The 114945-nt window shown below is 45.9% G+C and carries 108 protein-coding genes, 2 tRNA genes, 1 pseudogene and 1 riboswitch (2 of these 112 only partly in view); of the genes and pseudogenes, 51 read left to right on the top strand and 60 right to left on the bottom strand.

Features of this window, described 5'->3' with window-relative positions:
- Positions 1 to 897 carry the 5' portion of a class 1 isoprenoid biosynthesis enzyme gene (locus LEP1GSC061_RS10425; protein WP_016545380.1) on the bottom strand. Its footprint begins 18 nt before the window's first position, so only the first 897 of its 915 coding nucleotides appear in the window; it begins with the start codon at positions 895 to 897; its stop codon lies off the left edge, out of view.
- A gap of 268 nt (positions 898 to 1165) precedes the next feature.
- A complete protein-coding gene (locus LEP1GSC061_RS10420; RefSeq protein ID WP_016545152.1) occupies positions 1166 to 2188 on the bottom strand; it encodes a radical SAM protein in 1023 nt (340 codons plus the stop codon).
- Positions 2189 to 2457: 269 nt separating this feature from the next.
- On the opposite strand from LEP1GSC061_RS10420, the gene LEP1GSC061_RS10410 reads away from it, so the two are divergent.
- The 3 genes from LEP1GSC061_RS10410 to LEP1GSC061_RS10400 all read left to right on the top strand — a co-directional run bounded on the left by LEP1GSC061_RS10410 (position 2458) and on the right by LEP1GSC061_RS10400 (position 5205).
- Positions 2458 to 3444 carry a hypothetical protein gene (locus tag LEP1GSC061_RS10410; RefSeq protein ID WP_016545416.1) on the top strand — a complete coding sequence of 329 codons (987 nt, stop codon included), beginning with the start codon at positions 2458 to 2460 and terminating at the stop codon, positions 3442 to 3444.
- Positions 3445 to 3631: 187 nt separating this feature from the next.
- On the top strand, positions 3632 to 3883 hold the full coding sequence (locus LEP1GSC061_RS10405; protein WP_040508434.1) for a helix-turn-helix domain-containing protein: 252 nt from the start codon (positions 3632 to 3634) through the stop codon (positions 3881 to 3883).
- Positions 3884 to 3918: 35 nt separating this feature from the next.
- Positions 3919 to 5205: a type II toxin-antitoxin system HipA family toxin gene (locus LEP1GSC061_RS10400; protein ID WP_198014257.1), complete on the top strand. Its 1287-nt coding sequence runs from the start codon at positions 3919 to 3921 to the stop codon at positions 5203 to 5205.
- A gap of 73 nt (positions 5206 to 5278) precedes the next feature.
- Here LEP1GSC061_RS10400 and LEP1GSC061_RS10395 read toward each other — a convergent pair whose 3' ends face one another.
- The gene (locus tag LEP1GSC061_RS10395) at positions 5279 to 6448 is read right to left on the bottom strand and encodes an NAD(P)/FAD-dependent oxidoreductase (RefSeq protein ID WP_016545168.1); all 1170 of its coding nucleotides are present in this window, start codon (positions 6446 to 6448) and stop codon (positions 5279 to 5281) included.
- A gap of 155 nt (positions 6449 to 6603) precedes the next feature.
- Here LEP1GSC061_RS10395 and LEP1GSC061_RS10390 point away from each other — a divergent pair, with 155 nt between their 5' ends.
- Together LEP1GSC061_RS10390 and LEP1GSC061_RS21665 are read left to right on the top strand one after the other, a co-directional pair.
- A complete protein-coding gene (locus tag LEP1GSC061_RS10390; protein ID WP_016545413.1) occupies positions 6604 to 6825 on the top strand; it encodes a hypothetical protein in 222 nt (73 codons plus the stop codon).
- Positions 6826 to 7397: 572 nt separating this feature from the next.
- Entirely contained in the window at positions 7398 to 8885 is a 1488-nt protein-coding gene (locus tag LEP1GSC061_RS21665; RefSeq protein ID WP_016545240.1) for a PP2C family protein-serine/threonine phosphatase, read from the top strand.
- 52 nt (positions 8886 to 8937) lie between these two features.
- On the opposite strand, the gene LEP1GSC061_RS10380 is transcribed toward LEP1GSC061_RS21665, so the two are convergent.
- Together LEP1GSC061_RS10380 and thiC are read right to left on the bottom strand one after the other, a co-directional pair.
- Positions 8938 to 9696: a hypothetical protein gene (locus tag LEP1GSC061_RS10380; RefSeq protein ID WP_016545207.1), complete on the bottom strand. Its 759-nt coding sequence runs from the start codon at positions 9694 to 9696 to the stop codon at positions 8938 to 8940.
- 51 nt (positions 9697 to 9747) lie between these two features.
- The gene (gene thiC / locus LEP1GSC061_RS10375; RefSeq protein ID WP_016545285.1) at positions 9748 to 11343 is read right to left on the bottom strand and encodes a phosphomethylpyrimidine synthase ThiC; all 1596 of its coding nucleotides are present in this window, start codon (positions 11341 to 11343) and stop codon (positions 9748 to 9750) included.
- A 114-nt stretch (positions 11344 to 11457) separates the two neighbouring features.
- Positions 11458 to 11552, bottom strand: a riboswitch (TPP riboswitch).
- Positions 11553 to 11893: 341 nt separating this feature from the next.
- Between thiC and LEP1GSC061_RS10370 the strand changes: the two genes are divergently transcribed.
- The 3 genes from LEP1GSC061_RS10370 to LEP1GSC061_RS10360 all read left to right on the top strand — a co-directional run bounded on the left by LEP1GSC061_RS10370 (position 11894) and on the right by LEP1GSC061_RS10360 (position 14990).
- Complete coding sequence (locus LEP1GSC061_RS10370; RefSeq protein ID WP_016545154.1) at positions 11894 to 12793, top strand: porin OmpL1; 900 nt, start codon at positions 11894 to 11896, stop codon at positions 12791 to 12793.
- A gap of 150 nt (positions 12794 to 12943) precedes the next feature.
- The gene (locus LEP1GSC061_RS10365; RefSeq protein WP_016545231.1) at positions 12944 to 13840 is read left to right on the top strand and encodes a porin OmpL1; all 897 of its coding nucleotides are present in this window, start codon (positions 12944 to 12946) and stop codon (positions 13838 to 13840) included.
- A gap of 256 nt (positions 13841 to 14096) precedes the next feature.
- Positions 14097 to 14990, top strand: a complete 894-nt coding sequence (locus LEP1GSC061_RS10360; protein ID WP_016545315.1) for a porin OmpL1 — start codon at positions 14097 to 14099, stop codon at positions 14988 to 14990.
- A gap of 146 nt (positions 14991 to 15136) precedes the next feature.
- Here the strand turns inward: LEP1GSC061_RS10360 and LEP1GSC061_RS10355 are convergent, their stop codons facing one another.
- Positions 15137 to 15838 carry a protein-L-isoaspartate O-methyltransferase family protein gene (locus LEP1GSC061_RS10355; RefSeq protein WP_016545366.1) on the bottom strand — a complete coding sequence of 234 codons (702 nt, stop codon included), beginning with the start codon at positions 15836 to 15838 and terminating at the stop codon, positions 15137 to 15139.
- A 39-nt stretch (positions 15839 to 15877) separates the two neighbouring features.
- On the opposite strand from LEP1GSC061_RS10355, the gene LEP1GSC061_RS10350 reads away from it, so the two are divergent.
- Positions 15878 to 15950: transfer RNA gene (locus LEP1GSC061_RS10350), tRNA-Phe, on the top strand.
- Positions 15951 to 15958: 8 nt separating this feature from the next.
- Here LEP1GSC061_RS10350 and LEP1GSC061_RS10345 read toward each other — a convergent pair.
- Positions 15959 to 16198, bottom strand: coding sequence for a hypothetical protein (locus LEP1GSC061_RS10345; RefSeq protein ID WP_016545205.1), 240 nt, complete (start codon positions 16196 to 16198; stop codon positions 15959 to 15961).
- A 142-nt stretch (positions 16199 to 16340) separates the two neighbouring features.
- On the opposite strand from LEP1GSC061_RS10345, the gene coaE reads away from it, so the two are divergent.
- The 7 genes from coaE (at position 16341) to LEP1GSC061_RS10310 (ending at position 22017) form a co-directional block, all read left to right on the top strand.
- Positions 16341 to 16964, top strand: coding sequence for a dephospho-CoA kinase (gene coaE, locus LEP1GSC061_RS10340; RefSeq protein WP_016545220.1), 624 nt, complete (start codon positions 16341 to 16343; stop codon positions 16962 to 16964).
- Positions 16961 to 17632, top strand: coding sequence for an SPOR domain-containing protein (locus LEP1GSC061_RS10335; RefSeq protein WP_016545181.1), 672 nt, complete (start codon positions 16961 to 16963; stop codon positions 17630 to 17632). The genes coaE and LEP1GSC061_RS10335 overlap by 4 nt, the downstream gene beginning before the upstream one ends.
- Positions 17633 to 17752: 120 nt before the next feature.
- Positions 17753 to 18394: an FFLEELY motif protein gene (locus LEP1GSC061_RS10330; RefSeq protein WP_040508429.1), complete on the top strand. Its 642-nt coding sequence runs from the start codon at positions 17753 to 17755 to the stop codon at positions 18392 to 18394.
- Between the two features lie 102 nt (positions 18395 to 18496).
- Positions 18497 to 19189 (top strand): hypothetical protein, encoded by a 693-nt coding sequence (locus tag LEP1GSC061_RS10325; RefSeq protein WP_016545386.1) that lies wholly within the window; start codon positions 18497 to 18499, stop codon positions 19187 to 19189.
- A 106-nt stretch (positions 19190 to 19295) separates the two neighbouring features.
- Complete coding sequence (locus LEP1GSC061_RS10320; protein ID WP_156844537.1) at positions 19296 to 20090, top strand: CPBP family intramembrane glutamic endopeptidase; 795 nt, start codon at positions 19296 to 19298, stop codon at positions 20088 to 20090.
- Between the two features lie 160 nt (positions 20091 to 20250).
- Positions 20251 to 21837 (top strand): methyl-accepting chemotaxis protein, encoded by a 1587-nt coding sequence (locus LEP1GSC061_RS10315; protein ID WP_016545250.1) that lies wholly within the window; start codon positions 20251 to 20253, stop codon positions 21835 to 21837.
- 98 nt (positions 21838 to 21935) lie between these two features.
- Positions 21936 to 22017: transfer RNA gene (locus LEP1GSC061_RS10310), tRNA-Leu, on the top strand.
- A gap of 349 nt (positions 22018 to 22366) precedes the next feature.
- Here the strand turns inward: LEP1GSC061_RS10310 and LEP1GSC061_RS10305 are convergent.
- Both LEP1GSC061_RS10305 and LEP1GSC061_RS10300 read right to left on the bottom strand, forming a co-directional pair.
- Entirely contained in the window at positions 22367 to 23077 is a 711-nt protein-coding gene (locus LEP1GSC061_RS10305; RefSeq protein ID WP_040508428.1) for an IspD/TarI family cytidylyltransferase, read from the bottom strand.
- On the bottom strand, positions 23055 to 24323 hold the full coding sequence (locus tag LEP1GSC061_RS10300) for a diaminopimelate decarboxylase (RefSeq protein WP_016545356.1): 1269 nt from the start codon (positions 24321 to 24323) through the stop codon (positions 23055 to 23057). The genes LEP1GSC061_RS10305 and LEP1GSC061_RS10300 overlap by 23 nt, the downstream gene beginning before the upstream one ends.
- A gap of 76 nt (positions 24324 to 24399) precedes the next feature.
- Between LEP1GSC061_RS10300 and LEP1GSC061_RS10295 the strand changes: the two genes are divergently transcribed.
- The 7 genes from LEP1GSC061_RS10295 to LEP1GSC061_RS10265 all read left to right on the top strand — a co-directional run bounded on the left by LEP1GSC061_RS10295 (position 24400) and on the right by LEP1GSC061_RS10265 (position 33582).
- The gene (locus LEP1GSC061_RS10295; RefSeq protein ID WP_016545264.1) at positions 24400 to 25467 is read left to right on the top strand and encodes a zinc dependent phospholipase C family protein; all 1068 of its coding nucleotides are present in this window, start codon (positions 24400 to 24402) and stop codon (positions 25465 to 25467) included.
- 20 nt (positions 25468 to 25487) lie between these two features.
- A complete protein-coding gene (locus tag LEP1GSC061_RS10290; RefSeq protein ID WP_016545213.1) occupies positions 25488 to 27953 on the top strand; it encodes a penicillin-binding protein 1A in 2466 nt (821 codons plus the stop codon).
- A 389-nt stretch (positions 27954 to 28342) separates the two neighbouring features.
- The gene (locus tag LEP1GSC061_RS10285) at positions 28343 to 28753 is read left to right on the top strand and encodes a bactofilin family protein (protein ID WP_016545158.1); all 411 of its coding nucleotides are present in this window, start codon (positions 28343 to 28345) and stop codon (positions 28751 to 28753) included.
- A gap of 96 nt (positions 28754 to 28849) precedes the next feature.
- A complete protein-coding gene (locus tag LEP1GSC061_RS10280; protein WP_016545381.1) occupies positions 28850 to 29971 on the top strand; it encodes a peptidoglycan DD-metalloendopeptidase family protein in 1122 nt (373 codons plus the stop codon).
- On the top strand, positions 29967 to 31055 hold the full coding sequence (locus LEP1GSC061_RS10275) for an alpha/beta hydrolase (RefSeq protein WP_375517767.1): 1089 nt from the start codon (positions 29967 to 29969) through the stop codon (positions 31053 to 31055). The genes LEP1GSC061_RS10280 and LEP1GSC061_RS10275 overlap by 5 nt, the downstream gene beginning before the upstream one ends.
- 285 nt (positions 31056 to 31340) lie before the next feature.
- Positions 31341 to 32714: a histidine kinase dimerization/phosphoacceptor domain -containing protein gene (locus LEP1GSC061_RS10270; RefSeq protein ID WP_016545275.1), complete on the top strand. Its 1374-nt coding sequence runs from the start codon at positions 31341 to 31343 to the stop codon at positions 32712 to 32714.
- Between the two features lie 43 nt (positions 32715 to 32757).
- Entirely contained in the window at positions 32758 to 33582 is an 825-nt protein-coding gene (locus tag LEP1GSC061_RS10265; RefSeq protein ID WP_016545282.1) for a crotonase/enoyl-CoA hydratase family protein, read from the top strand.
- Positions 33583 to 33593: 11 nt separating this feature from the next.
- Here the strand turns inward: LEP1GSC061_RS10265 and LEP1GSC061_RS10260 are convergent, their stop codons facing one another.
- Positions 33594 to 33773: a hypothetical protein gene (locus tag LEP1GSC061_RS10260; RefSeq protein ID WP_016545359.1), complete on the bottom strand. Its 180-nt coding sequence runs from the start codon at positions 33771 to 33773 to the stop codon at positions 33594 to 33596.
- A gap of 125 nt (positions 33774 to 33898) precedes the next feature.
- On the opposite strand from LEP1GSC061_RS10260, the gene LEP1GSC061_RS10255 reads away from it, so the two are divergent.
- The gene (locus tag LEP1GSC061_RS10255) at positions 33899 to 34747 is read left to right on the top strand and encodes a tetratricopeptide repeat protein (protein ID WP_016545369.1); all 849 of its coding nucleotides are present in this window, start codon (positions 33899 to 33901) and stop codon (positions 34745 to 34747) included.
- A 21-nt stretch (positions 34748 to 34768) separates the two neighbouring features.
- On the opposite strand, the gene LEP1GSC061_RS10250 is transcribed toward LEP1GSC061_RS10255, so the two are convergent.
- Positions 34769 to 35692, bottom strand: coding sequence for an NAD(P)/FAD-dependent oxidoreductase (locus LEP1GSC061_RS10250; protein WP_016545146.1), 924 nt, complete (start codon positions 35690 to 35692; stop codon positions 34769 to 34771).
- Positions 35693 to 35907: 215 nt separating this feature from the next.
- Here LEP1GSC061_RS10250 and LEP1GSC061_RS10245 point away from each other — a divergent pair, with 215 nt between their 5' ends.
- Positions 35908 to 36831: a LysR family transcriptional regulator gene (locus tag LEP1GSC061_RS10245; protein WP_016545312.1), complete on the top strand. Its 924-nt coding sequence runs from the start codon at positions 35908 to 35910 to the stop codon at positions 36829 to 36831.
- A gap of 6 nt (positions 36832 to 36837) precedes the next feature.
- On the opposite strand, the gene LEP1GSC061_RS10240 is transcribed toward LEP1GSC061_RS10245, so the two are convergent.
- The 5 genes from LEP1GSC061_RS10240 to LEP1GSC061_RS10220 form a co-directional block, all read right to left on the bottom strand.
- On the bottom strand, positions 36838 to 37572 hold the full coding sequence (locus LEP1GSC061_RS10240) for an ABC transporter ATP-binding protein (RefSeq protein WP_415751831.1): 735 nt from the start codon (positions 37570 to 37572) through the stop codon (positions 36838 to 36840).
- Between the two features lie 14 nt (positions 37573 to 37586).
- Complete coding sequence (locus LEP1GSC061_RS10235; protein ID WP_016545295.1) at positions 37587 to 38840, bottom strand: ABC transporter permease; 1254 nt, start codon at positions 38838 to 38840, stop codon at positions 37587 to 37589.
- 12 nt (positions 38841 to 38852) lie between these two features.
- Complete coding sequence (locus tag LEP1GSC061_RS10230) at positions 38853 to 39659, bottom strand: efflux RND transporter periplasmic adaptor subunit (RefSeq protein WP_016545365.1); 807 nt, start codon at positions 39657 to 39659, stop codon at positions 38853 to 38855.
- Positions 39660 to 39828: 169 nt separating this feature from the next.
- Positions 39829 to 40530, bottom strand: coding sequence for a FecR family protein (locus LEP1GSC061_RS10225; protein ID WP_040508425.1), 702 nt, complete (start codon positions 40528 to 40530; stop codon positions 39829 to 39831).
- 106 nt (positions 40531 to 40636) lie between these two features.
- Entirely contained in the window at positions 40637 to 41731 is a 1095-nt protein-coding gene (locus tag LEP1GSC061_RS10220) for a patatin-like phospholipase family protein (protein WP_198014256.1), read from the bottom strand.
- A 117-nt stretch (positions 41732 to 41848) separates the two neighbouring features.
- Here LEP1GSC061_RS10220 and LEP1GSC061_RS10215 point away from each other — a divergent pair, with 117 nt between their 5' ends.
- From LEP1GSC061_RS10215 to LEP1GSC061_RS10200, 4 genes are all read left to right on the top strand, one after another.
- A complete protein-coding gene (locus LEP1GSC061_RS10215) occupies positions 41849 to 42169 on the top strand; it encodes a DUF1330 domain-containing protein (RefSeq protein ID WP_016545298.1) in 321 nt (106 codons plus the stop codon).
- A 140-nt stretch (positions 42170 to 42309) separates the two neighbouring features.
- Positions 42310 to 43086 (top strand): molybdate ABC transporter substrate-binding protein, encoded by a 777-nt coding sequence (modA, locus tag LEP1GSC061_RS10210; protein ID WP_016545395.1) that lies wholly within the window; start codon positions 42310 to 42312, stop codon positions 43084 to 43086.
- A gap of 18 nt (positions 43087 to 43104) precedes the next feature.
- Entirely contained in the window at positions 43105 to 43788 is a 684-nt protein-coding gene (modB, locus tag LEP1GSC061_RS10205; protein ID WP_016545326.1) for a molybdate ABC transporter permease subunit, read from the top strand.
- Positions 43785 to 44654: an ATP-binding cassette domain-containing protein gene (locus LEP1GSC061_RS10200; protein ID WP_016545314.1), complete on the top strand. Its 870-nt coding sequence runs from the start codon at positions 43785 to 43787 to the stop codon at positions 44652 to 44654. The genes modB and LEP1GSC061_RS10200 overlap by 4 nt, the downstream gene beginning before the upstream one ends.
- Before the next feature lies 1 nt (position 44655).
- On the opposite strand, the gene LEP1GSC061_RS10195 is transcribed toward LEP1GSC061_RS10200, so the two are convergent.
- On the bottom strand, positions 44656 to 48183 hold the full coding sequence (locus LEP1GSC061_RS10195; protein ID WP_016545233.1) for a nitrate reductase: 3528 nt from the start codon (positions 48181 to 48183) through the stop codon (positions 44656 to 44658).
- 400 nt (positions 48184 to 48583) lie between these two features.
- On the opposite strand from LEP1GSC061_RS10195, the gene LEP1GSC061_RS10190 reads away from it, so the two are divergent.
- Positions 48584 to 49105, top strand: coding sequence for a hypothetical protein (locus LEP1GSC061_RS10190; RefSeq protein ID WP_016545208.1), 522 nt, complete (start codon positions 48584 to 48586; stop codon positions 49103 to 49105).
- A gap of 13 nt (positions 49106 to 49118) precedes the next feature.
- On the opposite strand, the gene LEP1GSC061_RS10185 is transcribed toward LEP1GSC061_RS10190, so the two are convergent.
- Together LEP1GSC061_RS10185 and LEP1GSC061_RS10180 are read right to left on the bottom strand one after the other, a co-directional pair.
- Positions 49119 to 50729 (bottom strand): alginate export family protein, encoded by a 1611-nt coding sequence (locus LEP1GSC061_RS10185; protein ID WP_415751833.1) that lies wholly within the window; start codon positions 50727 to 50729, stop codon positions 49119 to 49121.
- A 181-nt stretch (positions 50730 to 50910) separates the two neighbouring features.
- Positions 50911 to 54420 carry a nitrate reductase gene (locus tag LEP1GSC061_RS10180; protein ID WP_040508422.1) on the bottom strand — a complete coding sequence of 1170 codons (3510 nt, stop codon included), beginning with the start codon at positions 54418 to 54420 and terminating at the stop codon, positions 50911 to 50913.
- Between the two features lie 346 nt (positions 54421 to 54766).
- Here LEP1GSC061_RS10180 and LEP1GSC061_RS10175 point away from each other — a divergent pair, with 346 nt between their 5' ends.
- From LEP1GSC061_RS10175 to LEP1GSC061_RS10150, 6 genes are read left to right on the top strand one after another with little or no spacing between them, the layout of a single operon-like run.
- A complete protein-coding gene (locus LEP1GSC061_RS10175; protein ID WP_016545160.1) occupies positions 54767 to 55990 on the top strand; it encodes a nitrate/nitrite transporter in 1224 nt (407 codons plus the stop codon).
- A gap of 35 nt (positions 55991 to 56025) precedes the next feature.
- The gene (gene nirB / locus LEP1GSC061_RS10170) at positions 56026 to 58542 is read left to right on the top strand and encodes a nitrite reductase large subunit NirB (protein ID WP_016545370.1); all 2517 of its coding nucleotides are present in this window, start codon (positions 56026 to 56028) and stop codon (positions 58540 to 58542) included.
- 9 nt (positions 58543 to 58551) lie between these two features.
- Positions 58552 to 58908 carry a nitrite reductase small subunit NirD gene (nirD, locus tag LEP1GSC061_RS10165; RefSeq protein ID WP_016545341.1) on the top strand — a complete coding sequence of 119 codons (357 nt, stop codon included), beginning with the start codon at positions 58552 to 58554 and terminating at the stop codon, positions 58906 to 58908.
- A 16-nt stretch (positions 58909 to 58924) separates the two neighbouring features.
- Entirely contained in the window at positions 58925 to 59707 is a 783-nt protein-coding gene (cobA, locus tag LEP1GSC061_RS10160; RefSeq protein WP_016545335.1) for a uroporphyrinogen-III C-methyltransferase, read from the top strand.
- Between the two features lie 12 nt (positions 59708 to 59719).
- Positions 59720 to 60640: a bifunctional molybdenum cofactor biosynthesis protein MoaC/MoaB gene (moaCB, locus tag LEP1GSC061_RS10155; RefSeq protein ID WP_016545246.1), complete on the top strand. Its 921-nt coding sequence runs from the start codon at positions 59720 to 59722 to the stop codon at positions 60638 to 60640.
- Positions 60637 to 61815: a molybdopterin molybdotransferase MoeA gene (locus LEP1GSC061_RS10150; RefSeq protein WP_016545226.1), complete on the top strand. Its 1179-nt coding sequence runs from the start codon at positions 60637 to 60639 to the stop codon at positions 61813 to 61815. Before moaCB ends, LEP1GSC061_RS10150 begins: the two co-directional genes overlap by 4 nt.
- Here the strand turns inward: LEP1GSC061_RS10150 and mobA are convergent, their stop codons facing one another.
- Genes mobA through LEP1GSC061_RS10130 form a run of 4 tightly spaced genes read right to left on the bottom strand, consistent with a single transcriptional unit; the run spans position 61816 to position 64038 of the window.
- Positions 61816 to 62427: a molybdenum cofactor guanylyltransferase gene (gene mobA / locus LEP1GSC061_RS10145; RefSeq protein ID WP_016545135.1), complete on the bottom strand. Its 612-nt coding sequence runs from the start codon at positions 62425 to 62427 to the stop codon at positions 61816 to 61818. It abuts the gene before it with no gap.
- Positions 62405 to 62851, bottom strand: coding sequence for a molybdenum cofactor biosynthesis protein MoaE (locus LEP1GSC061_RS10140; protein WP_016545252.1), 447 nt, complete (start codon positions 62849 to 62851; stop codon positions 62405 to 62407). Before LEP1GSC061_RS10140 ends, mobA begins: the two co-directional genes overlap by 23 nt.
- A gap of 1 nt (position 62852) precedes the next feature.
- Complete coding sequence (locus LEP1GSC061_RS10135; RefSeq protein ID WP_016545400.1) at positions 62853 to 63095, bottom strand: MoaD/ThiS family protein; 243 nt, start codon at positions 63093 to 63095, stop codon at positions 62853 to 62855.
- A gap of 1 nt (position 63096) precedes the next feature.
- Positions 63097 to 64038 carry a GTP 3',8-cyclase MoaA gene (locus LEP1GSC061_RS10130; protein ID WP_016545361.1) on the bottom strand — a complete coding sequence of 314 codons (942 nt, stop codon included), beginning with the start codon at positions 64036 to 64038 and terminating at the stop codon, positions 63097 to 63099.
- 124 nt (positions 64039 to 64162) lie between these two features.
- Between LEP1GSC061_RS10130 and LEP1GSC061_RS10125 the strand changes: the two genes are divergently transcribed.
- On the top strand, positions 64163 to 65221 hold the full coding sequence (locus LEP1GSC061_RS10125; RefSeq protein ID WP_016545150.1) for a HesA/MoeB/ThiF family protein: 1059 nt from the start codon (positions 64163 to 64165) through the stop codon (positions 65219 to 65221).
- Here LEP1GSC061_RS10125 and LEP1GSC061_RS10120 read toward each other — a convergent pair whose 3' ends face one another.
- Complete coding sequence (locus tag LEP1GSC061_RS10120; RefSeq protein ID WP_040508418.1) at positions 65222 to 67372, bottom strand: molybdopterin oxidoreductase family protein; 2151 nt, start codon at positions 67370 to 67372, stop codon at positions 65222 to 65224.
- 226 nt (positions 67373 to 67598) lie between these two features.
- On the opposite strand from LEP1GSC061_RS10120, the gene LEP1GSC061_RS10115 reads away from it, so the two are divergent.
- The 3 genes from LEP1GSC061_RS10115 to LEP1GSC061_RS10105 all read left to right on the top strand — a co-directional run bounded on the left by LEP1GSC061_RS10115 (position 67599) and on the right by LEP1GSC061_RS10105 (position 71342).
- A complete protein-coding gene (locus tag LEP1GSC061_RS10115; protein WP_016545302.1) occupies positions 67599 to 69050 on the top strand; it encodes a flavin-containing monooxygenase in 1452 nt (483 codons plus the stop codon).
- A gap of 34 nt (positions 69051 to 69084) precedes the next feature.
- A complete protein-coding gene (locus LEP1GSC061_RS10110) occupies positions 69085 to 69924 on the top strand; it encodes an SDR family NAD(P)-dependent oxidoreductase (RefSeq protein WP_040508416.1) in 840 nt (279 codons plus the stop codon).
- Between the two features lie 194 nt (positions 69925 to 70118).
- On the top strand, positions 70119 to 71342 hold the full coding sequence (locus LEP1GSC061_RS10105) for a DUF1577 domain-containing protein (protein WP_040508495.1): 1224 nt from the start codon (positions 70119 to 70121) through the stop codon (positions 71340 to 71342).
- A 32-nt stretch (positions 71343 to 71374) separates the two neighbouring features.
- Here the strand turns inward: LEP1GSC061_RS10105 and LEP1GSC061_RS10100 are convergent, their stop codons facing one another.
- The 5 genes from LEP1GSC061_RS10100 to LEP1GSC061_RS10080 all read right to left on the bottom strand — a co-directional run bounded on the left by LEP1GSC061_RS10100 (position 71375) and on the right by LEP1GSC061_RS10080 (position 75730).
- The gene (locus LEP1GSC061_RS10100; RefSeq protein WP_156844535.1) at positions 71375 to 72232 is read right to left on the bottom strand and encodes a hypothetical protein; all 858 of its coding nucleotides are present in this window, start codon (positions 72230 to 72232) and stop codon (positions 71375 to 71377) included.
- Positions 72233 to 72374: 142 nt separating this feature from the next.
- The gene (locus LEP1GSC061_RS10095; protein WP_016545237.1) at positions 72375 to 73637 is read right to left on the bottom strand and encodes a hypothetical protein; all 1263 of its coding nucleotides are present in this window, start codon (positions 73635 to 73637) and stop codon (positions 72375 to 72377) included.
- The gene (locus LEP1GSC061_RS10090; RefSeq protein WP_016545373.1) at positions 73627 to 74280 is read right to left on the bottom strand and encodes a low molecular weight phosphatase family protein; all 654 of its coding nucleotides are present in this window, start codon (positions 74278 to 74280) and stop codon (positions 73627 to 73629) included. The genes LEP1GSC061_RS10095 and LEP1GSC061_RS10090 overlap by 11 nt, the downstream gene beginning before the upstream one ends.
- Positions 74277 to 75341 (bottom strand): ACR3 family arsenite efflux transporter, encoded by a 1065-nt coding sequence (gene arsB / locus LEP1GSC061_RS10085; RefSeq protein WP_016545297.1) that lies wholly within the window; start codon positions 75339 to 75341, stop codon positions 74277 to 74279. The genes LEP1GSC061_RS10090 and arsB overlap by 4 nt, the downstream gene beginning before the upstream one ends.
- A gap of 41 nt (positions 75342 to 75382) precedes the next feature.
- The gene (locus tag LEP1GSC061_RS10080; protein WP_232218412.1) at positions 75383 to 75730 is read right to left on the bottom strand and encodes an ArsR/SmtB family transcription factor; all 348 of its coding nucleotides are present in this window, start codon (positions 75728 to 75730) and stop codon (positions 75383 to 75385) included.
- A gap of 468 nt (positions 75731 to 76198) precedes the next feature.
- Between LEP1GSC061_RS10080 and LEP1GSC061_RS10075 the strand changes: the two genes are divergently transcribed.
- Together LEP1GSC061_RS10075 and LEP1GSC061_RS10065 are read left to right on the top strand one after the other, a co-directional pair.
- Positions 76199 to 77065, top strand: coding sequence for an SGNH/GDSL hydrolase family protein (locus LEP1GSC061_RS10075; protein WP_016545269.1), 867 nt, complete (start codon positions 76199 to 76201; stop codon positions 77063 to 77065).
- Between the two features lie 364 nt (positions 77066 to 77429).
- Positions 77430 to 78410 (top strand): SGNH/GDSL hydrolase family protein, encoded by a 981-nt coding sequence (locus LEP1GSC061_RS10065; RefSeq protein ID WP_016545368.1) that lies wholly within the window; start codon positions 77430 to 77432, stop codon positions 78408 to 78410.
- Positions 78411 to 78513: 103 nt separating this feature from the next.
- Here the strand turns inward: LEP1GSC061_RS10065 and LEP1GSC061_RS10060 are convergent, their stop codons facing one another.
- Both LEP1GSC061_RS10060 and LEP1GSC061_RS10055 read right to left on the bottom strand, forming a co-directional pair.
- A complete protein-coding gene (locus LEP1GSC061_RS10060) occupies positions 78514 to 80124 on the bottom strand; it encodes a methyl-accepting chemotaxis protein (protein WP_016545398.1) in 1611 nt (536 codons plus the stop codon).
- 156 nt (positions 80125 to 80280) lie between these two features.
- Positions 80281 to 81159 carry an AraC family transcriptional regulator gene (locus LEP1GSC061_RS10055; protein ID WP_016545432.1) on the bottom strand — a complete coding sequence of 293 codons (879 nt, stop codon included), beginning with the start codon at positions 81157 to 81159 and terminating at the stop codon, positions 80281 to 80283.
- Positions 81160 to 81338: 179 nt separating this feature from the next.
- Here LEP1GSC061_RS10055 and LEP1GSC061_RS10050 point away from each other — a divergent pair, with 179 nt between their 5' ends.
- From LEP1GSC061_RS10050 to LEP1GSC061_RS10040, 3 genes are all read left to right on the top strand, one after another.
- On the top strand, positions 81339 to 82091 hold the full coding sequence (locus LEP1GSC061_RS10050) for an SDR family NAD(P)-dependent oxidoreductase (RefSeq protein ID WP_040508492.1): 753 nt from the start codon (positions 81339 to 81341) through the stop codon (positions 82089 to 82091).
- Between the two features lie 36 nt (positions 82092 to 82127).
- Positions 82128 to 83201 (top strand): MBL fold metallo-hydrolase, encoded by a 1074-nt coding sequence (locus tag LEP1GSC061_RS10045; RefSeq protein ID WP_016545216.1) that lies wholly within the window; start codon positions 82128 to 82130, stop codon positions 83199 to 83201.
- 331 nt (positions 83202 to 83532) lie between these two features.
- Entirely contained in the window at positions 83533 to 84522 is a 990-nt protein-coding gene (locus LEP1GSC061_RS10040; RefSeq protein WP_016545291.1) for a hypothetical protein, read from the top strand.
- A 567-nt stretch (positions 84523 to 85089) separates the two neighbouring features.
- Here the strand turns inward: LEP1GSC061_RS10040 and LEP1GSC061_RS21660 are convergent.
- The 3 genes and pseudogenes from LEP1GSC061_RS21660 to LEP1GSC061_RS10030 form a co-directional block, all read right to left on the bottom strand.
- A complete protein-coding gene (locus LEP1GSC061_RS21660) occupies positions 85090 to 85251 on the bottom strand; it encodes a hypothetical protein (protein ID WP_016545322.1) in 162 nt (53 codons plus the stop codon).
- A gap of 234 nt (positions 85252 to 85485) precedes the next feature.
- On the bottom strand, positions 85486 to 85788 hold the full coding sequence (locus LEP1GSC061_RS10035; RefSeq protein ID WP_040508412.1) for an RNA recognition motif domain-containing protein: 303 nt from the start codon (positions 85786 to 85788) through the stop codon (positions 85486 to 85488).
- Positions 85789 to 86138: 350 nt separating this feature from the next.
- Positions 86139 to 86405, bottom strand: a pseudogene (locus tag LEP1GSC061_RS10030) (PIN domain-containing protein); the annotation flags it as partial.
- Between the two features lie 389 nt (positions 86406 to 86794).
- Here LEP1GSC061_RS10030 and LEP1GSC061_RS10025 point away from each other — a divergent pair.
- Entirely contained in the window at positions 86795 to 87649 is an 855-nt protein-coding gene (locus LEP1GSC061_RS10025) for a hypothetical protein (protein WP_016545424.1), read from the top strand.
- Between the two features lie 475 nt (positions 87650 to 88124).
- Here the strand turns inward: LEP1GSC061_RS10025 and LEP1GSC061_RS21135 are convergent, their stop codons facing one another.
- Positions 88125 to 88820, bottom strand: a complete 696-nt coding sequence (locus LEP1GSC061_RS21135) for a DUF1554 domain-containing protein (RefSeq protein WP_016545177.1) — start codon at positions 88818 to 88820, stop codon at positions 88125 to 88127.
- A 357-nt stretch (positions 88821 to 89177) separates the two neighbouring features.
- Positions 89178 to 90455, bottom strand: coding sequence for a PilZ domain-containing protein (locus LEP1GSC061_RS10020; protein WP_016545235.1), 1278 nt, complete (start codon positions 90453 to 90455; stop codon positions 89178 to 89180).
- A gap of 177 nt (positions 90456 to 90632) precedes the next feature.
- On the opposite strand from LEP1GSC061_RS10020, the gene LEP1GSC061_RS10015 reads away from it, so the two are divergent.
- Complete coding sequence (locus LEP1GSC061_RS10015) at positions 90633 to 91160, top strand: hypothetical protein (RefSeq protein ID WP_040508488.1); 528 nt, start codon at positions 90633 to 90635, stop codon at positions 91158 to 91160.
- Positions 91160 to 91948 (top strand): enoyl-CoA hydratase/isomerase family protein, encoded by a 789-nt coding sequence (locus LEP1GSC061_RS10010; protein WP_016545176.1) that lies wholly within the window; start codon positions 91160 to 91162, stop codon positions 91946 to 91948. The genes LEP1GSC061_RS10015 and LEP1GSC061_RS10010 overlap by 1 nt, the downstream gene beginning before the upstream one ends.
- Before the next feature lie 27 nt (positions 91949 to 91975).
- Here the strand turns inward: LEP1GSC061_RS10010 and LEP1GSC061_RS10005 are convergent, their stop codons facing one another.
- The 8 genes from LEP1GSC061_RS10005 to LEP1GSC061_RS09970 all read right to left on the bottom strand — a co-directional run bounded on the left by LEP1GSC061_RS10005 (position 91976) and on the right by LEP1GSC061_RS09970 (position 99450).
- Positions 91976 to 93241 (bottom strand): hypothetical protein, encoded by a 1266-nt coding sequence (locus LEP1GSC061_RS10005; RefSeq protein WP_016545283.1) that lies wholly within the window; start codon positions 93239 to 93241, stop codon positions 91976 to 91978.
- Between the two features lie 504 nt (positions 93242 to 93745).
- On the bottom strand, positions 93746 to 94006 hold the full coding sequence (locus tag LEP1GSC061_RS10000; protein ID WP_016545139.1) for a DUF2164 domain-containing protein: 261 nt from the start codon (positions 94004 to 94006) through the stop codon (positions 93746 to 93748).
- 246 nt (positions 94007 to 94252) lie between these two features.
- A complete protein-coding gene (locus LEP1GSC061_RS09995; RefSeq protein WP_016545360.1) occupies positions 94253 to 94606 on the bottom strand; it encodes an MmcQ/YjbR family DNA-binding protein in 354 nt (117 codons plus the stop codon).
- A gap of 50 nt (positions 94607 to 94656) precedes the next feature.
- Positions 94657 to 95049 (bottom strand): DUF1801 domain-containing protein, encoded by a 393-nt coding sequence (locus LEP1GSC061_RS09990; protein ID WP_040508409.1) that lies wholly within the window; start codon positions 95047 to 95049, stop codon positions 94657 to 94659.
- Between the two features lie 145 nt (positions 95050 to 95194).
- A complete protein-coding gene (locus LEP1GSC061_RS09985; protein WP_016545330.1) occupies positions 95195 to 95953 on the bottom strand; it encodes an LIC_10740 family protein in 759 nt (252 codons plus the stop codon).
- Positions 95934 to 97025, bottom strand: a complete 1092-nt coding sequence (locus LEP1GSC061_RS09980) for an N-acetylmuramoyl-L-alanine amidase family protein (RefSeq protein WP_016545362.1) — start codon at positions 97023 to 97025, stop codon at positions 95934 to 95936. Before LEP1GSC061_RS09980 ends, LEP1GSC061_RS09985 begins: the two co-directional genes overlap by 20 nt.
- Positions 96992 to 98653: a DEAD/DEAH box helicase gene (locus LEP1GSC061_RS09975; protein WP_016545170.1), complete on the bottom strand. Its 1662-nt coding sequence runs from the start codon at positions 98651 to 98653 to the stop codon at positions 96992 to 96994. Before LEP1GSC061_RS09975 ends, LEP1GSC061_RS09980 begins: the two co-directional genes overlap by 34 nt.
- Positions 98650 to 99450 carry a class I SAM-dependent methyltransferase gene (locus LEP1GSC061_RS09970; RefSeq protein WP_016545157.1) on the bottom strand — a complete coding sequence of 267 codons (801 nt, stop codon included), beginning with the start codon at positions 99448 to 99450 and terminating at the stop codon, positions 98650 to 98652. The genes LEP1GSC061_RS09975 and LEP1GSC061_RS09970 overlap by 4 nt, the downstream gene beginning before the upstream one ends.
- 162 nt (positions 99451 to 99612) lie before the next feature.
- On the opposite strand from LEP1GSC061_RS09970, the gene LEP1GSC061_RS09965 reads away from it, so the two are divergent.
- Positions 99613 to 100071, top strand: a complete 459-nt coding sequence (locus tag LEP1GSC061_RS09965; RefSeq protein WP_016545340.1) for a RidA family protein — start codon at positions 99613 to 99615, stop codon at positions 100069 to 100071.
- A gap of 8 nt (positions 100072 to 100079) precedes the next feature.
- Positions 100080 to 100634, top strand: a complete 555-nt coding sequence (locus tag LEP1GSC061_RS09960; RefSeq protein ID WP_232218407.1) for a hypothetical protein — start codon at positions 100080 to 100082, stop codon at positions 100632 to 100634.
- Positions 100635 to 100756: 122 nt separating this feature from the next.
- Here LEP1GSC061_RS09960 and LEP1GSC061_RS09955 read toward each other — a convergent pair whose 3' ends face one another.
- The 12 genes from LEP1GSC061_RS09955 to LEP1GSC061_RS09900 form a co-directional block, all read right to left on the bottom strand.
- Positions 100757 to 101785 carry an ankyrin repeat domain-containing protein gene (locus tag LEP1GSC061_RS09955; RefSeq protein WP_016545144.1) on the bottom strand — a complete coding sequence of 343 codons (1029 nt, stop codon included), beginning with the start codon at positions 101783 to 101785 and terminating at the stop codon, positions 100757 to 100759.
- Between the two features lie 703 nt (positions 101786 to 102488).
- Positions 102489 to 102821, bottom strand: a complete 333-nt coding sequence (locus LEP1GSC061_RS09950) for a metal-sulfur cluster assembly factor (protein ID WP_016545215.1) — start codon at positions 102819 to 102821, stop codon at positions 102489 to 102491.
- A gap of 155 nt (positions 102822 to 102976) precedes the next feature.
- Complete coding sequence (locus LEP1GSC061_RS09945) at positions 102977 to 103726, bottom strand: hypothetical protein (RefSeq protein WP_016545284.1); 750 nt, start codon at positions 103724 to 103726, stop codon at positions 102977 to 102979.
- Between the two features lie 153 nt (positions 103727 to 103879).
- On the bottom strand, positions 103880 to 105040 hold the full coding sequence (gene chrA, locus LEP1GSC061_RS09940) for a chromate efflux transporter (protein WP_016545392.1): 1161 nt from the start codon (positions 105038 to 105040) through the stop codon (positions 103880 to 103882).
- 74 nt (positions 105041 to 105114) lie between these two features.
- Complete coding sequence (locus LEP1GSC061_RS09935) at positions 105115 to 105720, bottom strand: hypothetical protein (protein ID WP_016545344.1); 606 nt, start codon at positions 105718 to 105720, stop codon at positions 105115 to 105117.
- 115 nt (positions 105721 to 105835) lie between these two features.
- Complete coding sequence (locus LEP1GSC061_RS09930; RefSeq protein ID WP_016545190.1) at positions 105836 to 106552, bottom strand: hypothetical protein; 717 nt, start codon at positions 106550 to 106552, stop codon at positions 105836 to 105838.
- Positions 106553 to 106630: 78 nt separating this feature from the next.
- Entirely contained in the window at positions 106631 to 107053 is a 423-nt protein-coding gene (gene sufU, locus LEP1GSC061_RS09925; protein ID WP_016545267.1) for a Fe-S cluster assembly sulfur transfer protein SufU, read from the bottom strand.
- Positions 107037 to 108278 carry a cysteine desulfurase gene (locus LEP1GSC061_RS09920; protein WP_016545223.1) on the bottom strand — a complete coding sequence of 414 codons (1242 nt, stop codon included), beginning with the start codon at positions 108276 to 108278 and terminating at the stop codon, positions 107037 to 107039. Before LEP1GSC061_RS09920 ends, sufU begins: the two co-directional genes overlap by 17 nt.
- Positions 108279 to 108305: 27 nt before the next feature.
- Entirely contained in the window at positions 108306 to 108620 is a 315-nt protein-coding gene (locus LEP1GSC061_RS09915) for a Rieske (2Fe-2S) protein (RefSeq protein ID WP_016545403.1), read from the bottom strand.
- Positions 108620 to 109807, bottom strand: a complete 1188-nt coding sequence (gene sufD / locus LEP1GSC061_RS09910; protein WP_016545367.1) for a Fe-S cluster assembly protein SufD — start codon at positions 109805 to 109807, stop codon at positions 108620 to 108622. Before sufD ends, LEP1GSC061_RS09915 begins: the two co-directional genes overlap by 1 nt.
- Positions 109808 to 109811: 4 nt before the next feature.
- Positions 109812 to 110573, bottom strand: coding sequence for a Fe-S cluster assembly ATPase SufC (gene sufC, locus LEP1GSC061_RS09905; protein WP_016545272.1), 762 nt, complete (start codon positions 110571 to 110573; stop codon positions 109812 to 109814).
- A 79-nt stretch (positions 110574 to 110652) separates the two neighbouring features.
- Positions 110653 to 111897 carry an EAL domain-containing protein gene (locus LEP1GSC061_RS09900; RefSeq protein ID WP_040508407.1) on the bottom strand — a complete coding sequence of 415 codons (1245 nt, stop codon included), beginning with the start codon at positions 111895 to 111897 and terminating at the stop codon, positions 110653 to 110655.
- Positions 111898 to 112129: 232 nt separating this feature from the next.
- On the opposite strand from LEP1GSC061_RS09900, the gene LEP1GSC061_RS09895 reads away from it, so the two are divergent.
- Positions 112130 to 113092 (top strand): hypothetical protein, encoded by a 963-nt coding sequence (locus LEP1GSC061_RS09895; RefSeq protein WP_016545429.1) that lies wholly within the window; start codon positions 112130 to 112132, stop codon positions 113090 to 113092.
- 33 nt (positions 113093 to 113125) lie between these two features.
- Here the strand turns inward: LEP1GSC061_RS09895 and purQ are convergent, their stop codons facing one another.
- The 4 genes in view from purQ to LEP1GSC061_RS09875 are tightly spaced (each overlapping or abutting the next) and all read right to left on the bottom strand, a layout consistent with a single transcriptional unit that may run on beyond the window.
- Positions 113126 to 113785 carry a phosphoribosylformylglycinamidine synthase subunit PurQ gene (purQ, locus tag LEP1GSC061_RS09890; protein WP_016545232.1) on the bottom strand — a complete coding sequence of 220 codons (660 nt, stop codon included), beginning with the start codon at positions 113783 to 113785 and terminating at the stop codon, positions 113126 to 113128.
- A complete protein-coding gene (gene purS, locus LEP1GSC061_RS09885; RefSeq protein WP_016545434.1) occupies positions 113782 to 114030 on the bottom strand; it encodes a phosphoribosylformylglycinamidine synthase subunit PurS in 249 nt (82 codons plus the stop codon). Before purS ends, purQ begins: the two co-directional genes overlap by 4 nt.
- Positions 114006 to 114875, bottom strand: coding sequence for a phosphoribosylaminoimidazolesuccinocarboxamide synthase (locus LEP1GSC061_RS09880; RefSeq protein WP_016545182.1), 870 nt, complete (start codon positions 114873 to 114875; stop codon positions 114006 to 114008). Before LEP1GSC061_RS09880 ends, purS begins: the two co-directional genes overlap by 25 nt.
- Positions 114872 to 114945: the end of a PP2C family protein-serine/threonine phosphatase gene (locus LEP1GSC061_RS09875; protein WP_016545426.1), read on the bottom strand. Its footprint extends 1078 nt past the window's final position; 74 of the gene's 1152 nt are visible here — the last part of the coding sequence; its start codon lies off the right edge, out of view — the gene reads right to left on this strand; it ends in the stop codon at positions 114872 to 114874. Before LEP1GSC061_RS09875 ends, LEP1GSC061_RS09880 begins: the two co-directional genes overlap by 4 nt.

The following is a 114945-nucleotide window of genomic DNA, read 5'->3' as shown; positions in this document are numbered from 1 at the left end:
GATTCTTAGAGAACGAATGGAATTTGCGTAATTTATAAGATGTAAATCTTGCGCGATCTTCGCAGCGGATTCCAGGTAAGAATTCACCAAACCGGAAACGTGCTTGTTCAAATGATTTTCCCGGAAATATTCCAATGTCTCCGCCTTTTTTTCCGGCCCCCACTCTTCTCTCTTTTCCTCGGGAAGAAAATAGATCATAGATGATTTTTCCGAATTCTCCAAATCCTCTCCTAAATCCTGGTAATCGTCCAAGAGCCTCCAGGAGATTCCGAAAGATTCGTACATCTTAAGAACGGACTCGGCTTGGTCCTTGGAAAGAAAAGAGCGGGAAAGCAAATACGGCTGTAAAGACCAAGTAGCCATCTGCGATCGGAATCGATTCAGATGCTCGTCCAAATTTTCCAAAACGGAGCGATCGTTGATGGTCCTAAAATACCGGTCCACGAATTCTTCCGCGATCAAAACCCCGTCATGCACTTCTTTTGCAAATAACTTGCTCGACTGCGCATAACGTGACCAAGCTTCCGTCCTGAGCTGTAACAGGGTATGAGTGGTTTGCAGAGAACCGTCGGAGAGATGATCGTCCAAGGAATGTAGGAGCAATGCGGAAGCATGAGACTCCACCAAGAGCGCCAACCAAGGATTGTCCCAAGGAAGGGATTGGGCCGTCTCGTTGATCCAATATAATATGGAATAACAAGGAGAATAATAACGCCTGAGAAAATCGAATCCTTCGGAAAGACGACTCTCCGAATATTTGTATAGGAACAATACGGCTTCCGTACGCAAAGAGGCAGGCAATCCATAGCAAAGGCTGATCGTAGAACGATTCAGAAGTTTGCAAAAATCCTTTTCTTCCCCGGATGTCTCAATAATGCCGAAATCCAAATTCCGCATGCACAATCTCTAATTAAAAATCATCTTTTTTACAATTTTAAACACAGAGAAAGGATTTTTTGTGCAAACATGAATTTTTTTATTCTTCTATGATAAAAAATTAATCCATCCCCATTTGGGATATAAAAATCGCCTAACGTAAGTTTTGCCTTTTTCTTGAACACATTCGGAACGCATATTCCAGAATATTATGTCTCATCCCTTCCGAAAAGGAGAATAAAACCCCTAAACCCCATGCAACGTAGAAACAAAAATCATATTTTATCACCTATTGTTTCGCGAATTCTCGTTCCGACAGAAACGAAAGCACTCTTTTGCAGAATAGATCGGCAGAAAAGTCCATATAAGCCAAAGACGGCCTAGGATTATAGGACTCTTTGCAAAGGGAAACATATTCACAAGAAGGGCATACGCTAACGTCCTCTCCTGTCCTTTCTTTATAGAATGAGGATTCCAGAATATTCTGAAATATTCCCGGAACAAAGATTCCAAATTCTTCTCTAGAGGAATGGGAATTTGTGATCTTACCGTCCACCAAAACCACAAATCTTCCTGCAGTTTCGATATTGGGAGAGAGAGGAAGATGAGGAAGACCGATCTCTTTCGCCACCACATTGGAAAGAGAATTGTCCAAAATGTATATCGGGTAACCGTAAAGACTGAGCAAGGCCCCCATGCGCACCATTTCCACGAATTCGGAAGGAGTCAAAAGATCCTTTTCCACATCATAAGCATCCTCTTCCACTCGATGGAGTTGGATCCAGGTCATGCGCTTGATTCCGGGAAAGTCCTTAAAAGTCTTATCCGTAAAACTAGGCAGGTCCTTTAAAAGACGCTTTCCTACAACGACGAATAACTCCACGCTTAAACCGAACAAGAGAGCGTTCTTGATTCCGAAGATGGCCTTATCATAAGAACCCGGCCCTCTCACTGATTCGTGCAATTCCCGGTTGCCATTCAGACTAATCGTTAAACTGATCCTATCCCCGTAAGATGCGACCTTTTTGCAAAAATCCTCCGTTAAGTGCCCTCCATGAGTATTGAAGAATAGACTCTCGTAACCGATCTCGAACGCGTATTCGATAAGAGGGAAGAATTCCTTCCATAGAGTAGGCTCGCCCCCCGTTAAATGCAATCTACGAAAACCCGCACGATATCCTTCTTGTGCGATTTCAAGGGATCTCTCCCAGGAAATTCTACTCTTGGCTTCGAGTGCGGCTAACGCGAAGCAATTATTGCAACGCAAATCGCATTTAGTGGTGAGTTCTATCGTTAGCCAAGGAAGATCCATATTAGCAATTCAACAGATTTGAATATTCCGATCAAAAAATATAGTATTTTAGGATATTTTTTCCTTCCGGACAGGACTTTTTCGTTCGCCTATTCATTATTTTAGGCAAAGGGCTGTCCCGGAAAAACGGTCTCCTACCCGATCCGATCTCATTTTTCCGGGATCCGAAAGTGGAGAATTGGTTGTAGACTATGCAATGATTACGCCCAACTGTCAATTCCGGCATTGCGTTCGGCATCGATAAGAATTGACAAAGCGGAGAAACGGAAATGAAAAACACGTTTTATTTAATCTTGGCGTATTCTTTGGTATGCTGCTCGTCGATCTCCAAAACGAACGATGTAAACTCTCCTCCCTCCGATAATTACGGCCCCAGATTGGAGACGATCCTGAATCGACTCATCGGCCTCGTGAATCATTCCAAGGTCGATAATAACCTAATCCAGAAGCTGTTATACAACGGAGCGACTAGAATCAATTCGGATTCATTAAGAATTCAGGTGGATCCTTCGTTGCCTAAGAGTATCTACGGAGGCGCCGAATTCGCATTCGATAATCTGGGAGACAATCCTAGAATTTCCGTAAGCCCTTACCTCATAGATTTATTTGAAAAAAGACCCTCTATCGTTTTCTCCATTCTAATCCATGAATTCCAGCATTCCGATTCGTTCTTCTCGAACAAAAAAGGATTCGTACAGACCAGAAAGAATCCGATAGAGAAATATCTTTATGAACTAGATGCCTTTCACGTGGAAGCGGTGTTTATAAGAGACTATATGGAAGGAAATCGGGATTTTCAATTGAGCGAATTCGAGAAATTTCTATCGAATAGTTTTTCAAAAGATAATTTAGGCATGTTTTCTTACGGATTTTATAAATTCGATATGAATCTGATCTTTTCCCTAAACGATATGACTCATTCCAACAAGGCGAAAGAAGTAAAATACGAGGAACTCGCAAGAGTTACGGACGAGATCCTGAATGACGATTATGAAAAATACAACGAGGATTGGGTCCAATTCAACCAAGTAGTCCCTCTATACACGATAGCGACTCTTTATACTCAATTCGTCAGAGATATAGAAACCTATCCTATGACGGACCGGGATATTGCCAGAATGAGTAATTTCAATTTAAAAAGGGACAACCCGAAAGCGTATACAAAACTAGAAGAAATCAATCGTAAGCTGAAAAAGTACGGCAATCGTTTGGATTTTATAATCAAAATACAGGAAAAATATTCAGTCGTCGAATAAACCAAAATCTTATACCGGCTAAACGACTATATTGTCCGATTACCGGGTATTCTATTTTAGTGGGAAAAACCACTAAAATAGAATTATTAGAAATTCCCACTAAAATTTAGTGGACAAAACCACTAAATATATTTTATTAATGAAAGCCCCTAAAAACTAGGGTCTTTACCTACTAAAATCAATCCTCATGAAACCCCAGGTTATCACAGGAAACAAACAATTGGGACAAATCGTGCGAGACCGGCGCAAACAGCTTCGGATCAGCCAAACCATATTGGGAGAAAGGGTCGGTTTGAACCAATCCACCATTTCCGCCCTGGAAATCGGTAAAGCTAAAGTTCGCATAGATACGATTTTTGCGGTTCTTTCCGCCTTGGACTTGGAGCTGATTGTCAGTTCCAAATCGAGCGAAAAAACGGATCGCAATAATCCATGGTAAATACCACGGCACATTCTAGGAGTCTCTTCGTATTCATGAACGGAATACGAGTGGGGACTTTAGTGAAAACCGCCCGGGGCTCTTTGGAATTTTCCTACGAAAAGTCTTGGTTGGAAAATTCCGAGCTTTCCCGCCCTATTTCGCTTTCCCTTCCCTTAACTTCCGGTACATATAAGGGAGATAAGGTCGTAAACGTATTCGATAACCTCTTACCCGAAGGCACTTCGGTTCGCCAAAGACTCCAAGCCATTTTTCAAACTCCTTCTTCGGAAGTCTTCGATCTATTGACTCAAATAGGGTCGGATTGCGTGGGCGCACTCCAATTATTGACATCGGCCGAACCTCCCGAAGATCGAGCCTTAAACTCCATACCCCTTTCGTCCCTAGAAATTGCGGAACGAATTTCACAAGTTCGAATCTATCCGATGGGAATTAGGCCCCAAGAAGGTTTCAGAATTTCAATCGCGGGAGTACAGTCCAAAATTGCCTTACTTAAAATAGGAAATGAATGGCGACTTCCGGAAAGCTCCACTCCTACTACCCATATCTTCAAATTGCAGATCGGCAAAATCGACACAGTCGATTTATCCCAAAGTGTGGAAAACGAATATCTATGTCTTAGAATCTTGCGGGCATTCGGCCTGGAGGTACCTAATAGTGAAATTCTGGATTTCGAAAACATTAGAATTCTTTCCGTCACCAGATTCGATCGAGAATGGAAAGATAATGGGAATTGGATCGCACGTTTGCCTCAGGAAGATTTATGTCAGGTCTTCGGAAGATCGCCGAATTTAAAATACGAGAATGATGGAGGTCCGAACATTAAGGACATCCTAGAATTTCTCGCAAATTCACATAATGCAACCCGAGATCGCAGCGATTTTATGAAGGCGCAAATCCTATTCTTTCTGATGGCAGCCACTGACGGTCACGCGAAGAACTTCAGCATCTTTCTCCGGCCTATGGGAAGATACGAACTCACTCCATTCTACGATGTTCTTTCAGCTTTCCCGTATCTTACCTCCAACCATCCGGCGGAGAAACTCAAAATGGCGATGAGCCTCCGCGGATCCACCGGAACCAAGCATTATGTATGGAATCGGATTAGCGGAAGACATTTCCTATCCGAGGCTAAGCATTCGGGTTTCAGTATAAAAGAGACTTCCTCTTTATTAGATGAGATTGCGGATTCTATGGAATCAATTCTCCAATCCGTCGGCAATAAACTCCCTAAGGACTTCCCGCCGAAGATTATGGAGTCGATCTTTGCAGGAATGCGTAAGACGAGAGATCGTTTGGCAAGAACCGACAAAGAACCATAGGCGCAAACAGCTTCGGATATGGGCTAACGAAGAATCGTTAGAGGCTATTTTTAATATAAGGACATTCTTCCGTTCAGACAAAGAAGAAGCGAAGCCATTCCTTCCAATCCGCGATACCTAAGAGCAAGCGGGAGAGTATCGAATTCTTAGGTTCGTCTTTTGCCATCCTGAAAAAGCGATCGAATAGAAACGTGTGAAAAAGGATTTTCTTCATGGAATCCTGGTCCTCCATTCTCTTTCGTATCCGATTCTCGCAGCTTTTCTTATAATATTCTCCTAGTTGATTCTTAGCGGAAGAATGTAGGAATTCCAAAATATCTTCGGCGACCAGTTGCCCGGATTCCAAGGCAAAATCGATCCCATCCCCTGTAATCGGATCCACAAGACCGGCGGCATCCCCGCAAAGAAAGGCCCCTTCCTTATAAAGGAATCTCTTATCCGTCTTCATGGGAATATGATATCCCTTGGGTTCGGATTCCCAAACTCCGCCGGTCAATTCTTCCCGTAATACGGGATGCTCCAGAAAGAAATCCCAGAGATCGAATGGATTTCGTTTCTCTTTTTTCAATTTATCCGCGGGGATTCCGAATCCTATATTGGCCCTTCCCCCCGGTAGAGGAAAGATCCAACCATATCCGGGAAATATCTCCCGGAGATAGATAAAGTAATAACTCTCGGGATGATTGAGCCTAACGTTTCGAATATAAGCCCTCATCGCGAAGGACTTTTCCGTCTCTTGGAAATGCGACCCAAAGATAAGATGACGCACTCTGGAATGTATTCCATCCGCCCCGACCAGAATTTCACAGTCCTCTTGTCCCTCGGAATGGACCAGAGTAAAGCCTTGGGAATTTCGACGGATTTCCCGGATAGAAATCCCTTCCCGCAGGACTGCACCTGCTTCTTTCGCCTTTTCCAGAACCCTAGCATCCAATGTTTCTCTAGGGATAGTGCTGAATCCGTTTCCGAACATATTTCGGGCGGCTTCCAACTTCCTTTTCTGTCCGAACCAATCGAATAAGATCACATCATCGATTCTTTGTCCCCGCTCAAACTCTTCGATTCCCCGGATTCCCATCCGAAAAAGTGTGTAGAACGCTCTAGAAGAAACTCCGTCTCCGCAGATTTTATCTCTAGGAAAGACCGCCTTATCCAAGATCTGGACCGGAATTCCCGCTTTTGCCAGAAAAAATGCCGCGGAAGCCCCGGCCGGTCCGGCTCCAATGATGGTGATTTTCCTCAACTTTTGTCGCATTCAAAAAATGAATATTAGAAAGCGGATGAATACTCGATCAAGAAAGAAATCCGGCAAAATAACGCATTTGTCTTAGAAATTCATAATTTTAATTGAATTCGGAACGACTATTCCGCTTAATTGCTCCCACGAGTGAGGAAGGAATGAAAAATTTTATTGATTTCATCATTGATCAAAGCAAGGACCCGAATCTGGGAAAAGAGGCTTCGGACGCTCTAGTTTCGGCAAGCGACGCAAAATCCCTATCCGATTGGTTTAGTAAAAAAGGATATTCTGTAACGCCGGAAGAAAGCCAGAAACTCATCGACAATAAGGCCGGACTTTCCCAGGAGCAGGTCAATCAGTCAGTAAAGGCCGGATACTGAAAAGACTTCTAACAGTATTCCTGATTCTATTAGGGCTGGAGAATGCACTCGCAGAGACGGGTGCCTCCATCCCTATACAACAATATTCGATAGCTGACAAGACTATCAGCTTAGCCGATAAATGGTTAGCGATTCCCGCCGATTCCTTAACCGATTCTTATTCTCAGCAGATACCTCGTGAAAAGGAATACTATTCGAATCCAAGTCTGGAATTCACACGAGATCCAAATCTAGCTCAATCGGGCAAAGTCGTTCGATATTTAATAACGATCGATATATTAGAGCAAGATTCCTTATGGGATTCCGATTTCGGGCTCTTTCTTCCGGCGGCTCCCACTGCGAGTTCCGTTTTTATCAACGGTAGCCTGGTCGATACCACTCGGCCGATTATAAATGGGGAAATCCCCAGATTACATGCTAAGCCGCAAGTCATCGAAATTCGTAAAGACCTACTAAAATCCGGTCACAATATTATCGAAGTAAGACTGTCTAGCCTGGACTTCGCCTCCGCGTATGAAGGTTTCGTTTATTTCGGAAATCTACGCTCGATCAAGGAACTTTCCATTTTACGGGTGGCTAAAGCGTTCGCGATCGCTTCCATTCAACTTTTTCTTTTTCTTTACTTTATGTTCATCTATTCCCAAAGAAGAGCGGACAAATTCTATTTAGCATTTGCGCTTTTGAACATTTCTCTTTCCGTTTGGCTCATTTCTTTCAAGGGCTATTCGTTATATCTATTCGACGATCGGCTTTCCTACATCATTCCCTCGTTCATTATAGGATCCACTCCGACCATATTTCTCTACGAATTCCTTGTCTATTTTCTTTCCATAAAAAGAACCAAAGTCGCCATTATCTTCGAATGTTTTTTCGGTATATGTATTGCAACGGTCTTAATCGAACTCGTATTTACTCGGAGCATTTATTATTACTATAGGTACTTATTCGAGATATTCATAAACGGAATCATTCTATTCATATTCTACACATTCTTTCGTATCTGGAAGGACTACTTCAAGGAACAGATCGAAATATCCTATAGCTTAATGCTCGGTCTGATCGTTTTCTTCATTGCGATCATCCACGATATCGGAATTTTTCTAAACCTTATCATCGCCGAACCGCATCTGAACGACGGATTCTTTTTCATGTCCCTTGCATTCTCTTTCGCTCTCGCAAAGAGATACTCCGATACGTACAACACGCTGGAATCCACGCAAACCTCTCTTCGACTACTGAACGAATCCTTGGAAACGAAAGTGGTGGAAAGAACCAAGACGATCGCCGCTCAGAAAGAGGAGATTGAGCAGAAGACTCGGATCCTGGAACGGGATCTGGCCATCGCCGCCAAAATACAATCCGCTCTTCTTCCCTCCGATTTGCCTAAGATTCCCAATATTCGTTTGGCTTATCGTTACGAACCCATGCTGGATGTGGGGGGAGACTTCGTGGATTCTATCGTGGATAGAACGGGCAGAGCAATCGGAGTCTTTATCTGCGACGTTACCGGTCACGGAACGGGAGCGGCTATGGTCGCCTCGATGGTAAAAATGGCCCTCCAGGATTGGTCGGATTATCTAAGCGACCCGGGGCATATGCTCACAAAAATGCGGGCCCAACTCATCGGAAAATTAAACGGCAATTTTCTAACGGCCACCATTGCTACCTTCTTTCCTGAATCGGGACGTCTCATGATCGCGAACGCCGGCCATCCGGAAACGGTGATACTCAGGAAGAATTTTCCGCGTCCCGAATTGTTTCGACCTTCCGGCATGGCTATCAACGAGTCCATGAAGACTCCTTATCACACAGAGATCACGGTTTTAGGTCCGGGAGACAAACTAGTGCTTTATACCGACGGATTGCCGGAAGCAAGGGAACCTAACGGAGAATTTTTCGGAGACGAGAATTTTTTCCAGCTCCTGAGCGGATGCGCGGACCAGGAGCCGGATTCTTTCTGCTCCAGCGTGATCGAGCATATACGGGAATTCACCAAAGAACAGCATAATTCCCACGACGATATGGCGCTTCTGGTCCTGGAATATCTGGGAAAACCGTAGGCTCGCTCCTTTCCTTTTTCCTAATATAGAAAAATTAAATATTTTTTCGATATTAGATCGCTATCCCGAACAATATTTGCAGTTGGGCTCCGTAGGAATTCTGGCGATCCCTGGCTTCCTTTTCCGGTTCCTGCCAATCTTTCTGTACCTGCCTATAATCCAGGTTGTAATTGCTGGAATAGGCTCCCCTTTGCTCATGAGTATGTCTATTCGGATATCCGAGTATGTTTCCTCCCAGATGTATGAAGAATCCGGAAGGGAAAACGTAACGGAAACCGGCTCCCAGGGATACGAACCCTCTCTGCTGGGAGATATTCCAGGTGTAATCCGAATATCGATCGATCGGAACCTGCAATTCGGTCTTTCTTTGCTTCTCTATATAGCGTTCCGTTCCGATTCCAGCCGCGAAATAATAGGGACCGGAGAATGGAAACCATTCCAACTGCACGCTCGCCTGTCTCTGGATTTTTTCGGAATTGGTCAGAGTAAACATACCGGAAAGATCGGACTGGACTCCAGTTACGTCCAAATCGAATCTTTGGATCGTTCTCTGTTCCTGCCATTGCAATGAGACCGCGATCTTAGAGGAGAATTGGTATCCTGTCCCGAACCAAGAGAGTCCGTTTGCGGTAAACCCTCCGAAGAAAAATCGTTTCGCGTCCCTTCGATTTGCTTGGTCTATCTCTCCCGGGATGGGAGGAAGATCCTGGACTCCTCCGTTCTTTGCCGCTCCACCCTGGGCGTAAGCCGCGGAAGAAAAGAGGAGAATGAAAATCGCTATGAGTTTTTTTCTTCGGATATTGGTTTTCATACGAGTATCTAAATCCGATCCAGGATTATTTATTTCCAAAGAAAGGTCAAGCTACTCGGCGGCTATGTAAACGCTTCCTCCTTTTTTCAGGAATTCCTCGGACTTTTCCTTCATTCCTTCTTGTACGGCCTCCTCTCCCGAAATCCCTTTTTCTTCCGCATACTTTCTGAGTTCTTGGGTAAGATGCATCGAGCAGAAATGCGGCCCGCACATGGAGCAGAAATGAGCCGTCTTCATCCTATCCTGTGGAAGAGTCTCGTCGTGAAAGGACTGGGCGGTCTCCGGATCCAAGGAAAGAGCGAATTGATCCTCCCAACGGAATTCGAATCGGGCCTTGCTTAATAGATTGTCCCTCTCCTTGGCCCCGGGATGTCCCTTGGCTAAATCCGCGGCATGTGCCGCGATCTTATAAGTGATGACCCCTTGCTTCACATCCTCCTTGTCCGGCAATCCCAGATGTTCCTTGGGAGTCACATAACAAAGCATCGCGGTTCCGTACCATCCAATCATCGCCGCTCCGATCGCGGAAGTGATATGGTCGTAGCCTGGTGCGATATCCGTTACTAGAGGCCCGAGAGTATAAAAGGGAGCTTCCTTGCAGATCTCCAATTGTAGATCCATATTTTCCTTAATCTTATCCATAGGAACATGGCCGGGCCCCTCTATCATCACTTGGATATCCTCCTTCCAAGCGATCTGGGTCAGCTCGCCCAATGTCCGCAATTCTCCGAACTGAGCCTCGTCGTTCGCGTCCGCGATACTTCCCGGGCGAAGCCCGTCCCCGAGGGAGAAGGAGACCCCGTATTTTTTCATTACCTTACAGATCTCGTCGAAGCCTGTGTAGAGGAAATTCTCCTTATGATGGGCGAGACACCATTTGGCGATAATGGATCCTCCCCTAGAAACGATCCCGGTCACCCTCTTTGCAGTGAGAGGAATATACTGTAAAAGTACTCCCGAATGGATCGTGAAATAATCCACTCCTTGCTCCGCCTGTTCCTCCAGGGTTTCCAGAAAAACGGAAAGACTTAGATTCTCCGCCTTCCCTTTGACCTTTTCCAAAGCCTGGTAGATAGGAACCGTTCCTATAGGCACGGGAGAATTGCGGATAATCCATTCTCTGGTCTCATGGATATTCTTTCCCGTAGAAAGATCCATGACTGTGTCCGCTCCCCATTTCGTGGCCCATCTCAATTTTTCCACTTCTTCCTCTATCGAAGAAGAAAGTGCGGAATTTCCTATATTCGCGTTGATCTTGACCAGAAAATTCCGCCCGATCACCATCGGCTCCAATTCCGTATGCCTAATATTGGAGGGAAGAATAGCCCGCCCGATCGCGATCTCGTTTCTCACGAACTCGGGATCCATTCCCTCCCTCATGGCTGCGTATCTCATTTCTTCGGTGATGATTCCCTTTCTGGCAAAATGCATTTGGGAATGGTTTCGGATCGGCTCGGGTCCGTTATTTCTAGATCGAATCCAAGGTTCTCTCAGCTTAGGAATCCCCGCTCTAAAGTCGGTTGGATTCCATCCGTCCTTCCAAGGACCCTCCGTAGTATAAGCTCGGTAGCTCGTGCCATCAGATAATAATATCTCTTTGTTCGGGATCTGGAATCCGGAAGAATTTCCGTCCTGTTTCGCCGTCATAATGCAACTCCTTCCGAGGAGGCAAAAAAGTCCGGACGCATGCAAAGGAGAAAAGAGGGCGAGACATCTATGCAAAAAACATAATTCTCGTTTGCCTAGGAGGGCGGAGCTAGGTCCACCCTTTTCACGTTTCCCTTCGCAGGCATTACCCTGATCAGGTTCCGGGGACTCTCTCAGAGACGAACTTCGTCCCACCCCCAACGGTTGTCTCCATTGGATTTCGGATTTTTCAAGGAGGCAAGGAGTTTTTTAGGAGAGAATTCGGATCCGGAATCGTATTAACGTTCGTTCGCAGAGATTGAAAGTTTGAGGAAAATCATCTATATTACAAAAGTTTTGCAATGCGCAAAGAGGAAGTGGCATTTATTATTTCTAACTATCGTTCAAAATAAAATTCGCTCGGACGGACTTTTTTCCTCTATTTCGAATATCCTGTTTGACACCCAACTCCCGATCGTTAGAGTCCTGTCCTATGCTTGGGCATAGTATAGACATAAACGGCCCAGGTGAAAAACACTCTAACTATACGAAAAGTTTAAGGAGCTATTAAATGGTTCGTAACATTGTAAAAGCTTTGTTAGTTTTCGCCGTGTTGTCTTCGACTGCCGGCCTGAGCGCAAAGTCTTACATCACCGGAGGCCTCGGTCTCCAATTCGACCTGGGGCAATTGGGCGACACGATCGCAACTGACGGTTTGGACGCATCCGGTAACTACGCTACTACGGATTCCAAAGGTACTACGACCGGGGTTCTTCCTCGCCGCGCTATCATCCCTGAAAACCGTCTACTCAGTTTGCAACACACTACCAACGGTCTCATCAGCGCTAAAACGAGCGGAGCAATGACCGGACTTGTTCTTTCCTTGGGATACGAACATGATTTCGGAAAAGCTTTCTTCTGGAGAGCCAACGCACACTATACTCGTAAAGTAATGGGCGGGGACACCAACGCGAAATTCTTGGGACAGACTTTCTACGATATCACCTGGGATTACCACGCAGTTCAAGTTCCTATCAACGTAGGGATTAAACTCTCCGTTTCCGAAGATGCAGCTTTCTACATCGGAGCAGGGGTTCACTACTTCAACGGTGGATGGAGCCTTGCAGGTAGCAACCGTTTGAACGACGTACACGATGCACTTGTTGCAGCGGGTGTTCCTGCTAACAGCACGGTCGTAGGACTCGTAGCAGACGGAACCGATCCTTCCGCAAACTGGGAAAAAACCACCTTCCAAGTTTCCGGAGTCGCTCCGAACTGGTTGATCGGAGCTCAAGCAAGAATCTCCGACAAAGGACATATCTACATGGAAGCAGAAACTCTGTATTCCTTCAAATATGGTATCGGTCACCCAAGATCTGCCGGTGGAGCGCAAGGTTTAGCACCTAGCGTTGCCTATCCTCAAGTTCTGGGAGGAACCCAGTACAGATTCGGATACAAACACGAAATCTAATCCTAGATTCGTTTTGTGGAATTGTAAAGGCTCCCGAAAGGGGGCCTTTTTTATTTAGTTCGCAATACCAACTTTTTCGATCCCTCGGAAAAGAATCGATGCCTCCGCTCACTTTCCATTCTAGTGCAATCTATTGAAATGGAGATGCACATGAATCGAATTCCGATCCGACTACTCACCGCCCTGCTGATCTTAACACCTAGTCTTTTTCCCGAAGCGAAGAGCTATATCACGGGAGGCCTCGGTCTCCAATTCGATCTGGGACAATTGGGAACTACGATCTCTACCGACGGTTTGGATTCTTCCGGAAATTATGCGACCGCATCCACGGACGGACAACCGGGTGTATTACCGAGACGCTTGGTGATTCCTGAAAACCGTTTACTATCTTTGCAACATACTTCCAACGGTCTCATCAGCGCTAAAACGAGCGGAGCCATGACCGGTCTCGTCCTATCGGTCGGATACGAACAGGACTTCGGTAAGGTCTTCTTCTGGAGAATCAACGCTCATTACACACGCAAGATCATGGGAGGAGACACCAAGGCAAAAGCTCTAGGCCAGACCTTCTACGATATCGATTGGGATTATAATGCCGTTCAGATTCCTTTCAATATAGGACTCAAACTCTCCCTCACCGAAGACGCTTCCTTCTATATCGGCGGAGGAGCTCACTATTTCAAGGGAGGGTGGACTTTACAAGGCACCAATCGGCTGAGTACGGTCCATGACGTTCTGATCCAAGCGGGATTCGCTCCCGGAGATACGGTAGTAGGTCTAGTTTCCGACGGGACCGATCCTCCTGCGAACTGGGAAAAAACGCAATTCAACGTTTCCGGCTTCGCTCCGAACTGGATCATAGGGGCCCAGGCAAGGATCTCGGATAGAGGTCATATCTATATGGAAGCGGAGACATTATACTCCTTCAAATACGGTATCGCTCACCCTAGATCCCAAGGCGGCATCGAAGGTCTCGCTCCTAGCGTCGCTTACCCGATCGTTCTCGGGGGAACTCAGTATAGATTCGGATACAAACACGAAATCTGATTTTAGATTCGATTTTCGGAATGAAAAGGCTCTCGTTTCACGGGCCTTTTCCGCCTCGCCCACCCTTCTCTCTTTAGAATCTTCTCCGGATATTAGCATATTTTGTTAAGTGAAATATAAGCGAGCTAACCCGAAAGAATTACGATACCCTTTTTCGCATAACGGCTATATCAAAGCCTAAAACGAAAAAACAATCGCTGTCTCCGAGCCCTTCAGTTTTGGGTTAAAACATTAAAAAATAGTTTAGGAGACAACTATGAATCAAATCGCCAAAGGATTGCTCGCCTTGTTCCTTTTCGCCACGCCTACTCTTCTTATCGAAGCGAAGAGTTATGTTACGGGAGGCTTAGGACTCCAATTCGATCTAGGGGACTTAGGAGGCACGATCGCCACCGACGGTCTGGACTCGTCCGGTAATTACGCAACCACTTCCACGGACGGACAACCGGGTGTTCTTCCCAGAAAGGCGGTGATTCCAGAAAATCGCCTTCTCACTCTGCAGCACACCACGAACGGGCTTATCAGCGCTAAAACGAGCGGAGCTATGACCGGACTCGTGTTATCGGTCGGATACGAAAAGGATTTCGGTAAGGCTTTCTTTTGGAGGGCCAACGCGCACTACACTCGTAAAATCATGGGAGGAGATACCAACGCAAAATTCGCAGGACAAACTTTCTACGATTTCGAGTGGGATTATAACGCGATTCAGATTCCTTTCAATATAGGTATCAAACTCGCCGTTTCGGAAGACGCCGCGGTCTATATCGGAGCGGGCGCTCATTATTTCAAGGGGGGATGGACCTTGCAAGGTAGCAATCGTTTGAACGACGTTCACGACGCCCTCATCAATTTGGGAGTGACGGATACCACTATCCTCGGGCTCGTCGGGGACGGAATTTCTCCCGTCGCGAATTGGGAAAAAACCCAGTTCAACGTTTCCGGTGTGGCTCCCAACTGGCTCATAGGAGCTCAGGCAAGAATCTCCGACAAAGGACATATTTATATGGAAGCCGAAACTTTATTTTCCTTCCAATACGGGATCGCCCATACCAGATCCGAGGGAGGAATGAGCGGTCTCGCTCCTAGCGTCGCCTACCCTCAGGTACTCGGAGGAACCCAATATAGGTTCGGATATAAGCACGAGATCTAAGTCCCGCGGCAGCGATGCGAAGGGCGCGAAGCGGTCACGGCATTTTATATATTATTTTTACATTATATGAATTTGCCGGGACCGTAGCGAAAGCGTAGCCCGCAGCAGCGCGACCCGAGAAAATCGAGGGGGCCGCCCGAACCCTCTCAAAGAAGATCCGTCCTTCCCACAAGAGGCACGAATTTCACGGAGAGTCTTTTGTTTTCCCTAAGAAGTCCGTGTTTCTTTTCCAGGGTCAGCAGGTATTGCTGGCCCTTTTCCGCTTCCACGGGAAGGGCAGCGATTCCTCCTTCTTCCAGCAAGGAACTTACGAATCCCCCCTCTTCCGGTTCTTTCGGAAAACAAGCGGAGGATACTATGCGAGAAAACGTTTTCTTTTCTTTTAGAATAAGAATAGCATCTCCGCATTCCACACGATTCCTTTCCGTAAACCCGGGGGACCATTCTTCCAATCTGGTTACCGCGGCATGATACAGATCGGGTAGTATTTCCAAAGAAAGAATCTTTGCGCCTAGTAGATCCAGAACCGCAGTGAGATACCCGGACCCGGTTCCTATCTCTAAAACGGAATCCGATTTTCGAATATCGAGTTGAGATGCCAGATACGCAACGATATAAGGTTGGGAAATGGTCTGCCCTCCTCCTATCGGTACCGCTTTGTCTTCGTAGGAATGTTCCCTGTATTCTTCGGGAAGAAAATGATGTCTAGGAATTTTGAGGAGCGCATCCAGGATCCTTCGATCTCGGATTCCTCTCTCGGATATCTGGTGCCGAACCATTCTCTCCCGGGCGAGTACGGTTTCGGGAGAATCGAATCGGGAGACGAAGCCTGGATCAGGATTTTCCATTGACGTCTAGGTCTGATCCAGTATTTTGGTCCTGGGTTCGGCTTTGTAGCTCAGTCGGTAGAGCAGAGGACTGAAAATCCTTGTGTCGGCAGTTCGATTCTGCCCGAAGCCAAAACCCAATCATCCGCTCTTTCTTTCTTCTCCCAATTTCCATAATTCAGTAAATACCAGATCTTCGACGGATTTGCATAGCTCCGGCTTATACAATTTCTTTACCGGAGGCTTGGGATATGTGTGAATTTCGTCCGTGTCCGGAATATAAGTAAGCATCCGGAGAATCTGGTCCTCTCCTTCGATTTCATACATCGTATAGGACATCCCTTTCGCAGGGATAATTTGAGAAGTTTCCAGGTATTTCATTCTACGTTTCTATCACGACTCGCGGTTTTGGAAAGTGAATTTATTCGTAAGCCTTTTAGGGTCCCCTTCTGGATTTGATTTAAATCGGACCTCATCTTCTTAAAAAGCTTGTACGAAAACCGTTCTTTTGTAGGATTTCCCCATGATCTCGTCCTCTAGAACCGACGGAGCCTTTCTGGTCGGAATCACCGGGATGATCGGCGGAGGCAAATCCACCGTAGCCAAGATCCTCGAGGAACTGGGAGGCTTTCGGATCAGTGCAGACGAACTGGCCCGAAAATACACCGACCCGGATAGTCCGATCCGAGACGAATTGGTGGAGGCCTTGGGTCGGGAAATTCTGGACGAATCGGATAAGCCGGATCGGAAAAGAATCGCCCGATTGGTTTTCGGAAACCCCGAGAAGTTGAAGGCCTTGAACGAGACCGTCCACCCAAGAATCCGCAAAGAATTCTTGGGAATCCTAGAGACCCAAAAAAAAGGGACTCTGGTGGTTTGGGAAGTTCCCCTGCTCTTCGAGACGGATTCCTATACTCTTTGCGATTCCACCGTTTGCGTGATTTCCGATCCGGAGACGTCCCTGGATCGGACCGTAAAACGGGACGGAATCACGAGAGAAGAGGCGGAAGCCAGGGCGAAAAGCCAGCTTTCTCTTCAGGAAAAAGCGAAACGAGCCGAATATACCGTTAGGAACACAGGAGATCTGGAAGACCTGCGGAAGGAATGCGTCGAATTGTACGCTAAATTGAGAGGAAGAATAGAATGAAGGAAAAAGTTTTCTACGTTATCAACCTGGACAATAAGAGAATCACGTTACTCTCTTTGTTTCTATTGGGTCTTCTTTTCTCATTCTTCTTTCTGGGCGTTTCCGTAGGAAGAAAACGGGGTCAGGTCCAGGAAGATCTCGCGTTAAATTCCCAAGGAGGACTTTCCTCCTCTTCTTCCTCCGTTAGCCAAAACATGGAAGAGTCCGTAAGAATTTCCGAAAACAAAAGAGAAGAAGAGGTTAAGTTTCGTAACCTCCCTCCCGGCGCGGAAGTAGTGGATCTGAATTCGGAAGTCTCTCCCGCCAAAAAAGAGGAGCCCTCCAAGATTGAAGTCGATGCGCCTTCCCATTCCTCCTCCGAGAAAAAAATCGTTCGGAGAGAAAAGGAACCTAAAAAATCGGTCTCCGTCGCCTCTAAGAAAGTTTCTCATCCCCGCAAAGTGGAAAAATCGGACGACGATTTCTTCGTCCAAGTCGCCGCATTCAAGACCAAAGAGAAAGCGGACGAATTAAAATCCTCTCTCGGCGGAAAATCCTATGTGAAGAAAACGAAAAACGGGTATTTTACCGTTCGCATGGGCAATTTTCCTTCCAAAGACGAGGCGGAAAAATCCATGAAACGACTTCCGTCCAATCTGAAAGACAAGGCTCTGGTCTCTAAGGAATAATTTCCTTTATCTAGGAAGACCGTTTGTCTATTTTCGGACTCGAAAAGAATCGGCCGGGGAACTCTCGGATTTTTAAATTGACCGCCTAACCGGTAAACCCCAAGTTCGTTGTTAATAGAAATGGATTTGAAAGAACTCGAACCAGTTCGTCTCGCCGTCGTCAGATCCACCATCGTCAGATTACGCCATACTTATTCGGATCTTTTAGGCTCGATCAAGGGATACGACGGCATTCCCGATTTCTTCGAGAACAATCTCTACGCTCCCAGCAATAAGGAAGAAAGGGATAACGCTCTCGAAAGTTTGTACGAAAAACTGAAAACCGTGGCCGGAAAATCCATGACGGACAATATCCACGAAATCATCCAATTGAACAAGCTCACCGATTCTTTGGATTTCGATACAGCCAGAATCGTGATCGAAAACAAACTCATCGAAAACGATACCATTCCCCAAGAGGGCCTATATGCCGCCTTGGGAGCCGTCGGTCGATTCGACGACAGAAGGGATCAAGTCCGGATGGTGGGAGACACCTTGAGATTCTTCTTTTCCCTCTCCAAGCTCCCTATGGTAAAACTCATTATGGCGCCGATTAAAGTGGCTGCCTCCATGGTGGGAGCCACTTCTCTCGTAGATACTATGGAAGCGGGTTATAATCTTTCCACTAAGATCAAGGATCTGCAACCTTTCATCGAGGCGTTCCAGGATAGAGAAAACAGACTCCTGGGAAAACTGATGAACGGCGAACCTCATTCGAATTAATCCGATTCTCTTTTTCCAGACTGCAAATTTCCCTCTTGCTATTTTTTTCGCGTGAAAGGAAGCTTTCTCCCGATTCAAAGCGCCCTTAACGAGGATGGAAACATGTTTATAGGACATTATAGCGCTGCGTTAGCGACGAAAAAGTTAGAACCGAAAACCCCTCTCTGGGCGACCTTCTTGGGCGTTCAGTTCGTGGACATTCTATTTATGGTATTTATCGTATTCGGAATCGAAGGAATCCGATTCGTACCCGGTTATACGGAGATGAATAATTACGAATTATTCTTCATGCCTTATACTCATAGCCTAGTAGCCGGAATCCTTTGGGGAATTTTCGTATTTGTAATATTTAAATTCTTAATCTTAAGAAACAAAACGTATTCGGATTCCCTAAAGACCAAAATTTCGTCTCTCGTAGGTTTGTCCGTCCTTTCCCATTATTTCCTGGATCTGCCGATGCATACACCCGATCTTCCTATTCTTTTCGATTCGGGCCCGAAATTAGGTTTCGGAATCTGGCATAACCGTAATCTTTCGATCGCGGTGGAAGTGATCCTTACTGCCCTCGGACTATTTTTGTATTTCAAATCCACGAAACCGGGACCCACTTTCGGAGGGAAATACGGGATGCATATCTTCGGCGGATTCCTTCTGGTACTCGCTATTGCAACACCATTCTTTCCTCCTCCTCAGACGGTAGTGGAATTTTCGACTCAGGCTTTATTCGGGTATTTACTACTGGCTCTTGTGGCAGGCTGGCTGGATTCCAAAAGAATACCCGTAGAAACGAATTAAGATTTCTAAAATATCCGAAACGAATCGAAAGAAAAGGCGAGATTGATTGGCTGAAATAAATTTAGAAAAACGTAAATTTTTTCCTGGATTCGGAGGGGCTTTTCTTTTGGTTATAGGCATTGTCCTTCTTTCCATAACGGTCGGATTGACGATCAGAGGAGTTTCGTTTTCGGAAGATTCGAATACGAACCAGAAATGGGAAATGACGATTACGAATTCTTTCGCTTTCGGAATCGTCATCTTAATCGGCTTTCTAATCTCTAAGAGGAGAGCAAAAGAAGTATTTCGCATTTCCTCTCCGGTCCCGATCGAATCCGCTTCTCTCGCAATTACGACGATCGGGTTATGCATTCTTCTTTCCGATTTGGACAATGTATTCTCCCTGATTCTTCCTAAGCCCGAATTCCTCCTCGACCTTTTCCGCAATATTATCTCCGGAGAGAATGTTTGGATTACTTTTCTTCTTCTCTCGGGAGTGGCTCCGGTTACGGAAGAGCTGTTATTTAGGGGCCTAATTTTGGACGGGTTCTTAAGGAATTATAAAAGGATCACTGCATTTCTACTCTCGGCGTTCTTATTCGGTTTGGTCCATATAAACCCATGGCAATTCATAAGCGGATTTATAGTAGGAATCTATTTGGCCTGGATCGCTTACGAAACCGGTTCGATTTTCCAGGCCATACTGATTCACGCGATCTTCAACGGACTTCCCGTTTTTCTCATCCAAGTCTTTCAATGGGAAATCCCCGGATTTACTGTACAGGCAGAATACGGAGAACCCCAGGCACTGCAACCCGCTTGGCTGGATATTGCCGGCCTTTTGATTTTTGCGATAGGTATGATGTTTACTCTTTTTCTGTTCGAAAAACGTAAGCCTATAGAAGCCGAAATTTCCGGATAAACTAACCGAAGAAAGCCGATACTTGTTTCGGATTTTTTCTTTTGGTGTAAAATTTGACCAGTTTAAAGAGTCGAAAAATCCTATTAACGACTGCCCGTATACATTCCAACACGGACCAAACTTTTTCCCATAAACAAAACGACTAGAGGAACCCTCATTCATGACGTCTATATCCACACAAGAAACGAATCTGGCCGAGAAAGGAGCGATTAGCATCAATCGGATCCGGATCGGATTTACCATCGTAATGTTGGCGATTAGTATGGTTTCCTTGGCAACGGACACCCAAGGAGCCACTACTAAGACGAGCACCTTCCTCAATACTCTGATCGAGCTAACCGTTTTGGGTTATGCGATCGCTCAAATCGTTCTCATGAGAAAAGGAAAATTGCCTAAGTTCCTACCTCATTGGCTCGTATACATGGATATTCTGATGTATACCTTGCTATTTATAGTAGTGACCGTTTATTCGCCCAGCTTGGAGGCCATGGTCACGAGCCTGAAGATGCCGTTCTTCATCATGCTTTACTTCTTCGTGATGATTTATTCCGGACTACTCCTCTCCGCTAGGACCACCCTCATTGTAGGATATCTGGCCTTGATAGGCACATTCTCCATGAATTATTTCGCCTGGAAATCCGGAGTCAATTTCGAGTATGTAACCGATAAGCCTTCCGAGATGTCCTTCTTCTTGGAAGGAATCAAGCTCGTATTCTTCATACTGGGTATCCACATTCTTTACGCGGTAGTAAGATTCCTCGTGAACGTTTCCGACATGGCCGTTGCGTCCTCGAAAGAAGCGGAAGTCCGAAGTGCCGAGGCGGAAAAGACAAAAGATAGAATTACGTCCGAGGCGAACACTCTCAGCAAGAACGCTTCCGAAATGAGAAACGAGATGGATACGCTGAATACCGAGATCCAAAGCCAGGTATCCAGCATGGAACAGATCAGCGCTTCCTTGGAAGAATTGGCCGCGTCGACGGATAGCGCTGCGGAGTTCGTGAAGGCTCAATTCGGAAAGATAGAGGAATTGAATCGGGAAAGCGACACATTAAACTCCATTCTTAAAGAAGTAAGAACCGCTACCGAATCCTTATCCAAAACGACCGAGGAGTCCAAAGGATACAGTACGGAAGTCTCTGCGGCGATGGAAATACTCGGATCCAATTTCAGCGAAGTAAGCAAGTCCTTCCAGAAAGTGGAGGATGTGAACCAAATCATGAGAGAGATCGCGGATAGGACGAACTTACTCGCGTTAAACGCATCGATCGAGGCCGCAAGAGCGGGAGATCACGGTAGAGGATTCGCCGTGGTAGCGCAAGAAGTAGCGAAACTAGCCGATAGCGCCTCCGAGAATGCGGCTACGATATCCAAGATCATATCCGAGGCGGCCAAGCAGATCACCACAGGAAATTCCGCGGCCGAAGAAACCAAGCGTAAGGTATCCGTGCAAGAGTCCGGATTTTCCTCCGTTGTTTCCAACCTGGACCAATTGCAATCCAGAGTGGCGAACCAAGGAAAGATCCACGATTCTTTCTTAAAATCCTTCCGAGAGTTATTCGATCTTTCCCGACAACTCGAATCCATAGCAAGCGAACAGAAGAACGGGACCAAAGAAGTGGTCCAGGCTTTGAGTTCCATAGAACAATCCTCTAATATCATCGCGGAAGGCTCTTCCAGAATGAGAGTCAATCTGGAAGAATTATCCGAGCAATCGGATCGCTTAGTAGGAAGCAAAACCGAATAGAAACCAAAGGCCTGGCGAACCCAACCGGGCCACCCTCTTTTCAAATCCCCTTGACTTCTCTCTCCCTTTCGAAAAACTGACCCCATAACCTCAAAAACGCGAGTGTGGTGAAATTGGTAGACACGCCAGATTTAGGTTCTGGTGCAGTAATGTGTGGGGGTTCGAGTCCCTCCACTCGCAAAAACTTTCCCCTCCGAAAGCAATCCATTTAACATACAAAGTAAGTTTCGAGGGACTCGAAGCGAGAACTTGAGAGCGTTTTAGCGACCTAATGGGAGCGTAAAAAACGCGACCGAGCCACACGATGTGGCGAGGCAAGTTCGAGACGCCGTGGAGCCCAGTCGAACACGAAGTGAGACTGCGAAACGGCGAGTCCCTCCACTCACACAATCGCGACAGCAGACAGCGATTGTAGCCCTCCTTTCCCCTCCGAAAGCACCGCGGAAGTGATACGAAGGGGAAGTCCGAAGGACCGGAGCGAACGCGCAGCCCGAAGTAGCACGGTGCTCGACCCTGTCGAGCATCCGCCCTAAACTTTATTCCAATTTTGGAATAAAGGCAAAATGGCCTGGGCCAATACCAAATCTTCCGGTTCCGTGATCTTCACGTTATAAGGATGGGATTCGACCAGCTTGGATTCCAAGCCGGCTCCCTGGGTCCAAGTGCAAAGATCAGTGGGCTCGCTCTTTAAAGGAAAAGTCGCAAGTTTCTTAAGTATATCTCCGCGAATCGCCTGAGGCGTCTTCATGAACCAAATCTTATCCCGATCCAAAAACCGAAAACCCGCACCCTCTTCCTCTAAGACGGTCTCGTTATTTCGAGCCGCCAATGTCGCGATTCCGGAGCCTTCCGTTTCCAACCCGAGTCTGTCCAGATCCGAAATCGCCACGAACGGCCTTGCGGCATCGTGTACCAATACCAGATCCGTTCCCGTAATTTGCAAGCTTGCAATTCCGGATAACGTGGATTCATGCCTCGTCTTTCCACCCTCTACGATCCGGTCTCTTTCTCTCAGGTGCGGAGCGCAGATTTTTTCCGTCTCTTCCGCATAATCCCGATGCGAAACGATTACGATCTCTTTGGTCTTTCCCCATTCCAGAAATGTTTCGAGGCTATGGAGAAGAAGGGGCTTTCCCTCCAATTCCAAAAACTGCTTCGGGACTTCCGATTTCATTCGGGATCCGATTCCCCCGGACAACAATATTACGTAAATATGATTAGAGGGAAACCAGGATCTCATTCTGTATGGATTGTTCCAACGTCTGTTTTTTTCGGACCAATTTCAGGCTTCCGTCCTTATCCACCAATACTTCCGGTGACTCAGGATAAGAATTGTAGTTCTTCAAGGACATGGAAGAGCAATAGGCTCCGGCTCCTTCCATTACCACCAGGTCCCCTATCTCGGGGACGAGAGTGGTCCGTAGCTGAGGTCCCCCGCCTTCTTCTTGGGTGATCAAGTCCCCACTCTCGCAGCAATGACCTACATATACGAAGTCTCCGGTCTTTCCTTCGGTTTTTCCGTTTTTAGGAATCACGACTAACGGATGTTTTGCGGCGTACAGAGAAGGTCTGGTATTCACATCCATTCCCATATCCAATTTTACGAATGTGAATCCTCCGTCTCCGGTATTCACTACGTCGTCCACTTTGGTGAGTATCGCACCGTTATTCACCATCAAGAAGGATCCGGGCTCGATTTCCATCGCCAATTTTCTTCCCTTCTCTTGGGCGAATTTTTCGAAGAGTTCCTTCACGGGCTTTCCGATCGTCTGAGGATCCGTCGTCTTCTCTCCGATCATTCTTCCTACCTTGAATCCTCCGCCCAGGTTCACGGTTCTTACGTCCGGAAACTGATCCACGATTTCCAGAGTATAATGAGCCACCGCCTTCCAAACTTCCGGATCCGATCCGGAACCTATATGGGTATGCACTCTCACTAATTTGAGTTTGTATTTATCGAGGATCTCTTTGACCTTTCCGATCTCTTCGTGCCAAATTCCAAAAGAGGACGTTTTTCCTCCTACATCCGTCTTCTTGGTGGCTCCAGACCCCAGTCCCGGATTGAATCTCACGCTCACTTCTCCTCCTGGGAAAAGTTTACCGAATTCCTCCAATTGTCTTAAGGAGCAGGCATTGAATTGCACTCCGGAATCCACAAGCTCCTTTAAGGAGGAAGCCAATTGTTGGGACGTTAGTAGGATATCCGACGGTTTGTATCCGGCTAGGATCGCCCTTCTCACTTCGTGCTCCGAGGATGCGTCTATCTTGATTCCTTTATTCTTCAGGATTTCCAGTACCGTTCTTCCCGGATTCGCCTTCATAGCGAATCGGACGGTGATTCCGTAAGCGTTCGGAAAAGCCAGAGTATCGTCGCAGCTTTTCTCTATTCCTTTTCGGCTGTACACAAAAACCGGAGTGCCGTAAGTTTCCGCAATTTTTCCCGCTTCTTCGGGAGTCAAAAATTTAAGATTTTCTATTGATTGCATAGGGTTGGAGGGTTTTCTAGATGTTCTAGGCCATCTTTCCGATCGGTCCGGGTTTTTTCAAAGGCAAAATTCCGTTATGGCAGGCAAAATCACTCATCTGGAAGCTCTCTCCCAAGTGTGCAAACATTTGGATCACGGTAGTTCCGAACAGAGAAAGATCGCCAAGCTATTGAGAGAAGAGAGTACTAGAAAATTCGCAAATATCGGAGCCATCGCTCCCGATATCTTCTACTTCTATCATGTTCTTTCTCCCGTAAAAACCAAGAAGGCTCTTCCCTGGGGTGACCTAAGCCATCACGAAAAGGTTCTGGAACTCATACTGAATTTCCTGGACCGAGTCCTAACGGTTGAGGAAGGAATCTATAGAGATCGTTTCCTCGCATTCACCTTAGGTTATATCATTCACTGCGCGGTGGACGTGGTCACCCATCCTTATATCTTCTTCATCTCCGGAGATTATTATAACGCGGATCGCGAGATCAGCAGCAAGGCACAGTACAATCATATGAGAGTGGAGTTCGCTTTGGATTCCTGGCTTTTGGATTTCCGTTGGGGAATGACTCCCAAGGCTTACGATTTCGTGCAGCACGTAGATCTGATTTTCAAGGGCAAAGACGGAAAAAAGAAAATGGATCCCATGCTCTGGAATTTTTGGCTCCGAGGTTTAAAGGAAACTTTCCCCAAAGAATTCAAAGAAAAATATATTGGCTCCGAAGAGAAGATCATTCCGGGAGACATCCTGAACGAATCCTTTCTGGGTTATCTTTACTTCCATCGCTATCTGGATTCCCGCAGCAAGTTCGTGCGTGCGGCTCTAGGTTTTTTGGACAAAATCACTTTTCACAAGGTCAAGTCTTCCGTTCTTATGCTTCCCTTGAAAGAGCATATAGATAAAAGAATCATGAACGAAGAAAAAAGAGAATGGTCCTATCCTGCGGATCCTAGTCTCGTCCGTAACGATTCCTTCGTAGAACTCATCAACCGCTCCTGCGAGGCCGCCAAAGACGCGGTGACCCTGGCCTGGGGTTACGTTCACGATAAGACCTCCCGCGCCTCTATGATTAAAGAATACCAAGGGTACAATCTGGATACCGGACTTAGGTTCCACGGCATCGACAAGATGCGCCAATTCTCTCCCTTATGAATCGGAAATATTAATATCCAATGAAACACGAACCGGTAGATTTTCTCACCAGATACTTTGTAGTACTTTTTAGGGAACGGATCCAGAAACGCCTGGATTCTCCGGATCCTATCCGCAAGCTCTCCTATCTCGTTTTGATCCTTCTTTTCCTGAACGGATTTTTGTTCGTCTTCTCCGTGAAGGATCTTTGGCATGTGCCCCAGGCGGACAAATACGAGAAGCCGTCCCTTCTCTACGGAATCAATTCCGACGGAAATTACGAACCCATCGCGGAATTCTACAGATTCTCCCGGATCGTCCTGACCGAAGAAGATCTTCCCGGAGGTTGGGACAATAAGGTCATACGATGCTTCGAATCCACGGAAGATAATAATTTCCGCTCCCATAAAGGCCTGGACCTACGAGGAATTTTCCGGGCCGCCATGGTGAACCTTCTTGCAGGAAGAGTGAAAGAAGGAGCCTCCACCATCACCCAACAGGTCGCGAGACTCAAATTCTTAAACACTGAAAGATCTTTCCTAAGAAAGGCCAGAGAAGCATGGCTTGCACTCCTACTCGAAGCCACCTTCGACAAAAAGACTCTGATGCAAATTTATCTGAACGAGATTCCTCTCGGTCACGGAACCATCGGAGCCGGAGCTGCCTCCCGATTCTATTTCAGAAAGGATCTCAAGGACTTAAGCTGGGGAGAAGCCGCCCTTCTCGCAAGTCTTACCACTCGTCCCAAGGAATTTTCTCCTCTCGTAAATCCTTTCGTCTCCGAAAGCAAGGTCCGGGTCGTCTTCAAAAAACTCGTAGAGAACGGAATTCTGGACAAGGAAAACGCCGAGAAAGAATTCTCCGCATTCTCCGAATATTATATCACTCTAAATCGTTCCCCCAACGACTCCGCGTTCTCGGATCGTCTAAATCGTTTTCCTTATTTCACGGAATACGTCCGTAAGAATCTTTCCCGTTATATCCCTCAAGCCCAACTCTACGAGGGGGGACTCAAGATCTACACTACCTTAAATATCCAACACCAGACCCAAGCGGAAAAGGCCTTGGCTGCGGGTCTCAAACAACAGACCCAGCTCTCCAACCAAAGAGCCTTCACTAAAATCGACGCATTCGAAGACGCCTATGGATCCACTTTCCAATTATTGGCAGACCTTCACGATCTTCCCGAGTTTAAATTCAAAATCTCCCGCTCCTATCGAACCTTCAATCGAGCCTGGCAGGAGGATCTGAGAGACGAACTTTCTGTACTCAATCTGATCTCCGGAACGGAAGGATTGGGAGAAGCGATCGATTGGAATTATAAGACCCAGGCCACAGAGGACCATCTTTTACCCGTAGAAGGGGCTCTTATCTCCATACGCCCCGATAACGGCTATATCACGGCCATGGTGGGAGGATCGGGTTTTCGTTCGGATAACCAGCAAATCCGGGCGTTCCAAGCCTATAGACAGCCCGGTTCCGCATTCAAACCGTTAGTCTATGCTTCTGCCATGGAATACTATCACCAGCATCCGGACGACAAGAAGAATGTAACCGCCGCTTCTCTTTTCGACGATTCTCCCCTCCAATACGTCTTGGAAGACGGAGACGAATGGAACCCCAGCAATTATTCGGGAGAATATTCCGGTTTCATAAGGTTACGCCAGGCCCTGGAACTTTCTAGAAACAGTGTGGCAGTTCGATTACTGGAGCATACGGGATTGAACAATCTTCTTCCCAATTTGGAGAGAATCCTACAAGTAGAGAATCGAAATCTTCCCAGAGACTTTTCGATCGCATTAGGAAGTTTTGAAGTATCTCCTTACGAACTCGCAAGAGCTTATGCGGTATTCGCCTCCGGCGGAAAACAAGTGTTTCCTCTTAGCGTACTTTATGTGGAAGACCAGAGCGGAAATCTGATCAAAGATTTCCGAAAAGAATTCGAGGCCAAAGAAAAGAAGAGACTCGTTTCTCCGGAAGTCAGTTATATCATCACTTCCATGATGGAGGACGTAATCAAGAAGGGCACGGGAACCGGAGCCAGATCCTACGGACTCACGAGACCCGCGGCAGGAAAAACCGGGACTACGAATAATTTCAGAGACGCTTGGTTTGCAGGATACACTCCCGAACTCGTGGGAGTGGTTTGGGTAGGTTACGATACCGGAACACTTTCTCTAGGAAGAGGAATGTCCGGCGCAGTCGTCGCGGCCCCTATCTGGGGGAGATTCATGGCGAACGCTCTCTCCAAGGAAAAATCCAAACCCTTCGATTTCGGAGACGCAAAAATCGTAAAGAGAACCATCTGCTCCATTTCCGGAAAACTTCCCGGCTCTCATTGTTACCAGACCGAAGAAGAAGTCTTCGATAAAGATACAGTTCCTAAGGAAGTCTGCGACGATCATAAAGGAATGACGGAACCCGATCCTACTCCGGACCCGCATCCGAATCCGACTAAAAAGAAAAAGCCCAATCTATTCGAAGGAGACGAAGACGTCATTCGGTAAAATTTGAATATAGTGTTCGCGATGTTAGGGTTGCGACGCTTCTAAAGTTGACAGCAAGCTGTCACCGACTCCGACCTGCGGCCGGTCGTTTCCAATCGAACGACCCGTCGGGAGTGAGATTCCCGAAGGGTAGCTGAAGTGCAACGAAGCTAAATTTCGAATCAGATAAACTGCATTATAAGCACACGCCAGCTTCTAAGGGCGCTGCGGAAGGGGGAAGGGTCCCCCTCGCTCCAGCCGCTCCGCGTCTTCCGCTACCCCCTCTCCGGGAATATCATCCTTCGAACCCCGGACCAATCCTTCGTCTCTTGTCTTCCGTCCTCTGTAAAAAGAGTTGTCGATTTCTGAACCGATCACCAAATAGATGAATCAGCAGGCAGGAGTAACAGATGGCCATCGGTAAGGATAATAATAACAGCGTAATCGGCCCCGGTTCCATATTTGAGGGCAAATTCTATATCGCTGGATCCCTACGTATCGACGGAAAATTCGAAGGGGAAATTAAGACCGACGACGCATTATTCATCGGCGAGACCGGAAAGGTCCGCACCAATATCGCAGCGAGAGAAGTGATCGTTGCGGGAACTTTGATTGGAAACATTAAAGCCGAAAGCGAGGTCAGACTCGAAGAAACCGGACGTCTTTTAGGAGATATTATCGCTCCTTCCCTTTCCTTGGCGAAAGGAGTGGTGGCTAAGGGTAATATTACGGTTACCGGGGGTCAAAAGAAGGACGTGAAAAAGATCGTGGAAGAGTCCTTTGGCGGAACCAGAACCCTAGACAACGGAAAGGAAGAATAATCCGAGGCCAGGCTGATTTCTTTTTTCCCTCCTCTTTAGATTCGTCCCAATCAAAAACTCGGGTGGGACTCCACCCGATCGACCGATACTCATAATATGATCTTCAAGAAGCCCAGGCAATTGACCTCCGGAAAAGAGCTCCTCCGGACGGATAATTTCACCCTGATCTACCTGGGCTCCTTCCATTTCCATTATTCCTTTTATTTTCGAGGAAACCTCTATCATGGAAACCTGGACTTTCGCAGACGCAAGTTCCGGATGATCCCTGCTATCGCTTCGGTATTATTCCTGTTACTTTTCCTAGGAATCTGGATGAGTCCCTCCAACGCTTCTATGGAAACCGCGAGCACTGAGATAGAGGAAAACGATTCCGAAGACCTGAAGGCCAAGAAAGGCGACGAAAAATTCCTAGAAGAATCGGAGAAGGCGAAGCTCACGATCCTTATGGCCAACGAGATCCGAAATCCTTCCGACAAGAAAAAGCAGCTCAAGGTCATCACCTACAAGGTAAAACGCAACGAGTCTCTCTCCGAAATCGCCACTCGTCACAAGGTCTCCATGGAATCCATCGCGGGTTCTTCCAATATCAATATGGAAGACACTTTATATCCCGGACAAATATTACAAATCCCGAATAAGCAAGGACTGCTTTATAAGGTTAAGGCGGGGGATACGGTTGCTAAGGTGGCCTCCCTCTATAAGGTGAATCTGGACGAGATCGTAGAGGAGAATAAACTGGACGATTTGGATATCCTACGTCCCGGCCAGAAAGTATTTTTACCGGGAGCGGTCATTCCGGATCCTACTCCCAAATGGGTGGTCCCTGTCACTTCTCATGTCGTGACCTCCAATTACGGTTGGAGAACCTTTCCCCAACATAAATTCCACGAGGCCCTGGACCTGAAGGCGAATTACGAAGTAGTGATGGCCGCTAGAAACGGAAAGGTCATCTTCTCCGGCTGGATGGGCGGTTACGGAAATGCGATCGTAATCGAGCACAACGACGACTTCAAGACATTATACGCGCATAACTCCAGGTTGAATGTAAAACGCGGAGACTACGTGGTAGCCGGCAAAAAAATAGCCACCTCGGGTTGTACCGGATATTGCTTCGGACCTCACCTGCATTTCGAGGTGATTCATAAGGGCAAATCCGTGAATCCGGGCAAATATCTGAAAGGTCTCTCCTATAAGAGAGGCGGAAAACCCAACCATTGATATGAAAAAGCTTCTTCTTTTCTGTCCGTTTTTCTTGTCGGTCTATTGCGGTCCCTCCGTTTCGGAATACCTGGATAAGAGAACCAATCCGATCTATTCTTCCACGCAAGGTATCGAGGTATTCTTCTTCACTTCTCGCGCGGTCAATCCTGCGACTCAAATCGCCTGCTCGAATTCTTATTTCTTAAACTTCGGTATCCAAACCCAGAAAACGGGAAGTTGCTTGGTGAGCGTTCCCGCCGACAGAGAAGTGGGCGCCCTTCCCTTCGGCCTAGGAAACCGGGACAAGTCCTTCCAATTCCTGGAGCATAGGATTCCTAACGGTGACAAGATTCCGCAGGATCAGGAAAATATCTGGTGGAAAAAACTGGAAGAGGATCCTTTCGAAGAGGTCATAGTCTTCGTTCACGGCTTTAATGTTCCTTTCGAAGAAGCCGTTCTTAGATCCGCTCAACTCAAATACGATCTAAAATTTCCCGGCAAAGTGGCCCTCTATAGCTGGCCTGCGGGAGGAGACGGTTCCATGTTAGGGACCCTCTTCCTACGAAATACCTACGAGAAGAATCTTGTCTCCGCAAGAAGCAGTCGGGAGAATTTTAAGAATTTCTTAAGAAGAATGAGTAAGACCGGAAAGAAAATCCATCTACTCGTGCATTCCATGGGGCACCAGGTAGTGTTGAATTCCGTAGCGGAATTGGCAAAAGAAACCCCTGGTTCTCCGTTCCTAAAGGAATTGGTTTTAAACGCTCCCGATTACGATACCGGAGAATTCATTCTCCTACTGGATCCGTTACTGAAATCCTCTACACGCGTCACATTGTATTGTTCTCCGGGTGACTCCGCACTATTCGCTTCTGCCCAGATACATCAGGCGGGTAGATTGGGAGCCTGCTCCAAGTTTCCGGGTGTGGACGTGGTGAATGTGAATCCCATCGATTCCTCTTTGGTTTCCTTGGGACACGGATATTATTCTTCTCGTCCCATTCTTACCGATTTGTACCAGCTATTCCTGGGACTAAGCGCGGAAAAACGTCTATTCATCCGCAAATCGCTTGGGAACGAAAACTATATTCTTCGCAACTGATGGAAATTTCTTATTTCCAACGTTCTTCTTTCGGGCAAATCTCTCGTCATCCTTAGATATAACGTTAGACGCTATACCTAAATCCGCTCCGTACTAATCCCTTCGGATTAGAGCCTTGTTGTAATCTTAGAGACGACATCTCTTCTTTTAAAAAAAGAACGTTGAGATTCGATTTTACTTGCTTCCTAGGAAATAAAATAACACTGACCTTTTTGAGACACATTTTCGGGAATCATTCCTTAATTATGTGGTTGAAACTGATGCTTTTCTTCGTAGATTAAGAGTATGCTCGCGAAACCTAAGATTCTTGTGGTCGAAGACGAAATCATTGTGGCGGTCAACCTAGGGCAAAAACTGAAGAAATTAGGTTACGATCTAGTGGGCATTACTTCTTCAGGAGAAGAGGCGATCCAAAAAGCGGAGGAGAATCATCCGGATCTCGTACTAATGGATATCAATATAGAAGGCAATCTGGACGGTATCCAAACTGCGGAACTTCTTAGAAATCGTTTCCAAACTCCGGTTATCTATCTTACGGCATACGCTGACGAAAACACTTTAAATCGGGCCAAGCGAACTCAACCTTTGGGATACATCGTAAAGCCTTTCGAGTCCGACCAACTCAGATCCTCCATCGAAGTGGCTCTCTATAAGAACGAGCTAGAGCATCGCAGTCGTAAGAATGAGGAATCCCTCAAGTCCACATTGAATCATTTGGAGTCCGGTATCATCACCACCGACGAAAACGGTCTGGTCATATTCTGCAATCCCGTCGCGGAGAAAATCATCGGACTTTCCTATCCCGAATGTATCGGGCAACCTCTCACTAAGATCTTGAAACTCGAGGAATCCAATTCGGTTCCATTCTCGGTTCCGATTTCCGAGGTTTTAGGTTCCCATCATAGCGTGGAAAAATCCGGAATCTTAGCGGTGGATGTGGGAGGAAACAAGACCTCCCTTTCCTATAGCATCTCCCCTATTCTGAATACGGAAGGTAAGTCCACGGGCACCATTACCGTTCTTAGATTGGGAGATTCCGACGAAACCAATCAATCCTATCTGAAGGAAATCCATCATAGAATTAAGAATAACTTAACCGTAATTTCTTCTCTTCTGAGCATGAACGCTTCCAACCTAAAGGACCAAGAGAGTCTAGACGTATTCAAGGATAGCCAGCATAGGATCCAAGCGGTTGCGTTACTACACGAAGTATTGTATGAGAATCACGATCTTTCTTCCATCAGTTTCGATCTATATGTACGCAAGCTGACGGACCTACTCTTCGAAGTGTATAAAGTGGACCGGGAAAAATTCAAATTGAGCCTGGACATCCAAGCCTCCCGCATTCCTAGCGAAATGGGAATGAACTGCGCTTTGATTATCAACGAACTTTTAACCAATTCCTTCAAGCACGGCTTCAAAGACAAGGAAGGCGGCTCCATCTCCATCCGATTTAGTTTGGACGACGGATTATATTCCATGGAAGTCAAAGACGACGGGGTCGGATTCAAGGGTCAAATTTCTCCCGGTAAAAACTCAGGATCCTTAGGTCTGTCCTTGGTCGATTCTTTCGTAAAACTACTGAGAGGAAAGATCACCCTGGAAGGCGATAACGGTTGCAAGGCACTTCTCACCTTTCCCGCAAAGCACGAATCCTAAAAAACGTTTTACGTCTTCATAGAAAGCGAGGATTCTGATCCCGATGAAGACATCTTTTGAATTTTTCGAAATCGTTCCCAGACAGGACGGTGTAGCAGTAGTCTATTTGAATCGCCCCGAAAAAAGAAACGCCATGAACTGGAGTTTCTGGAAAGATCTGCCGGATGTCGTCGAAGAGATCAATAATGATCCCAAAATCCGGTCCTTCGTAATCGCCGCCAAAGGAAAATCCTTCTCCACCGGCCTGGATCTGGAGTCCTTCTTCCAGGAATTCGGCTCCGTCATTCGGGGAGAATACGGAGACGGTCGTAAGAAATTCTACGAATTCATATTACGCATGCAGAAGGGGATCAACGCCGTGTATGATTCTCCCAAACCTTCCGTCGCAGCAGTGCAAAAGCATTGCATCGGAGGCGGCTTGGATTTAATTTCGGCCTGCGATATCCGTTACGCAACCTACGACGCAAGCATCTCCTTAAGAGAAGCTAAGGTCGCCATCGTGGCCGATATGGGATCCATCAATCGTCTACCTTCCATCATCGGACAAGGACATACCAGAGAATTGGCCTTTACCGGAAAAGATATAGACGGAGAAGAAGCTTACAGGATCGGCTTGGTGAGTAAATTATTCAAAACCCAGGAAGAAGTTTTAGAAGCTGCGATCGCGACCGCCTCCGAGATTGCGGCTAACCCTTCCCTGGTCGTCCAAGGTGTGAAAGAAGTTATGAACTTTGCGGAGGGTAAACCTCTTTCCGCCGGACTCAACTATGTCGCTCTTTGGAATTCCAGCTTCTTGGATTCCAAGGATTTTCGACACGCCTTACAATCGTTCCAGGAACGAAAAAGGCCGGAATTCAATAGGGACTGATTTTAAGTTACTTACGCGTACAGATCCAAGAGTCTGGATTTTCCTTCCGTCGCTTGGGTCTGCAATTGAGACTCAACGCTTAGTTTGATCAATTTGGAGTTCAGATCCGCCTGGGTCTGAAAGATTTCTCTAGGCAGATTTGCGATTCTTTCGATCATGAGCGATTGGCTGGTTTGGTTGCCGATTTCCATTTCCTTTTCCTCCGAGATAGCCTGGATTTTTGCGGGCTTTTTCTTTCTCTATTCCCCCGTTTCAATCATCGGTTGATACGAGGAAAACTTGATTATTTTCCGTTTTTTTTTAACCTGTCCCAGTCGTGGGATTTAGGGATCTAATCGTTAGCGCCATCCATAGGGAAAGGCAGAGAGAATTCACCAAAGCATTCAATCTATACAAGGAGTCCCTGAATTTTACCCAGAATTCCAAAACGATTCTGAAGGTCAAAAATCGCCAGGCTTGGTGCCAGTATTATATTGGAAATACCAGAGAGACTCTGAACCTATTCCAAGAGCTCTTGGATCATTTTTCCTCTCATCCGGAAAGCAGACTCTATTATGCGAACTACCTAATCAAAGTTCACAATTACAAACTCGCAAAAAAGATTCTCTCTCATGCGATCGAACTCTTTCCGGATCAACTGGAGCTCTACCTCACTCTCGCGAGCCTTCTCAAAGACACGGATCGTTCCAACGAGGCGATCCAAATTCTAAAGCAAGCCTTGGCCCAGGAAAAATTATCCAGAGGTAGAGGGATCAAGAGAAAGGATATCTGGGCGGAGTTGGGTTATTTGTATTTCCAACGGGGAGATTATAACTCCGCTTTGGCCTCCTTAAAGACCGCGATGAGAATGGACGAAGAGGAGACGTTTCTCCATTACGATATGATCGCCCAATGTTACCTAAAGGTAGCGGATCATAAGAACGCTTTGAAATTCATAGACCTTTACATCAAATATTTCGGAGAATCGGACGCGGATATCCTCGTCATCAAGGCCAGAGCTCATGCGCAGCTTTCCGAAAGTCATTTGGCCTGCGCTTCCTTGCTGCAGGCCTACTCCCTGGAGAACGGACTCAAACTCTCCGCGGAAGATATGGTGGACTTCGGGCCTCTTCTCCAAACAGGATTCTTCGACACTCTGGAGAATGTGGAGATAGACGAGGCCTGAACCGGATTCCTCGATCCTTGATTATCTTTTCGCCGACCTGAAAGATTCATTCAATAAATCGAATACTACTCCGGATCCTGCGATCGCTCCCGAAGCGACTGCCAATACTACAGAATGGCGCATGCTGGAATTGTCCCCGCAAGCAAAGACTCCTTCCACGGTAGTCTGTCCTTTTTCGTCCACCTTATAGACTCCGAATTCGTTTCTTTCGCAGCCTAGATTTTCTCCCAACTTGGATTTGAGCTCCAAAGGAAAATTCGGCGGGCAGAATAGTGCCTGTCTTTCTATCCGTTTACCGTTAGAGAGTTCGACGGATTTCAATTCTTCTCCCTCGAAATCCAGATTAGAAATTTCCTCCTCTATCAATTGGATTCCGTTGTTCTCCAAGAGTTGCCGATTCTCCTCCGAAAAGATCGCTTTTCCGTTCGTAAATAAGATCAAATCGGAAGAAAGACTTTGGACCAAAGGCAACATATGAAACGTCATTTCGTTATTGGAAACCAATCCTAGCTTAAAGCCCTTGGCCTCATATCCGTGGCAAAAAGGACAATGGAAAACGGATTTACCCCATAACTCTCGGAATCCTGGAACGGGAGGCAAACGATCTTGGATGCCGTAAGCGAGGATCACCTTCTTGAATAAATATTCGGAACCTGAATCCATCTTAGCTCGAAATCCGTTTCCGATTTTTTCCAAGGATAGAACCGATCCTTGATAAGATTGGATCGTCTTATATTTTTCCAAATCCTTTCGAACCTGTTTTCTCCATTCCGCAGGATGAATCCCGTCCCTACTCGGAAGATTATTTATATGAGAAGAGGCTAGGTTTCTGGGACGATTATCGTCGCAGAGTAACGCGGTCCTACTGATACGTCCCAAAGTCATGGCGGCGGATAATCCCGCAGGCCCTCCCCCTACTATTAACGCTTCATAATCGAATTTCATTTTATTTGTGAGGCATTCGGTCGTAAACACGACGAATGTCTTTCTCCTTTTGAAATTTTCATTCTACAAAACCCAAGGTCGGACCAGCGCCGATCGCAACAATATCAAAACTATATTTTTCACTTTTTTCATTTATTAATACTTATTAGGTATCAATAATTATTTATTGATCGCAACTTACTTGACTTATTCATACTCTTTTGGTATCAATAGTCATGAAGCTGGAGAAATTGAAGGCCTTCGTTGTCGTAGCCGACGAATTGAATTTCAGAAAAAGTGCGGAAATATTAGGGATGGCTCAACCTCCTCTCACTAGGTTGATCGCTTCTTTGGAAAAGGATCTTTCCACAAAACTATTCGAACGAACCACTAGGCAGGTACAACTCACGAGTGCCGGGATCTATCTCTTGAAATCCGGAAAGGAAATCATCGCTCAGGCGGAAAAAGCCGAAAGAGAAGTTCGAGCCATCGGAAAGATGAGATCCGGAAAGTTGAGCGTTTCCTTTTCGAGAGCCTGCTTCATGGCCAGCCTCCCCGTCATCATTCGGGAATTCCAAAATCGCTTTCCTAAGATTAAGTTGGAATTACAGGAAGAGAGGAGCGATAAGATTCTAAAAGGTCTGAAATCTGGTCGTTATGACGTCGGATTCTTGGACGGAACGATATCAGACTCCGAACTCAAAAACCGTGCGATCCGGGACGAGGCCCTGTGCGTTTTACTTCCGGATCACCATCCTTTGGCTAAAAGGAAATTCATAGAGATTAAGGATCTGAAAAACGATACGATCATTCTTCATTCCAAAAAAGAGGCGGGAGGGTTTTATAATGCGATCCTGCGTCTCTTCGAATTAAGCGGGATACGCCCCGATATCTACGTCAAAAAGGAAAAAGCGATCTGCCCCGAATTAGTGGCCTCGGGCAAAGGACTTTCCCTTAGAATTTCCGGATCCCACCCTTCCCATTTTCCGGGTACAGAACTCGTTCCTATCAGAAATTCCTTCCTTCCCGTTTCCGTGTTTTGGCTGGAGGAAAACGAAAGGCAGGAGTTTAAAAGTTTCTTAAGCTTTGTGACCGAAAAGGATATTTTGAGAAGCAAGGAATCGGAATGTCTGATGGAGATTTTGCCGGGGCTATCTTAAAAGTTTTTATTTTCTTCCATTTTGCTTCTTATCCGATTCGACGATCCCGTCCACCATATGAATCCTTCGTAAAGCGAGCGCCGCGTAGTCCGGATCGTGAGTCACATATAAAATCGTGGTCCCATTCTCCCTATTTCTTTTTCGGAAAATTTCCATGGCCTTGTCCCCGTTCGTAGTGTCCAGATTACCGGTCGGTTCGTCAGCAAAGATCAATGCGGGTTCCATCACGAGGGCTCTCGCGATCGCCGCTCTCTGTTGTTCTCCTCCCGACATCTGAGAAGGATACTTGCCGCTACAATGCTCCAATCCGAAATCCTTAAGTAGTCCTCGGGCAAAGTCCCTTTTCAAAACTTCTTCTCCGATTTTACGTGCAGGCATTAAAACGTTTTCCAAAGCGGTCAACTCGGGCAATAGATAATGAAACTGGAAAACGAATCCTATGTTTCGATTTCGAAACCTATGGGCCTCTTTACTCTCCATTTGAAAAAGATCTTGGCCTTCTAGATACACCTTACCGGAACTCGGCTCGTCGAGTCCGCTCAGCATATAAAGCAAGGTGGATTTTCCCGAGCCCGATCTACCCGTTAAGGAAACGAATTCTCCTCTCTTTAATTCGATATTCACTCCTTTGACGGCGACGGTAGGCGGTTCTCCGAAGGATTTGGTCAAAGACTCGCAGCGCAAGATTATATCCCGATTTACAATCGCCTTCCGATCGGATACGGAGGAACTCCTTAGCACATTCTTCTCCTTTTTCAATTGCTGCCTCTAATAATCTCTACCGGAGAGAGTTTGGAAGCAGACCTGGCGGGAATATAGGCCGCGATTCCGCTAGTGATCACGGACAGACAAAAAGCGTATAAATAAATCGTATAATCCCAGGAAATCCTCATAACGCTCGACATCATCGGACCTTTCGTATTAGAACCTCCTATCGGATATCCGTCCAGAGCATAACAAGCTAGACCTCCTACCAGAAGTCCCAGCAATGCACCCGTAAACCCCAAGAGCAAACCTTGGATAATGAAAAGCCGTATCGTATCCTGTTCGTCGAAACCTAAGGACCTCAGAATGGCGATTTCCTTTTTTTTATGATTCACCACCATATTTAGAACATTATAAATTCCAAATGCAACTACCAGGATTATGGTGAATGTGGTCGTATCCCTCACTATATTTTGAGTTTTAAAAACGGCGAGAATACTTTCATACGCTTGGTCCCAACTCTGCACCTTGTCCCGGGTAAGATAGGACCATTCAGTCGCGACTTCCGACGCTTTGGAAACGTCCTTGAGTCTCACTACGATCTCGGATATCATTCCATTCGACTGCGTAATCCTTTGCACTGTCCGAAGGGAAGCGTAAACTGTACTCTCGTCGATGAGACGATTTCCGACGCGAATCACTCCGGTCACTTTCAGATTGGAGATACTTCCGCTAGGAGATACGACCTGCAAGATGTCCCCTTCTTCCGCGCCCAAGCGCTCCAGCAGGCCGGCGCCTACAAAGATGCTATCCCCGCCCCGATCTAAGTCCCGCAAATTCCCCTTTTCCACATAACTTCCGATCGTGGTAACTTGGGTTTGTCGAACCGGATCTATGCCGAAAAGTTTCCCGGGAAGGGTCTGCTTTCCGAACTTGAAAATCAATTGGCGATTCAGTTGGGGTGCGTAAGCTTCCACTCTATCGTCCCCATCCAATTTCGAGAACCAACCCTTAACGTTCGTCAACTGGGTGGAGTCCGTTTTACCAGACGGGGGCTTGATCCAACGAACATTGGAATCCGAGAAAAACACCCCGCGAAAACTTTCTTCCTTAAGTATTTCGTCCCTGGGAGAGATACGAATCTGAGCGTCGTTGTTTACGAGTTGGTCCGTTATGTATTCCTGGAAACCCAGCATCATACCGGAGAATACCACATATCCCGCCGTTCCGAGTAGGATTCCGAAAAAGGTCAAAAACGTCTGCTGTGGTCTACTGATGAGTTGGCGGATTGCAAGAAAGAACATTAGAATTCCTTACTATTTCCTATCCATGAGAATCAGATCCGTCTCCAGGATAGATTGATCCAGGACTTCACACCATTCTCCATCCACGGCTCCGATTTTAGCCTCCACCCATTTGGATTTTCCTTCCCTCCGAATCCGAACTCTTCCCTTTTCCAAGGCCTTGACGGGAATCAAGAGAGCCTTTTCCTTTCTGGAGACTTCCACCGCGACATCCGCGGTCATTTCGGGAAGAACTCCCTCCGGCATGGAAGCGACTTCTACATTAACGTAAAATTGTCCGTCGGAAGGATACACCCGACTTACCGTTCCGCTCAATTTATTGCCTCTGATGGTCTCGAAGCTCAACTCCGCCTTCTGGCCGGGTCTGATTCTAAGCATGGAATCCTGATCCAAGGAGAGAAGAACGTATGTCTTCTTTAGATCAAGAATCGTTAATACGGCATTCCCGGGCATGACCACCTCTCCCTCTCTAAAAGGGAGAGAGGTAACGGTTCCCGTGAAAGGGGCCCTAAAAAGAGTACCGCTATCCGTATCCAAAAGCTGCGCACCTTGCTTTACTTCCTGTCCTTCCTGAACATATAGCTTACGGATAGAAGCAGTTACGCCTAATTTCAGATGGTAGACCCGATCGGATTTAACGGTTCCGAGCGAATAGACCAATTCTACGATCGGTCCGACCTTAGGTGAAACTTCCTCCCTCCCTCCTCTAAATACCAATAAAGAGAAAACCAGTAAGGGTAATAAAACGATTAAGGAAAGGATAACTTTCCCTTTTTTAGAATCTTTGAGTTGCCGAACCCATGCGATTAGTTTGTTCATGTAGAGCTGTTTTCGATCGAATACTATTCTTTTCTTATATACTGTTCGGATATTTAGGTCAAGCGCTGAAGTGGGAAACAACCGAACCCAAGGGAATCCAGACCAAAAAAAGGGACAAATGAGATTGCCTCCGATCTTCCCCCTAAAAAGGCCCCGAGTCGACCGTGGCCTAAGGCTTCTCCGCTAACTTCTTTTTCGCCAGGTCCACAATCTTGAAATAATCCGCCATGCTCATCCGATTCTCCCCCCCAAGCTTAGAATTCGCGACCTCGCTATGATCGTGAATATATGGAATATTAATCTTTTGTAAATCCTTTTGAGTGATTACGATCGTCTTACTTCCTTTCGTAACCGTAAGATAATCTCCGTCGGGACTCATCCTGGAATGATCTTCCTTATTCTCCAATTCCACCTTACCCTCGCAGTGGCAAATGAAGCTCATACCGTCGTATATATTCGCATAAAATTTGGTTCCCCTGACTCCGGCGGTCGTAGTGGGAGTAACGAGAGAGAGCCCCTCTCCTTTTCCGAGTTTTCGGACTAGGATCCAGGAGCGCCCTTCTTCTTGCGTGAAAACCTTGTCCTGTTTTAGAGAGTCTACTCGGAAACGGGAGCCCGACTGAATTTCGATTATGGAAGCCTCTTCTCCTATAGCCACGGTGGCCAGGGATTTTTCCCCGGTTACCAAAACATCCCCCTCTTTCAGTTCGTCGGATATGGATGCGGTGAGTTTTTCCTCTCCCCTTTGGATGTGAACACTTCCTACAGTGAATACGATTTTACCTGTTCCGGAACTCGATTCCGCTTTCTTACAAAGGCTGAATGACAAAACGACGGAAAGAAGGATTGGGATTGAAACGAGCTTTTTCATAGCCCGCGATTTTGCTTTATCGGATAAGAAGGTAAATTCATTTTTGCGAACCGTAGCCAAAGTTTGGAAATTTCTTACGGCGACTTCTCCCCGCCCGAATCGGAGCTTAAAGAGGATATTTGAATTCGCTCCTTTTTGCTTTACCGATCGTAAAAAAGGCCACCTTATACCCCCAATTGATTAGCTGGTTTCGATCGGATTCCCGAATTCTATCCAATCTTGTAGGAAGAGAAGCTACATTGCTCCCGTCCCAACCGTCGTAATCGAGGACCTTGTCCAGAATTCTGGAACTACCCGCAATGGATAAGAACCCTCCCTTTCTTCTTCCGGATGAGAATAATTCGTGCATTTGCCGAAGCCTCAGATTTCGAATCTGCAATTCCAGAGTATCGATCACTCTTAGGAGCTGGGAAAACCAGTTTTTGCCCTGCCTCGCCTTAGTTTCATAAGGCGCTCCCCCGTCGCTGATATAGATCGTTTTATATTTTTTTAAAGCGGATTCCACCCCGAAGTTATCGTAAACTCCCCCGTCCACCAACACGATCTTATCCATGCCTTCCGTCGTCTTATTTCTAGACGCTTTCCTTAAGGAAAGAACGTAAGGAGAAAGGAAAGGGGGAAAAGAAGAAGAAGCCGCGACGATTTCGGAAAGCTTCAAATCCAATCCGTGAATGCTAATCCCCTTCCAATCCGAAAATTCTCCCTTAGTGAATTTCCATAAGGATCCGGTATTCAAATTCGAGGCGTGAAATACGAATTTGGGTTTTTCGGGTAAAGAACTCAAACGGACCCCGCCGAAGAGCAGCCTATCGTAACTATCCCTAAGGCTACGATTCACGAGACCGGGGATCAAAAATCCTTTGGCCATGGATTTAAGGTCCAAACATCTTTCCTCGGAGAATTTTATGAGAGGAATCACTATCTCTTCTCGTAAATTCGACGCGATGCCTTTGAAACCGAATCTGAGTTTTTCCCATTTCCATCCTAGATATGCCGCAACGATCGATCCTCCCGAAACCGAACTGATCTGAGCTAGTTTAGAAAGGATTCCGATTTCGTTCAAACGGATCAACACTCCTAGATGAAAAAGCATAGCCCTGAAGCCGCCACCCGATAAACAAAGTGCCGTTCCTTCGATCAAGCGTTCGCTATTCGGAATCGTTTTCGATTCGGTCGCTTTTCTTTTTTGCAAGTTTCTCATTCTATTCTCTATCGATAGTTTCTTGCCCAAAGCAATCATTCCAAAAAAAGAATTGATCCTCTCCGTATATCCCCACCCTGGGAATGAGAAGAATATTCCCTTCCCAGGATAAGTCGAATGAAATACTACTCAGTTGCAGAAATCGATATAAATAGTGTTAGATGGGTTCCCTCTTATATTCGTAACGTAACCAAGATGATCGAAGAAAAAGGAGGTAGGTATCTAGCCAGAACCACCAATATGGAAAAAATGGAGGGAGAAAGACCGCTTCCCCAACTCTTTCTGATTATCGAATGGCCCTCCAAGGAAGCCGCCCGAGACTTCTACGAATCCGAAGAATACAAACCTTATCTAGAAAACAGACTAAAAGGTTCCAAAAGCGAATTCTTTCTGGTCCCGGGAGAGGATGTGAACGGCGTAGCCCATATACGGGATTAAAGTTTTTACCTAAATCGCTAGGATTGTACTGGCGGGATTGCGTAAACGCTGGCTTTCTATCCAAGACAAACTGCAGAGAGGGATTTATCCTTCCTTGTGGGAGTTCCTACGCCGTTTAACAATCCTTGCGGAGTCGCAACATGCCTCGATACCTCATCCTTTGCACAGTTTTCCTTTTCCATTCCGTTCTCTCCGCGGAAGAGATCACGGTTGCGGTTGCGGCCAACTTCAAAGGACCGATGGAGGAGATCAAAATCGAATTCCAAAAAGCATTTAAGGATACCATCGTACCGGTTTATGGAGCTTCGGGACAGCTTACGAGTCAGATCAAGAATGGAGCGCCCTTCGATTTATTTCTTTCCGCGGATATGAAATACCCCCAGGATCTTTTTAAAACCGAGTTTGCGGTCTCTTCTCCTAAACCTTATGCGATCGGGATCCTGATTCTATTGGGGACCAAGGAAAATAAAAACAATTCGGACTGGAAGGAATTACTCTTAAGTCCGGAAATCAAGCATATCGCGGTAGCAAATCCTGCGAGCGCCCCCTACGGAGAAGCCGCTGTCCAGGCCTTGAAACACTACGGGATCTACGAGGCTCTCCTTCCTAAGATCGTCTTCGGAGAAAGCATCACACAAGTGAATCAGTTTATCTTTTCCGAATCCTCCGATTTCGGTTTCACTTCCAAATCGGCACTTCACTCGGAGAGCTTTCAAAAAAAACAGATCTCGTTTCAAATCGATCCCAAATCCTACGCCCCCATATTGCAGGGAGTCGTGATGCTGAAATCGGTCCAAGGCCCTAAGAAGAATGCGATCCAAAATTTTTACGGATTTCTATTCACGAAAGAAGTCCAAAATATTTTACTCAAATACGGATACGAGTTACCCAAGCAACCTCGGAAAATCCTAGATTAAGAAAGGACGATTCGATTCATGGAGATAGATCTCACCCCTTTCTATCTGACCCTAAAACTATCCTTTTTCACGACCTTGATTCTATTAGTCATAGGCGTCCCCTTGGCTTATTGGCTAAGTTTTAGTAGGAACTCCTACAAGTACGTTTTCGAAACCTTGTTTAACCTTCCCTTGGTCCTACCCCCTTCCATATTAGGATTTTATCTTTTACTACTTTTCAGCCCTTCCGGATTTCTGGGAGAATTTCTGGAGTATTATTTCGATCTAAGATTGGTATTCAGTTTTTCGGGAATCCTGATCGGCTCCGTCGTATTCAGCCTTCCGTTCATGCTTCAGGCGTTGCAGGCCGGCTTCTCCTCCCTGCCTCCCTCATTCTTCGAAGTCGCCCAGGTTTTGGGAAAATCCAGATGGGAGACGCTATTTAAGGTCGTTCTTCCCAATTGTAAGCCAGCGATTTTGGGAGGCATGATTCTTTCCTTCGCACATACCATAGGAGAATTCGGAGTCGTTCTTTTGATCGGAGGTAGCATCCCGAACAAGACCAAACTCGCCTCCATCGCGATCTACGAAGAAGTGGAGGCTATGAATTACGGTAACGCTCATATTCTTTCTATTCTGCTTGTAGCGACATCCACATTAGTGCTGCTTCCTCTCTTCAAGTATAGAAGGAGGGTAAATTTTCTGGGTTCGCAAAAGGCATGATCCGAGCGGAGATTCGAAAATCGTTCTCAGGTCCGAACTTCGAAAAACTGGACCTGGATTTCCAACTTCAAATCGAGAAAGGGGATTTCGTAGCCTTATACGGAGTATCCGGAGCCGGGAAGACGAGCCTGATCAAGATGATCGCGGGATTATTAAAACCGGACCGAGGAATAATAGAAGTCGACGGACGGATATGGTTCGATTCCGAATCCAAAATCGATCTTCCGATCCGAAAGAGAAATCTAGGCTTCGCATTCCAAGAGAACTCTCTCTATCCGAATCTGAACGTGCGTGAAAATCTGGAATTCGCCCTTCCTTCCAAGAATTCAGATCGAACCCTACTCGAAGAGCTAGTCTCCATTATGAATATCGAAAGTTTAATGGAGCGAAGAATAGAAGGTCTATCCGGCGGACAAAAACAAAGAATCTGTCTGACCCGGGCCGTGCTGCGAAAACCCGAATATTTATTTTTAGACGAGCCATTCTCCTCCTTGGATCGAGGTATGAGATTCCAACTACAAGCCTCGATCCGGAAATTACATAAAGAGCTACAAACGACCACGATCCTCGTCAGCCACGAGATTCCGGAAATATTCAAATTATCGAATAAAGTTTTCTTAATCGACTCGGGAAAAATTCTTCGATCGGGAACACCTATGGAGATTTTCCATAATAAAGGGAGCGATCATAGAATCGTAAACACTGGCGAGATCGTGGATATAGACGCCGGAGGAACGCTGACAGTATGGGCCATGAACACTCTGATCAGAGTGGAATCGAATGAATCCTTTTCTATCCTTAGGCCCGGAGACAAGGTGGAAATCGAATTCGATTACAGGGAAATCAGAATCGTAAAGACGGAATAGATTAGAATCTACCCGCCGGGTTCTCTATCATTCTTTTAAGAATATGGGAAATCTCTGTCCTGCAACTTCCGCAACCCGTTCCTGCGCCTGTGGTCTTGCCGATTCCCGCAAGACTATGCTCTCCCTCTCGGATCGCTTTCTCGATATTTCCTTCTCCCACTCCGATACAGGAACAAACTAATTTTCCCATCGTAGGCTTCATGATCTCCCCTCCGGAGAGGAGGAATTTTCTTCTTTCGCCCAATTCTATTCCGGAGAGAATCCAATCCTTAAACTTAGAGTATTCGGATTTGTCCCCGACGAGAATGGCGGCCACTATTTTGTCGTTTCTAATTATGATTTTCTTATAGATTCTGCTCTGACGATCCAGAAAAGTGATTTCCTCGAAGCCGCCGAAGTTATCGGAACCGTTCTCCAAAGGGATATCCGGCAGACTGATCGTGGCCAGATCTAATTCAGAGATCTTTAATATATAGCCGTGGAGATATCCTTCGAAACTATCGAAAGAGTAGCCGTAAAGATTCTGAGCGGCTATTTTCGCTTCTTCCGTTACAGCCGCCACTGTTCCGTAGATTCCGGTCTTATGCTCCGCCATCTCGCCGATGCAATAGATATTCGGATCGCTTGTCTGTAGAAAGGAGTCCACGAGTACGCCTTCCTTGCATTTCAAACCCGCCGACTTCGCGATTTCTATATTGGGAGTGGTGCCTATTGTGAAAATGATTCCGTCGGCGGAAATAGATCGTCCGTTCGACAGTAGAACCGATTCGACTTCATTCTCTCCTATAATCGCTTCGATTTCGGCCTCGAAGACCAGATCGATTCCTCTATCTAAGATTTCCTCTTTCAGAATTTCGCTCGCGATCCTATCCAAGCGCTTGGACATCAACCGATCGCTTCTTATGATTACCGTAACGTTGACTCCCATGGAGGCGAGAGCGGCGGCCAATTCTAAACCTAGGAGACCTCCCCCCACGATGATCGCGGATTTTCCCTCTTGGAAATATTCCCGGATAGAATCAGCATCCGACTTATTCCTGAGAGAAAATACTCCCTTTCGATTCGAGAAGGATGGATCAGGACGGATCGGAATGCTTCCTAAAGCCAAAATCAATTTATCGTAAGAATAAAGATTTCCTTCGGAATCCCGGACCTTCTTTCCTTCGGGATAAACTTTTACGATCTCAGTCTTCGGGAGCGTATCAATATCCAAGGAATCGATTTCTCTTTTTTCCATGGCGGATAATTGACTGAAGGTTTTCTCCCCACCGATATAATCGGGCAAAAGAATCCTATTATAGAAGGGATCCTCTTCTTTACAGATTACGACGATCTCGTCTCTCGGGGCGGAAGGCCTGTAAGATTTAATAAATTCTAATGTTGCGGTCCCGCCTCCGATAATTAAGATCTTTTCCCGGGGTTTTTTATAAGGAACGATATTCACCGCAGAGATTTTAAAACCCGGTTGCTTGGATATAGGATCGAAACTAGAATCGGTCAAATTATTGGATCGGGAGAGGTCGGTGCCGTTCCTTTTTCCCCAATGCATCGGCAAAAACACCACACCAGGCTTAAGAGCCTTGGAAAGAGTGATCTTAGTCCTCACTATTCCGCGAGAATTTTTGACTTCTACGAGTAGGCCTTCCTTCAGATTGTATTTCGCCGCGTCCTCGGGATGCATCTCCACATTCGCATCCCTTCTATGCTCCTTCAATTTTCGAACCTTGCCGGTTCGGGTCATGGAATGCCATTGATCCCGAAATCTACCGGTGGTAAGAATGAAAGGAAAGTCTTCGGTGGCTTTCTCGGAAGGATCCTCGTAATCCACCGCGTGAATCTTAGCCTTACCGTTCGGTCTATAAAACTTTCTATCGGTGAATAACCTATCCGTGCCCGCTCCGGAATCGGAAGAGAACGGCCACTGCACCGATCTTTCCTTTTGTAGAATCTCGTAATCCAATCCCGAGATATCCATACGAGTACCCCGGGTCAGACGGCAGAATTCCAGAAAGATCTCCTCCTCCGTTTCGTAGGAAAAGTATTTCTCGAATCTCAATTTACGGGCGAATTCTCGAATAATCCAAGCATCGGGCCTAGCTTCTCCCGGAGCCTCCAGAATCTTCGGAAGATAAGTGATTCTTCTATCCGAATTGGTCATGGTTCCGCTTTTCTCCGACCAGCCCGCCGCAGGAAGGACGATGTCGGCGTAAGGTAAAGTTCCCACATCCATAGAAATGTCCTGCACAACGACTAATTCCGCGTTCGCGAGTCCCTTCTCCAAGGTACTGGCATCGGGAAGGCTAACCGTAGGATTCGTACAGACGATCCAAATCGCCTTTAAGCGACCTTCATTCAATTTTTCGAATATTTCAGTAGCGCTAAGGCCCGGTTTACTCGGCAGATCGGAGACCCCCCAAAAATCCGCGACTTCCCTTCTATGCTCCGGATCGTCCAAATCCCTATGTGCAGGGAGTAAATTACACATTCCTCCGACTTCTCTCCCTCCCATTGCATTCGGCTGTCCGGTTAAGGAGAATGGACCGGACCCAGGTTTACCGATCTTTCCTCGAAGTAAATTGAGATTAATGAGAGCTAAACTCTTATTGACTCCGATCAAACTTTGGTTCAATCCCATCGCCCAAAGGCTCAGAAATCCGTTCGATTCTCCGATCATTCTAGCGGCCCTTCTGATTTGCTCGGTAGATACTCCGCAGATTTCTGCCGAGGAATCCGGGTCCATGGAAAAGACCAGATTCTTCAAATCCTCGAATCCTTCCGTATTATATATTATGAATTCCTTATCTATCCAATTGTTTTCGATCAGAATCCTGGCTATGGAATGCAAAAGATAGATATCGGTTCCCGGATTGATCTGTAGGTGCAGATCCGCGTCTTCGCAGGTTTCGGTTTTTCTAGGATCGATCACTATGATCTTAACCGTAGGATCCGCTTTTTTACGGGCCTCTATTCTTCTATAAATAATGGGATGACACCAAGACGGATTGGCTCCCGCAATCAAAAAGCAATCCGCTAACTCTATATCGTCGTAATTGATCGGAACGGAATCCTCTCCCAAAGACATCTTATACGCGGAAACCGCCGAACTCATGCAAAGCCTGGAATTGCTGTCTATATTGTTCGTGCCTATAAACCCTTTGGATAACTTATTTATAATATAATATTCTTCCGTGAGAAGCTGCCCGGAAACGTAGAATGCGACCGAATCCGGTCCATATTCGTCGATTATCCTTCGGAATTCGGAGGCAGCTTTCTCCAATGCGGAGTCCCAAGTCGTCCTTTGGAGGGGAGAATTTCGATCCTCTCGAAGCATGGGGTAAAGAATTCTATCCGATTGGTCCATGACGGAATAATGCAGATTCATTCCCTTGGAGCATAACAGCCCCTTGTTTACCGGATGTTGGGGATCACCTTGTACGGAGATTTCCCTATTTCCCGATTTCTTTACGAGAATTCCGCAGCCGACTCCGCAATAGGAGCAGGTAGTCTGAAATGTCTTAGAATACCTCATTCTTTATCTAGTATGCAATTTCCGAGCCAAGTCACAGACATACAATTGCTTTTCAAGGAATTAGAGTTCCTTCGATTTTTCCCCAAACTACGATAGAATACCCTTTCCATAAAACCACGGCATCCTGTAGAAATACTAGGCATACGGAACCAACCTCCTATTCTTCTCAAAAAATTCTTCCAACTGCTTTATCTTCTCCCTGAAATTTTGCGAGAATGGGGTGTATTAAAACGCCAATTCTCTTGCGAATTTACTATTTTCGGTTTACAAACTATATTTTATACGTTTGGCACAAAATATGCCTCAAATAGAATATTAGAATCGGGCAAAAGAATACCCGTGGTTCGGAACGCGGCCTAAAGCGTCTCGAACTCCTAGTAAGAGAATTCCCGGAATAAGAATGAAAGAGAAGATCGATCACGAAGTTCTATTTAACTTTTATTTCCATGCGGATTTATTGGAAGAAGCCTTTGCGGAATTCAAGAAAGAACCGAAACCTTTGAATGCGCTTACCTTGAACCTTTGGTTGCATACCCAATTCCACCACTATGAGGATATAGCGAGATCTTTACCCCGGGTCCTGACCAGAATCAAATCCCAAGAGGGTGATTCGCTCGAATCCGAAGCCAAGTTCGAGATCAAAGACTCCGATCTTTCCATCGAAAAACATCCTCTCCTTTATTCTTTTCTAAATCGAAGTTTTCAAAGCAAGCAACAGTTCCGAAAAATCGGAAAGCAGAGCACCAAGGAATTTTGGGAACTCCAAAAGGAAATTAAGGAAAAACATAAAGGTCCTCACTTATCCCTTTTGGAAGAATATGCCAAAAAAGTGATCCGTTTCAATAATGAGTTGGAGCTAAAACTAATCGAATACTTCGGATTCAATTACAAACTCAAGATACAACTCGACCATATCCAATAACCCTTTCCGAATTCTACAAGGTATATGTCATCATAAGATACGCAAACTGGGCTTGGGGCAGAAAGCTAGAGGAGTTATAAGCGACGGTAACGTCGTTCACTTTTCTTCCGACAGCGTCTCCCGCATAGATCCAACTGAGTCCCAGAGCCCAAGCGACACTTTTGTGTTTGATGGAATAGGTGAAGTCTATCTCTCGGAAAAGATTCGTACCCAGAAGTCCCACCCCTCGGTTATCTCCTAATCCGTCCTTAGTCGCCGGAATTCCGCTCGCGTAGTGATTATTCGATATGGACTCCGTACTTGCGCCCTCTTTCAAATTACCGGTGATATCGTACCAACCATCCTGGCGTTTATGCTTGTCCACTAACCAATAAGCGATCCGAAACTTACCCCATTCTTCCGATTCCCAAGTTAAGTTTGCGGATTTACCGATCATATTCACCCAGCTTACCTGATCCGCTTCTCCGTAATATATGTGATTCGAATGGAATAGATTCGAGAATGTGGAAACGGATCCGTCTTTGCGATTCGGATCTCCGCTTCCCACATCGTATTCCACTCCGAAACGAAATTGGGAGATCGTGTAGCCGAAATCCAACGCAAACGCGAATGCGTCGTATTTTTGTTTTTCCTTATATATGCTTTCCGATCGAACCGTTCCGGTGATCGGATCCCTAACGGAAACGCTATTATCTCCGTTATCCCAGCCGGGCCTCACCGTCTTTCCGGTGGAGCCCGTTTGCACGGCGTATTCCAGGGAATAATCCCAAGCTTGGGTGGACTTCCTGTCTTTCTGGGTGCGATTCGTAATTCGCATCCCGAAAGTATGTAGGATATCCCAACGGGAGTCCCTCGGATAAGGATCCGGATTCGAAACGGATAGAATGCTCCCGTTATTCGTAGGGATCCATTTCTTCTGGAGACCTATATAATACAAATCCACGTTTAGTATCTCGGAAGGCTTATACGTATTGTAAAAACCGGCAAAGTAAGCGTCCCCGCTCTCCCTCCGGGAAGCGTTCGGGGAGAGTTTACAAGTAGCGCTTCCGGTAGGACAATTGTACTGAGCCTGATACGTATTCTTTTTTCCTAATGAAGAAGAATTCCCGGCGATGTCGGAATCCTGCTCTCCTATCACCATGACCCATGCGTGGGAAGATAATTCCTTGGTATCGTATTTGAAACGGAACCCGTCGAAGCTCCGCCCTACGTTAGTCCAATCCAACCCTCCTACGAGCCTTTCCTCTCCGTATCTCAGAATCTGACGTCCGCTTTGCAAACTGACCGGACCGATCAGATTTTTTACGTCCACCCAGGCCTCCCTTATATCCGTGGATTGTTTCGTGGAATCGTTTGCTGTATTCAGACCGGAAGCGGATCCTGTCTCCGCTCCCCAGACTCTTGCATCCTGAAAGGTAATCTTTGCTTTGATCTGCTCGTTAAAATCCTTTTCGATCCAAAACTGGATCTTTTGACCCACGAATTCGGAATTATCATTTTTAGATCGGTCGAAATCGTAATTATATTTCATCTCCGGACGAAAACGAAGCATCGCCCCTATTTTCAAACCGTCCGACCACAAGGGATCCTTCTTCGGTTCCTGATTCTTTTGCGCGGGCTGAATGAAAAGTTCCGAATTCTGGGAAGATGCACCCTGATTCGTTTGGCCGGCCTGGGATTCCTGACCGCTTAACGTGGATACGTCGGCGGAAAGAACCAGAAAAGTCGCGGCGAACGTCCTACGAACACAATTGAGCTTGAGCATAACGATTCCTTTCATTTTATATTTTTTTAATTTAATTTTACTAGGTTTCCGCGGACGATTTGAGAATTCTCGCGATCTCGGGTCTACAGCTTCCACATCCGGTGCCTGCTCCGGAGACTTTACCGATTTCCTCCATTCCGGACGCACCGCTTCGGATCGAGGCAAGAATATTTCCTTCTCCCACCCCGTTGCAGGAACAGACTAGTTTTCCGATCACTGGATTCGCTTTCGAAGCTCCGGAAGAAAAAAGGAAATTCCTCTTTTCTCCCAACTCCATGCCGGAATAGATGAGTTCTTTTATCTTAGAGAATTCGGATTTATCTCCGATAAGAATGGCGGCGACCAATCGATCGTTTTGAATGATACATTTCTTATATACTCTTCTTCTCCTGTCGGAGAAGACCACTTCCTCATATTCTCCGGATTCCGAAGCCTCCAAAGGAGCGTCTGGAATTCGTATCGAGACCAAATCGAGTCCGGGAATTTTCAAAAGATTGGTTTGAGGAGAGCCGTCGTAACCGTGAGGGGCGTATCCATAGATATGATCCGCCGCAATTTTAGCCTGCTCTTCCGCGGCGGAAGCCGTTCCGTACGTCCCGGTGCTATGCTCCGCCATCTCTCCGATACAATAAATATCGGGATCTCCGGATCGTAGAAATGCGTCCACCTTGACCCCGGAATTACATTCCAAGCCGCAGCTTTCCGCCAAAGAGATATTCGGATTGGTACCTACGGCGAATACGATTCCGTCCGGACACATTACGGATCCGTTATTTAATTTGACTCGCGAGACCTTCTCGTCGCCTTCGATCTTGGAGATCTCCGCGTCGAATACGATATCGATTCCCCTTTTCAGGATTTCTTCCCTCAGTATATCGCCGCCGACGGAATCCAATTGCTTGGACATCAATCGATCGGTTCTCACAAGCACCGTCACCTTCACGCCGCTTCCGACCAAAGCCGCTGCGACTTCCAGACCGAGCAATCCTCCTCCGACTATGAGCGCGCAAGTACCGGGAACGAAATAGCCCTTGATTCTTTCGGCATCCAGCTTACTTCTAAGACTAAAAAGACCAACTAACGTCTTTTGAACATATTTGGGCCATACCGGAGAACTCCCCAAAGCGAGAACCAGTTTATCGTAGGAGTATCCTCTTCCATCGGCGTCGAATACCTTCTTAGCTTCGGGATTGATCCTCTCTACGCCACGTCCGGCAAATAATTCTATTTTCCAGGAGGACTGCTCCTCTTCCGTGATCGCATTCAAATCTTCGAATTCTTTTTCTCCGCTGATGTAATCCGGCAACAGAATCCGATTATAGAATGGATTAGGTTCCTTACAAAGGACGGTGATCTCATCTTCGGTCGCGAGGTTCCTGTATGCGCGAAGGAAAGCCAATGAGGCGTTTCCACCTCCCACGATCAGAATTTTTTCCTTCTTCTTTTTATACGGAATCACGTTGACCGCGGAAATCTTAAAGCCGGGCTGCTTGGATGAAGGATCGTATTCCGGCGCGGTGAGATTATTGGACCGTGAGATATCCGAATCGTTCTTCCTGCCCCAGTGCATAGGCAGAAAAACCACTCCCTCTTTGATGGAATCAGTAATCGAAGCCTTAACCCTTACGCTCCCTCTTTCGTTATAAACGCTAAGTATCTCTCCGTCCATGCAGCCCAAGCTCTCCGCATCCTTCGGATGGATTTCCAAATAGGCTTCCTTCTTATGCTCGTTCAGTCTTCGGACCTTGCCGGTGCGAGTCATGGTATGCCATTGATCCCGGATTCTTCCCGTTGTAAGAATGAAAGGAAATCTATCGCTGACCGATTCGGAATCGTCGGCCTCGTCGACAGAATGAATCTTAGCCTTTCCGTTCGGACGGAAGAATGTCCTGTCCTCGAATAATCTTTTGGTTCCCCCATGGCCTTTCTTCGGATAAGGCCATTGAACGGATCGGTGCATTCTAATTTCCGAATAATCAAGTCCCTTAATATCAATATTGGTCCCTTCCGTTAACCTACAATGCTCCAGGAAAATATCCTCTTCGTCCGAGTAAGAAAAGGACTTACCGTATCCCATTTTTTTCGCGAAATTTTGGATGATCCAACTATCGCTCCTGGCTTCGCCGGGAGGATCTATGATCTTAGGTAGATACGTTATTCTACGATCCGAATTGGTCATCGTACCTTGCTTCTCCGTCCAGCCCGCAGCAGGCAAAACCACATCCGCAAAAGGGACGGCGCCGGAACTTAAGGAGATATCCTGAACAATCACTAGCTCCGCGCAACGTAATGCGGATTCGACTTCCCTAGCGTTCGGAAGACTCACCGTCGGATTGGTGCATACGATCCAAACCGCTTTCATCTTTCCGCTTTTAAGATTTTGAAACATCTCCACTGCGGTGTATCCGGGACGTTCGTTGATGGAGTCGACTCCCCAAAATCGGGCGACTTCCTCCCTATGCTCCTGGTTTGCCAGGTTTCTATGAGCGGGCAGTAGATTACATAGCCCTCCGACTTCCCTTCCTCCCATGGCATTCGGTTGTCCCGTCAAGGAGAATGGCCCGGCCCCCGGCCTACCGATCATCCCAGTGATCAGAGAAAGATTGATCAGCGCCACATTCTTGTTCACGCCGATCACGCTTTGGTTAAGGCCCATGGCCCAAAGAGTGAGAAACCCTTTAGATTTCGATAATATGGAGGCGCACTCTAAGATCCGTTCCTTCTCGATTCCGCAATGTCTTGCATATTCGTCTACGGAAGTGGCAAACACCTTGGACTTAAAATCTTCGAATCCTTCCGTGTGGTTTTCCACGAAATCCGAATCGATCCATCCGTTCTCGATCAATATTCTCGCGATCGCATGAAAGAGATAGATATCGCTTCCGGGAAGAATTTGGAAATGGATATCCGCGTCCTCGCAGCTTTCGGTTCTTCGAGGATCCACCACGATCAGTTTTACGTTCGGATTCTTCCTTCTTCTCTCTTCGATCCTTCTGAATAGAATCGGATGACACCAGGCGGGATTGGCACCCGCAACGAAGAAGCAATCCGCTAATTCTATGTCTTCGTAGCTGACAGGGACGCTATCTTCTCCTAGAGACATTTTATAGCCGACCACTGCCGAACTCATACAGAGTCTGGAGTTCGTATCTATATTATTCGTTTTTAAAAAGCCTTTGGTCAGCTTATTGATGATATAATATTCTTCCGTTAGAAGTTGCCCGGACACATAGAAGCCTACCGAATCCGGCCCGAACTCTTTTATATATTTCTTAAAGTCCGAAGCGATGCGATCTAGGGCCTGATCCCAGCTTGCTCTCTCGAGTTCCGCTCCCCTATTCTTGCGAAGTAACGGATGAAGGATCCGATCGGATCGATCCATTACGGAATAATGAAGGCTCCTTCCTTTTGAACAAAGAAGACCTCGATTCGCAGGATGGTCCGGATCTCCTTCCACTCGGATTTCACCGGACTCATTCCTATGCACCAGCACTCCACAACCGACTCCGCAGTAGGAACAGGTGCTTTTGAATGTAGCTTCGGAATGCATATCCGATTCTTAGCAATTTTCATACCAATATAAATATTTTTTATCCGCCCCTAATGGCGGGCCCCAAATCTAAGCTCCGGTAAGATTTCAACTCATTTGACTAGTTTATTTTTAGATCATATTGTTCATTTTGAATACTTTAAGCCGTACTTTGCCTCATTATTGATGATAGAGAATATAAATTGGATTTAACTTAAGCGAGGTTTTATCGAACAGTGCCTTATGAATCATCCAATGATTCAATATTCTACTCGATTTTTGAATTTATATAAAAATTAGGCACACTTATTGCTATAAGCTGAATGGGTTGGAAATTTTAAATCAATCGAAAAGGAGTCTGCTTCCCATGGGTAAATTTAAGGAATTCTTAAAGGTCGGTCATTTCCCGAGCCTTGTTAGCGCGTTTTTATATTTCGATTTTAGCTTCATGGTCTGGATGCTCATAGGAGCGATCGGAGTCTTTCTTTCGGAAGAATTCAAATTAACTCCCGCGCAAAAAGGAGTCTTGGTCTCTATCCCGCTTTTAGGCGGAGCGCTTTTAAGAATCCCGATGGGATTGCTCTCGGATCGATTCGGATCCAGAAAAGTGGCCTTGGGTGGAATGACCGTCACGTTAATCCCTCTTCTATGGGGATGGCTCTTCGGACAAAGCCTTTCCGAAATATTCTGCATAGGATTACTCTTAGGAGTCGCGGGTGCAAGCTTCGCCGTCGCTCTTCCTTTGGTAAGCAGATGGTATCCGCAAAAATACCAAGGCCTGGTCTTAGGAATCGCAGGAGCGGGAAATAGCGGATCGGTTTTAGCGACCCTGTTCTTTCCGGGCATAGCGAAGAGCCTAGGCTGGCATGCGGTCTTCGGGATCGCACTCATTCCTATCTGCTCCGTCTTCGCACTATTTTACTTTTTAGCGAAAGACGCTCCCGTGGAGAGAACGAATAAGAAACTTTTGGACTACTTGGCTCCCATAAAATCCAGAGATGCGCTTTTATTCAGCTTTCTATATAGTATCACATTCGGAGGCTTCGTAGGAATCGCGAGCTTCCTGCCCATCTTCTTCTACGATCAGTACGGAGTCGATAAACTAGTAACAGGACTCTACACTTCCTATTGTATCATCGGTGCGAGTATGATCCGCCCCATAGGCGGTTACTTGGCGGACAAGTTCGGAGGAGTAGGAGTTCTTTCCGTGGTACTCGTCCTTCTTTCCTCCGTATTAGTCTGCATCGCGAATATGCCGGAAATTAGCATTATGCTTCCTTTATTCGTCTTCCTAATGACGCTCTTAGGTATCGGAAACGGATCCGTCTTCCAATTGGTTCCTCGCAGATTCAATAAGGATATAGGCATCATCACCGGATTCGTTGGCGCATTCGGAGGAATCGGCGGCTTCTTCGTTCCGAATCTACTAGGATCCTCCAAATCCGCCTTCGGTTCTTATTCCGGGGGTTTCCTTGCATTCGCGATAGTCGGACTAACTGCTGCTCTCGTTCTACTCTTCGTCAGCGTCCTAGTTTGGAATAAGCAAGGCAAGGCCGTCCAGGAAAAACAGCCGAATTTAGAAACGGCATAACTTTATAAAAGAATAATGTCAGACGGTGTATCCATATGAACAAAAGAAAATTAGTCGTTATCGGAAACGGGATGGTGAGCCATAAATTCGCGGAGAAACTCGTGGAATACGGCGGAACCGAAAAATACGAAATCACTATCCTGGGAGAGGAACCTAGGAGATCTTACGATCGGGTCCATCTTTCCGACTTCATTTCCAAAAGATCCGCGGAAGATCTATATCTCTGTTCCACGGATTATTATGCGAAGAATCGAATTCGGCTCCTTCTCTCCGAGCCTGCGACCTTCGTGGATATGGCGCAAAGAATCGTCCATACTTCCTCCGGCAAGCAACTCCATTTCGATGAATTGGTCTTTGCCACCGGATCCTCTCCTTTCGTTCCGAACTTCGAAGGGGTGGATAAGAAAGGAGTCTTCGTCTACAGAACCATCGAGGATCTGGAAAGAATCTTAGAATACGGAGTCGGAATCAAAAAGGCCGCGGTCCTAGGCGGAGGATTGTTGGGATTAGAGGCCGCAAAGGCCCTCGTGGATCTAGGTAAAGAAACCCATGTGATCGAGTTCGCATCCCGACTCATGCCTCGCCAATTGGATGAAACGGCTTCGAATATTCTTCGGTCCAAAATCGAATCTTTGGGAGTCTCCATCCACTTGAACAAACAGACGGAAGCCGCAATTGGAGAAGGCTCCATCCAAGGACTGAAATTTAAGGACGGAGAATGTCTGGAGGCGGGAATGCTCGTAATCTCGGCGGGCATTCGTCCTAGAGACGAGCTCGCCCGAAAATCCGGAATCCAAACCGGAGAAAGAGGCGGAATCATCGTGGACGATCATATGAGAACCAATCACTACGGAGTCTATGCGATCGGAGAGGTCGCACTTCATAGAAATATGATATATGGTCTCGTGGCTCCCGGCTACGAGATGGCGGAGACTCTTGCTTATAACCTTTGCAGTTTCCACCAGCCAAACAAGAACTACTTCGGCTCCGATCTTTCCACTAAACTGAAATTAGTAGGAGTGGATGTTGCTTCCTTCGGGGACTCCTTGGGCGAAGGAGACAATATTCCCATCGTATTCAAGAATCCCATGAAAGGAACGTATAAGAAAATCGTCATATCTTCGGATTACAAATATCTGCTCGGAGGTATACTCGTAGGTGATACTAGTTCCTACGGAACCCTCCTCTCCTTATATCTGAATAAGATGGAGCTTCCCGCGGAACCCGAATCCTTGATTGTCGGGTCCGTATCTGTGGACAATGCGTTCAGTGCGGACGCGCTCCCAGACGAAGCCAAAATTTGTTCCTGCAATAACGTATCCAAGGGAGATATACTCTCCGCAATCCGAGACAAGGGGTGTTCGGATCTGCAATCTTTAAAAGAATGCAGTAAAGCAGGAACTGGTTGCGGGGGATGTATTCCTCAGGTCGGGATGCTCCTCAAAAAAGAACTGAAGGCCCAAGGCAAAGCGGTAGTGGAGCATCTTTGCGAGCATTTCAAACATTCCCGTCAGGATCTTTTTCATATCGTTAAGATTAGAAAATTGAGATCCTTCGGAGAGGTCCTACATTCCGCCGGAGACGGATCCGGTTGCGAAATTTGTAAACCTGCGGTCGCGTCCATTCTCGCCAGCGTCTGGAACGAACCTATCCAAAGACATAGGGAAATCCAGGATACGAACGATAAATTCTTAGCGAATATCCAAAGGGGAGGAACCTACTCCGTTATCCCAAGGATTCCGGGAGGAGAAATCACCCCGGACAAACTCATGGCTATAGGAGAAGTCGCTAAGAAGTACGAGCTTTACTGCAAGATCACAGGAGGACAAAGAATCGATCTACTCGGAGCGAAGATGGAGGACCTACCTAAGATCTGGAAGGATCTGATAGAATACGGTTTCGAAAGCGGACACGCTTACGGAAAAGCGCTTCGTACAGTTAAGAGCTGTGTGGGTTCCACTTGGTGCCGTTACGGAGTCCAAGATAGCACCTCTTTCGCCATTCGCTTGGAAGAAAGATATCGCGGAATCCGAGCCCCTCATAAGATCAAATCGGCAGTATCCGGTTGCATCAGAGAATGCGCCGAAGCGAGAAGCAAGGACTTCGGAATCATCGCCACTGAGAAAGGTTGGAACCTTTATGTGGGAGGAAACGGAGGAGTGAATCCCAAACACGCTCTTTTGTTAGCGGAAGATTTGGATAGCGATACCTGCATCAAGTATATAGATCGTTTCATCATGTTCTATATCAGAAGCGCGGACAAACTTATGAGAACCTCCACCTGGCTGGAACAATTGGATGGAGGATTGGATTATCTGAAAGACGTAATCATCAACGATCGTTTAGGAATCAACGCGCAATTGGAAGAAGAGATGAGCTATTTAGTAGGTTCCTACGTATGCGAATGGAAAGACGTCGTAGACGATCCGGAAAAACAAAAGCCTTACAGACATTTCGTCAATAGCGAAGAATCCGATCCTAAAATACGATTCATACAGGAAAGGGACCAAAAGCGTCCGGTCGATTGGCCGAACCAGAAAGTTTTGAACTAGGGTAAACAAATGAATCAGACGAATGCAAGTAAGACCAAAGTTTTCATCGCTCCGATCGGCGATTTTCCGGAAGAAGGAGGAACCTGCGCAAAAATCGGTGAAGAGCAAATAGCAATCTTTCGTTTCGCATCCCGAAACGAATGGTTCGCCTGCGAAAATGCCTGTCCTCATACCAAGGATACGGTGCTTTCCCGTGGGCTTGTAGGAGATTTCCAAGGAGAACCGAAGGTGGCCTGTCCCATGCATAAAAGAAATTTTTCCCTACTCACGGGAGAATGTATGAATGGAGAGGACTATAAGGTAAAACTATACCCGGTCATCGTAGAAGAAGGGAAGGTTTATCTGGACTTGGAACAAATCGACTAACATTACGGAGACGATTATGCCGGAAAAACGTTTCGGAAAAGTCTATTTGCTGGGAGCGGGGCCGGGAGATCCGGATCTTCTCACGGTCAAGGCCCACAAAATTCTTAGAAAAGCCCAGGTGGTATTGTACGACGATTTAGTTTCCTTACAACTGCTTAAGATCTGCAAAAAGGATACAAAACTCGTCTATGTGGGAAAAAGAATCGGAGTGCATAGCTTTCTTCAGGAAACCATCAATCTGAAAATAGAAGAAGCCGCGGAACAGTTCCGACATGTGGTCCGATTGAAGGGAGGAGATCCTTCCGTCTTTGGAAGAGTAGGAGAAGAATATTTCTATCTTCTCTCACGAGGGATCGAATGTGAAATCGTTGCGGGCATCACGACCGCTTCCGGAGCCGCTGCGAGCCTAGGCTTTCCTCTGACTCATCGGAATTACTCTCAGGAGATCGTATTTCTAACCGGCCATAAGAAGGACGGAAAAAACGAGGAAGGGTTCCGACATTTGGACTGCAAGGGCAAGACTCTAGTCGTTTATATGGGGTTTCGATCTTTGGAGATCATCGTATCTTCCTTGCTCAAGAGTGGAAATTCTCCCGAAACTCCGATCGCTCTGATAGAAAGCGCTACGACTCCCAAACAAAAAATTCGAACATCCACTCTGGAGAATGTGGGAAAAATAGCATTGAAATCGGACACAGATTCCCCGATCCTTATTATTATCGGAGATATCATCCGATTTTACGAAAGAATGCGGGAACTCAGAGAAACTTCTTCTTATCTGGATTCTCCCGTTCCTTGATAAGAAGAAAGCATGAACGATATAACGGAAAAGATCAGTAGCCTCAGAACGGCTAGCGCGGAAGGCTTCGTATTCTGCGCTCCCGAAACCCTAAAAAGGGTAAAAGAAAACACGTTACCTAAAGGAGATTTGTTCGGAGTCGCAAAGGCTGCAGGACTACTCGCGGCCAAAAAAACTTCGGATCTAATCCCTCATTGTCACCCGGTAAGCATAGACGGTTTGGAAATTCTCTTCGAGACATTCGAGAACCAAGAAGGGACCGGGATCAAGATCCTAGTAAACGCAAAGTCTATAGGACGGACCGGAATAGAAATCGAGGCGCTTACGAGTCTAAGTGTCGCAGCCTTAACCGTATACGATCTGCTCAAGCCCATAGATAAGAATCTTGTAATATCCTCTATTCGTCTCTTGGAAAAGAAGGGAGGAAAAAGCGATACCCAGTCCACCAAATTCTCCTTCGGTTCCAGCGCTGCGGTCTTAGTTTGCTCCGACTCCGCTTTCGAAGGAAAAAAGGAAGACGGGTCCGGTAAAATTATCCAAAGCATGCTGGAAGCGAAAGGGGTCGTCGTAAAGGAATACAAAATCGTTCCGGACGATCCGGAAAAGATCAAAGAAGCCGTCCAAAGCTGGGTCGCTTCCAAAACGGATCTGATCGTGACCACGGGAGGAACAGGACTCGGGCCTAGAGACCTGACTCCCGACGCGATCGAACCCTTACTCGAACAAAGAATTCCCGGGATAGAAGAGGCGATGCGCTCCTTCGGACAGGACAGAACTCCTTTTGCCATGTTGTCCCGGTCCCTGGCTGGCCGGATCGGAAAGACCATCGTCGTTTGTCTCCCCGGAAGTTCCAACGGAGCAAAAGAGAGTCTAAGCGCTATTCTCCCCGGACTATTTCATGCAAAAAAGATGATGCGAGGAGAAGGACATTGAAGTCTGCTTCCGAGGCCTTGGAAATCATCCTTTCCGGAGTTCCCGAACCTAAATCGGAACTCGTTCCCTTACAGGAGGCGAACGGTAGATGCTTAGCGGAGGATATAAGAGCAGATCGGGATTATCCTCCTTTTCATAGAGCTACTATGGATGGGTTCGCAGTTCGCTCGAAGAATTTGGAAAAAGGAAAAGAATACACCTTCGAAAACGAAATGACAGCGGGTATGGATCCGAATCGTTTTCTTGGATCCTCTATTTTAAAGATCGCGACCGGTTCGGCGGTCCCCGAAGGGTTTGACGCGGTGATAAAAATAGAGGACTGCGAAGTTTCCGACAAAAAAGTTCTCATTAAAGAACTTCCTAATAAACCTTTTTTGAATATAGCACTCCGAGGAGAGGATATCAAAAACGGAGCGACCGCCGTTTCTTCCGATAAGGTCCTATCCGTTTCCGAGATTTCGCTTTTGGCCACGCTCGGAAAAAAGGAAATTTTAACCCACTCCCGACCTAAAATCGTAATCCTTTCCACGGGCAATGAAGTGGTTTCCATCGATAAGGTGCCTCTTCCCCACCAAATCCGAGATTCCAATACTTATACGATCGTTTCGCTACTTACAAGTTTGGGTATCCGACCGAAATCCGTCTCTCTCCTTCCGGATGATCCTGAGACGATCGAAAGATACGTAAGAGAAGGATTGGACTCCGATATACTCGTCCTATCCGGAGGAGTATCCATGGGAAGCCTAGATCTGATCCCGAGCATATTAGAAAAATGTGGAGTAGAGAACCGTTTCCATAAGATCAAAATCAAGCCGGGAAAACCTTTCTGGTTCGGAACGAAGGAAAAAACCGCGGTGTTCGCTCTTCCCGGAAATCCTTTCAGCGTGCAGGTCTGTGCCAAAATATTCTTGGAACCTTATATACTTAGATTCCAAGGCTTGCAACCTAAGCGCCCCCTCAAACTTCCCTTCTTCGGAACGAGAAAAAAGAAAAAGGACTTAACGGAATATTTTCCGGTCTTACTCTCCGAACGGAGACAGACCGGTCTGGAAATGAAAAAGTTCAACGGAAGCGGCGATATTCTGGCAGGAGTATTTTCGGACGGAATAGCGGTGCATCCGAGTGATCGGCCGGAGTTGGAAGATTCGGATATTATAGAATTCTTCCCTTGGTGATCATCCCTTCATTTTTAGATCCTGGGGAAAATTTAGATTTCGAAAACGGGCTCTTTCTCTCGTAGAAAGTTCCAAACATTCTATAGTAGAATTTTCTAATCTTTTTTTAGGTGAGAATTCTATCCTATTCGTCTCCGCCTGCCAGGAGGATAGCAAAGAGAAATCGTAGAGTCCGCAAAGAGGTTCGAGTCCTTCGCCCGTCTTATAGAATACGCTTTTGCCAGAGGCTTGAAAACGTAGAATCAATCCGGAAAGAGTCTTAGAATACACATAGGGCATGTCCACTGGCATCACGAGCACCGAAGTTTCTTTGCCTTCTTTCTTAAGTATAGAATGGAGACTTAAGATTCCTTTCAGAGGACCCTCCCACCCGTTCTCCTCGTCCGAAACAAAACGGTAATTCGGATAAAGGCCTGAATACGTTTTCTCCTGGTCTTTTCTAATCGAAACGAAAACGGAAGGAATCAAACGACCGAGTTTATGATACGTATAAGAAAGGAACGTATGATGCTTGCCGAAAGGCAGGAGCGCCTTGTCCCTACCCATTCTATAACTGTATCCTCCGGAGAGAATGAGACCTGCAATAGACCTAGTGATGTCCCGACTCCCCATGCACACATCCTTTGGACCAGGAAGAAGTTCCGTCGGTGAAGTATTCCTTCTTCCAAATCGGAACCTCGTGTTTGACTCTATCTATTATATAACGATTTGCCTCGTACGCCTCGGCCCTGTGCATGGATCCGGTCGTTACTAGCACCGCCACTTCGGAAACCTGAAGGACCCCCAGTCTATGCACGCAATGAGTATGTAGGAGGTCCCATTTTTTTCGGGCATCCGCCAAGATCGTACCGATCATCTCATCCGCCATGGGTGCAAATGCCTCGTATTCCAGATGAGTTACGTCTTTTCCTTCGTTCAGATTTCTTACGATTCCCGCAAAGAATACGAAGGCGCCGATCTTATCGTCCTTAGGTAAAAAGCGATTCGTATCGATGGGAGATTCCGTGATATGTGCAAAATCCTTGGCGACCTGCATTTCAACCTCCGCTGGACGGGGGAAGGACCGCAACCGAAGCCCCGTCGAATAATTTCACTTCGTCCGCAACGATGGTCTGATTGATCGCAAATCTACAGAGCCGAAGAAGATCCGAGGAATCCGGCTTCAGGACGGAGAGATGATTTCTTAAGTCCGCAACGGTCTCCACCTTTTCCAAAGAGAGAGAATCTCGAGCCGGAAAATAATCCTTCATGGCAGCAAAACAATACAGTTCTATATTCAATTCATCCTCCGATATACTTCATCGAAATGAGACTGCCCGTAAACTCGTCCTTCTTGGTTTTCATGGCGGAATCCAAGGCATCCTCCAATTCGGATTCGACTTCGGAAACGGGATAAGATCGAGTATCGCTTAGGCAACCGTAGATTCTACCTCTCACATCCATTCGCAGACGATTGCAACCCCCGCAGAACGGCTCCGTATGATTCGCAATGACTCCGAAAATGGAGCCTATTTCCGTTTTGAAATACTTAGCCGTCGAATCAGCAGAAGTTTCCCAAGGTAGAAAATCAAAACGGGATCGGATTTGGGAACGTATCTCCTCGGCGGAATAGAATAATTCTTTATGACGATTTTGTAAAGGACCCATCTTCATAAGTTCCAGATAACGGATGGGTATATTCTTCTCTCCCGCCCAAAGAAGCAGAGGCAATACCTGGTCCTCGTTATAACCTCTTAAGACTGTACAATTGATCTTTACGTTCAAATCTGCGGCGATCGCTTCTTCGACCCTGGAGAGTAATTTATCCAAAGAAACGTTTCTGCCCGTCATTCTGCGGAAGCCTTCCGAAGAAAGAGTGTCTACGGAAAAATTCATCCGAGTTAGTCCGGCTAATTTCATTTTTTCGATGAGTCCGTCGGAGAATATACCGTTGGACGTCACTGCTATATCCGGAATCCCGAGCCGATTCGCTCTTGAAATGAGTTCTGGAAGTTCCTTATGATGGGTAGGTTCTCCTCCGGTTAGATGCACTTCCTTGATATCGATCTTTTTGGAGAGCCTTTCGATATTAGAAGTGAATAATTCCGTGGAAAGAAAAGCGGGATGAGCGTCGCCAGGATAGCTATCTTCACTACCCTTAGGAGCGCAATAAACGCAACCCAAAGCACAGTTGGAAGTCACACTGACTCTCAAGACTTCGAATTTTCTTTTCTCTTGGATCACTATATACTATCCTATCCTCTATAGGGTTGCTTGGAAACCAAAATCGGCAAGCGGAAGGCTTTTCTTTTTTCCGTCGTCTTAAAAGGACTTGCCCATCTTCATTTTACAGGGGAATTTAACCGTCATGAGTCCGGATAGAACCAAGTTTTTTTCACGACAAACACTCGTTCCTTCCATAGGCCCCGATGGCCTGGAAAGATTATCCGGGTCCTCGGTCTTAGTGATAGGACTCGGGGGTTTAGGAGCTCCGGCGAGCCTACAACTAGCTTGTTCGGGAGTAGGAAGAGTCGGGCTACTGGATTTCGACAAAGTAGAACTGACGAATCTACATAGACAAACAACCTTTACCTTGTCGGATATTGGAAGGTTTAAGACGGAGGCCACGAAAGAATTCTTAGAGGCTCGAGTCCCCGATCTAAAAGTCGAAATTTTCACGCGAGTCTTCGATTCTAATCTCTCAGCCGAATTTCTGGATTCCTGGGACATCGTCTTAGATTGTACGGACACAGTATCGGCTAAATACTGGATCAACGATCTATGCGTCTCTGCGGGAAAACCTTTCGTTATGGCGTCCCTGTATAGGACCAGCGCCCAATTCGCTCTATTCTCATCGAAACCCTGCTATAGATGCGTATATCCTAATTTGGAGGAAGTAGAAATCGGGAATTGCGTAATCGGAGGAGTCCTCGGAACATTATCCACTATCGCAGGAGCTCACCAAGCGGCGCTTGCGATTCGATACCTCCTGGGCCCGGACAAGACTCCTAAGGATAGGCTTTTCCAATTAGAATGGGATTCTCCCTTATATTACGAAACTGTTATGCAATCGGATCCGAATTGCTCCTGCTGCGGATCTAAAAGGGAAAATTCCGCGAGAACGAAAATCGAAATAGGCTTAGAAGAATATTTATCGGAAAAAAGGAATCCGAGTGCCCATTTGATCGACGTCAGAGAGTCCGAGGAAAGAAGTTCCCAATCGATTCCGGATTCCATCTTCTTCCCTCTTTCCGAAATGGAAAAAGGAAACCTCCCTGACCTACCGAAAGAAAGCACCTTGATTCTAGTATGCGAATCCGGGATCCGCTCCAAGAAGGCAGTAGCGATTCTTTCTCCGCATTTTTCCCGAGTCTATTCCTTGAGCGGAGGCAGACGGGCTCTTCTCTTAGGAGTCGATTCTCTCTGATTAAATTTTATGAATGGAGACCGGAGTTCCGCTAAAAGCGGCGTTTCCGGAGAATTCGTCTATTGCCCGATCATCCGTGAGATCGTTCAAGCTTACTCCCGCGAAACGATTCGCCACCTCGAGACCGATCCCCTTCTTTCCATGACCGAAACCGTGAGGCATACTCACGATTCCACGCATCATTTCGTCGCTGATCTCCACGGGTATGGATACGGAGGAAACTCTGGATTTGACCAGTACCTCCTCCGAATCGGAAAGCCCCAAGGAACTCGCGTCGTCCGGATGAATGAGAAGCGTGCATCGGTTCTTTCCGGTCATCAACTTGGGCATATTATGCATCCATGAATTATTGTTTCTTAAATGCCTTCTTCCTATCAAAAGGAACTTCAAACGATCTCCGGAAAGGCTTCGCATTTCCTCGAATTTATCCGGCAGACGATCCGTTTCCTTCCGAATCTCCTCAGGAAAGAGTCTGATCTTTTTGTCCTGGGTGCATAATCTTTCCGGAAAGCAGGGTTTTAAAGGCCCGAGATCGACTCCGTGATCGCTGTTTTTCAGTAACTCCAGGCTCATTCCCGTTTCGGAGCCTCCTTTGGATCCGTAAGGGCCCGTCTTTAATGCGTGTTCGATGATACTTTCCGGACTGAGTTTCGTACGAATCAATTCCTTGGGCAGAGGTTTCCCGGTACGTAAGAGCTCGATGCGTTTCGTTAGATCCGAAAAGATCTCCCAATCGTGCAACATCCCTTCTTCCGGATCGAAAATGGGCTTGGAATATCTGGCGACATTTCGTACCGCAAAAACGTTAAACACTAAATCGTAATGATCGTGCTCTAAAGAAGAAGTGGGAGGAAGGATATAATTCGCGTACTTCGTAGTCTCGTTCAGATAGATATCCACGCTTACCATGAACTCCAGATCCTCCAGCGCCTTTTCCAATCCGGATCCGTTAGGAGTGGAGAGAACCGGATTTCCCGCCGAAGTTACCAGAGCGCGAATCCTACCTTCTCCCTCCGTAACGATCTCTTCGGCCAAAACGGAAACCGGTAACTCGTCGCTGAACTCCGGGAGTCCTCTTACTCTGGACCGAAACGTGTCGAAACTTCCGGGAGAACTTCTCATAGCGCTTTTAGGATCGATCATGTCCACGGCAGGCAATGTGAACATGGCTCCTCCTACGAAGTCCATATTTCCGGTGAGAATATTGATGGAATTGATCAACCATTGGCATAAGGATCCGAAAGTTTGGGTGGAGACTCCCACTCTTCCGTAACAAACCGCTCCCTCGGTCTTCGCGAATTCGGTCGCAACCCTCTCGATGGTTTCCGCCGGAATTCCGGTGACTCCGGAAACTTTCTCCGGAGGGAATTGAGAGGAGAGAGAACGAAGACTTTCGGATTCTTTAATAGAGTATAGATCCGAAGGTTTTACCAAGCCGTCCCGATACAAAACATGAATGAAGGCGAGAAGAAAGAACACATCCGTATTGGGGCGGATGAAAAGATGCTCATCGGCGTGATTGGCCGTTTCGGTCCGTCTAGGATCCACGACCACGTATTTTCCCCCTCTTTCCTGAATATCCTTCAGCCTCTTTTTCACGTCGGGAACGCTCATGAGACTTCCGTTGGAAGCGAAGGGATTCCCGCCGAGAATGAGAAAGAAATTCGTTCGATCGATATCGGGAATCGGAACGAGCAATTGGTGGCCGAACATAAGATAGGATAATAATTGGTGAGGTAATTGGTCTACGGAGGTGGCGGAGAATTTATTCTTGGACTTCAAACGATTGGCGAACCTTTGCCCCATGAGCATAGATCCGTAATTATGAACCGTAGGGTTGCCGCTATATATCGCCACCGAATCGAATCCGTATTTGCTTTGGATCTCAAACAATCGCTTGGCGATATCGGTCAGCGCCTCTTCCCAAGTAACCTGAACCCAACCGTCGGCGGTCCTTTTTAAAGGTTTTTTAAGTCTATCCTTGTCTTCGTGCAGATTCTTAAGTTCCGGTCCCTTTGCACAAAGATGACCTCGACTAAACGGATCCTCTTTGTCTCCCCGAATGGATTCTATCACATCGCCGTTCACTTCGAATTTGAGACCGCACATCGCCTCGCAAAGGGTACAGGTACGATAATATGTTTGAGTCATAACGGAAAGCCTTGCCTTTTAACGGGACACTTATATACGAGTTGGATCAGAAAAGCAAGTCTTAGTCGGATTAGTTCTTATATCTTTCCGAACGGCGTTTTCTTGTAGGAGATCCTACGAGAGTTCTCCATGCGGAATCCTAACATTCGGTCTCTACTTGGTAAAAACGGGATCGATATTATAAGATCGGTCGAATCGATTTCGGATTCGGAATATTCTACATGTCATGAGTAAAGAGCATTTCGACGTAATCACAGTAGGAGCCGGCTTATCCGGAATCAGCGCAGGCTACCATTTACAAAAATATTGTCCGGGAAAAAAATACGCCATATTAGAAAGCCGACCCGATATAGGAGGAACCTGGAGTCTATTCCGATATCCCGGTATTCGTTCCGATTCCGATATGTTCACCTTGGGCTATTCTTTTCGACCCTGGAAGGAAGCGAAGGCCATTGCCGACGGACCTTCCATTCTGAAATACGTTCGAGAGACCGCTTCGGAATTCGGGATCGATAAAAATATACGCTTCGAACATAAGGTGCTCTCCGCGTCTTGGTCGGACAAGGAACTCCAATGGACCGTTCAAGTGGAAGCGGGTCCGAAAAAGGAGAAAAGAACCTATACATCGAATTTCCTATATATATGCAGCGGATATTATAATTACGATAAGGGATTTTCACCAAAATTTCCTGGAGAGAAGGAATTCAAAGGCAAGATCATCCATCCCCAGCATTGGCCTGAAAATCTGGATTACACCGGAAAGAAGGTGGTAGTGATCGGTAGCGGCGCCACTGCGGTGACCCTGGTGCCGTCCATGGCGGATAAGGCCGCGCATGTGACCATGTTGCAGAGATCCCCCACTTATATCACAAGTCTCCCCTCCAAGGACATAGTGGCCGATTTCCTAAGATTCTTATTACCCGCGCAAATCGCCCATCATATAACAAGAATTAAGAATATCTTAATACAAATCTGGTTCTATCAGACCTGTAAAAGGTTTCCGAATTTCGCCAAATGGCTGATCCGAACGAGACTCAAGATGTCTCTTCCTAAAGGTTACGATATAGACAAACATTTCAAACCCAGTTACCAACCGTGGGACCAAAGGGTTTGTCTGGTTCCGGATTCGGATCTATTCAAATCCATCTCATCCGGAAAAGCCTCCATCGCTACGGATCAAATCGAAACCTTCACCAAGAAAGGAATTCGATTGAAATCGGGAGAGGAATTGGAGGCCGATATCATAGTCACCGCCACAGGGCTCGACCTGGTAGCCATGGGAGGAATGAAACTAAATATAAACGGATCCGATGTGGAAATCTCCAAACTGTATACTTTCAAGGGGCTGATGCTAAGCGGAATTCCCAACTTCGCATTCTGCGTGGGATACACGAACGCTTCCTGGACACTGAGAGCGGACCTGACTTCCACCTACGTAGCCAGACTTCTCAATCATATGGATAAATTCGGATATAAAAAATGTATACCTATCGCCGACGAATCCAAAATGGAAAAGGAACCGATCCTGGATCTGAATTCGGGCTATATACAGAGAGCCATAGAAAAGTTCCCTCAAAGGGGAGCCGTCAGACCCTGGAGATTCCATCAGAATTATCTAATGGATCTATTCGATATCAATTTTGCGAAAGTGAACGATCCTAGCCTATCCTTCGGATAAGAAGGATCGATCCGAAAAGAAAAAAGGAAAGAGAATGAAAAACTTCAAAGACAAAGTAGCTGCGATTACAGGCGCAGGTTCGGGAATGGGGAGAACCTTATCCCTCGAGTTAGCCAAACAAGATTGCAATCTCGCCATATCCGACGTGAACGAACAAGGATTGGCGGAAACATTAGGGCTGGTAAAGAAAATAAACCCCAATATAAAAGTCACGAGCCAAAAACTGGACGTATCCGATCGGTCCGCGGTATTCGGATGGGCGGAGAAAATAGCCAAGGAACACGGTAAAATCAATCTAATCTTCAACAACGCAGGGATCGCATTCGGATCCACTATAGAAGGATTCGAAGAAGAGGATTTTAAACGGGTCATAGACATCAATTTTTGGGGAGTGGTACACGGAACACAGGCCTTTCTTCCCCATCTCAAGAAAAGCGGAGAAGGACATATCGTAAACACCTCGAGCGTGTTCGGAATCATAGGAGTCCCGGGAACATCCGCGTATAACGCATCCAAATTTGCGGTACGAGGATTCACGGAAACGTTAAGACAAGAACTGGATTTCATGAAATGCGGAGTCTCCGCTACGAGCGTGCATCCGGGAGGGATCAAAACGGCGATTGCGAAAAGTTCCCAGACTAACGATAGTGTAAAGGTTCTAGGCTTGGACCCGAAGACGGCAGGAGACAAGATGTCCGCTCAGTTCATTACGAGTCCGGAAAAAGCAGCGAGAGTCATATTAAACGCGGTAAAAAAGAACTCCCGAAGAGTGCTTATAGGACCTGACGCAAAATTTATAGATTGGATGCAAAGGCTCTTGCCTAGTTCCTATCAAATTTTAGTCGGCCAGGCGCTCCTCAGAAGAATGAAGTAGAAACAGAAAAAGGCCTTGGAGACTTCCAGGGCCTTTATTTCCGACGACGATAGATCCCTTCTATTTCGCACAACTTATCCCTCCCCTTTTACCAAAACCGAAACCGATTCTCCAATATGAAGAAGTGGAGGAGCGCTCCGTTTTTCGTCGAAAGGAATATAAGAGGATGCGCGTTTCTCGCGAGCTATAATTATATGAGCAAACAGGGTTCCTTGGATAGGGATTACGATATTCTCACGGATGCGTCGATGATATCCAAGATCATCGAATCGTTTTTAGTCACCGAAGAGATGAATATGAAAGGCTTTCGGCCCGGCTCGAAAGGTACGATTATGAGTGCTTTTGGAGATACCGGAACAATTTCCTTTCGCTTCGAAAGCGATACGATCATAAAACCAGGAGAAACGATCTATCTACAAAAAACCCTAAAGAGGCAGGTGGAGCTATGCTGCCAAGTGTTGAGACAATCGGGGCGACATGAATATCTATTTCAGGTAAGCGAAATAAGAATCGCAAAAATAAACCGAAGAGAAGAAAGAATACGAATCCAAAACGATCTCGCATTTGCGACTAATGTGGTTTTTCGTCCGAAAACCTTTCAAATGAATCCCCAGACCCTAAGAACGGTCATCCGTGAGGTTTCCGAAAAATTTCGGACAGAGCTGGGTCATTCGAAATTCGGAGAGATCCAAATCAATCTATTCGAACCCGGACTGGATAAGAAGTTCAATATAGTCCAACAAACTAAAAAAATATTTTATATTCCGAAAGCAGAACAGGAAGAATCCTATCGCGAAAGTTCCCCTCAATTCTTGAATTATACCACTTACTTCGGAAAAAACATTCTATCCGCAATCCGATGGTATAAGAACGAATCGATCGTTTCGGAATTGATTCTACCGATACTGTACAATAAAAACGACAAGGACTCGCACCCGAAGGCATTCATTTGGATCTTGAGCAAAAGGGAATTCATACTTCCAGAGGATTTAAGCGAACTTAACGTATTCGCGGAGAAAATCGTAAGCGCAATACAAAACTCGGATTCGATCAAGGCGACCAGTCGATTCGAAATCGAGGATATTTCGGAGTTTGGAGTCCGCCTAAAGATAGATCAGAAGCAAATCATACAAAGCATTTATTCGAATGAAACGCTACAGTTCGATGTTGTATTCAAAGGAAAGCCTCCCATCCCGATCCAAGGAAAAATCCGTTGGAGATCCCTGGATCACAAAGGAAAACTTTCCGCCGGATTAGAATATCTCCAAGATCAGAATCAGACACCGAACTTAAGAAAAATAGAATACAACATCCAATCCCTCCGAACTAAGAGCCAACAAGCGGCACAAGTCCCCTCCTCCTTTTTTAAAATCTACCGAAGCCTCGGCTCGAAAAAGAGAAAAAGAAAGGCTAAATAAGGGCCGCTTTCGGATGATCGGTCGCAAATCAACTAACGCGTCGCTTCCTTAGAAAGCTCATCGAAACAATCAGAGATCGCCGAAGCCAAAGAAAACGATTCGGCCGAAGTCTTGGTTTCGTTTTTCCGGATAGCGATCCCTTTTTCCACCAAGGCGGCATCGAAAGCCAGAACCTTTTTCGGAAAAAACCAATCCGAAAGAAACCAATCGCTCGGATAATCCGAAATCAGTCGTTTCTGGCAACGGAAGGATTCCACACCGGGAGCCTTACCGTTCTCATATAAGAAAAGACTCACTCGCACCGAACTATCCAAATGACGATGCCCCGACTTGGAATCCGGATCCATTCCGCCCTTTGTTTGGACGGGAGGACGATTTTGTAGGAAGAGATATACGATTAAGTCGCCTTGCAAAGAATCTTTGGTGGAAAATTCGAAAGGCAATTTGCGAGCTTTTGCAAGACTCGTCGCCGTCAACGCCAACTTTTCGGAGAAGGAAGAGTTGATAGGAAGAGTCGCGGAGGATTCCGGGGGCTGAATCGCAGGAGCATGTTCTACCGCGCCGCCCGACGGCTGGATCTTCGTAGCTAAAGATTGCAATTCCGGCTTATCGACGTAGATGATTTTGATCTTGCCCTCCGACAGATCGTCGCCTATATCCTCGTCGAAACTAGGAATGATTCCCAAAGATCTAAGACTCACTTTCCAAGGTTTCTTACCTGAATCTTTGGATTTCAGATACCCCTTGATCAGATCGCCGGAGATCGCACCGATCCTCTGGTTTTCGATCGGGAACTCTATAGGGTTCGCACGATCCACATAACGGCAACCTGCAAAGCAAAGAAACGATATTAGAGTTAGAAACAATGCAGTCCTCAAGAAACACTTCATTCGGATACCCGCCCAAGAAAAAAATACGGATGTAGCACACCCCATCCGACTCCCAATGGAGAAGGCCAGATTTAAAGGAATATTAAAAATAGTGCAAGAAGAATTGATAAATCTTCGACAGTCAACGGAGGAAATCCGGCCCTTAGTCGAGGGTGGGAATCTCGAATACCGGAGAAAAACCTCCGCCGGGAGTTCTGAAATTCGTGGTTTGTCCTCGGTAGAGACGACTTGCCAAAAGCAGGATCTCGCGCTTATACACGTAGGCTCGAATATCCATTTTCAAATTCTTCTCTTCGCCGGATACAGATGTAATTCTTAAGGGCGGAGGGATAAATTCTTGGCCGATATATTCTCCGCTTACGATCTCCGCAAATTTACTCTTAGTCAATTTGCCCCCGTAATAAGCCGCTTTGCCTCCGAATCCTTCCTTAGGTTTAAAGAAAAAGTTCCTTCGCTGCTCCCAAAATTCGGGAGCATTTTCGCTTGTAACGATTCTTGTGAACGGAACGGCGGATCGTAGAACCGCGGAATCCTTTCCGCTCAAACCCGCATCATCGAGGAACTTGCCATCCGAAAGTACGACCAAATTGGATTTGTCAGCGAACAAATCGTAATCATCCGGATTGGGGGTTACGACGACGTGGGACATTCCCCAGGCTTGCCGGATTTTAATATTCGAAATTCGCGATAAATGAAAATCCGTCAGTCTGTTATAGATCATGTCGATCCTCTTGCCTTCAAAGTAAAGGCCGTCTCCCGCGTATTCGATTTGCTTCGGATCCAAAATTTCGGATTCTATGCCTTTGGATCTGAAAAGATTACGAAAGAGCAGGAATTCAGGATATAAGAACTGACCGGACGGATCTTCGTCCACAACGGCGATAAAGCCAGGAAGACCAGTACGGCCATTCGCGTGCCACTCGAGTAAGAAAATAGAATAGAATTTTTCCTCAATTTCTCGCAAAGCCGCTTTGCTCGGCAGTGCGATGTCTACCGCTTTACAACACCGGATCTGAGCTTCTATAAGCTTCAATTGCATATAAGCGCCGCCGGCGTTCGTATTGATTTCGATTAATTTAGGACCTTCCTTTGTATGATGAAAGTCCAAGCTCAAAAAAACTCCGCCGGAAATCCGATTTGGTTTCGTTTCGAAATTCTCTCCTTTAAAAATCCTTTTTCGGACTTCCGGTAAATCCAAAGCATTCCTCACGGAGTCGAGGATTTCTTGGAAGCGCTTACGGTCCGAAGTCTGAATGAAGGAAGGAGTTTCTGAGTAGAGGCTCTTTATGCCGAGCGGTATCGTTTCTTCGGAAGAGAATGCCGAGAATTCCTCACGTAGATAATCGGTATCCAAGGTGGAACAAGAGCATTTTTCATTCAATAAACCCGCCCAATCATTTCCCATTGAAATCTCCTGCGACATTCTCGAAAGGATCCATTACGAATAAAAGCTCCCGAGCGATCGTTTTACACGTTTCTATATATTCGTTAATGGCTTCCGGAGAATCGTCGAAGGCTTTCGGATCGGAATAGGGTAAACTGACTCTTCTCACAGCACCCGGAACCATAGGACAGGCTCTGTCGGCCGAAGAGCAAACCATCACAGCGATAAATCTTTCATGAGGATTTGCTTCGTCCGAATACAATTTGGAAAAACCGGTAACGGGAAGAAGATTCTCTCCATAGGAAACCCGATACTTCGGATTTCCATCCGCCACCCGATCCGTATCGATCTCGAAGCCAATATTCGAAAGGGCTTGGACCGAATTCGGGTGAAAGGCCGTGACTTCGGTACCGCCGGAAAAGGATCTGATTCCCGAAATCCCCTTATATTCGGCGCAAGCGAGGATAAGCATTTGAGCAATCTGGCTCCGACGAGAATTGTGGGTGCAAACGAATACGATTTCCGTAAAATTTCGATCGGACCTCAATTCTCTAATCGACTTAGAGAATTGAAAAAGCTTTTCCTTTCTTTCGACGGGAATTTCGGACAATTCTCCCGCTCGCTCGTTTAAGAATCGGCGCAGAGGTTCGAATAACGAATTCATATCGATTCCTTCCGCGTGTATAGTTTCAATCTAAGCCGTTTCGCTATCTCGACCAAAATCACCAATACGGGAATCTCCACCAGGGGACCCACGATTCCTACGAAGGCTTGGCCGGAACCTATACCGAACGTCCCGATAGCAACCGCAATGGCCAGCTCGAAATTATTTCCGACCGCCGTAAAAGAAACGGCGACATTCCTCGGATAATCCGCTTTTAGCAGAATCCCTAATCCGAAGCTAAGGAAAAACATGAACACGAAATAAATTAAAAGAGGGGCGGCTATCCCGATCACATCCAAAGGAATATGAAACAATGAATGTCCCTTTAGGCTAAAAATGAATACAATCGTTAAGAGCAAAAAGATGAGAGTGACGGGAGAAATGGCGGGGAGGAATCGATGGATCGTCCATTCTTCTCCCTTTAGCTTAATGCTTGCCGCTCGAATTCCCCATCCCGATACGAAGGGAATTCCCAAATAAATCAGGACGCTCGATGCAATATCCCAATAATCGATTCGTATCGATGCATTCTCATCTCCCATCATCCCAGGAAACACAACTATAAGAAGGTATGCGAAACTTCCGTAAAGGGCCAACTGAAAGATACTGTTTAAGGCGACCAATCCCGCGGCAACCTCGCGATCTCCGCCGGCTAGGTCGTTCCAAACGAGAACCATCGCGATGCAACGGGCTATACCGATTAAAATTAAACCGGTACGGTATTCTGAATTTGCCGGAAAGAAAAGATATGCCAATCCGAACATCAACAAAGGTCCGACGAACCAATTCAAGGCCAGGGAATATAAAATGAGATCGGTTCGACCGAATGCTTTCGGAATTCCGGCAAAATTCACTTTCGCCAGAGGAGGAACCATCATAAAGACCAGTCCGATTGCGATCGGGATATTCGTTCCCCCGAATTCGGATCTCCGAATCCATTCTACGGAATCGGGAAACCAATTGGATAGGGCGATTCCCGTCCCCATGGCGATAAAAATCCAAAGAGTAAGAAATCTGTCTATAAACGATAATCGCTCTTCAGGAACAATCGAAGGATACATTTATCGCATTATCGCAATATTGCGATAAATGTCAAGCTAGTTTAGCAGGAATTCTCGTTCGCAGGGATCCGAGAGAGTAACTGATTGAAATATCCGCCGATTTCCTCCCATGCTTTTCTATCTATACAATAACAAATCGAAGGACCTTCGATCGCACCCTGTAGGATTCCCACGTCCTTTAAGGCTTTCAAATGTTGGGAAATCGTCGCTTGAGCTAATCCTAGCTCGTCGACTAGATCTCCGCAGACGCAGGCTTTTTTTTTCAGAATGGATTCGAGAATGGCGACTCTAGCGGGATGTCCCAAAGCCTTAGCGTATGAAGCGATCCTGTTTTGTCTTTTATTGAATAGCTCAGTCTTCGTGATTCCCATTTGATTTGATTTGGACAAGCTATCCTATTTTTTCAAGTGCAAATTCGAGCGAAACTTCCGTTAAACCTTACGAGACGGTTCGTAACCTCACTTATTGAACGATCCAAATCAGACTTCGTAATGGAGAAGGCAGGATTTGCGAAATATTAAAAATAGTGCAAGAAGAATTGATAAATCTTCGTAGGTCCGAGAAACTTAAATGTTACGACAAACCTCGTCCCACGCGACATGACGATAACCGATACGCTAAAGTCCGAATTAGAAAGCGTTCGAATTACGCCGCTTCCAATTCCATGGCGACTTTCGGAGACAAGTCGGAGCTAATAAAACGACCGCGCAGAAAGCTCCGAAACCGGGCTCTCGGCTCCGGTCAAAAAATCCCATCGCGATTTTTTGACCCCGCTTCGATCCCTGTCGCTGGGGAAAGCCCCTTCACCAACCGCTTGACATACTACGCTCATCGAAGAAACTCACTCACCGACTCCCATGTATACACGATTCTCCAAAACCGGCATTCTCATCGTCTACGCCTTCTTTTTTAGCGACTGCGCATTGTATTTTGCGACAAAAGTTCCTCCCCAGAATTTAAAATTCGGAATCGAACAAAAAAAGACCGAACCGGACCGAAAATCGATTCTATTTCTTGGAGATAGCATAACGCACGGTGCGGTCAGTTCGAATTACGTGGATTTCGTAAGAAAAGATCCGAAGCTTTCTTCCTACCTAGTATTAAACGAAGGAATCAATAGCCGACTTACCTACCAACTACTTCCTTTATTAGAAGATGTGGTGGAACTCCAACCGGAAATGATTTTTATACTGATCGGAACCAACGATCTCATATCCACCCTGGGCGAAGAACAGTTCAATCGGTATAAAAAGCTATGGAAGCTGACCGAGCGTCCGAATCGGGATACCTATCAGAAGAATTTGGGGCAGATTTTAGACACTCTTCAAAAACGAACCAAGGCAAAGATCGTTCTGATTTCCGTGCCTCCATTAGGAGAAGATCCGAACAGCAACCCCTACCAAGTCTCTAAGGATTATGCGAGTATCGATCATAAGATCGCAGAGGAAAAAAAAATAAGCATTATTCCCCTATTTGAAATCTTGGAAAAGGGACTCTCTGCTTCCGGTCGCTCTCCCCGAGCCTCGTATACCGGAAATTACGGAATCATGTACTGGGCCATATTCCAATATTATACCCTCTTTCGAACCTGGGACGGTATCGCCGACTCCAACGGATTCGAGTTCCTTACCGATAGCATCCACTTGAACGATAAAGGAGGAAAAATTCTTTCGGATTCGATCATAAAGGAAATTGCAAGTAAAGAACTCAAGACGAAAGAATAAAAAGCCATCTCCCTTTTCTTAATTAGAAAATTTACATTCCGATCTGCTATGGTAACAAAGGGTGCTAAATGAAATTATTTTCGATCTTACTTATATTTGTATCGCTATGCGGTTGCGATAAAAAGAAAAGCATAGAGTATGATTCGACCGCTTATCCGGAAAACAAGGAAAAGTTCGGTATTTCGGATTACTTTCTATTCTTACCCAAAGAAGCATGCGAAAAGCGAGTCCGACAAGCGACCGACTCGGATTATGCTCCGCCCGTCGAATAAAACCCCAAAGCACGCAGTATTTGTAATATTATATAATAATTTATTTACTTTACAATTTAGAATAACGTTACATATTGCCGCCGAGGTAAAAAATGAATCGAAAACGCAATAGTCTCGCACTTCTTCTCGGCATTCTCGTCACCGTATTATTATTTCCCGCTATGACTTATACGCAAACTCCGTACAAACTCAGTGGACCCGTTCTAATCCGTCCATTCGGGGATTCGATTACATACGGAGTCGGCTTTACGATCGACGCAAATCCGAATTGCCTCGTTGCGGAGCTCAACCAATACATCTGCATGCCTCCGGGAACAGCCGGTGGCGGTTATAGAGGTTGGATGACTCTATATTCTTTTATGCAGGACGGGATCCAATTTACCACGGAAGGATATCAAAGTGGAGGTTCCTATGCTGCACAATGGGCGGTCAATACGCAAACCCATGACGGATATCCTGGTTGGACAAATGAACTATTATTGACCAAAGCCAGTTATAACAGCTTTTCCGATATCACCTTAGTGCATTCCGGAACCAACGATATGTGGGCGATCCGACTAAAACCGAATCCTACCGATCAAGATATCGATCAAGTGGCCAATTCCGCGGGAGAGAGTCTATTCGCTCTTTTAAATGCATTGTTGAGCAAAAATAAGAAGGCGCATTTTTTCGTAGCGCAAATCATTAAAACGACCAACGGCACTCTCGCCCCAGACTACCAAACGATTAACAAAGTAATCTTTAAGTATAATAATTATATCGCGAATAATTGGTTCAACTTCCCACCGGAAAGTCGCGCAAGAATGACGCTAGTAGACATGCATCATACTCTCCAAGCGTCGGACTATTCTCCGGACGGAATCCATCCGAATATGTATGGGTATCGTAAAATGGCATGCACTTGGATTAGAGCCATACGAGCAATGACTCCGAATCAGGAAGATCCATGTTCCGGCGTTTTATCCGGTCAAGAAATTAAGAAAATGGCCCCCAGTAAAGAAGAGCTAAAACTAATGAATCCATCGAAAGAAACGTTGGAATTATTTTTGAAAAAGAGCTCGGCGGTGAAATAACGATTTATAGAAAACGAAAACTTTCGGTTCGAAAACATCGGCGGATCCCACCGCCGACGTTTTATTCGGAAACGCTTTCGAAGCGATCGATATCTTGCGAATATCAAACGATCGAATTAGATATTTTGAATTGATTCACGATCGTAGTGAGAGTTCCCGCAAGATTCTCCAGAGATTGGGAATGTTCGGAAACTCGAATAGCATCTTTCGCACCTTCGAGAGAAGCTGAAGAAATACCGTTTATATTCCGGGTTACTTCGTCCGAGGTAAACGAAGACTGTCCCACGTTTGCCGCGATTTCTTTAGTAGTAATGGACTGCTCCTCTACCGCGGAAGCGATGCTTCCGCTGATCTCGTTGACTTCGGCAATCACTGTAGAAATAGTTCCGATCAGTTCGATCACTTTTTCCGTACTATTCTGAATCGCGTAGATCTTATTCTTTATTTCGTAGGAAGATTCCGACGATTGCCGAGCCAATTCTTTCACTTCCGATGCGACCACGGCGAATCCTTTTCCTAAGTCGCCGGCACCCGCCGCCTCGATCGCCGCATTTAGGGCCAAAAGTTTCGTTTGAGCGGAGATTTTTGCGATAATTTCGACCACATTTCCGATCGCCCTGGCGTTCTCTCCGAGTTCTTTTACTTCTTCGCTCGTCATGATTGCGGCCGAATTCGCACCTCGAGCAATCCTAGCCGAATCAGCGGCTTTCTTTGCGACTTCTCCTATCGATACGGACATTTCCTCCACCGAGCTGGATACTACGTTTAAGTTCTGATTCATTTGAGTCGCCGCCGCGGCAATCGCCTGAGATTGCTGGGACATCTCCTCGATCCCAGTCGATAGACTCAAACTCGCTTTAGATAATTCTCCGGAGGATTGCAATAACGTATCGCTATTCTCCTTTAATTTGGAAATCAACGGGACGGTATTGATCAATATCTTCAAAATCGATTTCTCCAAATCGCCGATTTCATCGTTTCGATCGTGGGAAATGTCGGCGGAAAGATCCCCGGCAGCGATTCTATTCGCGACATTCGTAGCCTCTTTCAGAGGTTTTAGAATCAGATTCACATAATAAAAACCGAATGCTCCTTGAAGTAACGCAAATCCAATCGCAGTAGAGAAAATGATCGACAGATCGACGTCGAAGTATCCCATCGAAGACACAGATGCCAGACCGATTACGGACGCCAGAATAAAGAGAAATAATTTGAATCTGACGGATAAATTCCATACGACCGTCGGCTTTAATTTTGCCTTGCCGGAGATTATATCTGCATATAATTTCGAGGCATCCTCCACTTGTTTTCGACTAGGAGGTCGCCTAACGGACATGTAGCCTACAATCGCACCGTTTTCCACTCTCGGTACGACTATGGCATCCACCCAATAATGATCTCCGTTCTTCGATCTATTCTTAACCACTCCTCTCCAAGGATTTCCACTCTGAATCGTATCCCAAAAATCCTTGAATACGCTCTTAGGTATGTCCGGATGGCGGACTATATTATGCGGTTTCCCGACGATCTCTTCTTCGGTATATCCGGCTATATCTAGAAATTCCTGATTCGCGTAAGTAATTTTCCCCTTCAGGTCCGTAATGGAAATTATGGTAGTACCGTCCCTCATGGTCCTTTCTTGATTCGTAATCGGAACGGATAATTGTTTTTTCTCCTTTTCCGATTCCTTATATCCAGAGACAAATCCTAACATCTTACAATCCTCTACGATTCCTCCCTTGAGGAAACAACGTTAAACTCCATGAGCATTTCGTTTATAGTATATGAAACGTTTACAATCCACCATTTCCTCTTATCGCGTCGTAAAGCGGAGCTGATAAATATCAACGGACATTTATGCCTGGAATTCTCATCCTAACTTCCGCAATCTAGAAGCATCTCTCGCGGGTGATTCTCCGAAAAACCGCGAATATTCTCGATTGAACTGGGATGGACTCTCATAGCCTACTTCATAGGCCGCCTCTAATACGGAAGAGCCGCTATACACGAGAAGCTTTCTCGCTTCCAGCAATCTGAGTTGCTTTTGGAATTGGATGGGACTGATACCCGTAATGTCTTTGAATTGTCTGTGAAAAGTGGTGACAGCGAGACCGGATTTAGCTGCGATCCGACCGATATCCAGCGGTTTTTTGAAATTCTCCCGGATCCACCGGATGCTTTGATGGATTCTTGGCGCTTTTCCGCTAGCAAAACAAAGTTGTCTGAGACGCCAACCCTGGGGCCCGAGTATGGTTCGATACAGTATCTCTCTTTCGTAGACAGGAAAAAGAGCGGCAATATGCTCCGGTGTATGCAAAAGTCGTAACATACGTAACCAGGCTTCCGCCAGATCCCGATCCAGATCGCAATTGGAAAATTCTCCGGAACTCTTTCTTTCCCATTGATCGTCGGGTAAATCCTGCATCAAACTTAGGATAGATTCTTGGTTCAAATACAAGGCCACGGATACATAAGGGAGTCCATTCTTCCCCTGTTCCACTTTTCCAGAAGCGGGCATTTCCGTGGGAATGATGAAATAAGACGGCGCTTTCATATGTAGGGTCTGGTCTCCGATGGAGATCGTTTTTCCTCCCCGAACGATAAATCCGATCATAGGTTGGTAAACGGCCGCAAGCTGGTGCTGAGGAACCTCCCCCTTTATGATCCATACTCCGGGTAGTTCCGTTTCCGTGGGTTCCGTGCCCGCATGTATCGTAAGTTCGGCGATTTCTCGTATAATATCTTCCATGACAGGTCCATTTTACGGCATTTTTAGACCTTTTAAAAGAATAAAATTGAGAGTAATAGGATTTTCTACATATACCAATGGTAGGATTAGGCAATATAAAAGTAGGTTCGAATCTTTACTCTTCTCCTCTATTACTTCATACTCCGGAGCATAAGATGATTCATCTTAGGAGGAAAATTATGAAAATTGCAATCGTCACAGGCGGCAGTAACGGAATAGGAAAAAGCACGGCGCTCATACTCGGAAAACGCGGAATAGGCGTGATACTCACTTATCGTTCGGATAAGAAGGGAGCGGAAGAGGTCGTCCGAGAAATCGAAGGAGAAGGCGGAAAGGCCGTTGCACTGCACCTGGATCTGGGCCAAAAGTCCAGCTTCGCAAGTTTTACGGAGTCGGTGAAAAAAGTTTTAGAGAAGGTTTGGAATAGAAAGACATTCGACTACCTTGTGAACAACGGAGGAGTGGGAGGAGGAATGCCCTTCGCGGAGATGAGCGAAGAATACTTCGATCAAATCCTAAATACAAATTTCAAGGGCCCATTTTTCCTAACGCAGAATTTGATAGAGATCTTGGAAGACGGGGGAAGAATCGTGAATACCTCCAGCTCTTCCAGCAAAGGTTCTTTTCCCGGTTTCTCGGCTTACGGTGCCTCCAAGGCGGCTTTCACTTCTTGGACTCGCTATTTGGCAAAAGAACTTTCTCCAAGAAGGATTCGAGTCAACTCAGTCTCTCCCGGTCCGGTTCATACCAATTTGGGAGGAGGAGCCTTCGACAAGCATCCGGAGTTTATCCAACCTCTCGCGGACCAAACGGCCCTGGGTAGGATCGGCGCCCCCCAAGACATCGCACATGTCATCGTCCAACTACTCTCCGACGATTTCGGTTGGATCACTGCACAAGACATAGAAGTGTCCGGAGGTTTCTTGCTTTAAATCGTTAAATGAAGAAAAAAATATAGGAGAAAGGAAATGGAAGAATTCGCTAAAGAAAAAAATAAGAAGGCTTGCGAAATGAGGGCGAAACGAAAGAGTAAAATTCCGTTCTTATTCTTCCTTTCTTCTTTCCTATTTATAAGCTGTGTCTCTACAAAATACCCGTTATCCGATCATTACGATGGGAAGCGTTTCTATAATCCAACCCAGAAGGAAGATAATGGCATTTGGAGGACCTTGAAACTTTTAGCCACGATTCATTTTGAAAAGTGGCCGGATCACGTTCAAAACGAAGAAACTTATCGAATCAAAAGTCCATTACATAAAAACGAAGTCGCAATCACCTTCATCAATCATGCCACTGTCTTAATACAATTCCAAGGGATAAATATCCTGACAGATCCCGTTTGGTCCGAACGGATTAGTCCCGTAAGCTGGGCTGGAACTAAAAGGGTAAGGGAGCCGGGCATCTCTATTAAGGAACTTCCCCAGATTCATTTAGTGGTCATCAGTCATAACCATTACGATCATCTCGATATAGAGACCTTAAAAACTTTGAATAGAAAGTTTTCCCCTAAATTTTTAGTACCGTTGGGCGATAAGAAGCTCCTTCAATCCGAAGGGATATTCGATACGGAAGAAATGGATTGGTGGCAAACAATTCGGGTTCGAAAGAACACTGAAGTCACATTTGCCCCGACACAACATCTCTCCGCTAGGGGTATATTCGACTGGAATCATAGTCTATGGGGAAGCTACATGATCAAAATGGGAAACAAACGGGTGTATTTCGGCGGCGATGCGGCCTATTCTTCTCATTATAAGGAAATCAGGAAACGTTTGGGGAGTCCGGATATTTCCCTTCTCCCGATCGGAGCTTACGAGCCGAGATGGTTTATGAGACTAGTTCATATGAATCCTTCGGACGCCATACAGGCCCATAAAGATTTGGGTTCTAAATTATCGATAGGAATGCATTTCGGAACCTTCCAACAAACGGAAGAATCGATCGATGCCCCGGTAGATGAATTAAAGAAAGAAATCCTTCGAACCGAATTGAATCCGGACAGATTCATCGTTCAGAAGGAAGGAATAACACGGATTTACTGAGATCGGCGGAGAAAATCCCCAATAAGAAGCGATTGGAGAAGGAGATAGAGACATGAATAATTAAGTGAACGAGACCAAAGGTCCGCTCATCGACAGCGAGTTTTGTCCGACTGACAATCTAAAAGTCCCGCAATAAGCAGTAATAATTTTACGGGTCATTTGCGCAGGAAAACACTAGTTAAATTCGGAGCCCGCCGAGGGCCATTCAGGCCGAAGAGCTTCAAAATAAAAATTTCTCCGTAATTCTAAGTCGTTTTCCAAAAAAGACTTTCAAAAATGATACTTACGAAACTTCTTAAGGAACCCGAATTCGCGCGAATAATCCCGCATCATGAAGAAATATATTTTAGTATTACAAATTTCATTTTGGCTCCTTCCGCATTGCGGAAAATCATTCAACGATTGTAGGGATCAAGACGATTGCCCCATCTTCTATTTACGGGATGACGTCGTAAACCTACTTACGGCGGATGGCAGATCGAAGTATCCGACTAAAATCGACGGGATCGCCAAAGTTAAGGTCTTAATAAACAACTCGGAAAAATCAATCGCCGAATTATCATACAGCGATAGTGAAAGCGCAAGAATGGAAAGTTATTATAAAGTTTTAATAGATGGAAACGAAAAATATATCGATTCCCTCGCAATCAAATACAAACTCCGCTACAGAGTTTTCCCCCAATCCGGCATCACCTTGCATCGCACACCGGAAAACGATTCGGATTCCGACGGCTATTTTATACCATTCAATACGGAAGTTTTCATCATCAGCGAAGACGATAGGTTACCGGATCTCAAACGGCCGACCGACGACGCAAAGGCCATGGAATGGGCTAATTATTACGGAACAATAAATAAGATGAAAGAAAGGCCCCTAACCCATTGGGTCAAGGTAGTCACCAAAGCGGACACAACGGGCTGGACCGAAGAAAGCAATCTGCATGATTCCATTTACGACCTAAGAGTATATAATAAAAACATTAAGGAACTTTTGAAAGAAAATTCATTCTTAGCGGCAACCGGAATCGGAGACAAGCCGACTATTCAAATCGAATGGAAAGGCCTCGGCTTCAAAAATGCCCGGTGCCGGATAAATGGAAAATCATGTGATACGGATTTTTCTTTATATAAAAAAAGCTACGGAGAGGAAGGTCTGCGAATCCGAGTCTCACAGCGCGTTCTGGATACCGACGGTATTACGGAAATAGTAAAAGAATACCGTTGTAACATCTCGGAAACGTGGATAAAATTCGGTTTCGAGCATGGCCAAAATCCAGTCAAAACTTTGCAGGATTGCATCCGAATTGAACCGAAAAACTAGCAGCCACGGATCCGCTTTGATCTTCCGTCCCATAGATTCGGCTTGGGTCTTTGCAATGAATAAACCCATGCCTCTTTAAGCAAGAAAATGCAGTAAAACAGGGAGCGACTGTAATTTATCGGAAATGAATTATTTACTCATCGCCTATTACTATTCCTCACAAAGTATCGAATATAATAGATTTACAATTAGAGAAAGATAATGTAAAAGAAAGGGATTTAAAGTGAAGAATACAGAAGTGTAAAGCCAAAAACCGGGGAAAGCATCTGCCCTCCATTAGACTATCCAGGAAACCAATTGCAGGAATAGATACGGTAGTAAAGGACAACATCTTCTATTTACCTTCCGCCTAAACTCGGCGGCAAGCAACTCGGGACTCTTGTACAAACTATAATCCAAAATGAAGAATAAAATACCTTACTGGTTTGCGACGAAAACCGCAGACATCATCAACTTCAAATACCAGACTTTCAAGAGAGAAAAGGCTCCCGATCCTCTAAATGGATAGATTGGAAAGACTGTCAGAAATTTAACAGGTTTAGCATAAAGAAAGAACTGCAATACACGTTATTTCTGATCTTCATTTTCCGGCGAAGGCTCTTGCTCTGAATGATTACTTTTCTTTTCTTCATTACGAATCTTGCGCTTCTCTAGTTTTTCTTGCCTAATTTCCTTCTTCTTTATTTCGCGTTGTCTTTTTAGGAAGGACAAATTACCCTTTTTAGCCATACAGATCTCCTATTGAATAAAAATTCGACTTTCGCTCTAGGATTTGTATAGGGCTTTAAAGAAGAAAGTATGAGGAATAAAAACTTCCTTAGAATGGCAATCGCCTTAATGGAAAAAGGAAGCTGAACTTTTGGGATTAATCCTCTTGCAGCAGATGTCCCGAGCATATTGAATAATACACCCGGATACTGAAATGCAAGAGGATCATTTATTTAAATTACAAATATAGATCGATTACCAGCGATCTTGCTGAAACTTCCTATTGTTATTCCTATTACGGTCAGATCTAGATTTATCTTCCGCAACTGAGACTACAATATTACGTCCGTCTAAATCTTTGCCGTTTAGCTCCAAAAGAGCCGTTTTCGCAGAATTTGGATCAATAAAAGTAACAAAGCCGAACCCTCTTGATCTTCCGGTTTCCCGATCTAGTACGATATTTGCTTCTTGAATGGCGCCATGAGCTTCAAACACCTGGCGTAAGGTTAGGTCAGTAGTTGACCAGCTAAGGCCGCCTACAAATAGTTTGGATGACATGAATTTTATCCTCGTTCATACAGATGATATGAGTTGTCCGTATGATAATTTAATTTAGATCAGTACGGGCTATGCGATTAAAACAGAACGAGTAAAGAACTTTGGTGTCATTATATTTTTAGAGTCAATATCCGACAAGAAACATTTAATTCAAATGTAAGAAAAATCCCCCTCCACTAAGAAATGCTCTATTTCGCTTCATTGAGATAAGTTTGCGACCTATTTTACAGTGTTACTCTTGCCAATATCAGATTTTTTTCATATTATGCATAATGACCAAGGTATAGAGACGCTTTGCAATGATGCAAGGATTGCTTGGTAAACCCGCCACGATAAGGCTGAGGTAAAAGTTAGCCGATGAATTTGCCTTTATTCGAATAGATCTCTTTCTTATCTAATGTCCATAGTTGAAGCGTCTTACTTCTAATTTCATTAATAAGAACGGAATCGATTAACCCAATTCCCTTATTTATATGCTCGTTCTCAAAGGAAAATTTACCTGCTGAAAGAAAACTACCGTCCGAAGTTAAGGTATTCAGATTTTCCCAATACTCTATAATAAAAGATACTTCATTCTTATTCTTGCATCCTGGGAGTAATTCTCCAAAGACAATTTCATTTGAGATGCCCCCGTTTTTAGTTAAAAGCCAACATGGGTTCTGTTTGGCGAGAAGAGGAAGGAGTATGATTCCCTTTGCACGGTATCTATAGCAGATCCATGGCGCAAAGGGGGAGTTCTCTTTCCGATCGCTAAAGTAATTACACTCATAATCGGATATCATCCCCATTATGAATGGCGCTCAGAGTGATGACGCCTCCACACATGCACTGTTACTACTCCAGGTAATTACATGTTGAGTAAATCACCAGATCCGGGCTAACAATATCATCTTCGAGATCCAATAACCCTTGACGCTACGCTCGGCCGCGGGTAGGCTCTACAACTGCCCTCAGGCTCCATCAATGAGAAACCTTGTCCCGAGCCTGCGAAGGAGAGAAAGAGGAAATGCGAAAATACAGTCCACCAAATATCCTCCTCCTTGCCGGCCTCATCACTTTATTTGGCGACTGCATACCGGACTCGGAACTTCCAAATCCTTTCCCTCTAAAGCAACCTAATACGATCCATCTAGGATGGAAATTGGTCCAACCGCCCGCATACAGAAAAGAAACCTTCTATCCGATGAAGGACCGAGATAACAAAGTCGAATTCAACCAATGGATCTCAATGCCAATCAGTATGGAAGAAATACAACTCTTCCAAAAAACCATAAGTTCCGACTTGAAAGGTAAAAATGGTCCCGAAGACACCTCCGAAAAAATTAAAGTCGCAGCAATCCCAATCGGTGCGTTGTTAGCAAATGAAAAAGGCGGATTACTCGAATTCGCTATTCTCATAAAAAGTAAAAAAGGAGAATGCCAAGACCGCTTTACGACCCAACTCACGTCCTTCCATCGTTCCTCCGAAGACATTCTAAAAATATTATGGATGGGGGCAGCGCACCGCATGTCTTACTCCGTGGCAAAATGTATGCGAAGTGAATCCGGTCCAGAATTAACAGCGATCACACGCCACAGTTTTTATCCGTCCTTTAATGCATTCCCATACGCATACATGCTCAATATGTTCACAACTCAGCCCGAATTTCTCACAGTAAATTACTACGAAACTCTGGAAGAAGGAGTAGCAAAACTCCCGGCTACGATCCAATACTCATTTTGCTCCAGACTTGCAAACGCTCCCTCTGGCGCTGTTCGCTGTGTTGCCACCCAAACGAACATAACGCCACCCATCCCCTGGAAAGACCATATTCGTAAACCCACTCTCGCCGAACTCAACAAAGAAGCTAGTCTTGATTGACTTTGCCAAGAACCCGTCGACACCTTCCTATAGCAAGGAAAGACCGAGCCTTACACATGCGTAAACACTGCCGTATTCTATTCTACAGGTGAAAGAGCTATCTAAGGTAGGAAACGTTACGGACATAGAAGGCAGACATCCTATATCAACCTTTCGGAAAAATCGGAGGAAAACAAATTGGGACCATAGTCTGGACGATATCGGTTAAACAAGGGACTGTGTTCCTTACTTCGGTCCCGAATCAGAGAGTAGGAGATAGTCACGGAGTTCCGAAATCAACCTTTTCTGCTCAATGCGAGAGCGATGGCACGGAGAGCGGTTCGTATTAGCCGGAAAGGAGTGGTTATTCATTTAATATTCATAATCGAAACAACCCGCTCAATATTAAAATATGCGAAAATGAAGCGCCGAGGAGTAGAAGGAGAGGTAGTATGAGCAGTTATTAATGACGGCTCATACATTTTTTCTAATTATCTTACTGCTCTATACAAATTGACTTCATGGATGAGCTAGCACAACCGATATACCCCCCGGCATTGATCGCATCAGTCGTGGTCGCAGTATGATCTCCAAAATCGGCACTGCTTGAACTCGCAGTGCTCCAACCAGTACAGTTGTTACTACCACTCGTCCAATTCGTGTTCAATCCAGTCACGGTGAGATTTGTACCTGAAACTGTAGTTTGAAAAGGGTTGCTCAGAGGAAAGGAAAATATTCCTTTCGAGGTGGTTGTTCCAATTACGGTAGTGCCATCAGATTGCACGTATTTTTTGTTAGCTCTTAGAACCCAATCCACATGCTCGCTTGTTCCGCTCGTTGCACAATTCGCTGAAGTACATGCCACACGGTTTGTACCGTCGACAACCAAAGCTTTATAGGTTCCGCCACCGGAGGGTTTGTTTGAATCACTGTTGCACTGAGAATCCAGACCTGAAAGCCCACCTCCAACATCGGCTTTCGTAGCCGCGATCACAAAAACTTTACAAGGTCCAGTGGTGGAGCAAGATCCGCCACTGGAAGACTGTGACTGCGTTGCCAAAAGTGCGACGAGCAATGTAGAATCGCTGTCCGATGGTTTGGAACAAGCGATCGAAAGTGTAAAAACAAAAGCCGTAACGGATAGCCAGACGGGCAATTTTAATTTGTGCTGAAATATTGAGTGTCGCTTCATTTTTATTCCTTAAAAAGTTATAACCATATAAGGGCCTTCGTGGACCCTCGTCATTAGGAAGGAAGATTGCTAGCCCAGCGAAGAAGTCAATCCCTTTAGTCCGGCGCCGAACAGTATGTCAAAAAACAATTTTACTGAAACTTAATTTACTCGAATAAAAGGAAAATCGGCCGCAATGGGAAACAAATTGATTCGGAGCGACATCAAAAATATAATTTAAGAAATAAAGAATCCTACTCAAGCCCAATAGCCATCCCTTAAGGAACGATAATGAACGTCTGTTTTCCATTTTCTGAAATTTTTGGAAATAGTCCGATTCGACCCGAGAGAGTGGTTGCGATTCGAAGGAAAAGATATTTACTCGAAAAGAATCCGCATTTTTTTCCCGAAGATATAATTCTGTAAATAGACCATATCATCCGGATTGGAATCGAAGAAATTCACTCCTAAATGAAACTTCCCGTCATCCAATTCCAAGAAACGCACAACCTCGCCTCTCAGAACCAAATCCCTTTCCAAAATAGGGACGAACATTTTTATAATATTATGTTTTTTTAGATACTTGAAGGTCCGGGCATCTTCTATCTCGAATAGCAATCCATTCATACTGATATCCAGAATACGAGTCACGGCCTCCTCATTTCTGAAATTATCCTGACGAATATAGACTTTTGTAAGAGCGTAGGTTAGAATCTCTCCGAGTTCCTGTATATACAATGCCTGTTGTTGTACAATGGAGAACTTATCCATTGCCGTGGAATACACTCGTATGTAACCTATCGGATCGTTAAAGAGCCGGATGGGAGTCGCTACATAGGAGATCATGAAATTTTGGACCTCCTCCTTCTGCAGCTCCCTAAAGAATTCGTCCGCTCTGGCCTGTCCTCCACTCTGGACCAACTTCAGGTATTCGTCTCGGAAATTGTCCAAGTAAGGGTCTCTCTCCTCCCCTATATAATTCATAATCAGGGAACAATCCTGAATATATATGGATCGGTTGTATTCCTTCATGATTCGACCGAGGAAATCGTCCTTCTTTCCAGGTCCGAAGAACACGATTTCGTAATCCTTGGATACTCCCAGAATATACTCCGTGGCCATTAGATTGATGAGCTTCAGGCTCGGATTATCCTTCTTGATCTCCTTCATAAGATGGAAGAATTTTTGCTCCACGCTCAAATTCTTTCCCAATTCCCTTTCTCCCCCGCTCAAGGATCTATAAAGGATCACATAATTCATAAAGAGATCGTCCACCGCGACCCTTAGATTTTTACGGAAAGCGGCGGCCTGTAATTCGGACGGGATCTTAATTCTGACATGATCCTCCCAAAAGTCCAGTAGAACGACTTCGAATTGGTAGAGAATATTCAGAATTTCGAAACTGATTTTTGCACGCAAGATCCCCTTGGGTTGCAGATACGGAACGTATAAAATCAGGGTGTCTTCCCCTACCTCTTCCACGACTGCGTTCAACTTATCTCCTTCGTAATCGAAGGGGAACTCTCTTTGGTCGGCCTTTAAACTATAGAATAAATGCTTAACTAGATTGATGTCGGAACCTATGATCGTCTCTCCGAACATGGTCTCCAGAATCGTAATTAGTTCTTGGAGCGTATCCGATCTTCCTACAGCCATCTTGTCTTCTTAGGGAAAAGTTTCCCCTATTCTTATTTTCGACCCCGAAGAGGTCGGAATCCAGCGATACGGCGTAAGATTTCTCTTCAGGATTTTTTCCTAAAAGGAGACATAGGATCCGATTTTTCGGAAGGAAATTGTTCGGGGCATTTTTTCGCTTCTGCCGAAATTCTTAACATGGATCAGAACAAGTCCGAACTCAATCCCGAACTTTTCGATATGATGCGGCAGGGTAAACTTTCCGCGAACAAGATTTTAGCACTGATTTCTCTTCGAGGAATCGTGGATAAATTCGCCTCCAAGCCGTTCCTGGAAGAGGAAAAACTGACCGAAATCAAGGAACGCACCGGAGTCGAGCCGGACATACTCACCTGGGGGGATTATTTCCAAACCGAAGTGGCTTCCCGTTATTTCGATAAGACCGATTCGGAATTCTCTAAGATCGTGGACACGATCCGCTTCGATCTGATCTCTTCTCATCTTATATTTTCCGGTAAGCCCGATTACTTTACGGACTCGGTCAGAGGCCAGGCGTTGGTCTCACGCTCAATCGACAGTAATTTCTGGACTCTCGAAGACGAAGAGAACGTGCATCTGGAAATTCTACTGGACTACTTCGAACAAATGGGTCTGGAAGAAAAACCGCTCGCTATTTCCGACCGCATATGGTATGAGAGTTTCGAACTCAAGCAGGAAGCTGTTTAATGGCATTAGTCGACTCGGAAACCGTCGAACTTTCAAACGAATCCAGGATAGAAATCCTTTATCTTAATAACCCGCAAACTAAGAACTCCATGACCGTAGATATGGGCATGGAGTTCAAAGCCCATATTGAAAGGCTCAAAAAAAATCCTCCTCGCGCCGTGGTCGTGACCGGAAAGAACGGCATATTTTCCGCGGGCGGGAATTTCGAACTGCTTAAATCTTTTGCGGAAAAATCCTTCGAGACCAACAAGAAGGAGATGTACGAATTCTACAATCTTTTCCTTACGGTCCGGGACCTAAACGTTCCGATCATTTGTGCGGCGAACGGACATGCAATCGGAGCCGGACTCTCCATCACTCTTGCTTGCGATATCCGCGTATTCGCCGACGAAGGTAAATATCAATTCAACTTCGTTAAATTAGGAATCCATCCTGGTATGGGATCCAGCTATATAACCAAGGAACTCTTCGGATACGAGATCGCAAACCGTCTGCTTTTCTTAGCGGAAACCTTAAGCGGCAAAGAAGCTTATAAATTAGGAATATGCTACGACTCCGTCCCTAAGGACGAGGTTTTGCAAAGAGCGACCGAAATCGCGATTTCATTGAGCGAAAGCGCACCAATGGCCTTAAGCGAACTCAAGAAAAATAGCTACAATCGGGAAGAATTGAACGCGGCGCTCCGAAAAGAAGCCGAGTCCCAGGCTCTAAATTTCTTGTCCAAGGATTTCAAGGAAACGATAAGATCCATCGAAGAAAAGAGAAAGCCGATTTTTCGCGGCTTCTGATCGCAAGGAATTTCGACCTTAAGAATATTATAGATCTTTCAATAACGGCTTAAGCTCTAGAAGAATCTGCTCTTCCGGGACGGTGAGATCCAACTTTTCCACCTTTTTCGGGATTCTTCCCGATGCTACATCGTCCCCGAGCGCCTTGATCTTGGAAAGAATCTGCTCTTCCGTGCAATTGGATATAGATATTATATTCGGAAGGTCTCTTCCCCAGGAGAATCTGAGGCCGGGAGAATCCACAAAGAAAGACTCGGTGACTCCGTCCCCTTCCTTATCCACCATCGTGTATACGGTGGAATCGCCGGTGATTACGGTGACCTTTTTCCCTTTCATATAACGTTCGACTTTAACCCTTGTGTTGGTCATATCTCTGTTCCAGAGATAATAATATAATTTATCTATTTGGGAATCTATGAGTCTGTCTCTTGCGGCCTTGTATACGTTTCCGTATTTCTTGCCGACCTCTTCTTCTCCCCTCATCATTCCGTCCACTTCCCTGGGAGTCGTGGAATGCAGATAATAATCCGGAATTCCGTTGGAATGATTCGTATAGAAGTTCTGATCCTTTCTGTCTCCCGGATAAGGATTCGAGTCCGGGTTAGGATTTCGTAGGAAATCCAACAGGAATTTCTTTCTTTCCTGGGTCTTGGCCTTGAATTCCTCGTAGCGATTCTTCAAGGAACTCGTCTTCGGAGAATCCTTTCCGTAGATTCTATCCGTTCTGGAATATTCGGCAAAGGCGGCCTTCTCTGCGGCGTACGCCTTCAAAAGATCTTCGTCGTATTTAACGAGCAAATCGAACTCTTTGTTCTTTTGCTCCGTTTCAGCCGGAGCTTGTACGGAAGCCGGCTTTGTAGAATCTGGAGAAGAGAGACCCTCTCCTTTTTGCGGCGCTGCGCTCTTTTCCGATTCCGGAAGTTTAGAGTATTCCTGCTCCAATTCACGTAAGCGACTAAATCTATAGATCTTTGAAAGATATTCTTTCTCCTTTTCCCTAACTTGGGTCGGGTCGTCGAAACCGTCTTTCAAGAGGGTCAATTGACCTCTATCTATAATCACTAATGTAGCTTCCGAACTATCCTTGTTCAGGTTGCGATCGGGAAGAGACTTTCCTTCCTTGTCCACGAGTTGTATATAATGGAATGCGATCCTATCCGTCCTAAAATCGGTGATGTTTCCGATCTCAGGCGCATTCTGGAGGTCGGGGGCCGCAGCCAAGAAGGATACGGTAGCCAGGAACGGAAGGCCGAACCATAGGAGCCGAGATTGGAGGGAAAAAATTCTGGGCATGGCTTTCCTAGTATCGACCCGGAACCGGCTCAAAACAACCCCTCTAGAACCGAATTATAGAACTATCGAAAATTTGTAGGAGTTCCTACAGTAAAAGGGGACCTATTCCAATTGCTAGATCCCGGGAATGACGACACTATATTCCGTAATTCGTCGGCTGTCCTAACCCGCATATTCGATTAAAAGTCCAGAGTATCCCGTTTCGTAAAAATGCTTTAGAAATCTCGATTCTCCATACATAGTGCCTTCCTGGCCGTGAAGCATTACTACCAATTCTTGAGATGGACTGTTTGCTAATCAAAGGTGAACATTTACCTTTCTACCCGAACGATCTATAGTAAGAAATTTACCCGGAATTATTTTCGGATCGATTGTTTCAGATTTTCCAAAGTATAGAAGTTTCCTAAACAAATAAGGATACAGTGAGAAAATACAAATGAGAAAGAAGGCAATCGTGAGCAAGGGTATTTTCTTCATCAATAGTGTCTGAAGTATATAATCATCTTACTTACCCTTGTTCTTTACCCAATAAGTAAGTTCCTCTTGGTGATAGATTGCGGAAAGATCGTTAGCCCGTTCGATCAGATAGTCCTCGGCGTCCTTGATGGCTTTGTTATAAACAAAAGGTCCGATTTCGGTGAGGAAGTATTTCAGCAAAAATCCGGATTGCATCTCCCCAATCTCCATGTCGAGTTCCTTCTCGAAATATTTCTGGATCGAATGTATAATCGATTTGCTTTCTTCTTTACTGAGTTCTATCGCCATATGGTGAATGATCTATTTTTTTCGAAAATAGAGAAGTGAATTTTCTGTCGTTTCAAACCTAAACGGAATCAAAGCAATCAACGAATCACTCTGTAAAATACCGAAAATCCTCAGGAGTTCCTACAATATTAATCCGGACCGATTGTAGTTGCAAAACCGAAAGAATTATGATAAGGGAATTCGTAAATCCACCGCACCGGCCCCCGCCCACTAGGGTTGGGCGCGCTTTTAGAGAATGGCTTTCGATCACTTAGAAGAAAGGCTCTTTCTTGCTAACTCAGCCAATTTTTTAGAAGCGGCGCCACAATAGGAGATGATAATCATGTCTTTAAATAAGGCTAAATTGACGGATTTCATATCCACGCTGGTCCATCCCTGTTGTCCCCATTTATTATCCACGGGATACGCGGCTCCTTTCGAGGCGGAACAGAAAAAATCCTGATCGTTCTGATCGAATTTTAGAGTAACAATCTTAGATTTCGGATCTACTGCCGCAAAGATTCTATTCTTCACCCGAAAGGAAATCTTCTCGAAATGAGGAGCCTCCTTCGCTTCCGGAAGGGCTAATGCCAGCGTTCTTAATTTTTCTAAAGAGATCATAAATTAGTTTTTATCGAAGCGCTTACAATTCACGAATCAATCGGAATCATTCAGCCAAGTCTCTTTCTTGCATCCGAATACGCAGCTCGGATCAGATTTCCAAGAGCCTCCTCGTCGACGGGAATACCCGGACGAAGCTTCACATGACGCATTCTTTTCCCGGTGCCCTCGAGTATCTTTGCGGGATCGCCCAAAGCTACGGCATTGAAAAAGCCCACGTTAGCATGCGCAGTGAATATATTGACATATCCGAACGCCACATCCCGAACGCAAGCAGTGGGGTGCCCATCGTGCAATAATTCGAGAAGATCGTCCCCACACGCCCTCATATGAGCAAACCAAGGTTCTGCCAGAACCTTTAGTTCGTCGGGCTGCCTTAGGAACCAAGCGTCTATTTCGGGAGACCTTTTAACTCCCCCATTGAATCTTAGAACATCATCCATCCGGCACCAAGACTCTTAGAGATCATAATGGAAAGTGCAAGCAGTAAATTGATCGACGATCGTTCACCGAATCGAAACCCGAAAAGCGCAATGGAGGCGCTTATGAAGAAACGACTCGGAGCCTTAGAGTCCCGCAAAAGGGATCTTATTGTCGATTATGAGAAGTTGACAAAGAGTAGGTTAATCCCGGAATATCTCCCGGCTCTCCTCCAAGTCTATATTCTATACGATGAATCTCCGGATAATTTTCGAATAGTGTTTTTTCCACAGCCAAAAACGCCGAGGAAAGAAGAACGGACTTCTTGCGTGCGATCTCGGCTTCCTTTTGTTCTTCCGTCATCTGGCTGGCGTAGGTATAATCGATCCGAAATTTCATATCCGTAAGTAGTCCTTCGATAGTGGATCTACGAAGATCCAAAAGAAGCACGTCTCCTCTCTTCCAAATGGAGATCACGGAGTCCTGTAAATTCGGTAATTTTTTCAGACTTCTAAATTGAGCGGACGCGTTAGGAACGCTCGGATCGAAATAGCTGGATTCTCCCGTTTCTCCGACTAGAGTCAGAACGTCGTGACGGAAATCCTCTCCTGTCAGAAGCACCTTTCTCTTTACGGGAAAGACTTCTCCCTCTCCGTCGGATCCGTATATTACGGTTTCCTTTCTATGATCGAAATTCGGAAGATCGTAAAGAGTGAAGGGAACCAAGAGTTTCAGCGGATTCTTTCCGGAAAGAATGAATCCAGTCAGAAAAAGTAGCACGATGATCCAGGAATAGGTAAGAAATAGAACTCGTTTAGACTCGGCGGAATCCGGCGGAGTCGTGGCTAGACCGAAAATCCAATTATAAAAGGTTTCCCAACGTACGATTACCTTCGCCCAGACTTCCTTAATCTTTTGCCAGTTCATACGCTCTCACACCTTCTAATATGCTTTTGGCCAATTTCACCTGCTGGGCCTTATCGGCCAACAAACCGGATTCTTTTCCGTTGGTTAAGTATCCCAACTCGACCAGGATGGCCGGCATCAGGCTCCCTCTTAAGACGGAGAAATCTGCCTTCTTCACCCCTCTAGACAATATCTTGGAAGCGAGGTTTTTTTTCATCTCGGATTCGACGCTCACGGCTAGAAGCCTACTCCTCCTTTGGATCAAGGAAGACATCATTCCGGCTTGGATTTTCCCGTAATTCGGTCCTCCCTTCTTCCCCGAGATCCTATTCTCGAATAAAGAGGTTTCCCGGGCGGCCTCCGTGGAAGGGGTCTGAGAAAGATAATAGACTTCGAAACCGTTCACATCGTCCGAAATGGAGGCGTTGCAATGCAAACTTACGAATAGCACGGACCCGCCCTTATGGATCTCCTTGTTTGCGATCTCCGACCTTCTCTCCAGCTCAATGAAAGTATCGTCTCCCCGGGTAAGAACCACCCGAACCTCCGGATAAACTTTGTTCAAGAATTTCTTGAGAATCTTAGCCACCTGCAATGAAACGTGTTTTTCCTGGAGTCCTTTGGGAGAAGAAGTCCCGGGATCCTTTCCTCCATGCCCTGCATCTAGAATGATTGCGGATAATCTCAGTTTCTCCGCCTTAGGCAACAGGTCGAAGACGAGTTCTCCTGCCTTGAATTCGTAATTCACGTCTCCGGAAAGAAGACGGACGAAAATAGCCTCCACGAATTCCGGAGGTAGCAAAAAATCCTTTTCCCGATAGATCGCGGGCAAATTCGTTTTTTCTAAACTACCGTTGACCGCGTAAAAGGAGGAACCGATTTTGAAGCGAAGTTCTCCCCCCGAGTGTAAAACGGAGCCGACCATCGTAGCCGGCTCGAATTTGGATTGGAGCCCGGGGATCCTCTTCTTGATCTCTTCGAAGGAGACGTATCCCTGATGCCCGATCGTAGGAACTCTTGCTTCGGCGAAAAGGGATAGGTTACAGAGAAAAACCGATATTAACGCCGGAAGAAGGAGGTGATTTTTTGCCAAAGGGAATCCTTCTTCTTGTTCGGCTTAGATTTACTATCGTTGATATCGAAGAGATTTCTCTTCTTCTTATCGTATTTGTCGTTGGGCTTATTATGCCTTCTGTCCTGTTGAGCATGCGTATTATCGCGAGGACGATCTTGGCGCTGCTTTCCTTTCTTGCGGTTATTCTTCTGGTTCTGATCCTTCCTATCCTTGGAGGCTCCGAATACGGTATCCGCCTTTTGTAGGAACTCCTGAGCCTCTTGGATGGCGGCTTCCGGTCTCTTCTTCTTATCGAATTTCTGTTTTCCGGGACGCGAGTCTCGATTGCCTTCCCTTCCGCCTTCTCGGCCGGAGTCCTTCTTCCAATTCTTCTCTCCTCTGGAATTGCCGCTTCCGGAATCCCTGCGGTTGTTCTTCTTGGATTGGAAGTCTCTTCCTCCTCTGGAGTTACCGTTTCTTTCGGAAGGACTGGAATCGTAAGCGTCTCCTCCGATAAAGGCCTGGAATTCTCCGGAAGGAAAGGATAAAAGTTCTTCTTCTACCGGAAGAACGTCTATCTTTTGTTTCAGATATTTTTCTATCTTCTCCAATTCCACGTAATCGCTTTCCGAGCAAAAGCTGATGGATTTCCCCACTCTTCCCGCTCTTGCGGTTCTACCGATACGATGCACGTAGTTTTCGGTGTCTTGAGGGAGATCGAAATTGAAGACAACTTCGATATTTTCCACGTCGATTCCTCGGCTTGCCACGTCGGTCGCGACCATGAATTTGAATCTTCCCGATTTGAAGTCTCTCATGAGTCGTAGACGCTTTTTCTGATCCAGATCGGAGGAAATTCCGGTGACGGGAATCCCGTATTTACGGAGAGAATATACTATTTTAGGAATATTTACTTTAAAATTCGTGAATATAATCCCCTGTCCTTCCATTTCCTGGGCGATGATCGTATTCACCATGTAAGGCATCTTCTCCTCTCTCCCCAAATGGACGAGTTTCTGATCGATTCTTTCGGTGATCAATTTGTCCGGGTTGATTTGGATCTCCACCGGCTCGTTCATGAATCGATAAGCGAGTCTCATGACTTCCACGGAGAGAGTCGCGGAGAATAGAAGAGTTTGCTTCCTATTCTTACATTTGTGGAGAAGCCAACGGATATCGTGGATGAATCCCATATCCAACATGCGATCCGCCTCGTCCAGCACCAGGAATTCCACCTTATCCAGATCCGCGGTTCCGCTTCTGGCTAGGTCGATGAGTCTTCCCGGTGTGGCGACGATCAGTCCGTTTAAGCCTTCCAGATCCCGGTTCTGAGTCTTGTAATCCGTTCCTCCGATGATTGGAACGACCCGATGTTCGGAATACTTCAGAAGTTTCTGGGCTTCTTCTGCAATTTGGATCACTAACTCCCGAGTAGGAGCGAGAATCAAAGTGCTGACTCCCGTGATTCCTTTGCTCAGAATATTGTGAATGATCGGAACGAGGAAGGCGACGGTCTTACCGGTACCGGTTTGCGCAAGACCGGTTACATCTTTTCCCTCTATTCCGTGAGGGATCGCTTTTTCTTGGATCGGTGTGAGCTCTACGAATCCGGCGTCTTGGATCGCTTTTTGCAGATTCGGCTCTAAAGTTAGTTCTTGGAATTTCATGTTTTCTTAATCGCGATTGAGTGAAATGTGTCGGCGTAGCAGGAAAGGTTGGCGTAGCGGACGAAAAGACTTTGTGTCAGGTATTTTCCCTTCCAGCCCCGGTCTCTTTGGGGGTGGTAGGACATAGGCTTCTTACACAACGTAACGAAACCGTACATTTTCAACATCTTTTCCAGAGAATCGGGAGAGTAATCCCAAAAATGATCCGATGGATGGGTGCGAAGCCATTCCAGGGGATTCGTTCGAAAAGAAGGTCCGTTTAAGGAAGGGAGTCCGAGGAACAAGAGTCCTCCCGGCTTTACCAGATTTGTGATTCTTGCGAAGACATCTTCTGCATCCGGAAAATGTTCTATTACGAAGAAGGCGCATACCGCGTCGAACTTCTCGTCGGGCAGAACGGAATCGTCTAGAAACGAGCCGGATAGGACGTCCAGACCCAAATTATTTCGTGCGTATTCCGATTCCGATTTGGAGAGCTCCAATCCTTTGACCTTATAACCTCTTTTAGCCGCCTCGGAAAGAAAGAATCCGGCAGCACAACCTAATTCGAAAAGAGTCAACCCTTCCGGGTTTTGGAAGGAACTCATCATATCCAGACGAATACCGGCCAACTTTCTGAGTTGAGCCTCGTCTTCATAGTAGGTCTTTTTGTACTGGTTTTTGTATTCTTCCTGGAAGTACGAATCTTCGTATTTCCTTTCCTTTGCTAATCTGTAGTAATGGACTCCCGTCCGACGACAAACCATATAGGCGTCGGGAAAATCGGGATGGGGTTCCAATTCCAGTTTAGAGGACATGCTTGCCTAGCAAAAGCTTGCCAAAGCCACCCCCTACGTAAAGGAAAATCCCCGAGGCCTTGGGAAAACGTCCGAGGAAAAAGAATCTTCCGAATCTGCTTGAAAAAAGGCAAACCGATCCAGGAATAGAAGAGAAAATAGAAAAAAGGAACCCGCATAAGAATGAGCGTCCTCGAAAAGATCAAATCCTTAGGGTTGGAACTCCCACCCGTCCCCAAGGCGATTGCTGCCTATATACCCGCAAATAGGGCCGGGAACTTCGTTTTTACTTCGGGACAATTGCCTCTGAAAGACGGTAAGCTTCTACTTACAGGAACCTTAGGGGCCGGATTGAAAGTGGAGGATCTGAAAACCGCAACGGAGCAAGCCACCTTAAACGGACTCGCCGCAATTTCGGGGATCATAGGAGATCTGGACCAAATCCAAGCCATCGTGAAAATCGGCGTCTTCGTTGCATCCAGTCCGGATTTCACGGAACAACATTTAGTGGCAAATCATGCGTCGAATCTTCTGCTCGAGATATTCGGAGAAAAGGGAAAGCACGCTAGATTCGCAGTCGGGAATTCCGCATTGCCGCTCGGGTCCCCGGTAGAAGTCGAACTCACGGTTTCGGTCGGATGATCCGAAATTTGATCCGCGATCTAAGCCTGGCAATCCCCGCCCTGCCGATAGTCATCCAAGGCTGGAAGAAATTTCTCTCCCAGCTAATAGGAAGATTCTCCGAATTCTTCTCGGAAAAATCGGGAAAGGAAAAGCTGCTCTTTATTTTGGCCTTAACGCAATTATTTTTCAGCTTGAGCGCCTGGGTGGATTATTCCATCGATCTAGGGACGGAGACTTCCGGAGGATTTTTCTCTAAGTTAGGCGCTCTTTTCGGGAACGAACCAGTAAGAAGCACGGTGGAGAATGTCAGCGTAAGAGTGGGTTCAAATATCTTCTTTATCCTACCTTCTTTCCTCGTCTTCTTTTTCGGCGGCTTTTGGAGAAGTTCTTGGGTTCCCAAGACGCTTCTTTTCCTACAAATTTTTTCCGGAATCCTTCTCGCGGCCGGACTACTGCTCCCGGATCTCTTTTTCGTGAGCTTCGTCCGGGAAGAAGATTATACCTACAATTTCAATTTTTACGCATTCGGCATCGTTTGGCTATTGACTACGGCGATTTCGGCGGGATCTCAGAAACAATAGGTTGCGACGGCGAATGCAAAAACGACTTCGCAGCTCTTACGTGAATCATAAAACTTGCGACCTTGAACCTTCTTTACTTTGATATGATTCAAAAATGGTATTGAATAAGCGAATTCGACAATCTACGGCTTAAGTATATCGTATAGATCCTTATTCTTTCTTTCTAAGGCCATATCGTACGGCGTTTTGCCATCCAAATCCTTTGCATATAAACTTGCGCCTTTACTTAATAGATAAGTCGCAATCGGTAAACGACCATTATATGCCGCAAAGTGCAACGCCGTCCTTTTTCTATTGTCTTGAGAATTTAAGCTTCCGCCGAACTTTATAACTTTTTCAAGAATAGCTAAATTACCGTTGGCGCATGCGAATAGAACCGCATTCAGACCGTCCCGATTCGAGAGATTAGGATTTGCGCCGCTTTCAATCAGGAAATCGGCGGTCTCATATCTACTAAAACCGATGGCATTATGCAAGGGGGTAAAACCCTTAGACATTTGGTCGTCGATAGGCGCTCCTCGGGCCAACAACGCCTTTACTATATTCAGATTTCCCCGAGTGGCGGCCTCGAACAAGGGACTAATTCCGTCCTTGTCCTTAAGATTGCAATCCGCTCCGTGTTCGATCAAATACAAAGCCACTTCCGTATAGCTCTTATAGATCGCATATATAAGCGGAGGCGTCCCGTCCTTATCGATCACATTCGGATTCGCTTTTGCCGTCTCGATTAAAAATTTGATAGATGGAAGTGCATTCTTAAAGACGGCAAGCAACAAAGGAGTAGAGCCCATATTCGTCTTAAGTTCGAAATTTGCCCCGGATTTTAAGAGTATCCTAAGAGCGTTTAAGTTCTGCTTTTCGGCAGCGATATGAACCGGAGAAGTGCCGTTATTATTTTGGACATTTACATTTATATTAGGATATCTCTTGATCAATTCGATCAGGAGGTCGTCATCGGATACGGAAACGGCATAATGCAAGGCAGAATTTCCGTTTTGATCGCGAACGGATATTAAGGATGGATCATTATCGAGAAGCCCGAAAGCAGTATGTCTATCATGATTTCTAATCGACTCGAGTAGTTTGGGTGTAGTCGAGCAATACTGTAATGAAAAAACCATCACTAAGATTAATAATATATTCTTATTCATAATTTTTCTCGCTAATGATCTGAGTGAATAATCCGGGGAGAAATCCAAGACCCGCAGAATAAGCGGCCTCCTAAGCTCAAGAAGAGACGTTAAGCCTATACATGGATTTTGCCAAGCAAAAGATAGGGGTTGAATTAGTGAAGATGGATCAGCCCCACCGTCATTCGCTATGCGAAGTATGGGATCGAATCGATCTCGATAAAACTATAAAGTGAACGGACCGACCAACCAGACATTTTACCCATAGCCTTTCTTTTGCGAATCAAGCAACTCTTCCCTCAGGACAGCGGACGATTCATAATCGTAAACAAAGTTTAGAGTCATAGGAAGGCATTGCATAGCCGTAGTTTAAATCGGACTTATATTTCGGTTCTTTGAATATATAGATGGAATGGAGTGCCACGAAAAGCCGGCAAAATCTCTCGCTTCCGGCGATTTCACGTAATTGGAGCAAGAATTCCGCGTGAAATGTGAATCGGGCTGGAAGATCTGAACTGTTTCTGTTAGAGAGAAAACCGAGCGTCCCCTCTTAGGGACCCGCCCCCCGATCCCGAGATGGGTGGGGGCTCGCTCAATTACAGGTCGGAGGAACAGAATTTCCGTTCAGAGCTTTCAGATACACTGAAAATTATCGTTGGAGGCAACCCCCAGGCTACGAATAGTCCTTAGGCGGAGAACCCTCTCCCCAAATACTTAAATTTTCCTAATATTCGAAGATTCCAAGATCCATCTTCGCTTCCTCGGAAGCCATAACTCTCGGATCCCATTTCGGAGTCCAGACCACCTCCACTTCCACGGAGTCGATACCTTCCACTCTCAGGGCGTTGTCTTGGATTTCCTGTTTCATTTGGGGACCGGCGGGACAAGCCATAGAAGTATAGGTCATATCGATCTTGGCCTTGCTTCCTTCCACATGGATCCGATAGATCAACCCTAATTCGGCCACCGAAATCCCGATCTCCGGATCTTCCACTCTATGGATTTCCGCGTAGATTCTTTTCTCTATTTCCTGCGTTGGCTCTTCTATTAATTGCATGACGCTCGTCCTTAGTAATTAGTCTTTCCGGCACAATGAGAGGTTGTAAAGAATTTTACGTGCCCGCGAGTCCCGGATCCGAACCTCAAAAGTTAATTCATAAACAAGAGGCTTTCCGGTTGCATTCACTCGGTCGAATTAGAATCGAGCCCGGTTTATTTGAATTTTACGAATTCTCCGAATACCCAACCGGATGTAGAGTCAGTCTCGACAAAATACCAATAGTTTTCCCATTGTTTCACCCTGTCCTTCTCAAGAGTCCTCATATACAATTTGATACCCGTGTTTTTAGGAATATGGTTTAGATACGGACCGTATAAATCAGTAGAGAATTCCAATTCTTTGGCGTTTACATTCGGTTCCTTCCGGATTTTCACATTATCGATAGTGGTTCCATTCTTTCCGCCAACGGATCGATATTCCCTCCCTTTATAAAAAATAATTTCATTCTCCAAGTAGGCACTTTGTCGGATATCGAAGGAAGCCGAATTATTTTTTACACTTGTATGCAATAAATAATTATTGGAATTCGAATAACAATTCAAGGAAAGCCTATGAGAATAGGATTCGCTCTTAGGCTTTATCTCGCAAAAACCCTTACCGAAAGACTGCTCGCATTTCGGCTCGCACTTAGAGGGTTTCAATTCGATCCGATCGCCTGCGATTAAAAATTTTCCTACATCGTGCCAATACAAGCCTTCGGACCCGTAGTCGAAATCGTAGCTCGATTTTTGCTTATTGAATTTCAAAGAAATACCATGCATTAAGGAGTAATCCGAGAAAACGTTATCCAGAATGGAATGAATGTCCACGTCCGGAGATTGTTTTTCCGTTTCTTGAATGTTCTTGGAACAATCCAGGAATACGGTAAATAAAACGATAAAGGCTACAGTGATTTTCTTCATTTTATTTCCGCCGCAAAAGGATACCTAATGTAAAACTATAAATCCGCTTATAAGAATAATAAGTATTCAAAATTCGTCCCATTCTTCACGACTTCTAAATCTCTTATTCGTGCCAAACAATCATGTCTTTTTTATTCTTATAAGACTTTTCTGTTAAAGATACCCGGCTCCCCTAAACAACCCGTACAAAAATCCCGGAAACAATAGGAACCAGTTCGGAATTCGGAACAATAGCAATCCCAAAAATAAAAGGACCGCAAATCCAAGGTCTAGCCAAGAATGAACCGAAGTCTTCAAAACCGGATCGTATAAGGCAGCTGCAAGAATCCCCAGCACGGAGGCATTCATCCCCTTCACTGCGGAAGAAATCCATGGATATTCGCGTATCTTTTCCCAGTACGGCAAGACTCCGAATAGAATGAGAAAAGAGGGTAGAAAAATCCAAACCAAGCCTGCGACCGCTCCTCCGATTCCGTCCAGAAAAACTCCTATATAAGCGGAGAATGTGAAAAGGGGCCCCGGAACCGCCTGAGCGGCTCCGTATCCCATTAGAAAAATATCATGATCCAGGAACCCGGGAGAAACGAATTCCTTTTCGAGCAAAGGAAGGACAACATGCCCTCCTCCGAAAACCAAGGCTCCCGTTCTGTAGAACCCGTCGGCGATTTCCAAGAATCTACCTCCGATCCAAATTCTTAAAATCGGAAGAATTCCCAAGAGTAGAAAAAATGAGACGATTAGTATCCAAGCCAGTTTCCTACTCTTGGAAAAGAGTTTTTTCTCGTAGCCCTTCTGTTCCTCCGGTCGCAAGAATAAGGAACCCAAGATCCCCGCTAAGAGAATGTAAACGATCTGGGGTAAATCCCGAAAAATTAAGGAGGTTACCAGAGAAAAGACGACGATACCCGCTGAGACGGGGCCTTCTACGATCGTTTTCCCCATCGAAAATACGGCGTGAGCGATGACCGCCGCCGCCACAAGCTTCCATCCTTGGATCCATCCCAACTCGGGAATGATATCCTTCTTTACGAGCTCCGCAAACAATACGAGTAAAACCGCGGAAGGCAGAGTAAATCCTAACCACGCAGCCAATCCGCCTCCGGTACCGCCACGAATGGCTCCTATACATATACCTAACTGGCTACTCGCCGGTCCCGGTAGCATTTGGCAAATCGCCTGCATTTCCGCGAATACTGATTCTTCTATCCACTTTTTCTTGATTACAAATTCGGAATGGAAGTATCCTATGTGGGCGGTCGGCCCTCCGAAACTCACCAGCCCTAATCTTAGAAATGCTAAGAATATTTCCCGCATTGGATATTAAGACGGACTAAAAGAGAGCTTCGAAAGGCATTGCAGCAGTTTCATTTCAATCGACCGGACTTTTCTTACCATTGAATTTCGACAACCGAGCAATCGATCTGACTGACTAGTAAGTTTGCATTATCGTAGCTGTAAGATCCGACTTTCCAGTAAGGAGTAAGAAGTAAAGGATCCTCCGGATTTAAGCTCTGATATCTGGTCTTTATGTATATATTGACATATTCCTTATCGACCTTCAAGCGATCCCTGTAATAAGTCGACCAGAGGCGAAAGGCCTCCTCTTGAGAGCAATAACCGCTGGGTTCTTTCTCGGGTATAAAATCGAAGACGCAAAGTTTCACACCTTCCAGTTTATTCTCCGGAGTTACGTACAAATAGCTGGTCCCTATTCCGAATTCTACGTTTTTCCAACTAGCATGAAATAGGGTCGCATGAACCCCTGAATCCGACTTCTCGATTTCATAAAGCTCCAATCGGGAGATTCTATTCTCAAATTGATCTCTTAAAAAATCTCCGAAGACTTTTGCGCTCTTTTCGGGAGAAAACTTAAAGTTCTTTTTCTTCTTATCGAAATGGGATTGATCGTAAAGTTCGAAACATCCGTTGGACTCGGGCGCTAGAGTTTCTTTTGCTCCGATCGGTCTAATGGGAATCAACCTTATGATCGGCATGGCTTTATATCCCTTTATCAGCCCCCGATCATGGCTTTGAGTCTGTGCGCTTTTCCCACAGGAAAAAATCGCATTACAAATACAGAAAATAACAAAAAAGCGTTTGGTTAGCAAATTAAAGTCCCTCCCTGATTTCACAGGTGTGCTGATTTATAAGTAGATCGGACTTTTCATTATCGCTTTCATAAAGCCACCAATACGGAGCCATCAAAATCTGTCCCGGCTTATCTATCGAATTATAGCGTATCAGCATATTCAATTTCTGCTTTTTTAATTTGACCTTTCTGGCCTGCATCGTTTTGGTCCAGATTTCCACCGCCTTATCCCAATGACAATAGTAAGCCGACGAGTTCTCCGGGTATATGTCGAAGACGCAAAGATTTCCGGAGATCACCTCGCTTTCGCCGATTTTTAGAACCGATTCTTTGTTGGCAAAATTCGCACCGTCGCTCGGATCCTGAACGAACTGGATCGAGTCTTCCGATTTATATCTCTGGATAGAACCGAACGGCAGTAAATCCGCTCTACTACCGTATTCCTTCTTAAGAAAGTTCCTACCGATTTTGATTAAATAAGGCGGATCCATCCGTAAGCGGGACGAATTTACCGCCTTAGGATTTTCGTAACTGAAGCAACCATCGGACCCCGGCGTTGCATCCTGAGAGAAACTAGCGGGTCTCACCGGGACCAATCTATAGACCGGATAGGGACCTTCTTCCCTGATCCAAACGGGTAATTTCGAAGTTTCGGAGGTTCCGAAATTGCCTAGAGAACTGCATTCGGTTAACAGAAACGAAAAAACTAAAAAGAAAAGAAAGCGTGAGTGTCGCATTACCGGAAAGACTCGCGGCCAAGATTCCTTATTGTCAAATTGAAAATTCGAGAGGAAAAAGAAATGATCGGAATCGGATCAGGAAAGAGTCTTTTCTAAAGTGTTCCAGGCTAGAACGGCGCATTTGATCCGAGCCGGAAGCTTCTTCACCGCTTCCAAGGATTCCAAGTCCTCATATTCTTCCGAAAAATGCGGATCCTTGTCTTCGAGTAACATGGCCTTGAATTTACTTAAAAGCTCTTTTGCTTCCCCTAAGTTCTTGCCGTAAAGGCTTTCGGTCAACATGGAGGCCGAAGCTTGGGAGATGGAGCAACCCTTACCCGTAAATGTAATATCTGCGATCTTGTCTTTGTCCAGTTTAAGAAAAAGTTCCACCTCGTCTCCGCAAAGAGGATTTACTCCTTCTCCGTGCAGATCCGGATGCTCCAAAACCCCGTGGTGCCTAGGATTTTGGTAATGATCGATGAGTACTTCTTTGTAAAGACTATCGCTTAAGGACACGACCGAAGATCTCCTTCACCTTCTTTAGACCCCCCAGAAGAGCGTCTACGTCCTCTTTGGTGTTATAAAGATAGAAAGAGGCCCTACAAGTTCCTGCGATTCCCTTGAAGTCCATGAAAGGCTGGGCGCAATGATGTCCCACTCGGATGGCTATACCTTCCTCGTCCAATATGGATCCGACGTCGTGAGGATGGACTCCCGGAAAATTAAAGGAGATGACTCCACCTCTTTTCTTGAGATCGGTAGGGCCGTATAATTCCAAGCCTCCGAAATCGTCCAAGCGATCCAACGCATATTCCAATAATTGCAATTCGTGATTATGGATTTCCTGCATCCCCACGGACTCCAGATATTCTATTGCCGCGGCAAAGCCGATTCCCCCGGCAATATTCGGAGTCCCTGCTTCTAATCTAGCGGGAAGATCCGCATAAGTAGACCTGTCTTTCCAGACCTTCTCGATCATATCCCCGCCACCCATCCAAGGAGGCATGGTTTCCAAGATCTCTTCCTTGGCATAGAGTACACCCACTCCCGTGGGTCCGAGCATCTTATGAGCGGAGAATGCGTAAAAATCGAAGTCCTGTTTTTGGACGTTCGTTTGCAAATGAGAAGCGCCTTGGGCTCCGTCCACTAAAACCTTGGCTCCTACTTGCCTAGCTCTTTTTATAATAGGCTCCAAATCGTGAACGGTACCGGTTACGTTGGACATCTGAGCTAAAGCCACCAATTTGACCCGGTCGGTGATGATCTCGTCTAAATTACTTAAATCTAATGTAGCGTCCTGGTTCAAAGGGATAAATTTCAGGACAGCCTGCTTTTCCTGCGCCAGCATTTGCCAAGGAACCAGATTGGAATGGTGCTCCAACTCGGTGAGAACGATCTCGTCTCCCTCGTGTATATTCGTACGCCCCCAGGATTGAGCGACGAGGTTGATGGATTCCGTGGTATTTCGGGTAAAGATGACTACCTTAGCGCATTGCGCTCCGATGAATCGGGATATCTTGATTCTGGACATCTCGTATTTTTCGGTGGCCTTTTGGGAGAGAGCGTAGATCCCTCTATGGATATTCGCGTTCTCTTCCTCGTAATAACGGCTGATCGTATCGATGACGCTTCGAGGCTTCTGGGAACTGGCCGCGCTATCCAGAAATACCAGAGGCTTCCCGTTCATTCGAGTGGATAGAATGGGGAAATCATTTCGGATCTTTGCTAGGTCGAAACTCATCGTATCTCTCTCCCGGCTGCCTTCATGTCAATCCTCCAACTCCACTTCCACGTCGTCACCTACGATTCTTGTCTTATAGACTGGCAAATCCTCGACAGCGGGCATACAAAGCACCTTACCGGTCCGGATATTGAACTTGGCCGCGTGCCTAGGACAGACGATTACGTCTCCCTCCAGTTCTCCGGTCGATATGTCCTCTCCGTCATGGGTGCAAATATCGGCAAATGCGCAAACCTCTTCTCCGAACCTGGTCAAGCCCACCCGGCTATAACGGGTCTCCGCCACGAAGACCTTGCCTTCCTCCAGATCCGAGAGTTTTGCGAGTTTTTGGAATTCTCCCATTATCGCCCTATCATTCTAGATTCTATCATAGAACCTAATTCTTCCTGCAAGGATTCGGAAGGAAATTCTCGCACGATCTCGTTTAAGAAGCCCTCTACTATCATTCGACGAGCTTCTTCTTCGTCTATACCTCGGGATGCGAGGTAGAATAATTGCTCTTCGTCGATCTCTCCCACGGTCGCCCCATGCTCGCATTTCACGCTATCCGCGAACACTTCCAGTTTGGGTATGGATTCCGCTCTAGCCGTCCGGTCTAGAAGAAGGTTATTATTGATCTGAATAGCACCCACATCCTTGCAATGAGAAGGGATATGCAGATTTCCGGTGAATACATTATGGGCCTTGTCTTTGACAACGGATCGGAAAAGTATGGAACTTTGTCCGTGGCTCTCCTTATGAAGAATCCGAATTTCGGTATCCTGAAATTCCCTTCCTTTCAAAGGAGCAAGCCCCGCATAACGGGTCCAAGCGCCTTTGCCCGACACCCAAGCGTCGTAGAAGGATTTTCCGCGGTATCCTCCCCAAGTCGCTATGCTCGTATGAAATTTGGAATCCTTGTCTTGTACGGAATGAGTAGCTCGGAAGCGAAACGTGGAATCGCCCAAATTCTCGACGGAGGAATACCGAAAGTCTCCTCCGACGGGAGTATTCAGAAGCGTAACTCCGTTCATAAGAACGAGATCCTTGGTGGAAGGCGATTCCCATCTCTCCAAAAACGTCGACTTGGAATTTGCAGGAGCATCGATAATAAGCAATGGAAGAATCAGATTTCCTTCTTCCAATCGGATCCGGATCTCCGGAACATTCTCTTCCGAAGAATTCAATCGGATATGATAGGCATGAGTGAATCTGGAAAATACGTATAAGGGAAACCATTCCTTCTCGTAAAGATATAAGGAAGTCTCAATCCGTTTCAATACCTCGGAAAGTTTCTCCGTCGGAAGATCTTGGAGTCGGACTACGGATGCACCGCTTAGTCCGGAAAGGTCCACGGAGGATTCCGGAGCCGATTTTGCATATTCTGATATTTTAAAATTAGAAAGACTGATTTTTCTCCAGGACTCCAAAGCGGAGCTGGGAAAAGGAGCGGCATTCAAAAGATTCTCCGCCTTCTCCCTGAATTCCTTCAACAGGGAAGGCTCCTTCTTCTCCTTGATAAAATCCGCAAAAGATTCCGCTAATAGCATCCGATCAGTTCGCTCCGGAAAGAATCCAGTCGTATCCTTTTTCTTCCAGTTCCAGCGCGAGCTCGCTTCCTCCCGTCTTCAGGATCTTGCCTTGAGCGAATACGTGAACGAAATCGGGGGTCACATAGTTTAACATCCTCTGGTAATGAGTGATGAGAAGAATGGACCGATCTGCGGATTTATTCTTGGTGATCCCTTCGCTGATGATCCGTAGAGCGTCTATATCCAGTCCCGAATCCGTCTCGTCCAAAACGGAAAGCTTAGGTTTAAGAAGAGTCATTTGTAGGATCTCGTTCCTCTTCTTTTCTCCTCCGGAAAAACCGTCGTTTACGTATCTTCCGATCCACGCATCCGGAACTTCCAAGAGTGCCGTGGCCTCTTTCAATTCTTTTCGGAATTCCTTCACGGGAAGATCTTTACCTCTCACCGACTTTAGAATCGTACGTAAGAAATTTCCGATGGTCACACCCGGAATGCTGGTGGGATATTGGAAGCAGAGAAAAATCCCGGCCCTGGCTCTTTCGTCCGTGGGCTTTTCCAGCAAGGACTCACCCTTAAAAAAAATATCCCCGGAAATCACTTTATATTTTGGGTGACCCATGATTACGTTCGAGAGAGTACTCTTTCCCGATCCGTTGGGTCCCATGATGGCATGGACCTCGCCCTCACCTATGGTCAAGTCGACGCCTTTCAGAATTTCCTGAACCTCGCCGTTCTCGGTTTCGACTCCCGCGCGAAGATTTGAGATTCTTAGTAATTCAGCCACGTGAGACTCCCTGCCTAGGACTATGTTTTTATTCCTAGGGCGGAGATCAATAGGAAAGATGTTCTCGGGTCCGAGCGATTTAGTAGGCTTCCCAATCCAAACGAAGAACCAAAACATGCTCCTCGCCCAGATTCAGGGTAAATAAGACATATTGGCGCTTGGAATCTATATCGTGAAAAGGTTCTGTGAAACCCGAAATCCGGCTAGAATGATAGGTCTCCGCCTTGTGGCGGATGAAAAACGGCTTCCATGCGTAATTATTTCCGATATCGGTGAGCAGCCTACTCCAAGGAAGATCGTAGGATTCCCTCTTGAAAGTCGGAGTCACTTGGTAACCGTGCATATCACATACTAAAACGGAAGTCGTTTCCGGAGGAAGGCGATCCAAAATGGAATTCAAACTCTCTAAGAGAGCGGTATCCGAAGATGTATCCATAGGCTTGAAAATCTCGATGAATTGATCCAAGAAGGATTGCTCTCTCCTCAGATTCTCGAGGATCTCCAAGAACCTCAGTCCGGAGAATTTTTCCAAAGAAGTCTTAAGAGTCTTATTAAAACGTTTCTTATCTTGGAAATCCACCGTAGGACGGGAAAAATAATAACCTTGCAGAAGATTAGCTCCCATGGATAAAGCTAGATACAATTCTTCTTCGTTCTCCACTCCTTCGAATAGGAGCTGGGATCCCAATCTTTGGGACATTTCCGAAATTGCGGAGAGCACATTCTTGAAGGATCGACGATTCAGACTCTCCCTCATGATCTTGATATCCACCTTCATGATATCCGGATGGATATAACCGATACGCTCCAGATTGGAGAATCCTACTCCGAGATCATCGACCGCAATCTTGATCCCTCTCTCCCGGAAGACGCTCACGATATAGAGAAGTTTTTCTATATTCCCCTCGAACTTATCCTCTGTGATCTCTAAAACTAGATCGTTCGGGTTAATATCGTATTTTTCGATTAGGTGGAGAATATGGAGCTTCTTTATGTCCAGAACTTCTCCGGTATAAACCATGGAGAGGAAATTCGGCATCATATTCAGGAAAATCCTGGTCTTGAGACCCGTTTCCTTTACGTGCTTGATCGCTTTTTCCCGGATGATTCTGTCTATATGTACCAAACGTACAGTATCCGTGTCCGGATTATGAAAATGATATCCTAAGGAATGATATTCGTTGGTTTCGGGAGAGAATACACGGCCTAAAACCTCGTATCCTACTATATTGCGATTCCCTACGTCTAAAATCGGCTGGTAATGCGGGGAATAATATCCTTCGCCCAAAGATAGAACTTGTTGTGATTCGTATTCAGCGAGCATGCGGATCTAACACTACAAGACTCGGTAGAATACTTTGCTACAAGCATATTTCCCGAAATCATCGTTACGTTTTTGGGCGAAAGAAGGGAAAATTTCAGTCTTTTTTTTCCTATTCATCCGAAGACCTTGATAAATTCTCTTAATTCTCCGAGTCGAATGGTTATGGACCGATGTGACTCCGAGGGCGAGAAATTTACGACCGGCTAATATATGTTAGTCGTTTAACGCGGACATGAAAGAGCATTTAGGATCCATTCTTCATACTTCCACATTAGAACCCATGTTCGGGACGTATTTCGGCCCCGTCCAAATCGATAATTCCAGAGAATACAAATCCGGTCCCCTCTCTTGGTTTCGGTCCGTAGATAGCGTGCTCGTGGATATATGGAACGATTCCGTATTTCTGGAGTTAAGAATTTTTCGGAACCGTTTCCGATCCGGAGCGAGACTCCTTCTCTGGAATCGGAAAAGCGATACCTTTCAGGAATTGAACGTGGAGGAAAACGGAACCTCTTCTTTTCTCAAGCAGGGAAGTTTTAAGGACGGATACTGGAGTTTCAGTAAAGGCGAGAAGAGATTCAATTTTAGATTGGATGATACGATCCGACAAGGTTATACCCATTCGGCGATCTGGGCCAAGGATCTGAATTTCCAATTGGACGCCCTAGTCAATACGGGAGATCCCAATCGGACCAGGCCCCTCACTCAGATCAATCCTTCTCGCGGGGACTGGTTCTTTTTGAACCGTTCTCCCCAACTGGAAGTGGAAGGACAACTTTCTTGGAACGATCTCTCTACGAACTTACAAAACGATTCCATAGCTTATTCCGTTTCCAAGGGATTCTCTTCCGAGGCTTTCCCATTGGAGAGTCGTATCTATCTAACGATCGGAAAGAAAAAGGCACAGATCTATCTGGGAGAAACGCCCGTCCTTTGGAAGGACGGAGAAGCGAAACTTCTGGATCCTACCGAAGAGATTTCCAACGGAAAAACCAAAACCGTGAAAAACGCTCAATTCGAATTGGCCCTGGAACCGGAGTTCGAAGCGAGCTTTCTCCGACCCAAGACCTGGGGCAAGGATCATTTCAGGAAAAGCTTATATACCGTAAGCGGCTGGATCAAGACCAAACAGAAAAAGGAAAAAGTGAGCGGAGGGATTGCGATTCTGGAAGTCCCGATTTCGCAACAAACCTGATCCGGAACCGGATCGCAGTTGCGATTCTACGAATTAGGAAGCGATCACCAGATCCAAAACGGTTTTGCCGTCCATTTCTCCCGTGATGCGATTCATGGCTCTTTCCGGGTGAGGCATCATTCCCGCGATCTTAAAATCTGCGGAGCAGATACCCGCGATATTGTCCAGACTTCCGTTCGGATTCTCGTCCGCGTAAAGAAACAGGATTCTTCCCTCGTCCTTCAATTGCTTACGAATATCTTCGGAAGCGAAATAACATCCGTCTCCGTGCGCCACAGGAACCCGTAAAATCCTATCCTTTTCCAGCTTTCCGCTGATCTTATTGGAATCGGACGCCTTTTTTAAGCCTACGGTTTTGCAGACATATTTTAGATTTCTATTACGTATAAGAGCGCCTGGAAGATATCCCGCCTCCGCGAGAATCTGGAATCCATTACAAATTCCGAATAATTTGCCGCCTCTGTCCGTGTGTTCCTTAACGGATTTCATCACCGGAGAAAAAGGAGCCATGGCTCCGGATCTCAGATAATCTCCGTAGGAGAATCCTCCGGGAAGAATGACCAAATCGTATTTTTCGGAGAATTGGTCCTTGTGCCATACCTTGTCCACCTTTGCGGAATAAAAATCCGCCAAGACTCTGGCGATATCGCTATCGCAATTGGATCCCGGAAAAGTAACGACCGCGGCCTTCATGCGGGGATAATCTCCGAACGATAGGTTTCGATCACGTGGTTCACTAGGAGCTTCTCACAAAGACTCTTTACAGTTTGCTCGGCAGTCGCGATATCCGGCGTATCCAATTTGACTTCTATGTATTTTCCGACTCTTACGTCCTGCACGGATTTCTCTCCGAGTTCCTGAAGAGTGGATTTAACCGTACTACCTTGCGGGTCTAGTACGGATTCTTTTAAGGTTACGTTGATTCTCGCGATAAACATTTTAATAGCCGGTCCTGTATTTCCTTATATGCCGCTTGGAGTTGAACAATGAGACTCTCTGGTAGATCCGGAGGAGGAGGCAGTTTGTTCCAACCCGACTTCTCCAGATAATTCCTAAGAATCTGTTTGTCCATGCTCGGAGGGGTGGTCCCTATCGTATAGGTCTCTTGAGCCCAGTACCGGGAAGAATCCGGAGTCAGAATCTCGTCGATCAGGATCACCTGTCCGTCCAGAATTCCGAACTCGAATTTGGTATCGCAGAGTAGAATCCCGGCCCCAGCTACCAGTTCAGAAGCCCTAGTATAAAGGGAAATCGATTTTTCCTTCAGAATGGAGAAGAGTTCTGCGCCGATCTCGTTTTTCATCCTTTCTTCCGATACGTTTTCGTCGTGACCCGTATCGTTTTTGATAGCGGGAGTAAAGGCAGGCTCGGGCAATTTTTCGGATTCTCGTAAACCGACCGGAAGCTTTTTAAAGGCAAGGGTCCCATCCTGCTTGTATTCTTTCCAACCGGAACCGGAAAGATATCCTCTCACCACGCATTCGAAATCGATGCGCCGGCATTTTTTCACCAGAACGGAACGGTCCTGCAATTCCGGGCTATTACGAAAGGGTTCGGGGAATTTGGAAACATCCGTCTCCACGATATGATTGGGAATGTCTTTGAAATAGGAAAACCATTCCGCCGAGATCCGATTCAGAACCTTTCCTTTACCGGGAACGATTTGTCGGAAGACCACGTCGAAGGCGGATACTCGATCCGTGGAGGAAAGAATCAGATTCTGTCCCAAATCGTAAACGTCTCTAACTTTTCCTATATAAGAAGGCTCGGGTAATTTCGTCATCCTTGGATAACCATGAGTGCGATATCGTCGTCGTGAGTCATCTTGCCCGAATGAGCGAGAATCTTATCCA

Origin of the sequence: Leptospira wolffii serovar Khorat str. Khorat-H2, from assembly GCF_000306115.2 — a bacterium.
GTDB lineage: Bacteria > Spirochaetota > Leptospiria > Leptospirales > Leptospiraceae > Leptospira_B > Leptospira_B wolffii.
This window is presented reverse-complemented; position numbering and strand designations above follow the sequence as displayed.

Excerpts from the sequence above, each read along its gene's own strand:
- LEP1GSC061_RS10400 (WP_198014257.1), top strand. The coding sequence starts at position 3,919 with ATGAACGGAATACGAGTGGGGACTTTAGTGAAAACCGCCCGGGGCTCT.
- LEP1GSC061_RS10420 (WP_016545152.1), bottom strand. The coding sequence starts at position 2,188 with ATGGATCTTCCTTGGCTAACGATAGAACTCACCACTAAATGCGATTTG.
- LEP1GSC061_RS10050 (WP_040508492.1), top strand. The coding sequence starts at position 81,339 with ATGAAAATTGCAATCGTCACAGGCGGCAGTAACGGAATAGGAAAAAGC.
- LEP1GSC061_RS10200 (WP_016545314.1), top strand. The coding sequence starts at position 43,785 with ATGATCCGAGCGGAGATTCGAAAATCGTTCTCAGGTCCGAACTTCGAA.
- LEP1GSC061_RS10110 (WP_040508416.1), top strand. The coding sequence starts at position 69,085 with ATGAAAAACTTCAAAGACAAAGTAGCTGCGATTACAGGCGCAGGTTCG.
- LEP1GSC061_RS09975 (WP_016545170.1), bottom strand. The coding sequence starts at position 98,653 with ATGAAATTCCAAGAACTAACTTTAGAGCCGAATCTGCAAAAAGCGATC.
- purS (WP_016545434.1), bottom strand. The coding sequence starts at position 114,030 with ATGTTTATCGCGAGAATCAACGTAACCTTAAAAGAATCCGTACTAGAC.
- LEP1GSC061_RS10040 (WP_016545291.1), top strand. The coding sequence starts at position 83,533 with ATGAAGAAATATATTTTAGTATTACAAATTTCATTTTGGCTCCTTCCG.
- LEP1GSC061_RS10025 (WP_016545424.1), top strand. The coding sequence starts at position 86,795 with ATGCGAAAATACAGTCCACCAAATATCCTCCTCCTTGCCGGCCTCATC.
- LEP1GSC061_RS09950 (WP_016545215.1), bottom strand. The coding sequence starts at position 102,821 with ATGCAATTAATAGAAGAGCCAACGCAGGAAATAGAGAAAAGAATCTAC.
- LEP1GSC061_RS10190 (WP_016545208.1), top strand. The coding sequence starts at position 48,584 with ATGAAAGAGAAGATCGATCACGAAGTTCTATTTAACTTTTATTTCCAT.
- LEP1GSC061_RS10365 (WP_016545231.1), top strand. The coding sequence starts at position 12,944 with ATGAATCGAATTCCGATCCGACTACTCACCGCCCTGCTGATCTTAACA.
- LEP1GSC061_RS10100 (WP_156844535.1), bottom strand. The coding sequence starts at position 72,232 with ATGAAGTGTTTCTTGAGGACTGCATTGTTTCTAACTCTAATATCGTTT.
- LEP1GSC061_RS21135 (WP_016545177.1), bottom strand. The coding sequence starts at position 88,820 with ATGAAGCGACACTCAATATTTCAGCACAAATTAAAATTGCCCGTCTGG.
- purQ (WP_016545232.1), bottom strand. The coding sequence starts at position 113,785 with ATGAAGGCCGCGGTCGTTACTTTTCCGGGATCCAATTGCGATAGCGAT.
- LEP1GSC061_RS10005 (WP_016545283.1), bottom strand. The coding sequence starts at position 93,241 with ATGCCCAGAATTTTTTCCCTCCAATCTCGGCTCCTATGGTTCGGCCTT.
- LEP1GSC061_RS10305 (WP_040508428.1), bottom strand. The coding sequence starts at position 23,077 with ATGAGATCCTGGTTTCCCTCTAATCATATTTACGTAATATTGTTGTCC.
- LEP1GSC061_RS10065 (WP_016545368.1), top strand. The coding sequence starts at position 77,430 with ATGAATCGAAAACGCAATAGTCTCGCACTTCTTCTCGGCATTCTCGTC.
- LEP1GSC061_RS09895 (WP_016545429.1), top strand. The coding sequence starts at position 112,130 with ATGAAAGAGCATTTAGGATCCATTCTTCATACTTCCACATTAGAACCC.
- LEP1GSC061_RS09995 (WP_016545360.1), bottom strand. The coding sequence starts at position 94,606 with ATGATCTCTTTAGAAAAATTAAGAACGCTGGCATTAGCCCTTCCGGAA.
- nirB (WP_016545370.1), top strand. The coding sequence starts at position 56,026 with ATGAACAAAAGAAAATTAGTCGTTATCGGAAACGGGATGGTGAGCCAT.
- LEP1GSC061_RS10230 (WP_016545365.1), bottom strand. The coding sequence starts at position 39,659 with ATGAACAAACTAATCGCATGGGTTCGGCAACTCAAAGATTCTAAAAAA.
- LEP1GSC061_RS09900 (WP_040508407.1), bottom strand. The coding sequence starts at position 111,897 with ATGCTCGCTGAATACGAATCACAACAAGTTCTATCTTTGGGCGAAGGA.
- LEP1GSC061_RS10225 (WP_040508425.1), bottom strand. The coding sequence starts at position 40,530 with ATGAAAAAGCTCGTTTCAATCCCAATCCTTCTTTCCGTCGTTTTGTCA.
- LEP1GSC061_RS10010 (WP_016545176.1), top strand. The coding sequence starts at position 91,160 with ATGGCATTAGTCGACTCGGAAACCGTCGAACTTTCAAACGAATCCAGG.
- coaE (WP_016545220.1), top strand. The coding sequence starts at position 16,341 with ATGATCTCGTCCTCTAGAACCGACGGAGCCTTTCTGGTCGGAATCACC.
- LEP1GSC061_RS10195 (WP_016545233.1), bottom strand. The coding sequence starts at position 48,183 with ATGAGGTATTCTAAGACATTTCAGACTACCTGCTCCTATTGCGGAGTC.
- LEP1GSC061_RS10300 (WP_016545356.1), bottom strand. The coding sequence starts at position 24,323 with ATGCAATCAATAGAAAATCTTAAATTTTTGACTCCCGAAGAAGCGGGA.
- LEP1GSC061_RS10315 (WP_016545250.1), top strand. The coding sequence starts at position 20,251 with ATGACGTCTATATCCACACAAGAAACGAATCTGGCCGAGAAAGGAGCG.
- LEP1GSC061_RS09955 (WP_016545144.1), bottom strand. The coding sequence starts at position 101,785 with ATGAATAAGAATATATTATTAATCTTAGTGATGGTTTTTTCATTACAG.
- LEP1GSC061_RS09935 (WP_016545344.1), bottom strand. The coding sequence starts at position 105,720 with ATGCCGATCATAAGGTTGATTCCCATTAGACCGATCGGAGCAAAAGAA.
- LEP1GSC061_RS10220 (WP_198014256.1), bottom strand. The coding sequence starts at position 41,731 with ATGAGAAACTTGCAAAAAAGAAAAGCGACCGAATCGAAAACGATTCCG.
- LEP1GSC061_RS10380 (WP_016545207.1), bottom strand. The coding sequence starts at position 9,696 with ATGAAAACCAATATCCGAAGAAAAAAACTCATAGCGATTTTCATTCTC.
- sufD (WP_016545367.1), bottom strand. The coding sequence starts at position 109,807 with ATGCTATTAGCGGAATCTTTTGCGGATTTTATCAAGGAGAAGAAGGAG.
- LEP1GSC061_RS10055 (WP_016545432.1), bottom strand. The coding sequence starts at position 81,159 with ATGGAAGATATTATACGAGAAATCGCCGAACTTACGATACATGCGGGC.
- LEP1GSC061_RS09990 (WP_040508409.1), bottom strand. The coding sequence starts at position 95,049 with ATGGATGATGTTCTAAGATTCAATGGGGGAGTTAAAAGGTCTCCCGAA.
- LEP1GSC061_RS10325 (WP_016545386.1), top strand. The coding sequence starts at position 18,497 with ATGTTTATAGGACATTATAGCGCTGCGTTAGCGACGAAAAAGTTAGAA.
- LEP1GSC061_RS10390 (WP_016545413.1), top strand. The coding sequence starts at position 6,604 with ATGAAAAATTTTATTGATTTCATCATTGATCAAAGCAAGGACCCGAAT.
- modB (WP_016545326.1), top strand. The coding sequence starts at position 43,105 with ATGGAGATAGATCTCACCCCTTTCTATCTGACCCTAAAACTATCCTTT.
- LEP1GSC061_RS10235 (WP_016545295.1), bottom strand. The coding sequence starts at position 38,840 with ATGTTCTTTCTTGCAATCCGCCAACTCATCAGTAGACCACAGCAGACG.
- LEP1GSC061_RS10335 (WP_016545181.1), top strand. The coding sequence starts at position 16,961 with ATGAAGGAAAAAGTTTTCTACGTTATCAACCTGGACAATAAGAGAATC.
- LEP1GSC061_RS10330 (WP_040508429.1), top strand. The coding sequence starts at position 17,753 with ATGGATTTGAAAGAACTCGAACCAGTTCGTCTCGCCGTCGTCAGATCC.
- LEP1GSC061_RS09920 (WP_016545223.1), bottom strand. The coding sequence starts at position 108,278 with ATGAGTTTCGACCTAGCAAAGATCCGAAATGATTTCCCCATTCTATCC.
- LEP1GSC061_RS10355 (WP_016545366.1), bottom strand. The coding sequence starts at position 15,838 with ATGGAAAATCCTGATCCAGGCTTCGTCTCCCGATTCGATTCTCCCGAA.
- LEP1GSC061_RS09880 (WP_016545182.1), bottom strand. The coding sequence starts at position 114,875 with ATGACGAAATTACCCGAGCCTTCTTATATAGGAAAAGTTAGAGACGTT.
- LEP1GSC061_RS10120 (WP_040508418.1), bottom strand. The coding sequence starts at position 67,372 with ATGACTCAAACATATTATCGTACCTGTACCCTTTGCGAGGCGATGTGC.
- LEP1GSC061_RS10045 (WP_016545216.1), top strand. The coding sequence starts at position 82,128 with ATGGAAGAATTCGCTAAAGAAAAAAATAAGAAGGCTTGCGAAATGAGG.
- LEP1GSC061_RS21660 (WP_016545322.1), bottom strand. The coding sequence starts at position 85,251 with ATGGCTAAAAAGGGTAATTTGTCCTTCCTAAAAAGACAACGCGAAATA.
- LEP1GSC061_RS10125 (WP_016545150.1), top strand. The coding sequence starts at position 64,163 with ATGAGTCCGGATAGAACCAAGTTTTTTTCACGACAAACACTCGTTCCT.
- LEP1GSC061_RS10245 (WP_016545312.1), top strand. The coding sequence starts at position 35,908 with ATGAAGCTGGAGAAATTGAAGGCCTTCGTTGTCGTAGCCGACGAATTG.
- LEP1GSC061_RS10095 (WP_016545237.1), bottom strand. The coding sequence starts at position 73,637 with ATGGGAAATGATTGGGCGGGTTTATTGAATGAAAAATGCTCTTGTTCC.
- LEP1GSC061_RS10360 (WP_016545315.1), top strand. The coding sequence starts at position 14,097 with ATGAATCAAATCGCCAAAGGATTGCTCGCCTTGTTCCTTTTCGCCACG.
- thiC (WP_016545285.1), bottom strand. The coding sequence starts at position 11,343 with ATGACGGCGAAACAGGACGGAAATTCTTCCGGATTCCAGATCCCGAAC.
- LEP1GSC061_RS10090 (WP_016545373.1), bottom strand. The coding sequence starts at position 74,280 with ATGAATTCGTTATTCGAACCTCTGCGCCGATTCTTAAACGAGCGAGCG.
- LEP1GSC061_RS10295 (WP_016545264.1), top strand. The coding sequence starts at position 24,400 with ATGGCAGGCAAAATCACTCATCTGGAAGCTCTCTCCCAAGTGTGCAAA.
- LEP1GSC061_RS10285 (WP_016545158.1), top strand. The coding sequence starts at position 28,343 with ATGGCCATCGGTAAGGATAATAATAACAGCGTAATCGGCCCCGGTTCC.
- LEP1GSC061_RS09930 (WP_016545190.1), bottom strand. The coding sequence starts at position 106,552 with ATGCGACACTCACGCTTTCTTTTCTTTTTAGTTTTTTCGTTTCTGTTA.
- LEP1GSC061_RS10270 (WP_016545275.1), top strand. The coding sequence starts at position 31,341 with ATGCTCGCGAAACCTAAGATTCTTGTGGTCGAAGACGAAATCATTGTG.
- modA (WP_016545395.1), top strand. The coding sequence starts at position 42,310 with ATGCCTCGATACCTCATCCTTTGCACAGTTTTCCTTTTCCATTCCGTT.
- LEP1GSC061_RS10060 (WP_016545398.1), bottom strand. The coding sequence starts at position 80,124 with ATGTTAGGATTTGTCTCTGGATATAAGGAATCGGAAAAGGAGAAAAAA.
- LEP1GSC061_RS10260 (WP_016545359.1), bottom strand. The coding sequence starts at position 33,773 with ATGGAAATCGGCAACCAAACCAGCCAATCGCTCATGATCGAAAGAATC.
- LEP1GSC061_RS10175 (WP_016545160.1), top strand. The coding sequence starts at position 54,767 with ATGGGTAAATTTAAGGAATTCTTAAAGGTCGGTCATTTCCCGAGCCTT.
- LEP1GSC061_RS10115 (WP_016545302.1), top strand. The coding sequence starts at position 67,599 with ATGAGTAAAGAGCATTTCGACGTAATCACAGTAGGAGCCGGCTTATCC.
- LEP1GSC061_RS10410 (WP_016545416.1), top strand. The coding sequence starts at position 2,458 with ATGAAAAACACGTTTTATTTAATCTTGGCGTATTCTTTGGTATGCTGC.
- LEP1GSC061_RS10250 (WP_016545146.1), bottom strand. The coding sequence starts at position 35,692 with ATGAAATTCGATTATGAAGCGTTAATAGTAGGGGGAGGGCCTGCGGGA.
- LEP1GSC061_RS10035 (WP_040508412.1), bottom strand. The coding sequence starts at position 85,788 with ATGTCATCCAAACTATTTGTAGGCGGCCTTAGCTGGTCAACTACTGAC.
- LEP1GSC061_RS10215 (WP_016545298.1), top strand. The coding sequence starts at position 41,849 with ATGAAATACTACTCAGTTGCAGAAATCGATATAAATAGTGTTAGATGG.
- LEP1GSC061_RS10075 (WP_016545269.1), top strand. The coding sequence starts at position 76,199 with ATGTATACACGATTCTCCAAAACCGGCATTCTCATCGTCTACGCCTTC.
- LEP1GSC061_RS10105 (WP_040508495.1), top strand. The coding sequence starts at position 70,119 with ATGAGCAAACAGGGTTCCTTGGATAGGGATTACGATATTCTCACGGAT.
- LEP1GSC061_RS10405 (WP_040508434.1), top strand. The coding sequence starts at position 3,632 with ATGAAACCCCAGGTTATCACAGGAAACAAACAATTGGGACAAATCGTG.
- LEP1GSC061_RS09970 (WP_016545157.1), bottom strand. The coding sequence starts at position 99,450 with ATGTCCTCTAAACTGGAATTGGAACCCCATCCCGATTTTCCCGACGCC.
- LEP1GSC061_RS09985 (WP_016545330.1), bottom strand. The coding sequence starts at position 95,953 with ATGAACTGGCAAAAGATTAAGGAAGTCTGGGCGAAGGTAATCGTACGT.
- mobA (WP_016545135.1), bottom strand. The coding sequence starts at position 62,427 with ATGGGGAGTCGGGACATCACTAGGTCTATTGCAGGTCTCATTCTCTCC.
- LEP1GSC061_RS10015 (WP_040508488.1), top strand. The coding sequence starts at position 90,633 with ATGGATCAGAACAAGTCCGAACTCAATCCCGAACTTTTCGATATGATG.
- LEP1GSC061_RS10180 (WP_040508422.1), bottom strand. The coding sequence starts at position 54,420 with ATGCATTCCGAAGCTACATTCAAAAGCACCTGTTCCTACTGCGGAGTC.
- LEP1GSC061_RS10265 (WP_016545282.1), top strand. The coding sequence starts at position 32,758 with ATGAAGACATCTTTTGAATTTTTCGAAATCGTTCCCAGACAGGACGGT.
- arsB (WP_016545297.1), bottom strand. The coding sequence starts at position 75,341 with ATGTATCCTTCGATTGTTCCTGAAGAGCGATTATCGTTTATAGACAGA.
- LEP1GSC061_RS10140 (WP_016545252.1), bottom strand. The coding sequence starts at position 62,851 with ATGCAGGTCGCCAAGGATTTTGCACATATCACGGAATCTCCCATCGAT.
- LEP1GSC061_RS10370 (WP_016545154.1), top strand. The coding sequence starts at position 11,894 with ATGGTTCGTAACATTGTAAAAGCTTTGTTAGTTTTCGCCGTGTTGTCT.
- moaCB (WP_016545246.1), top strand. The coding sequence starts at position 59,720 with ATGAACGATATAACGGAAAAGATCAGTAGCCTCAGAACGGCTAGCGCG.
- LEP1GSC061_RS09915 (WP_016545403.1), bottom strand. The coding sequence starts at position 108,620 with ATGGGAGAATTCCAAAAACTCGCAAAACTCTCGGATCTGGAGGAAGGC.
- chrA (WP_016545392.1), bottom strand. The coding sequence starts at position 105,040 with ATGCGGGAAATATTCTTAGCATTTCTAAGATTAGGGCTGGTGAGTTTC.
- LEP1GSC061_RS09965 (WP_016545340.1), top strand. The coding sequence starts at position 99,613 with ATGAGCGTCCTCGAAAAGATCAAATCCTTAGGGTTGGAACTCCCACCC.
- LEP1GSC061_RS10000 (WP_016545139.1), bottom strand. The coding sequence starts at position 94,006 with ATGGCGATAGAACTCAGTAAAGAAGAAAGCAAATCGATTATACATTCG.
- LEP1GSC061_RS09945 (WP_016545284.1), bottom strand. The coding sequence starts at position 103,726 with ATGAAGAAAATCACTGTAGCCTTTATCGTTTTATTTACCGTATTCCTG.
- LEP1GSC061_RS10020 (WP_016545235.1), bottom strand. The coding sequence starts at position 90,455 with ATGGCTGTAGGAAGATCGGATACGCTCCAAGAACTAATTACGATTCTG.
- LEP1GSC061_RS10280 (WP_016545381.1), top strand. The coding sequence starts at position 28,850 with ATGATCTTCAAGAAGCCCAGGCAATTGACCTCCGGAAAAGAGCTCCTC.
- nirD (WP_016545341.1), top strand. The coding sequence starts at position 58,552 with ATGAATCAGACGAATGCAAGTAAGACCAAAGTTTTCATCGCTCCGATC.
- cobA (WP_016545335.1), top strand. The coding sequence starts at position 58,925 with ATGCCGGAAAAACGTTTCGGAAAAGTCTATTTGCTGGGAGCGGGGCCG.
- LEP1GSC061_RS10345 (WP_016545205.1), bottom strand. The coding sequence starts at position 16,198 with ATGAAATACCTGGAAACTTCTCAAATTATCCCTGCGAAAGGGATGTCC.
- LEP1GSC061_RS10290 (WP_016545213.1), top strand. The coding sequence starts at position 25,488 with ATGAAACACGAACCGGTAGATTTTCTCACCAGATACTTTGTAGTACTT.